This window comes from Streptomyces sp. NPDC058796, from assembly GCF_042745235.1.
GTDB lineage: Bacteria > Actinomycetota > Actinomycetes > Streptomycetales > Streptomycetaceae > Streptomyces.
The window spans coordinates 230208-340712 of record NZ_JBHYOP010000001.1 but is presented as its reverse complement, the minus strand read 5'-3'; the positions used below and the strand labels follow the sequence as shown (position 1 = coordinate 340712).

105 protein-coding genes (2 of these 105 running past the window's edge) are annotated in these 110505 nt (G+C 72.8%); 46 read left to right on the top strand and 59 right to left on the bottom strand.

What is annotated here, in order from left to right:
* The 4 genes from ACFW47_RS01575 to ACFW47_RS01560 all read left to right on the top strand — a co-directional run.
* Positions 1-39, top strand: the 3' end of a protein-coding gene (locus ACFW47_RS01575; RefSeq protein ID WP_386279268.1) for a serine hydrolase domain-containing protein. Its footprint begins 1131 nt before the window's first position; the window shows 39 of its 1170 coding nt (coding positions 1132-1170); its start codon lies off the left edge, out of view; its stop codon occupies positions 37-39.
* A gap of 506 nt (positions 40-545) precedes the next feature.
* Positions 546-1541, top strand: a complete 996-nt coding sequence (locus ACFW47_RS01570) for a small ribosomal subunit Rsm22 family protein (RefSeq protein ID WP_386279270.1) — start codon at positions 546-548, stop codon at positions 1539-1541.
* Between the two features lie 22 nt (positions 1542-1563).
* A complete protein-coding gene (locus ACFW47_RS01565) occupies positions 1564-2817 on the top strand; it encodes a sensor histidine kinase (RefSeq protein WP_386279272.1) in 1254 nt (417 codons plus the stop codon).
* Between the two features lie 7 nt (positions 2818-2824).
* Positions 2825-3496 (top strand): response regulator, encoded by a 672-nt coding sequence (locus ACFW47_RS01560; protein ID WP_386304814.1) that lies wholly within the window; start codon positions 2825-2827, stop codon positions 3494-3496.
* On the opposite strand, the gene ACFW47_RS01555 is transcribed toward ACFW47_RS01560, so the two are convergent.
* Positions 3491-3703: a DUF6243 family protein gene (locus tag ACFW47_RS01555; protein WP_386279274.1), complete on the bottom strand. Its 213-nt coding sequence runs from the start codon at positions 3701-3703 to the stop codon at positions 3491-3493. The two genes, ACFW47_RS01560 and ACFW47_RS01555, sit on opposite strands and share 6 nt — an antisense overlap.
* Before the next feature lie 114 nt (positions 3704-3817).
* On the opposite strand from ACFW47_RS01555, the gene ACFW47_RS01550 reads away from it, so the two are divergent.
* Together ACFW47_RS01550 and ACFW47_RS01545 are read left to right on the top strand one after the other, a co-directional pair.
* Positions 3818-4462 carry a TetR/AcrR family transcriptional regulator gene (locus tag ACFW47_RS01550; protein WP_386279276.1) on the top strand — a complete coding sequence of 215 codons (645 nt, stop codon included), beginning with the start codon at positions 3818-3820 and terminating at the stop codon, positions 4460-4462.
* 119 nt (positions 4463-4581) lie between these two features.
* Positions 4582-5319 carry a bifunctional DNA primase/polymerase gene (locus tag ACFW47_RS01545; protein WP_386304320.1) on the top strand — a complete coding sequence of 246 codons (738 nt, stop codon included), beginning with the start codon at positions 4582-4584 and terminating at the stop codon, positions 5317-5319.
* 13 nt (positions 5320-5332) lie between these two features.
* Here ACFW47_RS01545 and ACFW47_RS01540 read toward each other — a convergent pair whose 3' ends face one another.
* The 4 genes from ACFW47_RS01540 to ACFW47_RS01525 all read right to left on the bottom strand — a co-directional run bounded on the left by ACFW47_RS01540 (position 5333) and on the right by ACFW47_RS01525 (position 9429).
* Positions 5333-6322 carry a hypothetical protein gene (locus ACFW47_RS01540; RefSeq protein ID WP_386279281.1) on the bottom strand — a complete coding sequence of 330 codons (990 nt, stop codon included), beginning with the start codon at positions 6320-6322 and terminating at the stop codon, positions 5333-5335.
* Positions 6323-6422: 100 nt separating this feature from the next.
* Positions 6423-7247, bottom strand: coding sequence for a heme ABC transporter ATP-binding protein (locus tag ACFW47_RS01535; RefSeq protein WP_386304812.1), 825 nt, complete (start codon positions 7245-7247; stop codon positions 6423-6425).
* Between the two features lie 68 nt (positions 7248-7315).
* Positions 7316-8407: a FecCD family ABC transporter permease gene (locus tag ACFW47_RS01530; protein ID WP_386304318.1), complete on the bottom strand. Its 1092-nt coding sequence runs from the start codon at positions 8405-8407 to the stop codon at positions 7316-7318.
* Positions 8404-9429 carry a hemin ABC transporter substrate-binding protein gene (locus tag ACFW47_RS01525; RefSeq protein WP_386304317.1) on the bottom strand — a complete coding sequence of 342 codons (1026 nt, stop codon included), beginning with the start codon at positions 9427-9429 and terminating at the stop codon, positions 8404-8406. The genes ACFW47_RS01530 and ACFW47_RS01525 overlap by 4 nt, the downstream gene beginning before the upstream one ends.
* Before the next feature lie 102 nt (positions 9430-9531).
* Between ACFW47_RS01525 and ACFW47_RS01520 the strand changes: the two genes are divergently transcribed.
* The 5 genes from ACFW47_RS01520 (at position 9532) to ACFW47_RS01500 (ending at position 14396) form a co-directional block, all read left to right on the top strand.
* Complete coding sequence (locus tag ACFW47_RS01520; protein WP_386304315.1) at positions 9532-10959, top strand: HtaA domain-containing protein; 1428 nt, start codon at positions 9532-9534, stop codon at positions 10957-10959.
* Between the two features lie 51 nt (positions 10960-11010).
* Positions 11011-12579 carry an HtaA domain-containing protein gene (locus ACFW47_RS01515; RefSeq protein ID WP_386304314.1) on the top strand — a complete coding sequence of 523 codons (1569 nt, stop codon included), beginning with the start codon at positions 11011-11013 and terminating at the stop codon, positions 12577-12579.
* A gap of 48 nt (positions 12580-12627) precedes the next feature.
* Positions 12628-13437 (top strand): hypothetical protein, encoded by an 810-nt coding sequence (locus ACFW47_RS01510; protein WP_386279291.1) that lies wholly within the window; start codon positions 12628-12630, stop codon positions 13435-13437.
* An 8-nt stretch (positions 13438-13445) separates the two neighbouring features.
* A complete protein-coding gene (locus ACFW47_RS01505; protein ID WP_386304313.1) occupies positions 13446-14090 on the top strand; it encodes a PhzF family phenazine biosynthesis protein in 645 nt (214 codons plus the stop codon).
* Positions 14091-14180: 90 nt separating this feature from the next.
* Positions 14181-14396 carry a hypothetical protein gene (locus ACFW47_RS01500; protein ID WP_386304310.1) on the top strand — a complete coding sequence of 72 codons (216 nt, stop codon included), beginning with the start codon at positions 14181-14183 and terminating at the stop codon, positions 14394-14396.
* 85 nt (positions 14397-14481) lie between these two features.
* Here ACFW47_RS01500 and ACFW47_RS01495 read toward each other — a convergent pair whose 3' ends face one another.
* Both ACFW47_RS01495 and map read right to left on the bottom strand, forming a co-directional pair.
* Entirely contained in the window at positions 14482-15129 is a 648-nt protein-coding gene (locus ACFW47_RS01495; RefSeq protein WP_386304307.1) for a heme oxygenase (biliverdin-producing), read from the bottom strand.
* Positions 15130-15260: 131 nt separating this feature from the next.
* Positions 15261-16121, bottom strand: a complete 861-nt coding sequence (gene map / locus ACFW47_RS01490) for a type I methionyl aminopeptidase (RefSeq protein WP_386279299.1) — start codon at positions 16119-16121, stop codon at positions 15261-15263.
* A gap of 58 nt (positions 16122-16179) precedes the next feature.
* Here map and ACFW47_RS01485 point away from each other — a divergent pair, with 58 nt between their 5' ends.
* The gene (locus ACFW47_RS01485) at positions 16180-16410 is read left to right on the top strand and encodes a hypothetical protein (RefSeq protein WP_272585518.1); all 231 of its coding nucleotides are present in this window, start codon (positions 16180-16182) and stop codon (positions 16408-16410) included.
* Between the two features lie 33 nt (positions 16411-16443).
* On the opposite strand, the gene ACFW47_RS01480 is transcribed toward ACFW47_RS01485, so the two are convergent.
* Positions 16444-17046 carry a hypothetical protein gene (locus ACFW47_RS01480; RefSeq protein WP_386279301.1) on the bottom strand — a complete coding sequence of 201 codons (603 nt, stop codon included), beginning with the start codon at positions 17044-17046 and terminating at the stop codon, positions 16444-16446.
* 221 nt (positions 17047-17267) lie between these two features.
* Between ACFW47_RS01480 and npdG the strand changes: the two genes are divergently transcribed.
* Entirely contained in the window at positions 17268-17975 is a 708-nt protein-coding gene (gene npdG, locus ACFW47_RS01475; RefSeq protein WP_386279303.1) for an NADPH-dependent F420 reductase, read from the top strand.
* Between the two features lie 76 nt (positions 17976-18051).
* On the top strand, positions 18052-18243 hold the full coding sequence (locus tag ACFW47_RS01470) for a hypothetical protein (protein ID WP_052839954.1): 192 nt from the start codon (positions 18052-18054) through the stop codon (positions 18241-18243).
* Here ACFW47_RS01470 and ACFW47_RS01465 read toward each other — a convergent pair.
* A complete protein-coding gene (locus tag ACFW47_RS01465) occupies positions 18233-19030 on the bottom strand; it encodes a site-2 protease family protein (RefSeq protein WP_386279306.1) in 798 nt (265 codons plus the stop codon). The genes ACFW47_RS01470 and ACFW47_RS01465 overlap by 11 nt on opposite strands.
* Before the next feature lie 205 nt (positions 19031-19235).
* Between ACFW47_RS01465 and ACFW47_RS01460 the strand changes: the two genes are divergently transcribed.
* Positions 19236-22787 (top strand): BTAD domain-containing putative transcriptional regulator, encoded by a 3552-nt coding sequence (locus ACFW47_RS01460; RefSeq protein ID WP_386279308.1) that lies wholly within the window; start codon positions 19236-19238, stop codon positions 22785-22787.
* Between the two features lie 26 nt (positions 22788-22813).
* On the opposite strand, the gene ACFW47_RS01455 is transcribed toward ACFW47_RS01460, so the two are convergent.
* The 3 genes from ACFW47_RS01455 to panB all read right to left on the bottom strand — a co-directional run bounded on the left by ACFW47_RS01455 (position 22814) and on the right by panB (position 25694).
* The gene (locus tag ACFW47_RS01455) at positions 22814-23638 is read right to left on the bottom strand and encodes an ABC transporter permease (protein WP_386279310.1); all 825 of its coding nucleotides are present in this window, start codon (positions 23636-23638) and stop codon (positions 22814-22816) included.
* Positions 23635-24666 carry an ATP-binding cassette domain-containing protein gene (locus tag ACFW47_RS01450; RefSeq protein ID WP_386279312.1) on the bottom strand — a complete coding sequence of 344 codons (1032 nt, stop codon included), beginning with the start codon at positions 24664-24666 and terminating at the stop codon, positions 23635-23637. Before ACFW47_RS01450 ends, ACFW47_RS01455 begins: the two co-directional genes overlap by 4 nt.
* A 152-nt stretch (positions 24667-24818) precedes the next feature.
* Positions 24819-25694, bottom strand: a complete 876-nt coding sequence (gene panB, locus ACFW47_RS01445; protein ID WP_073722392.1) for a 3-methyl-2-oxobutanoate hydroxymethyltransferase — start codon at positions 25692-25694, stop codon at positions 24819-24821.
* A gap of 314 nt (positions 25695-26008) precedes the next feature.
* Between panB and ACFW47_RS01440 the strand changes: the two genes are divergently transcribed.
* The 5 genes from ACFW47_RS01440 to ACFW47_RS01420 all read left to right on the top strand — a co-directional run bounded on the left by ACFW47_RS01440 (position 26009) and on the right by ACFW47_RS01420 (position 30652).
* Positions 26009-27061, top strand: coding sequence for an endonuclease/exonuclease/phosphatase family protein (locus tag ACFW47_RS01440; protein WP_386279315.1), 1053 nt, complete (start codon positions 26009-26011; stop codon positions 27059-27061).
* Between the two features lie 111 nt (positions 27062-27172).
* Positions 27173-28399 (top strand): MFS transporter, encoded by a 1227-nt coding sequence (locus tag ACFW47_RS01435; RefSeq protein ID WP_386304305.1) that lies wholly within the window; start codon positions 27173-27175, stop codon positions 28397-28399.
* A gap of 230 nt (positions 28400-28629) precedes the next feature.
* A complete protein-coding gene (locus ACFW47_RS01430; protein ID WP_386304303.1) occupies positions 28630-29538 on the top strand; it encodes an alpha/beta fold hydrolase in 909 nt (302 codons plus the stop codon).
* A gap of 56 nt (positions 29539-29594) precedes the next feature.
* Positions 29595-30446: a helix-turn-helix domain-containing protein gene (locus ACFW47_RS01425; RefSeq protein WP_386279321.1), complete on the top strand. Its 852-nt coding sequence runs from the start codon at positions 29595-29597 to the stop codon at positions 30444-30446.
* On the top strand, positions 30443-30652 hold the full coding sequence (locus ACFW47_RS01420) for a DUF397 domain-containing protein (protein WP_386279323.1): 210 nt from the start codon (positions 30443-30445) through the stop codon (positions 30650-30652). The genes ACFW47_RS01425 and ACFW47_RS01420 overlap by 4 nt, the downstream gene beginning before the upstream one ends.
* 48 nt (positions 30653-30700) lie before the next feature.
* Here ACFW47_RS01420 and ACFW47_RS01415 read toward each other — a convergent pair whose 3' ends face one another.
* Positions 30701-30934, bottom strand: coding sequence for a hypothetical protein (locus tag ACFW47_RS01415; protein WP_386279325.1), 234 nt, complete (start codon positions 30932-30934; stop codon positions 30701-30703).
* 604 nt (positions 30935-31538) lie between these two features.
* On the opposite strand from ACFW47_RS01415, the gene ACFW47_RS01410 reads away from it, so the two are divergent.
* Genes ACFW47_RS01410 through ACFW47_RS01400 form a run of 3 tightly spaced genes read left to right on the top strand, consistent with a single transcriptional unit; the run spans position 31539 to position 33356 of the window.
* Positions 31539-32210, top strand: coding sequence for a hypothetical protein (locus ACFW47_RS01410; protein ID WP_386279327.1), 672 nt, complete (start codon positions 31539-31541; stop codon positions 32208-32210).
* Between the two features lies 1 nt (position 32211).
* The gene (locus ACFW47_RS01405) at positions 32212-32643 is read left to right on the top strand and encodes a phage holin family protein (protein ID WP_386279328.1); all 432 of its coding nucleotides are present in this window, start codon (positions 32212-32214) and stop codon (positions 32641-32643) included.
* Positions 32619-33356: a DUF3618 domain-containing protein gene (locus tag ACFW47_RS01400; RefSeq protein WP_386279330.1), complete on the top strand. Its 738-nt coding sequence runs from the start codon at positions 32619-32621 to the stop codon at positions 33354-33356. The genes ACFW47_RS01405 and ACFW47_RS01400 overlap by 25 nt, the downstream gene beginning before the upstream one ends.
* 127 nt (positions 33357-33483) lie before the next feature.
* Here ACFW47_RS01400 and ACFW47_RS01395 read toward each other — a convergent pair whose 3' ends face one another.
* The 3 genes from ACFW47_RS01395 to glnA (ACFW47_RS01385) all read right to left on the bottom strand — a co-directional run bounded on the left by ACFW47_RS01395 (position 33484) and on the right by glnA (ACFW47_RS01385) (position 35671).
* Positions 33484-33798, bottom strand: coding sequence for a hypothetical protein (locus ACFW47_RS01395; RefSeq protein WP_386304301.1), 315 nt, complete (start codon positions 33796-33798; stop codon positions 33484-33486).
* Between the two features lie 40 nt (positions 33799-33838).
* Positions 33839-34132 carry a WGxxGxxG family protein gene (locus tag ACFW47_RS01390; protein WP_386279334.1) on the bottom strand — a complete coding sequence of 98 codons (294 nt, stop codon included), beginning with the start codon at positions 34130-34132 and terminating at the stop codon, positions 33839-33841.
* Between the two features lie 177 nt (positions 34133-34309).
* The gene (glnA, locus tag ACFW47_RS01385; protein ID WP_386304299.1) at positions 34310-35671 is read right to left on the bottom strand and encodes a type I glutamate--ammonia ligase; all 1362 of its coding nucleotides are present in this window, start codon (positions 35669-35671) and stop codon (positions 34310-34312) included.
* Between the two features lie 287 nt (positions 35672-35958).
* Here glnA (ACFW47_RS01385) and ACFW47_RS01380 point away from each other — a divergent pair, with 287 nt between their 5' ends.
* The 3 genes from ACFW47_RS01380 (at position 35959) to ACFW47_RS01370 (ending at position 39074) form a co-directional block, all read left to right on the top strand.
* Positions 35959-36627: a DUF3105 domain-containing protein gene (locus ACFW47_RS01380; RefSeq protein WP_386279376.1), complete on the top strand. Its 669-nt coding sequence runs from the start codon at positions 35959-35961 to the stop codon at positions 36625-36627.
* Positions 36624-37250, top strand: a complete 627-nt coding sequence (locus ACFW47_RS01375; protein ID WP_386279379.1) for a DUF305 domain-containing protein — start codon at positions 36624-36626, stop codon at positions 37248-37250. The genes ACFW47_RS01380 and ACFW47_RS01375 overlap by 4 nt, the downstream gene beginning before the upstream one ends.
* 69 nt (positions 37251-37319) lie before the next feature.
* Positions 37320-39074, top strand: a complete 1755-nt coding sequence (locus ACFW47_RS01370) for an NAD+ synthase (protein WP_386279381.1) — start codon at positions 37320-37322, stop codon at positions 39072-39074.
* 4 nt (positions 39075-39078) lie between these two features.
* On the opposite strand, the gene ACFW47_RS01365 is transcribed toward ACFW47_RS01370, so the two are convergent.
* Genes ACFW47_RS01365 through ACFW47_RS01355 form a run of 3 tightly spaced genes read right to left on the bottom strand, consistent with a single transcriptional unit; the run spans position 39079 to position 40099 of the window.
* The gene (locus ACFW47_RS01365; RefSeq protein WP_386279383.1) at positions 39079-39525 is read right to left on the bottom strand and encodes a VOC family protein; all 447 of its coding nucleotides are present in this window, start codon (positions 39523-39525) and stop codon (positions 39079-39081) included.
* Between the two features lie 59 nt (positions 39526-39584).
* Entirely contained in the window at positions 39585-39839 is a 255-nt protein-coding gene (locus ACFW47_RS01360; protein ID WP_386279385.1) for a Txe/YoeB family addiction module toxin, read from the bottom strand.
* Positions 39836-40099 carry a type II toxin-antitoxin system Phd/YefM family antitoxin gene (locus ACFW47_RS01355; RefSeq protein WP_043373664.1) on the bottom strand — a complete coding sequence of 88 codons (264 nt, stop codon included), beginning with the start codon at positions 40097-40099 and terminating at the stop codon, positions 39836-39838. Before ACFW47_RS01355 ends, ACFW47_RS01360 begins: the two co-directional genes overlap by 4 nt.
* A 139-nt stretch (positions 40100-40238) precedes the next feature.
* Here ACFW47_RS01355 and ACFW47_RS01350 point away from each other — a divergent pair, with 139 nt between their 5' ends.
* Positions 40239-43241 (top strand): bifunctional [glutamine synthetase] adenylyltransferase/[glutamine synthetase]-adenylyl-L-tyrosine phosphorylase, encoded by a 3003-nt coding sequence (locus ACFW47_RS01350; protein WP_386304296.1) that lies wholly within the window; start codon positions 40239-40241, stop codon positions 43239-43241.
* A 13-nt stretch (positions 43242-43254) separates the two neighbouring features.
* Here ACFW47_RS01350 and ACFW47_RS01345 read toward each other — a convergent pair whose 3' ends face one another.
* On the bottom strand, positions 43255-44118 hold the full coding sequence (locus ACFW47_RS01345; protein ID WP_386279390.1) for a phosphatase PAP2 family protein: 864 nt from the start codon (positions 44116-44118) through the stop codon (positions 43255-43257).
* Between the two features lie 95 nt (positions 44119-44213).
* Positions 44214-45248, bottom strand: coding sequence for a LacI family DNA-binding transcriptional regulator (locus ACFW47_RS01340; RefSeq protein WP_386279392.1), 1035 nt, complete (start codon positions 45246-45248; stop codon positions 44214-44216).
* A 412-nt stretch (positions 45249-45660) separates the two neighbouring features.
* On the opposite strand from ACFW47_RS01340, the gene ACFW47_RS01335 reads away from it, so the two are divergent.
* The 4 genes from ACFW47_RS01335 (at position 45661) to ACFW47_RS01320 (ending at position 50790) form a co-directional block, all read left to right on the top strand.
* A complete protein-coding gene (locus ACFW47_RS01335) occupies positions 45661-46932 on the top strand; it encodes an extracellular solute-binding protein (protein WP_386304293.1) in 1272 nt (423 codons plus the stop codon).
* A 110-nt stretch (positions 46933-47042) separates the two neighbouring features.
* A complete protein-coding gene (locus tag ACFW47_RS01330) occupies positions 47043-48047 on the top strand; it encodes a carbohydrate ABC transporter permease (RefSeq protein WP_386304291.1) in 1005 nt (334 codons plus the stop codon).
* A 13-nt stretch (positions 48048-48060) separates the two neighbouring features.
* Positions 48061-48975 carry a sugar ABC transporter permease gene (locus ACFW47_RS01325; RefSeq protein ID WP_386279398.1) on the top strand — a complete coding sequence of 305 codons (915 nt, stop codon included), beginning with the start codon at positions 48061-48063 and terminating at the stop codon, positions 48973-48975.
* 114 nt (positions 48976-49089) lie between these two features.
* Positions 49090-50790: a glycoside hydrolase family 13 protein gene (locus ACFW47_RS01320; protein ID WP_386279400.1), complete on the top strand. Its 1701-nt coding sequence runs from the start codon at positions 49090-49092 to the stop codon at positions 50788-50790.
* 118 nt (positions 50791-50908) lie between these two features.
* Here the strand turns inward: ACFW47_RS01320 and ACFW47_RS01315 are convergent, their stop codons facing one another.
* Entirely contained in the window at positions 50909-51358 is a 450-nt protein-coding gene (locus ACFW47_RS01315) for a peptidoglycan-binding protein (RefSeq protein ID WP_386279402.1), read from the bottom strand.
* 370 nt (positions 51359-51728) lie between these two features.
* Between ACFW47_RS01315 and ACFW47_RS01310 the strand changes: the two genes are divergently transcribed.
* The 3 genes from ACFW47_RS01310 (at position 51729) to ACFW47_RS01300 (ending at position 59060) form a co-directional block, all read left to right on the top strand.
* Positions 51729-53102 (top strand): alpha-amylase family protein, encoded by a 1374-nt coding sequence (locus tag ACFW47_RS01310; RefSeq protein WP_386304288.1) that lies wholly within the window; start codon positions 51729-51731, stop codon positions 53100-53102.
* Between the two features lie 142 nt (positions 53103-53244).
* Positions 53245-58656, top strand: a complete 5412-nt coding sequence (gene pulA, locus ACFW47_RS01305; RefSeq protein ID WP_386304287.1) for a pullulanase-type alpha-1,6-glucosidase — start codon at positions 53245-53247, stop codon at positions 58654-58656.
* A gap of 50 nt (positions 58657-58706) precedes the next feature.
* On the top strand, positions 58707-59060 hold the full coding sequence (locus tag ACFW47_RS01300; RefSeq protein ID WP_386279408.1) for a 5-carboxymethyl-2-hydroxymuconate Delta-isomerase: 354 nt from the start codon (positions 58707-58709) through the stop codon (positions 59058-59060).
* A gap of 1 nt (position 59061) precedes the next feature.
* On the opposite strand, the gene ACFW47_RS01295 is transcribed toward ACFW47_RS01300, so the two are convergent.
* From ACFW47_RS01295 to ACFW47_RS01285, 3 genes are all read right to left on the bottom strand, one after another.
* Entirely contained in the window at positions 59062-59751 is a 690-nt protein-coding gene (locus ACFW47_RS01295; protein WP_386279410.1) for a TetR/AcrR family transcriptional regulator, read from the bottom strand.
* A gap of 82 nt (positions 59752-59833) precedes the next feature.
* The gene (locus ACFW47_RS01290) at positions 59834-61765 is read right to left on the bottom strand and encodes a hypothetical protein (protein WP_386304286.1); all 1932 of its coding nucleotides are present in this window, start codon (positions 61763-61765) and stop codon (positions 59834-59836) included.
* 73 nt (positions 61766-61838) lie between these two features.
* Complete coding sequence (locus ACFW47_RS01285) at positions 61839-62348, bottom strand: tetratricopeptide repeat protein (protein ID WP_386279414.1); 510 nt, start codon at positions 62346-62348, stop codon at positions 61839-61841.
* A 136-nt stretch (positions 62349-62484) separates the two neighbouring features.
* Here ACFW47_RS01285 and ACFW47_RS01280 point away from each other — a divergent pair, with 136 nt between their 5' ends.
* Positions 62485-62916, top strand: coding sequence for a hypothetical protein (locus ACFW47_RS01280; RefSeq protein WP_386279416.1), 432 nt, complete (start codon positions 62485-62487; stop codon positions 62914-62916).
* Between the two features lie 73 nt (positions 62917-62989).
* On the opposite strand, the gene ACFW47_RS01275 is transcribed toward ACFW47_RS01280, so the two are convergent.
* From ACFW47_RS01275 to ACFW47_RS01230, 10 genes are all read right to left on the bottom strand, one after another.
* Positions 62990-64480: a DUF1996 domain-containing protein gene (locus ACFW47_RS01275; RefSeq protein WP_386304283.1), complete on the bottom strand. Its 1491-nt coding sequence runs from the start codon at positions 64478-64480 to the stop codon at positions 62990-62992.
* A gap of 134 nt (positions 64481-64614) precedes the next feature.
* Positions 64615-65268: a LuxR C-terminal-related transcriptional regulator gene (locus ACFW47_RS01270; RefSeq protein ID WP_386304281.1), complete on the bottom strand. Its 654-nt coding sequence runs from the start codon at positions 65266-65268 to the stop codon at positions 64615-64617.
* Complete coding sequence (locus tag ACFW47_RS01265) at positions 65253-66527, bottom strand: sensor histidine kinase (RefSeq protein ID WP_386304279.1); 1275 nt, start codon at positions 66525-66527, stop codon at positions 65253-65255. The genes ACFW47_RS01270 and ACFW47_RS01265 overlap by 16 nt, the downstream gene beginning before the upstream one ends.
* A gap of 265 nt (positions 66528-66792) precedes the next feature.
* On the bottom strand, positions 66793-67833 hold the full coding sequence (locus ACFW47_RS01260) for an SDR family oxidoreductase (RefSeq protein ID WP_386304276.1): 1041 nt from the start codon (positions 67831-67833) through the stop codon (positions 66793-66795).
* A 60-nt stretch (positions 67834-67893) separates the two neighbouring features.
* On the bottom strand, positions 67894-68415 hold the full coding sequence (locus ACFW47_RS01255) for a winged helix-turn-helix domain-containing protein (RefSeq protein ID WP_386304274.1): 522 nt from the start codon (positions 68413-68415) through the stop codon (positions 67894-67896).
* Positions 68416-68758: 343 nt separating this feature from the next.
* Positions 68759-69688, bottom strand: coding sequence for a DUF6891 domain-containing protein (locus tag ACFW47_RS01250; protein WP_386304272.1), 930 nt, complete (start codon positions 69686-69688; stop codon positions 68759-68761).
* A gap of 112 nt (positions 69689-69800) precedes the next feature.
* Positions 69801-70832: a glutamine synthetase gene (gene glnII / locus ACFW47_RS01245; RefSeq protein WP_386304270.1), complete on the bottom strand. Its 1032-nt coding sequence runs from the start codon at positions 70830-70832 to the stop codon at positions 69801-69803.
* A gap of 221 nt (positions 70833-71053) precedes the next feature.
* Positions 71054-71731 carry a hypothetical protein gene (locus tag ACFW47_RS01240; protein WP_386279432.1) on the bottom strand — a complete coding sequence of 226 codons (678 nt, stop codon included), beginning with the start codon at positions 71729-71731 and terminating at the stop codon, positions 71054-71056.
* A gap of 98 nt (positions 71732-71829) precedes the next feature.
* Complete coding sequence (locus tag ACFW47_RS01235) at positions 71830-72714, bottom strand: hypothetical protein (protein ID WP_386304268.1); 885 nt, start codon at positions 72712-72714, stop codon at positions 71830-71832.
* Positions 72715-72772: 58 nt separating this feature from the next.
* Positions 72773-73132, bottom strand: coding sequence for an arsenate reductase family protein (locus ACFW47_RS01230; protein ID WP_386304266.1), 360 nt, complete (start codon positions 73130-73132; stop codon positions 72773-72775).
* A gap of 175 nt (positions 73133-73307) precedes the next feature.
* Between ACFW47_RS01230 and ACFW47_RS01225 the strand changes: the two genes are divergently transcribed.
* On the top strand, positions 73308-73622 hold the full coding sequence (locus ACFW47_RS01225; protein WP_383290036.1) for a hypothetical protein: 315 nt from the start codon (positions 73308-73310) through the stop codon (positions 73620-73622).
* Between the two features lie 104 nt (positions 73623-73726).
* On the opposite strand, the gene ACFW47_RS01220 is transcribed toward ACFW47_RS01225, so the two are convergent.
* Positions 73727-74914, bottom strand: coding sequence for a winged helix DNA-binding domain-containing protein (locus ACFW47_RS01220; RefSeq protein WP_386304264.1), 1188 nt, complete (start codon positions 74912-74914; stop codon positions 73727-73729).
* Positions 74915-75069: 155 nt separating this feature from the next.
* Positions 75070-75441: a winged helix-turn-helix transcriptional regulator gene (locus ACFW47_RS01215; RefSeq protein WP_386279439.1), complete on the bottom strand. Its 372-nt coding sequence runs from the start codon at positions 75439-75441 to the stop codon at positions 75070-75072.
* Positions 75442-75534: 93 nt separating this feature from the next.
* Between ACFW47_RS01215 and ACFW47_RS01210 the strand changes: the two genes are divergently transcribed.
* A complete protein-coding gene (locus ACFW47_RS01210) occupies positions 75535-76374 on the top strand; it encodes an SDR family oxidoreductase (RefSeq protein ID WP_386304262.1) in 840 nt (279 codons plus the stop codon).
* A gap of 21 nt (positions 76375-76395) precedes the next feature.
* Here the strand turns inward: ACFW47_RS01210 and ACFW47_RS01205 are convergent, their stop codons facing one another.
* Both ACFW47_RS01205 and glnA (ACFW47_RS01200) read right to left on the bottom strand, forming a co-directional pair.
* Entirely contained in the window at positions 76396-76656 is a 261-nt protein-coding gene (locus ACFW47_RS01205; RefSeq protein WP_386279443.1) for a hypothetical protein, read from the bottom strand.
* A 173-nt stretch (positions 76657-76829) separates the two neighbouring features.
* The gene (gene glnA / locus ACFW47_RS01200; RefSeq protein WP_386279445.1) at positions 76830-78239 is read right to left on the bottom strand and encodes a type I glutamate--ammonia ligase; all 1410 of its coding nucleotides are present in this window, start codon (positions 78237-78239) and stop codon (positions 76830-76832) included.
* A 254-nt stretch (positions 78240-78493) separates the two neighbouring features.
* Between glnA (ACFW47_RS01200) and ACFW47_RS01195 the strand changes: the two genes are divergently transcribed.
* The gene (locus ACFW47_RS01195; protein WP_386279447.1) at positions 78494-78961 is read left to right on the top strand and encodes an RDD family protein; all 468 of its coding nucleotides are present in this window, start codon (positions 78494-78496) and stop codon (positions 78959-78961) included.
* An 89-nt stretch (positions 78962-79050) separates the two neighbouring features.
* Here the strand turns inward: ACFW47_RS01195 and ACFW47_RS01190 are convergent, their stop codons facing one another.
* The 4 genes from ACFW47_RS01190 to lipB all read right to left on the bottom strand — a co-directional run bounded on the left by ACFW47_RS01190 (position 79051) and on the right by lipB (position 82229).
* A complete protein-coding gene (locus ACFW47_RS01190) occupies positions 79051-79755 on the bottom strand; it encodes a DUF4191 domain-containing protein (protein ID WP_217252638.1) in 705 nt (234 codons plus the stop codon).
* Positions 79756-79837: 82 nt separating this feature from the next.
* Positions 79838-80053: a hypothetical protein gene (locus ACFW47_RS01185; protein WP_386282920.1), complete on the bottom strand. Its 216-nt coding sequence runs from the start codon at positions 80051-80053 to the stop codon at positions 79838-79840.
* A 269-nt stretch (positions 80054-80322) separates the two neighbouring features.
* Entirely contained in the window at positions 80323-81276 is a 954-nt protein-coding gene (gene lipA, locus ACFW47_RS01180; protein WP_073722269.1) for a lipoyl synthase, read from the bottom strand.
* Between the two features lie 155 nt (positions 81277-81431).
* On the bottom strand, positions 81432-82229 hold the full coding sequence (lipB, locus tag ACFW47_RS01175) for a lipoyl(octanoyl) transferase LipB (RefSeq protein ID WP_386282918.1): 798 nt from the start codon (positions 82227-82229) through the stop codon (positions 81432-81434).
* A 234-nt stretch (positions 82230-82463) separates the two neighbouring features.
* Between lipB and ACFW47_RS01170 the strand changes: the two genes are divergently transcribed.
* Positions 82464-83930 (top strand): regulator, encoded by a 1467-nt coding sequence (locus ACFW47_RS01170; RefSeq protein ID WP_386282915.1) that lies wholly within the window; start codon positions 82464-82466, stop codon positions 83928-83930.
* Between the two features lie 296 nt (positions 83931-84226).
* Here the strand turns inward: ACFW47_RS01170 and ACFW47_RS01165 are convergent, their stop codons facing one another.
* On the bottom strand, positions 84227-85630 hold the full coding sequence (locus tag ACFW47_RS01165; RefSeq protein ID WP_386282912.1) for an NAD(P)/FAD-dependent oxidoreductase: 1404 nt from the start codon (positions 85628-85630) through the stop codon (positions 84227-84229).
* 225 nt (positions 85631-85855) lie between these two features.
* Complete coding sequence (locus tag ACFW47_RS01160; RefSeq protein WP_386282909.1) at positions 85856-86773, bottom strand: TIGR01777 family oxidoreductase; 918 nt, start codon at positions 86771-86773, stop codon at positions 85856-85858.
* 71 nt (positions 86774-86844) lie between these two features.
* Here ACFW47_RS01160 and ACFW47_RS01155 point away from each other — a divergent pair, with 71 nt between their 5' ends.
* On the top strand, positions 86845-87345 hold the full coding sequence (locus ACFW47_RS01155; protein WP_386282907.1) for a GNAT family N-acetyltransferase: 501 nt from the start codon (positions 86845-86847) through the stop codon (positions 87343-87345).
* A gap of 23 nt (positions 87346-87368) precedes the next feature.
* Here the strand turns inward: ACFW47_RS01155 and ACFW47_RS01150 are convergent, their stop codons facing one another.
* On the bottom strand, positions 87369-88553 hold the full coding sequence (locus ACFW47_RS01150; protein ID WP_386282904.1) for a MarP family serine protease: 1185 nt from the start codon (positions 88551-88553) through the stop codon (positions 87369-87371).
* 422 nt (positions 88554-88975) lie between these two features.
* Here ACFW47_RS01150 and ACFW47_RS01145 point away from each other — a divergent pair, with 422 nt between their 5' ends.
* Positions 88976-89731: a peptidoglycan recognition protein gene (locus tag ACFW47_RS01145; protein WP_386304259.1), complete on the top strand. Its 756-nt coding sequence runs from the start codon at positions 88976-88978 to the stop codon at positions 89729-89731.
* Here ACFW47_RS01145 and ACFW47_RS01140 read toward each other — a convergent pair whose 3' ends face one another.
* The 7 genes from ACFW47_RS01140 to ACFW47_RS01110 all read right to left on the bottom strand — a co-directional run bounded on the left by ACFW47_RS01140 (position 89732) and on the right by ACFW47_RS01110 (position 100509).
* Entirely contained in the window at positions 89732-90253 is a 522-nt protein-coding gene (locus tag ACFW47_RS01140; RefSeq protein WP_386282967.1) for a DUF4240 domain-containing protein, read from the bottom strand.
* 168 nt (positions 90254-90421) lie between these two features.
* Complete coding sequence (locus ACFW47_RS01135; protein WP_386282900.1) at positions 90422-91423, bottom strand: helix-turn-helix transcriptional regulator; 1002 nt, start codon at positions 91421-91423, stop codon at positions 90422-90424.
* Positions 91424-91493: 70 nt separating this feature from the next.
* The gene (gene aceE / locus ACFW47_RS01130) at positions 91494-94196 is read right to left on the bottom strand and encodes a pyruvate dehydrogenase (acetyl-transferring), homodimeric type (protein ID WP_386304257.1); all 2703 of its coding nucleotides are present in this window, start codon (positions 94194-94196) and stop codon (positions 91494-91496) included.
* Positions 94197-94597: 401 nt separating this feature from the next.
* Complete coding sequence (locus ACFW47_RS01125; RefSeq protein ID WP_386282894.1) at positions 94598-95221, bottom strand: GntR family transcriptional regulator; 624 nt, start codon at positions 95219-95221, stop codon at positions 94598-94600.
* A gap of 208 nt (positions 95222-95429) precedes the next feature.
* The gene (gene sucB, locus ACFW47_RS01120; RefSeq protein ID WP_386304255.1) at positions 95430-97217 is read right to left on the bottom strand and encodes a 2-oxoglutarate dehydrogenase, E2 component, dihydrolipoamide succinyltransferase; all 1788 of its coding nucleotides are present in this window, start codon (positions 97215-97217) and stop codon (positions 95430-95432) included.
* A gap of 64 nt (positions 97218-97281) precedes the next feature.
* Complete coding sequence (gene lpdA, locus ACFW47_RS01115) at positions 97282-98670, bottom strand: dihydrolipoyl dehydrogenase (protein WP_386282889.1); 1389 nt, start codon at positions 98668-98670, stop codon at positions 97282-97284.
* Between the two features lie 312 nt (positions 98671-98982).
* Entirely contained in the window at positions 98983-100509 is a 1527-nt protein-coding gene (locus ACFW47_RS01110; protein WP_386304253.1) for a leucyl aminopeptidase, read from the bottom strand.
* 241 nt (positions 100510-100750) lie between these two features.
* Here ACFW47_RS01110 and ACFW47_RS01105 point away from each other — a divergent pair, with 241 nt between their 5' ends.
* Entirely contained in the window at positions 100751-101536 is a 786-nt protein-coding gene (locus ACFW47_RS01105) for an endo alpha-1,4 polygalactosaminidase (protein ID WP_386304250.1), read from the top strand.
* A gap of 13 nt (positions 101537-101549) precedes the next feature.
* On the opposite strand, the gene ACFW47_RS01100 is transcribed toward ACFW47_RS01105, so the two are convergent.
* On the bottom strand, positions 101550-102332 hold the full coding sequence (locus ACFW47_RS01100) for an adenosylcobinamide-GDP ribazoletransferase (RefSeq protein ID WP_386304248.1): 783 nt from the start codon (positions 102330-102332) through the stop codon (positions 101550-101552).
* Positions 102333-102392: 60 nt separating this feature from the next.
* On the opposite strand from ACFW47_RS01100, the gene ACFW47_RS01095 reads away from it, so the two are divergent.
* Positions 102393-103130: a hypothetical protein gene (locus tag ACFW47_RS01095; RefSeq protein WP_386304245.1), complete on the top strand. Its 738-nt coding sequence runs from the start codon at positions 102393-102395 to the stop codon at positions 103128-103130.
* Positions 103131-103348: 218 nt separating this feature from the next.
* On the opposite strand, the gene cobT is transcribed toward ACFW47_RS01095, so the two are convergent.
* A complete protein-coding gene (cobT, locus tag ACFW47_RS01090) occupies positions 103349-104407 on the bottom strand; it encodes a nicotinate-nucleotide--dimethylbenzimidazole phosphoribosyltransferase (protein ID WP_386282877.1) in 1059 nt (352 codons plus the stop codon).
* 151 nt (positions 104408-104558) lie between these two features.
* On the opposite strand from cobT, the gene ACFW47_RS01085 reads away from it, so the two are divergent.
* Positions 104559-105296 (top strand): class I SAM-dependent methyltransferase, encoded by a 738-nt coding sequence (locus ACFW47_RS01085; RefSeq protein ID WP_386282875.1) that lies wholly within the window; start codon positions 104559-104561, stop codon positions 105294-105296.
* On the opposite strand, the gene ACFW47_RS01080 is transcribed toward ACFW47_RS01085, so the two are convergent.
* Positions 105285-106484 carry a bifunctional adenosylcobinamide kinase/adenosylcobinamide-phosphate guanylyltransferase gene (locus tag ACFW47_RS01080; RefSeq protein ID WP_386282873.1) on the bottom strand — a complete coding sequence of 400 codons (1200 nt, stop codon included), beginning with the start codon at positions 106482-106484 and terminating at the stop codon, positions 105285-105287. The genes ACFW47_RS01085 and ACFW47_RS01080 overlap by 12 nt on opposite strands.
* 172 nt (positions 106485-106656) lie before the next feature.
* On the opposite strand from ACFW47_RS01080, the gene ACFW47_RS01075 reads away from it, so the two are divergent.
* On the top strand, positions 106657-106887 hold the full coding sequence (locus tag ACFW47_RS01075) for a hypothetical protein (RefSeq protein ID WP_073723860.1): 231 nt from the start codon (positions 106657-106659) through the stop codon (positions 106885-106887).
* Between the two features lie 36 nt (positions 106888-106923).
* Here ACFW47_RS01075 and ACFW47_RS01070 read toward each other — a convergent pair whose 3' ends face one another.
* The 3 genes from ACFW47_RS01070 to ACFW47_RS01060 all read right to left on the bottom strand — a co-directional run bounded on the left by ACFW47_RS01070 (position 106924) and on the right by ACFW47_RS01060 (position 109498).
* On the bottom strand, positions 106924-108003 hold the full coding sequence (locus tag ACFW47_RS01070; RefSeq protein WP_386282870.1) for a S1C family serine protease: 1080 nt from the start codon (positions 108001-108003) through the stop codon (positions 106924-106926).
* 71 nt (positions 108004-108074) lie between these two features.
* Entirely contained in the window at positions 108075-108776 is a 702-nt protein-coding gene (locus ACFW47_RS01065) for a class I SAM-dependent methyltransferase (RefSeq protein ID WP_386282868.1), read from the bottom strand.
* An 83-nt stretch (positions 108777-108859) separates the two neighbouring features.
* Positions 108860-109498, bottom strand: a complete 639-nt coding sequence (locus ACFW47_RS01060; protein WP_386282964.1) for a DUF3043 domain-containing protein — start codon at positions 109496-109498, stop codon at positions 108860-108862.
* 271 nt (positions 109499-109769) lie between these two features.
* Here ACFW47_RS01060 and ACFW47_RS01055 point away from each other — a divergent pair, with 271 nt between their 5' ends.
* A protein-coding gene (locus ACFW47_RS01055; protein ID WP_274535659.1) for a PspA/IM30 family protein crosses the window boundary here: on the top strand, positions 109770-110505 show its 5' portion. 50 nt of this gene lie beyond the right edge of the window; only the first 736 of its 786 coding nucleotides appear in the window; its start codon is at positions 109770-109772; its stop codon lies beyond the right edge, outside the window.

Here is a 110505-nt window from a genome sequence, read left to right as displayed (position 1 = left end):
CGGGTGGCTCGGGCCGTGCGGGTTGCCTCCGGCGGTTGAGCGGGGTGCCTGCGGCGGCCGGTGCGGGTTCGGTGGGGTGCGGATGCCTGCGGCGGCCTGTGGCTGTTCGGTGGGGGTGCGCGTGGCGCGGTGTGTTGTCTGTGGGCCGGGGCCGCGCCGGGGGGTGTCCGTCCTCGGAACGGCGCGGAATCGGTCGGCTACGGGGGTGGACGGCGTTGACGCGCCAACCGCTGCGGGCGGACACCCCCGACACGTCCCCTTCCCGCCGTACGCGGCCAACCGCCCGCGCGAGGCGGGCCGCCGTCCCGCCCCAGCTGCGGGCAGCCGTGCCTCCCCCGGTGCCTGAACGGCCTGGGAGGTACCCCAGGGCGGCACGGGTGGGCGGTGGGGGCACCTCCCGCCCGAGCGAAGCCGAGAGCGGGGGAGGCACCCCGTCAGCGCCGGGCCGCGCGACCCACCCCCACGCCCGCACCCGCGCCGGGTTGCACACCCCTCCCGCAGCCACCCCCACGCCGCAGGCGACCCCGCCCCATACAATTCGCCAGGTGAACGACCCCGCCGAAACCCTGCGTGCCGCCCTCGCCGAGCTGGTCGACGGGCTGCCGCCCCGTCAGGCCGCGCAGGCCGTGGAGCGGCTGATCGCCAATTATCGCGGGGCCACCCCGACCGACGCCCCGATCCTGCGCGACCGCGCGGACGTCGTCGCCTACGCCGCCTACCGCATGCCCGCCACCTTCGCCGCCGTACGCTCCGCGCTCGCGGCGTTCGCGGACACCGTGCCCGAGTGGGTGCCCGGCAGCCACGTCGACGTGGGCGGCGGGACCGGTGCCGCGACCTGGGCCGTCAACGACACCTGGCCCGGCGCCCGCCCGGTGACCGTGCTCGACTGGGCCGAACCGGCGCTCGCCCTCGGCCGGGAGATCGCCGGTGCCCTCCCGGAGCTGGGCGACGTGCGCTGGCAGCGCGCCCGCATCGGAGCGGCGCTCGACGTGGCGGGCACCGACCTCGTCACCGTCTCCTACGTGCTCAACGAGCTGACCGGCCCCGACCGCGCCGCCCTCGTCGACACCGCCGCCTCGGCCGCGCAGGCCGTCGTGATCGTGGAGGCCGGTACACCGGACGGGTACGCCCGGGTCATCGAGGCCCGCGACCGGCTGATCGCCGCCGGGTTCCGGGTCGCCGCGCCCTGTCCGCACAGCGGGGCCTGCCCCATCGTGCCCGGCACGGACTGGTGCCACTTCGCGGCGCGGGTCAGCCGGTCCAGCCTGCACCGGCAGGTCAAGGGCGGCTCCCTGGCCTACGAGGACGAGAAGTTCAGCTATGTCGCGGCCGCCCGGTTCCCCGTCGGGCCCGCGCCGTCCCGGGTGGTCCGGCGTCCGCAGATCCGCAAGGGGCAGGTGCTGCTCGACCTGTGCGAGCCCGACGAGCGGTTGCGCCGGCGGACGGTCACCAAGCGCCACGGTGACCTGTACAAGGCGGCCCGTGACGCGGACTGGGGCGATGCCTGGCCGTCGGGGGAGGCCGACTCGCCCGGGCAGTAGGGTTCCTGGGGGAGGAGGGCGTATGGCAGTGCCGCTCGTCGGGCGCCGGGAGGCCGTCGTCCGTACCGTCTCCGCCGCGCTCGCGGCGATGCGGCAGCTCGCCGGGGGCCTTGGTACGGCGGTGCTCGCCTTCGTCCTGCTGGGCGGGATCGCCCTCACCGCCGTGACCTGTCTGGTGGGTGTGGGACTGTGGGCGGCTCCGGCCGCGCTGCGCGCGCTGCACGCCCTGGCCGGGAGGGAACGGGAACGGCTGGGGCGCTGGGGCGGCGAGGTCATCGCCCCGGACCCGCCGCCGGCCGGGCTGCGTCCCGCCCTGGCCGACCCGGTCACCCGGCGTGAGCTGCGCTGGCTGGCCCGGCACGGCACCCTGGGGCTGCTGTTGGGGCTGCTGGGGGTTCTGCTGCCGCTCTGCGCCGTCCGGGACACCACCTTCCCTCTGTGGTGGTGGCTGCTCCTGCCCGAAGACGCCACGACCACCTCCGTGGGGATCGGCACCGCCCAGTCCTGGCCGGACGCCCTCGCGGCGGCGCTGCTGGGGGTGGGCTGGGTCGCGATCCTGCTCGGGCTGGGCCCGGGGATGGCCAGGGCCCAGGCGGGGCCGGGGCGGCGGCTGCTGGCGGCGGGGCCGGACGTGGACCTGTCGATGCGGGTGGCGGAGCTGACGGCGACGCGGGCGGCGGCGCTGGACGCGCACGCGACGGAACTGCGGCGGATCGAGCGGTCGTTGCACGACGGTGCGCAGAACCGGCTGGTCTCGGTGACGGTGCTGCTGGGCGCGGCGCGTCGGATGGCGGGGCGGGATCCCGCGGGGGCCGACGCATTGCTGGAGCGGGCGCAGTCGGCGGCGGAGCAGGCGTTGGCGGAGCTGCGCGGGGTGGCGCGCGGGATTCTGCCGCCGGTGCTGGCGGACCGGGGACTGGCAGGGGCGCTGTCGGGGCTCGCGGCCGACTGCGCGGTGCCGTGCCGGGTCGATGCGCAGGTGCCGGGGCGGTGTGCGGCGTCGGTGGAGGCGACGGCGTACTTCGTGGTGGCGGAGGCGTTGACGAACATCGCGAAGCACAGCGGGGCCCGGCGGGCGTCCGTGACGGTGCGCGGGGACGGCGGGCGACTGCGGGTCCTGGTCGAGGACGACGGGCGTGGCGGTGCGGACGAGAGCGGTGGTTCGGGGCTGACGGGCATCCGGCGCCGGGTCGCGGCCCATGACGGTTCTCTGCGCCTGGCCAGCCCGCCGGGCGGACCTACGACTCTGGAAGTGGACCTGCCCTGTGGAACATGAAGCGGCCCTGCGGATCGTGATCGCCGAGGACGACCCCCTGCTGCGTGAAGGGCTCGCCCTGCTGCTGCGCGCGGAGGGCCTGGACGTCGTGGCGACCGCGGACACCGCCGAGTCGGTGCTCGACGCCATCGGCGAGCACGAGCCCGACGTGGCCGTCCTGGACGTACGGATGCCGCCCACGCACACCGACGAAGGCGTCCGCGCGGCCGTCGAGGCCCGGCGCCGGTGGCCCGCGATGGCCGTCCTGGTGCTGTCCGCGTACGTCGAGCAGTCCTTCGCCACCGACCTGCTGACCGGCGGGGTGGGCGGCCTCGGCTACCTGCTCAAGGAACGCGTCGGGCGGGTCGAGGAGTTCATGGACGCGCTGCGCCGGGTCGCGGCCGGCGGTACCGCCATCGACCCGGAGGTCGTCGCCCAGCTGTTCACCCGGACCCGGCAGGACACCCGGCTGGAGCGTCTGAGTCCGCGCGAGCGGGAGGTGCTCGCCCTGATGGCCGAGGGCCTGGGCAACGGGGCGATCGCCGCGCGGCTCGTCGTCACCGACGGCGCGGTCCACAAGCACATCCGCAGCATCTTCGCCAAACTCGACCTGTCCCCGGCCGACCGGGTCGACCGGCGGGTGGCGGCCGTCCTGCACTACCTGGAGAACGCGCGCGCCCAGCCCCGCGGCTCGTCATGAGGTCTTCTCGTCGGTGGCCTCCTCCTCCTGCTGTCGTTGTCCGCGCCGGCGCTCCCGGAGCTTTCGCAGCAGTTCCCGCTTCTCGGCCAGCGGGTCCGGGCCGCCGCCGTTCCGGCCGCCGCGGTCGCCGCCGCGCAGTGCGTCGCGGCCGAGCTTGCGGCGGGTGCCGCCGACGCCCAGCATGTTTCCGGCTCCACCTCGGGTCATGGGGTCCCCTCTCCTCGGCCACCGAGTCAACGCGACGATACGTGCCGTCTCGGTTATGTCTCGATCCACTGTCCGGCGAGACGAGCCGTCTTGTCAACCTGATAAGTTCGAGCCATGGCCGCCGAGAAATCCACCCCCACACCGTCCGACAAGCCGCACCCCGACGTCAGCCGCCGCAGTCAGCGGTCCCGCCGGGCCATCTACGACGCCGCCCTCGCGCTGGTCGTCGAGGTCGGCTACCCGAGGACCACCATCGAGGGCATCGCCGCCCGAGCCGGTGTCGGCAAGCAGACGATCTACCGCTGGTGGCCCTCCAAGGCGGACGTCCTGCTGGAGGCGTTCCTCGACCGCGCTGACCAGGCCGCGCAGGCCGCCGGTGACGAGCCCGCCGGCGCCATCCCGGACACCGGTGACCTCGCCGCCGACCTCAAGGGCGTGCTGCGCGCCACCGTCGACGAACTGCGCGACCCCAGGTTCGAGGCCCCCTCCCGTGCCCTCGCCGCGGAGGGCGTCGTCAACGAGAAGCTCGGCCGGGAGTTCGTCACCAAGCTCCTGGAGCCGTCGCTGCAGCTCTACGTCGACCGGCTGCGCTCCGCCCAGGAGGCCGGCGACCTGCGGCCGGAGGTCGACCCGCGGATCGCGCTGGAGCTCTTCGTCTCCCCGCTCGCCCAGCGCTGGCTCCAGTACACGGGGCCGATCTCCTACGAGTACACCGACACGCTCGTCGACTACGCCCTCCACGGGCTCGCCCCGCGCTGACCGAAAAGTTTCGGACAATCCAGCCTGACCAGGGAAGTTCGTCCCTTCCCGGCCCCGAAGCGCGCAATGGTGCGACGATAGGGCATGCTGGAGCGCACGACGGCGAGGCGAGGAGATTGATGAGCGCGGAGTTCGGCGGTCGGAGCGGTCTGCAGGGCAAACTCTCCTCGTGGCTGCGCGGACGCCGCCCCAAGGAGGCCGCCGGTGACGGTGGCCGGGAGGATCTGCTGCTCGCCGCCGCCGGTGCGGGACTGCCGCTGGCGCCCGCCGCGCACCCGGCCGGATACCGCTGCTCCTGCGAGCGCGTCGGCTGCCCCACCCCCGCCCGGCACCCGGTGTCCTTCGCCTGGCAGACGCAGTCCACGACCGACCGCGCGCAGATCGAGCGCTGGGCCCGCCACCAGCCGGAGGCCAACTTCATCACCGCGACCGGCATGGTGCACGACGTCCTCGACGTGCCCTTGGAGGCCGGTCGTGAGGCGTTGCGGAGGCTTCTCGACGCCGGTGTCGAGGTCGGTCCGGTCGCCGAGAGCGACGACGGCCGCATGCTGCTGTTCACCCTCACCCGGGGCACCCCCGAGGAGGAGGACGAGTGGTGGCCGTGCGAGCTGGACTGCCACCCCGAGACGATGGACGAGCACCCGGGGCTGCGCTGGCACTGCCGCGGCTCCTACGTGCTCGTACCGCCGGCCCGGCTGCCCGGCGAGGACCGTACCGTGCACTGGGTACGCGGCCCCGAGCACCCGCTGCCGGACCCGCTGACCCTGCTGGAGATCCTCACCGACGCCTGCGCCCGGTACGCCGGCGCGGACGGGGACGGCGACCACGCGGGTGCCGTCTGGCCCCTGCGCCGCTGACCGCCGCCCGGGGCTACTCGCCCTTCGCCGACGTCAGGCCCTGGACCCGGCCCAGGACCGACACCGGTCCGTCCGCCGGGTCGAGCGCCAGCTGGTTGGAGACGAACTCCATCGTCAGCGACTGCTTGATCTCGCCGTCCGTCAGCGCCAGCACGTCCTTGTTCGGCGTCGGCACGGCCGCGCCCCGCGCCGCCGTCTGCTTCTCGTAGTGGCGCGAGCTGAAGAACACCGCCGCCCCGCCGTCCTTCGTGCGCAGCGCCAGCGGCGCGTAGTCGCCGTTCGCCAACGGCTCGTCGATGTACTGCGTGGCCAGTCCGGGGCGCGTCGACCGCTTCTGACGCAACTCGCGCCAGGAACTGGTGTGGACGCCTTCGGCGAAGGCCTCGCCGCCGTCCTCCAGGTACGTCGTGTAGCCCTTGCTCAGGCCGGCGGGGGGTATCGCCACGTCCGTGGAGTTGGCGGGTACGGCCTCGGCCCAGCCGTCCGCGTCCGTCTTGAACTCCGGCACCTTGTCCGGGGCGACCAGCGTCAGGTAAGCCGCCTGCCAGGTCTCGTCCAGGCCGTGCTTGGTGAACACCAGCAGCCAGCGTGCCTCGCCGCCCTTGTTGCCCTTGGCGTCCGCGACGAACCAGCGCGGCCAGCCTGCCTTCTTCGGGATGGTGAACTCGGCGTCCGTCAGCTCCAGCGGAGCGTGCGACGGGTTGCCGTCCGGGTGGTTGGTCCGGCCCGCCTTCAGCCGCGCCGAGTCGATGGCGGCGAGGGCGCCCGTGGTGTGCTCGGCGTCCAGGGAGGCGTCGTACGCCTTGTCGGCCGCGTTGTACGCGGAGGTGAACTGCTGGAGCGCCTTCGCGGCCTCGGCCCGGGTGGCCGACGGCAGCACCTCGCGCTCGCCGTGCACCACCACGCAGCCGCTCGCCGTCAACGACAAAGCGGTCGCCGAGGCGGCCACCAGCGCGTGCTTGCCCAGCCTGCGGGGCCTACGAGGGCCGCGATCCCTGCTCATCAGGTTCCTTCACCTTCCCCTTCCCGGAGGCGAACCCTACCGGGGCGGGACGGCGCCCGGACGCCGGGACCGGGTACCGCCGCCTCTCCGTGACCTCGGGTCACGGATCGCGGCGCGGCAGGACCAGCACGGCGCCCGTGCGCGGGTGCGGCAGCACCTCCACCGGCTGGTCGTAGACCTCGGAGAGCAGCTCCTCGGAGAAGACCCGCTCCGGCGGCCCGTCGGCCGCGATCCGGCCGGCCCGCAGGACCGCGACCCGGTCCGCGTACGCGGCCGCCAGCGCCAGGTCGTGCAGGACGACGACCACCGCGTCCCCGGCCCACGCCCGCTCGCGGCACAGCCGCAGCACCAGCTCCTGGTGGCGCAGGTCCAGCGCCGCCGTCGGCTCGTCCAGCAGGAGCAGCGGGGCGCGTTGGGCGAGGACGCGGGCCAGCGCCACCCGGGCCCGTTCGCCGCCGCTGAGCGCCGAGAACGGGCGCCCGGCGAAGCCGGTGACCTCGGTGCGCGCCATCGCCTCGGCCACCGCCGCGTCGTCCTCGTCCGCCAGGTCGGTGCCCGCCCAGGGCGCCCGGCCCATCCGGACCACCTCCTCGACCGGGAACGGGAAGGACAGCGAGGCCGACTGGGGCAGCACGGCCCGCCGCAGGGCGAGTTCGGGCGCGTACCAGTCCGTCACCGGACGGCCGTGGACCCGTACGAGCCCCTCGGCGGCGGGGACATCGGCGGCCAGGGCCCCCAACAGGGTCGACTTGCCGGCGCCGTTGGGGCCCACCAGCGCGAGTACCTCGCCCGCCCGGACGGTGACGTCCACGCCGTCCAGGACCGGCCGCCCGCCGAGGTGGACGCGGACGCCCTCCGCCTCGGCGAGCACGTCGCCGGGCGCGGCCGGGGGCGGCGGCGCCGGACGGGACGGGACGAGGCGCAGCAGCCCCCTGGCGTGCGCGGTCCTCGTGCCCCGCGCGCCTGTGCCGCCCCGCGCGCCCGTGGTGCCCCTCATGCCCAACCCCCTTGCCTGCGCCGGGTGCGGCGCAGCAGCCAGAAGAAGAACGGGCTGCCCAGCAGCGCCGTCAGTACCCCGAGCGGCAGCTCGGCGGGCTCGGCGACCGTGCGGGCCGCCAGGTCGGCGGCGAGCAGCACCAGCGCGCCGAGCAGCGCGCTGCCCGGGACCAGGAACCGGTGCCCCGGGCCTGCCGCCATCCGCAGCAGGTGCGGGACGACCAGGCCGACGAAGCCGATGACCCCGGCCACGCTCACCGCCGCCGCGGTCAGCAGCGCGATCACCAGGACCAGGACGATCCGCAGCCGCTCCACGTCCACGCCCAGGTGCCGGGCCGGCCGCTCACCGAGGGCCAGGAGGTCCAGGCGGCGGGCGTACAGCGGGGCGAGCCCGAGTCCGAGCGCCGCGCAGGGCAGTACCGCGAGCACCTTGGGCCAGGTCGCCTGGGCGAGCGAGCCCAGCTGCCAGAAAGTGATCTGGTTGACCGCCGCCGTGTCCGCGAAGAACAGGAACAGTCCGATCAGCGCCCCCGCGAAGGCGTTGACCGCGATGCCGGTCAGGATCAGTGTCACGACCTCCGTACGGCCGCCCGAGCGGGACATGGCGTAGACGACCAGGACGGTGATCAGGCCGGAGACGAAGGCGAAGACGGACACCGTCCAGTTGCCGAGGAAGTTCAGGCCGAACGCGATGGCGGCGACCGCGCCGACCGCCGCGCCGGAGGAGACGCCGATGACACCCGGCTCGGCGAGCGGGTTTCCGAACACGCCCTGCATCAGCGCGCCCGCGCAGCCCAGCGAGGCGCCGGCCAGCAGCGCCAGCACGATCCTCGGGAACCGCACGTTCCACAGCACGGAGTCGGCCACCCGGTCCAGCTCCGTACCGCCGAGGCCGAGGTGGCGCAGGACCGATCCCAGCACATCGCCGACCGGGATCGGGTAGGCGCCGGTGCCGGCCGCGACCGGGACCAGGAGGAGGAGCCCGGCGGTCAGGGCGGCGGTCAGCAGCCAGGCGGTGGTGCGCCGGGTGCGGGGCGGGGACGGTTCGGCGGGCGCTTCGAGGGGTGCGGGCGTGCCGAGTACGGTCACCGGGCGTCCTCGCCGTACAGCTGGGTCACGACCGACTTGAGCACCTGGTCGGTGCGCGGGCCGTAGTTGAGGAGCACGCCGTCCTCGACGGAGACGATCCTGCGGTCCATCCCGGCCGGGGTCTGGGCGACGCCCGGGATCTTCACCAGCCCGTCGACGCCGCCGACCGATTCCAGGCCCTTGCTCATCACGAGGATCGCGTCGGGCGCCGCCTTCACGAGCGCCTCGCTGGTGATCGCGGTGAAGTCCTTCTCCAGGCCCGAGGCCGCCCCGGCGTCCACCGCGCCGGCCGCCTCGATCAGCGAACCGGCGCCGGAGTCCGTGCCGCCGATGAGGTAGACGGAGGCCGAGCCGCGCAGGTACAGGAAGGCGACCCGGGGTTCCTCCCCCTGCGGGACGTCCTCGCGTACGGACTCGATCCGCTGCTCCGAACGCCGGGTCAGCTCCCGCCCGGCCGCCGGTACGCCGAGCGCGTCGGCGACCGCCTGGATCCGCGGGCCCACGTCGTCCAGGCCCTCGGCCGCCTCGACGAACAGCACCGGGACTCCGGCGGCGCGGATCTGGTCCACGGCCTCCTCCGGGCCGGTGGTGGTCTCCGCGATCACCAGGTCCGGCTCCAGGGACAGCACGCTCTCGGCCGAGACGTCGTGGCCCCGGGTGACCACTGGGAGCTTCGCCGCCTGTTCGAAGGTGGCGGTGACGTCCCGGGCGACGACCCGGTCGCCGAGCCCGAGCGTGAACACGATCTCGCTGAGGCTCCCGGAGAGGGGGACGATCCGCTCGGCCCGTTCGACCTTCACCTGCTCGCCGTCGGCGGAGCGGACGGTGACGGGGAGCCCGGGCTCGGGTCTCCTCGCGAGCGGTTCCACCCGGTCGGTGACGGGCCCCGCCGCCGAGGCGGCCCCCGGATCGGACCCGGTGTCCGACGAGGCTTCGGAGGAGCCTTGGCATCCGGTCGCGGTCAGGGTCAGAGCGAGCACGGACAGCAGTGCTCCCGCCAGTCGGCCTCGCAAGCGTCGCACGGTTCCGTCCGTCCTTTCCGTCGACCGCCAGTTTCAGTCGACTAGAGCTTAGGTTAGCCTTACCTTCGTTCGCTACCGGCCCCCCGATCCGGAGGACTTCGCATGCCCGCCCGTCTTCGCGCCCTGGTCACCGTGTTGTGCGCGGCGGTTCTCGCAGCCCTGCTCCCCGCTGCCGCCGCGCACGCCGAGAGCCGGACCGTGCAGGGCGGACGGCTGGACTGGGGCATCAAGTCGTCGTTCCAGAGCTACGTCACCGGGCCCGTCGCGAAAGGCGGTTACTCCCTGACCGGGGGAGCGGCCACCGCCGGCGGCAGCACCTTCCGCTTCCACTCGGCCGCCGGCACCTACGACGGCGACACCGGCGCCTTCCGCGCCGCCTTCTCGGGCGGCGTCCACTTCCTCGGCCACCGCACCGGCACGGGCGCCCACCGGCTCGACCTCACCCTCAGCCGTCCCACCGTGAGCATCTCCGGCTCCACCGGCACGCTCTACCTGGACGTCACCGGCAAGGCGAAGGACACCGGGACGGTCACGACGTCCCGTCAGGTGCCCTTCGCCGCACTCTCCCTCGGCGGCATCGACATGCGGGGCGGCGGCAGCACCGTGGCCCTGGACAACCTGCCCGCCACCCTCACCGCCGAGGGCGCCCGGTCCTTCGCCGGGTACTACACCGCCGGCACCGCGCTGGACCCGGTGAGCCTGTCCGCCGACGTGAAGGCGGCGGCACGGCGGCAGCCGGAGAAGCAGCCGTCGAGCACGCCCGCCAAGTCACCGGAGAGCAGGCGGACTCCGCAAGGCGCCATCGAGGACGGCGCCGTCGACTGGGGCGTGCGCCGCACCTTCCGCGAGTACGTCACCGGCGACATCGCCGACGGCGAGTGGGCCCTGACCGCTGGCGCCCAGGACGGCGGCGCCCTCTTCCGCTTCCCCGGCGGCGAGGGGACGTACGCGGACGGCGCCCTCACCGCGGCCTTCGACGGCGCGGTGCGCTTCACCGGCGCGCACGGCCTGGACCTGAGCCTGAGCGGCGTACGGGCCGAGGTCCAAGGCGGCGAGGGCACGCTCTACGCCGACGTGAAGAGCCCGGACCTGAACGGTGCGAAGGTGCCCCTGGTCACCTTCACCGCCGGGGACCTGAAGCCCGCCGACGGCCTGGTGAAGGTCACCGAGGCCCCCGCGAAGCTCACCGCGCGCGGCGCCGAGGCCTTCGGCGGCATGTACCGGGCGGGCACCGAGATGGACCCGGTGTCCCTGGCCGTCGCCCTCACCGCCGACGCCGAGCTGCCCGTCCTGCCCGACCTGGGCAGCGCGCCCACGGCGAGCGCGAGCCCGCAGCCGGAGAAGACGTCCGGGCCGGAGAACCCCGCCGAACCCGTCGCGAGCACCGCCGACGACGGTGACTTCCCCGCACTTCCCGTCCCCCTCACGGCCGGCGCCCTGCTGCTGGTGGCCGCGGCCCTCGTGGCCGTCGCCGTCCGCAGGCGCCGCGCCCGGCCCGCCGCGTCCGACTCGGACGCGGACCGGGACTGACTCACGACGCCGGCCGCCCACCGGCGGCCCGCCACCCAAGGAGAACCGAGCATGTCCGTCAGACGACGCCGCTCCACCGCCCTCGCCGCCGCCGTGGCCACGGCCGCCGCACTCGGCGCCACCGCGCTGGCCACGGTCGGTCCGACCACCGCCTCGGCCGCGGAGATGCCCCTCAAGGACTACGAACTCACCTGGGGCATCAAGCAGTCGTACCGCACGTACGTGGGGATGTTCGGCGGCTTCACCACGGCGGACGGCGCCTCGCAGGCCGCCGGCAACGGCGCCTTCACCTTCGTCGACGGCGCCGGCACCTACGACACCACCGGCCACACCGTGGACCTCGCCTTCAAGGGCAGCCTGGTGAGCGCGTCCAAGGCGCACGGCTTCGAGGTGACCCTCACCGACGTGCGCTTCGACAGCGAGGCCGGTGAGATCACCGCCGACGTGAAGAAGGTCGACACCTCCCAGGGCGCCCCCGAGACCACGGAGGGCGACGACGTCCCGCTCGCCACCGTCGCCGTGACCCGCGGCATGAAGGACATGGCGACCACCCTCACCGCCGAGGCCGGGGAGTTCCTCGGCAGCGCCGGCTACGCGGGCGCGGCGGGCGACCCGCTGACGGTGGTCGAGAAGACGCCGCCGGCCACCCCGCCCGCCTCCCCGTCCCCCTCCGGGGGGCCGGGGTCGGAGCCGTCCCCGTCGTCCCCGTCGGCCACGGAGACCACGCCCACCACACCGCCGAAGACCGAGCCCCCGGCACCGGAGCCGACGCCGACGAAGACCATCGGCACCGGCCCGTCCCCGTCCGCCTCCGCCACACAGGCCCCCGCCAAGGGCGAGATCGCCGACGGCACCCTCGGCTGGGGCGTGAAGCAGTCCTTCCGCTCCTACGTCACCGGTCCCGTGGCCAAGGGGAAGGTCACCGTCTCCGGCGGCGCCACCCAGGCGGCCGGCAACGGGGCCTTCACCTTCAAGGACGCCACCGGCACCTACGACACCGACGCCGGCCAGCTCACCGCCGCCTTCCGGGGCGCCGTCAACTTCAAGGGCCACGAGACGGACGGCACGTACGGCCTCGACCTGACCCTGAGCAACATCGAGGCCACCCTCGACGGCGGCACCGGCAAGCTGACCGCCGACGTGAACAGCCTCGGCACGCGGACCGAGGGTGTCGTCCTGGCCGACCTCGAGGCGAAGTCCGCCGACCTCACCGCCCGGAACGACGTCCTCACGGTCGACGGCGTCGCCGCCACGCTCACCGAGGCCGGCGCGAAGGCCTTCGGCGACTTCTACACCGCCGGCACCGCCCTCGACGCCGTCGGCCTGTCGGTGGCGCTGAGCGAGGACGCGCGGCTCCCGTCGGGCGGCGGCACGGGCGGCACCGGCGGTTCGGGCACCGCAGGTGGCACCGGCGGCGGCACGGGCTCGACGGCCGGCGGCACCGGGTCCACCGTCGGCGGCACCGGGTCGACCACGGGCGGCTCGGCCATCGGCGGCGGCAGCCTCGCCTCCACCGGCTCGGACATCCCGGGCCCGGTCCTCGCGGGTGCGGCCGGCGTCGCCGTCGCGCTCGGCGCGGGCACGGTGTTCGCGGCGCGCAAGCGGCGCACGCAGGCCTAGGGGCGGAAAGGCGTCGCGGGCCGGGGCGGCCCCCCCGATACTGTCCGCATGCGACGGGCGGCGAGGGAACGGACACCGGGACCCCTGGTCCTGGACGTCCGGGGCCGCCCCGGCCCGCCCCCGCTGCGTTTCGTGCGGCCGGACGACGGTGCCCCGCCCGCCCTCCACCAGGGCGACCGCCCGCTGTTCCTGGCTCGTTCCTCGGGTGACGGCTGCTGCCGCGAGCTGCACCTGCGCCGCCTGCCCGGCCACCGCTCCCCGCTGCCGCCCCTGCGCGCCGCGTCGATGCGCGGGCCCGCCGACTGGCGCCACCGCTGTGCCCGTTGGCTGGAGGACGCGTCCGACGGCCCCCTGCACGACGGGCGTTGGGGGCTCACCACGCGGGCGTCCTTCGCCCCCGGCATCTGGACCGAGGACTTCGTACGGGACTGGCCGGACTGCGTCCTCGAACTGCTCTGCGGAGGCGGCTGGCACGGCGTACTGCCGCTGCGCCCCCTCTCCGAGCCCGGCGCGCCCCGCGTGAAGGCGTACCGCAAGCACGCCCGGGACGGCACCCTCGCCCCCGTACTGCTGTGGTGGGTGTCCTTCCTCGACGGCTGGCTGATCCTCGACGGGCACGACCGGGCGGTGGCGGCGCTGGCCGAGGGGAGCGAGCCGGAGTGCGTGGTGCTGGCCCGGCTGCCGGACCGGGCGCACTGGCGTCGGGAGGCGGACGAGCTCACCACGGCGCACGAGGAACGCGCCGCCCGCCCCGACGTCCCGCGCGCCACCCCGGCCCGCGCGTACGCCGACACCCTCGCCGCCCTGCCGTACGACGAGGCACCCACGCCGGTCTGGCCGCCCGCGCGCGGTGCTTGAATGCTCCGGTGACCGACTACGACGTACTGCGCGTCTTCTGCGCGCCGAACGGCGGATACGGCAACGAGCTCGGCGTGGTCCGGGACGGTTCCGTGCTGCCCGACCCCGCCGGACGGCAGGAGCTCGCCGCGAAACTCGGCTTCAGCGAGACCGTGTTCGTCGACGACCCCGAGCGCGGCGTCGTCGACATCTACACGCCCACCCTGCGGCTGCCGTTCGCCGGACATCCGTGCGTCGGCACGGCCTGGCTGCTCGACGTACCCGCACTCGTCACCCCGGCCGGGGTGGCGGGCGCCCGGCTGGACGGCGAGTTCAGCTGGATCGAGGCCCGCCCCGAGTGGGCCGCGCCGCGCACCCTGCGCCAGTACGCCTCCGCCGCCGAGGTCGACGATCTGGCGGTGCCCCCGCCGGGGGAGTGGGTTTACGCCTGGGCGTGGGAGGACGAGCCGGCCGGGCGGGTGCGGGCCCGGGCCTTCCCGGGCCGCGACGACGGTGTCGACGAGGACGAGGCGACCGGTGCGGCGGCGCTGCTGCTGACCGAGCGGCTGGGCCGGGCCCTGAACATCGCCCAGGGGGCCGGTTCGCAGATCCTGACCGCGCCGCAGCCCGAGGGGTGGGTGGAGATCGGCGGACGGGTGCGGCTGGAGCGGTGACGGGCGCCGCCGTACGGGTGGAACAGCGTGTGCGCGCGGGCACGAGGGGTTAACTCTCGCCTGACCGTTCCCTCACGCGAGAGGAAATCCATGCGCATCCGCTCCGCCCTCGCCACCGTCCTGCTGACCGCCGCCATGACCGCCGGCGGTGCCGTGACGGCCACCGCCTTCGACGGCTCCCTGCACGGTGACGAGGACGCCACCTGCAGCCCGTACTTCGGCAGCGTCTCCACGGAGATCACCGGTAGCGACGTGACCTACGGCGGCATCAACTGCCGCAGCGACGACTACGACATCGACGGCTGAGTCCGAATCTGGCCGTTCGCTCCCGGTCCCCCTCGGCCCAGGCGGCCGAGGGGGACCGGCACGTCCGCAGGGGTGCCGGCGTCGCTCACGCGGAGAGCGGGAACTCCTCGCCCAGTGCCCGGAAGACCCCCGTGTTGAGCGCGAAGGCCCGCTTGCACTCGGCCACGACCCGCTGCTTCTCCAGGTCGTCCGCGCGGATGCCGTCCAGCAGCTCCCGGTACTCGCGCTTGAAGGCGGCCGGGTTGGTGATCTCCTCGAAGACGTAGAACCGGACCCCGTCGCCCTTCCTGGCGAAGCCCCACGTCCGCTCCGCCTTGTCGCGGATGATCTGGCCGCCGGACAGGTCGCCGAGGTAGCGGGTGTAGTGGTGGGCGACGTACCCCGCCGGCCAGCTCTCGGCGCACTCGCGGACCCGGGCCGCGTACTCCTCGGTCGCGGGCAGGGCGGTCAGCTCCGTGCGCCAGTCAGGGCCTCGCAGGTGTGCCAGGTCCCGCTCCAGCGACGCCAGCCGCATCAGCTCCGGCCGGACGAACGGCCCCGCGACCGGGTCCGACGCCAGCCGGTCGGCACCGGCCTCCAGTGCCTCGTAGACGAACCACAGCTGCTCGGTGTAGCGCGCGTAGGCGTCGACGCCGAGCCGCCCGCCCAGCAGGTCGCTCATGAACGTCGAGGTCTCCGCCTCCACGTGCTGCTCGTGGGAGGCGGTGCGGATGAGCGTCGAGAAGGAGTCCATGAGCATGATTTTCTATGGTTAGGCTTACCTAAGTCAATAGGTTGCCGACGGTCTGTCGGTAAAAGCGTACCCACCCGGACGCGAAACGGCCCGCCCTCCGGGGAGAGCGGGCCGTGAAGGGTGTGCCGAGGCTACGGAAGGGTCAGGATCTCGGCCCCGGAGTCGGTCACCACCAGGGTGTGCTCGAACTGCGCCGTCCGCTTGCGGTCCTTGGTCACGACCGTCCACCCGTCGTCCCACATGTCGTACTCGTGCGTCCCGAGCGTCAGCATCGGCTCGATCGTGAAGGTCATCCCGGGCTGGATGACGGTGGTGGCGTGCGGGCTGTCGTAGTGCGGGACGATGAGCCCCGAATGGAACGACGAGTTGATCCCGTGCCCGGTGAAGTCCCGCACCACCCCGTACCCGAACCGCTTCGCGTACGACTCGATGACCCGTCCGATGATGTTGATCTGCCGGCCGGGCTTGACCGCCTTGATCGCACGGGCCAGCGACTCCCGGGTCCGCTCGACCAGCAGCCGGCTCTCCTCGTCCACCTCGCCGACCAGGTACGTCGCGTTGTTGTCGCCGTGCACGCCGCCGATGTACGCCGTCACGTCCAGGTTCACGATGTCGCCGTCGCGCAGCACCGTCGAGTCCGGGATGCCGTGGCAGATGACCTCGTTGACCGAGCTGCACAGGGACTTGGGGAAACCGCGGTAGCCCAGCGTCGACGGGTAGGCGCCGTGGTCGCACATGTACTCGTGCGCCACGCGGTCCAGCTCGTCCGTCGTCACGCCGGGCGCGATGAGCTTGGCGGCCTCCTCCATGGCCCGCGCCGCGATCCGCCCGGCCACGCGCATCGCCTCGATCGTCTCGGGCGTCTGCACCTCCGGGCCGGTGTACGGCGTCGGCGCGGGCTTGCCGACATACTCGGGCCGCCGGATGTTTCCGGGCACGGAACGGGTGGGAGACAGCTCCCCAGGGACGAGCAGCGACTGGCCAGAAGACATGACAGCGAGTCTAACCAGCGGGCATACGAGACCATGTCCCTGGCGGAAGGAGCCGGTCATGGCCCTGTTCAAGAAGCGCACGGTCGGAAAGCCGGGCGAATGGTACTACTGCCTGGAGCACCAGAAGGTCGAGGAGGGCCCGGACTGCCCGGGAAAGGACCGCTTCGGTCCGTACGCCTCCCGGACCGAGGCCGAGCACGCGATGCGGACGGCCCGCGAGCGCAACCTCGAGTGGGAGAACGACCCGAAGTGGCACGACGCCCCGGCCGGGCGGACGGACGAGGACTGACCGGCCACCCCCAGGACACCCCGGCGGCCGCCGTCACCAGCGCGACGGTGGCGGCGCGGTCAGGTGGTCGGCCAGGCGGGACAGGCGGTCGCGGAAGCGGCGGGGGCCGCGCGGGGGCGGTACCGCGTTCTCGCCGGCCGCCGCGCTGACCAGGTGCTGCACCGTGTCCAGGTCCAGCTCGGCGCCGTCCGGCACGGTCAGCGTCTCGTGCGCCATGGCCGTCAGCTCCCGCTCGTCGCTGCCCAGCGCCAGCACCGTGGCGCCGGCCCGGCGGGCGTCGTGCACCCGTTCCAGGAGCGGGGTGCCGGGGTCGTCGGGCGTCACCACCAGCAGCGTCTCCCCGCGCCGGGCCGCCGCCAGCCGGCCGAGGCCGACGGCCAGGTGCGCCGGGTCCGAGGGGCGCGCGTCGTGCCGTACGAGGGTGGGGGCCAGCTCCGGCGTCCCCGACCAGGCGGCCTCGTCCACCAGGTGTGCCGCCAGGTGCCAGGGCTCGTACCCGGCTGTCCCCACCAGCAGCAGCCCGCCCCCGTGCGGCACCACCGACCCCCTGAGCGCCCCCGCGAACCTCCGGGTGGCCCCCAGCCACTCGGTCCCGGCGAGCACTTCCCGCAACAGCGCGACCCGTACGGCGTCCATGCGCCCGCATCCTGCCGCAATCCGACCCGCACGACCCGGCGTTCGCACCGGATTCGCCCGACCCGGGGACGGCCGGGGACGTCCGGGGGACGGTCGGGTCCGGGGCGACCGGAGGCGGTCCGGGAGACGCGTGTGCAGCGGCCCCGGGACGGTCCGGTGGTGGCCGGCGCCGTGTGGGACCTCGGGCCGTGCGGTGGCCGGGACCGACGTAGGGTCGGCCCATGACCTCTACCGACAGTGCTGCACAGAAGGCCCCCGCCAAGGACCCCTGGGACCTGCCCGACGTATCCGGGCTGGTCGTCGGCGTGCTCGGTGGCACCGGCCCGCAGGGCAAGGGCCTCGCCTACCGCCTCGCCAAGGCCGGCCAGAAGGTGATCGTCGGCTCGCGCGCCGCCGAGCGTGCCGAGGCCGCCGCCGAGGAGATCGGGCACGGCGTCGAGGGCGCCGACAACGCCGAGACCGCCCGTCGCAGCGACGTCGTGATCGTCGCCGTGCCGTGGGACGGCCACGGGAAGACACTCGAGTCCCTGCGCGCGGAACTGGCCGGCAAGATCGTCGTCGACTGCGTCAACCCGCTCGGCTTCGACAAGAAGGGCGCCTACGCGCTCAAGCCCGAGGAGGGCAGCGCCGCCGAGCAGGCCGCCGCGCTGCTGCCGGACAGCCGGGTCACCGCCGCCTTCCACCACCTGTCGGCGGTCCTCCTCCAGGACCCCGCCATCGACGAGATCGACACCGACGTGATGGTGCTGGGGGAGGTCCGCGCCGACGTGGAGATCGTCCAGGCACTCGCCGGGCGCATCGCCGGGATGCGCGGCGTCTTCGCCGGGCGGCTGCGCAACGCCCACCAGGTCGAGTCGCTGGTCGCCAACCTGATCTCCGTCAACCGCCGCTACAAGGCACACGCCGGGCTCCGCGTCACCGACGTGTGAGGCGATGGGGGACACTGGTGGGTGCCGGCCGCGCCGGCGCAGTACCCGCACGTGTCCCCCGACAGGAGCCCGCCCCATGCCCCGCCTCGCCCTCTACGCCCTGGTCGTCTGCGTTCTCGCGGTGGCCGCCGCCGTCGTCTCCTTCGTGCAGGGCAGCGTCGTGATCGGCGTCGTGTGGGTGCTGCTGTCCGGTGTGTCGTCCAACATGTGCTGGTACTACGTGAAGCGGGGCCGGGACGCCCGGCGCGCCACGTCCGTCACGGGCTGACCGTGCACAGCTCGTCCGTCTGCCAGAAGCGGTACAGCTCGAAGCCGCAGTAGGTGTCGATCTCGCCGATCCCGAGGGACCGCAGGATCGCGTCGATCGCGTCGAAGAACACGCCGTTGACCGCCGGGATCCACAGCAGCGCGAAGACGATCAGCAGCCCGAACGGCGCCAGCGGCTCCACCTGCCGGCGCACGTTGTACGACAGCCACGGCTCGAGCACCCCGTAGCCGTCCAGGCCCGGCACCGGCAGGAAGTTCAGGATCGCGGCCGTCACCTGGAGCAGCGCGAGGAAGGCCAGGGCCATGCGGAATCCGCGCGGCACGCCGTCCAGCGCGTCGAGCCAGAACGGGGCCGTGCACACGACGGCGAACAGGACGTTCGTCAGCGGGCCCGCGGCCGAGATCAGGCTGTGCCGCCAGCGTCCCCGGATCCGCCCGCGCTCGATGAAGACGGCACCGCCCGGCAGACCGATCCCGCCCATGATCACGAACAGCACCGGGAGCACGATGCTCAGCAGGGCGTGCGTGTACTTCACCGGGTTCAGCGTGAGGTAGCCCTTCGCGCCGACCGAGATGTCCCCGCTGTGCAGGGCGGTGCGGGCGTGCGCGTACTCGTGCAGGCACAGCGACACGACCCAGGCGCCCGTCACGAACAGGAACACGGCCACACCCGGCTGCTCCGCGAACCCGGTCCAGGTGGCCCAGCCCGTGACCGCGGTGACGGCGACGATCCCGAGGAAGACGGGACTGATCCGCCGGTCGCTCCGGCGGAGGTGGGCGGTGGTCATGGGGCTCCCTGGGCTGTTCGGCGGACGCGGGACTCTTGAGGACTGCCCGACCGTACCGGGCGCACCGGGAAAACGTCTCGCGGTCGGCGGGAGGTTCCGGGCGGACACCGTCGGGCACCGCGCCGTGCCGGTGTGCGGACGGTGGCAGGCCCGGACGCGCCGCACCGGCAAAACCCCGTGACCGGCTCCGACGGCAGCAGGGACAATGGAGCCCGTGCGCTATCGCATCCTCGGCACCACACAGGTACTCCGCCCCGACGGCACGGCCGTCCCCGTCGGCGGGGCGCGGTTGCGCGCGCTGCTGACCGTGCTCGCCCTGCGGGCCGGCCGCACCGTGCCCGCGGGGCTGCTCGTGGAGGAGGTGTGGGCGGGCGACCCGCCCGCCGACGCGCCGGGCGCGCTGCAGGCGCTGGTCGGGCGGCTGCGCCGGGCGCTCGGCGCGGACGCGGTGGCCTCCGCCGACGGCGGCTACCGGCTCACCGCCGGCCCCGACGACGTCGACCTGCACCGCTTCGACCGGCTGGCCGGCGAGGGCGCCCGCGCCCTCGCCGACGGCGACCCCGCCAAGGCGGCCGTCGTGCTCGACGACGCCCTCGCCCTGTGGCGTTCCCCGGCCCTCGCCGACCTGCCCGACCGCACCGCGGAGGCGGCCCGCTGGGAGGCGCGGCACCTGGACGCGCTGCGCGTCCGCCACACGGCCGCCCTGGACCTGGGGCAGGCCGAGCACTCCCTGCCGGAGCTGACCGCGCTGTGCGACGGCCACCCCCTGGACGAATCCCTCCAGGCGCTGCGGCTGCGCGCCCTGCGCGACACCGGCCGCACCGCCGAGGCACTGGCCGCCTACGAGGACGTACGCCGCCTGCTCGCGGACCGGCTCGGCGCCGATCCGGGGCCCGAACTGCGGGCGCTGCACGCGCGGTTGCTCGATCCCGGGGCGTTCGACACGTCGTCCGCCCGGCGGCCGGGTGCGCCGGGCGCCGGCCTCTCGACGTCCGCCGCGCGCCCGGGTGCGCCGACCGCGCCCGCTCCGCCCGCCCGTACCGGGGCGCACCCTCACGTACCCACCGAACCGCGTCCCGCACCGGCGGCACCGGACGGCCCCGGCGCCGCCGCTTCCGCAGCGACCCACCCAGCGGCGCCCTCCGACCCCACCGCGCCCCCCGACCCCACCGCGTACGCCACCCCGGCGGCTCCCGTCGGCACCGACGGGTCCGGCACCGCGTCCGCCCCCCGCCCCCGCGGCAACCTCCGAGCCCGGCTCACCTCCTTCGTCGGCCGGGACTCCGACCTGGACGTCCTGCGCGCCGACCTGGCGACCACACGGCTGGTCACCCTCCTCGGACCCGGCGGCGCCGGCAAGACCAGGCTGTCGCAGGAGGCCGCCGAGGGGGCGGGGGAGCCCGCGCGGGACGGCGCCTGGCTGGCCGAGCTGGCCCCCGTCGACGACCCCGGCGCCGTACCGGAGGCGGTGCTGACCGCGCTGGGCGCCCGCGAGACCGTGCTGTACGGCGCCGGCGCCGAGGAGATGCGGGCCGTCGCCGCCTCCGACCGGCGGGCCACCGCCGTCGAGCGCCTCGTCGAGCACTGCGGCCGGCGCCGCATGCTGATCGTCCTGGACAACTGCGAGCACGTCGTCGACGCCGCCGCCCGCCTCGCCGAGGAACTGCTCGCCCGCTGCCCGAACCTGACCGTCCTCGCCACCAGCCGCGAACCCCTCGGCGTACCCGGGGAGCTGCTGCGCCCGGTGGAGCCGCTGCCCGAGCCGGCCGCGCTGCGCCTGCTCGCCGACCGGGGAGCCGCCGCCCGCCCCGGCTTCCGCCCCGACGCCGACGAGGAGACCGCGCGCGCCTGCGCCGAGATCTGCCGCCGCCTCGACGGCCTGCCGCTGGCCATCGAACTGGCCGCCGCCCGGCTGCGGATGCTGACCCCCCGCCAGATCGCCGACCGCCTCGACGACCGCTTCCGCCTGCTCACCCTGGGCAGCCGCACCGTCCTGCCCCGCCAGCAGACCCTGCGCGCCGTCGTCGACTGGTCCTGGGAGCTGCTGGACGAGGAGGAGCGGGACGTGCTGCGCCGCCTGTCCGTCTTCGCCGGCGGCTGCGACCTGGCCGCCGCCGAGGCCGTCTGCGGGCCCGCCGCCCTGGACGCGCTGGGCTCCCTCGTCGACAAGTCCCTGGTCGTGGCCGCGCCGTCCGGGAGCGACGGCATGCGCTACCGGCTCCTGGAGACCGTCGCCGAGTACGCCGCCGAACGCCTCGACGAGACCGGCGGCCGAGCCGCGGCCGAGCGCGCGCACCTGACGTACTACCGCGAACTCGCCCGCACCACCGACCCGTTGCTGCGCGGCCCCGAGCAGCTCACCGCCATCGGGCGGCTGGAGCGCGAGTACGAGAACCTGCGCACCGCCCTGCGCCACGCCATCGCCGAGCGCGACGAGCAGGAGGCGCTGAGCCTGGCCCTGTCGCTGGTCTGGTACTGGCAGATGCGCGACCTGCGGGTCGAGGCCCGGAACTGGTTCAGCGAGGTCATGGCCCTCGGCCCGGACCCGTTCGCCGAGCCGGTCCGCCGCGCCGAGCCGGTGTGGGAGCGGTGCACGGCCGCCCCGCCCCCGATGACCGGCGAAGTGCTCGCCGAGGCCCGGCGCGGCGTCCACCTCGCCCACCTCGCCTGCATGGACACCGAGCTGGACGCCTGGCAGAACCCGGCTGCCAGGCGGAAACTGCGCGTCATCTCCGAGACGTACGAACCCGGCATGCCCCAGACCTGCACCCCGCCCGGTCTGCTCTGGTTCTTCGCCGTGATGCTCTCCGGCGACATGGAGCGCCTGCGCGTGATCATGGACGCCGCCGTGCGCACCTGCCGCGAGACACCGGGATACGACTGGGCACTGGCCGGCAGCCTCCAGATGCGCGCCAACTTTCTGGCCAACCGCACGGAGTGGGCCGGCGACGCGGCCGGCGACGCCGACGAGGCGCTGGAGATCTACCGCCGCCTCGGCGACGCCTGGGGCACCGCCGAGGCGCTCTCCGCCCGCGCCGAGGCCCGGGAGCGCAAGGGCGAGTTCCGGCTCGCCGCCGCCGACTACCGGGCGGCCGCGCGGCACGCCGAACGGCTCGGCGCGAACGCCCAGGTGGACGTCCTGGAGGCCCGCCTCGGCAGCGTGCTGCTGGAGGCCGGCGAGGACGAGGAGGGCGAGCGCATCCTGTACGCCGTGATCGACCGCACCGACGGGGCCGGGCACAGCGGCGCCATGCCGGCCGCCCGGCTCTTCCTCGCCGGCTGGCTCGGCATGACCGGCCGGACCGCCGAGGCACGGGTGCAGCTGCGGCTGCTGCGCGAGGACTTCGCCATCTCCCACTTCATCGTCTTCGACGCCTTCATCCTCGCCGCCGAGGCGTGGATCGCCACGCTGGAGGACCGGCACGAGGAGTGCCTGGACAAGGTCCGCAAGTCGCTGGAGAAGGCAGAGGACCCGCTGTCCGCGGCCGTCGCCCCGCACATGCGCTCCGGGTACCTGACCATCGCCGCGATGGCGCTGGCCCGCGTGGACGGCGGGCGCCGGGCCGCCGACGCCGCGCGCTGCATCGGCGCCGCCGACGCGATGCTGCCGCCGGAGCACGTCTCGATGGGCCTGGAGCGGGACGCGCGCGTCCGGGCCACCGGCCGGGTCCGCGAGGTGCTCGACGCCGAGGCGTACGAGGCCGCGTACGCCGAGGGCGCCGGCCTCTCCCCGCGGGAGGCCGTCGCCCTCGTCTGACCCGGACCCACGTCCGTGCGGACGGGTCAGGTCTTCGTGCGGAACTTGTGGATGGCGACCGGCGCCATGACCGCCGTGATCGCCACCGACCAGCCCAGCGTGATCCACAGGTCGTGCGCGACCGGACCGCCCACCATCAGACCGCGCGCCGCGTCGGCGAGCGTGGACAGCGGGTTGTAGTCGGTGAAGGCCTGCAGCCAGCCCGGCATCGACTGCGTCGGCGCGAAGATCGACGAGCCGAACTGCAGCGGGAACAGCACCAGGAAGCCCATGGCCTGCACGGACTGGGCGTTCTTCAGGACCACGCCCAGGGTGATGAACACCCACATGATCGACGAGGCGAACACCGCCGACAGGCCCACGGCCGCGAGCAGGCCGGCCCAGTTCCCGATGTCGAAGCCGACCAGGACCGCGACGATCATCAGCACCGCCGTCGCGAACAGCATCCGCAGCATCTCCACCGCGATCTTCGCGAAGAGCACCGAGCCGCGGCCGATCGGCAGCGACCGGAAGCGGTCCATCACGCCCGAGTTGAAGTCCTGGCTGAAGCCGGTGCCGACGCCCTGGGAGAGCGTCATGCTCATCATCGCGATCATGCCGGGGATCACGTACTGCACGTAGCCGTCCTGGCCGCCGCCCAGGGCCTGGCCGATCGACCCGCCGAAGACGTACACGAACAGCAGGGTGAAGACGACCGGCATCAGCACGGCGTCGAACATCGACTCCGGGTCCTGCCGGATCCACAGCAGGTTGCGGCGGACCAGGGCGGCGGTGTGCCGCACGTGCCCGCGCAGCGAGATCCGGGCGTCGGGAGCGGAGACGGGGGTGGGGGTGACGGTGGTGGCGCTCATACGGCGACCTCCTCGCGGGCGTCGTCGGTGCTGGGCGCGGGGTCCTGCGGGGCACTGGCGCGGTGGCCGGTGAGGGACAGGAAGACCTCGTCCAGGCTGGGCAGTTCGGTGGTGACGGAGGAGACGGTGATGCCGCGCGCGGTGACCGCGCCGACCACCGCGGTCAGCTGCTCGTCGCTGAGGATCGGCACCAGGACGGCACCGCGCTCCGTGTCCACGGTGGAGCTGGCGAGCCCCGTGATGCCCAGCTCGTCCAGGTGGGAGGCGAGCGGGCGCAGCTGGAGCGGGTCGGCCGGGCGGACGCGCAGGGTGCGGCCGCCGACCTTGGCCTTCAGGTCCTCGATGCCGCCGTTCGCGATGACCTTGCCCCGGTCCACGACGGTCAGCTCGGAGGCGAGCTGCTCGGCCTCCTCCATGTACTGGGTGGTGAGCAGCACGGTGACGCCGTCGCCGACCATGCGCTTGACCTCGTCCCACACCTCGTTGCGGGTGCGCGGGTCCAGTCCGGTGGTCGGCTCGTCCAAATACAGCACCGCCGGGTGCCCGATCATGGAGGCGGCCAGGTCGAGGCGGCGCCGCATGCCGCCCGAGTAGGTGGACGCGGGCCGCTTGGCGGCCTCGGTGAGCGAGAACCGCTCCAGCAGCTCGTCGGCCCGCCTGCGGGCGTCCCCGCGGGACAGGTCGAGCAGGCGCCCGATCATGTAGAGGTTCTCCCAGCCGGGCAGCTTCTCGTCCACGGACGCGTACTGTCCGGTGAGCCCTATCGCCCGCCGCAGCTGCCGGGGCTGCCGTACGACGTCGTAGCCGGCGACGTGCGCCTGGCCGGAGTCGGGCGTGATGAGGGTGGACAGGATGCGGACGAGGGTCGTCTTGCCGGCCCCGTTCGGCCCGAGCACGCCCATCACGGTGCCCTCGCGCACGTCGAGGTCGACGCCGTCCAGTGCCTTGGTCTCGCCGTAGTGCTTGACCAGCCCCCGCACGGTGACCGCGCTGCCCGCGGTCCGGGGGGTGTCGTCGATTCGCTTCATGCCGACGACGTTGTCAGCCCCTGCCGACAAACCACCGACATCCCGCCGACAGGACGGCGGCGGCGCCGACATCCCACCGACAGGGCCGGGACGGCGACCGGCCCCGCCGACGGGGGAAGATCGGCGGGGCCGGTGTGTGGTGCCGCGATGGCTCAGTGGACGGAGTGCTCCTCCTGCGGGAACGTTCCGCCGACGACGTCCTCGGCGAAGGACTTCGCCGCGTCGCCGATGACCTGGCGCAGGTCGGCGTACTTCTTCACGAACTTCGGCACCCGGCCGCCGGTCAGCCCCAGCATGTCGGTCCACACCAGCACCTGGGCGTCCGTGCCGGGCCCGGCCCCGATGCCGACCGTCGGGATGTGCAGCGACCGCGTCACCTCGGCGGCGAGCTCGGCCGGCACCAGCTCCAGGACGACCGCGAAGGCGCCCGCGTCCTGCACGGCCTTGGCGTCGCGCAGCAGCTGCTGGGCCGCCTCCTCGCCCCGGCCCTGCACCCGGTAGCCCATGGCGTTGACGGACTGCGGGGTGAGGCCGATGTGCGCCATCACCGGGATGCCGGACTCGACGAGCAGCCGGATCTGTTCGTGCGACCGCTCACCGCCCTCCAGCTTCACGGCGCCGACGCCCGCCTCCTTCACCAGCCGGGTCGCCGAGCGCAGCGCCTGCACCGGGCCCTCCTGGTACGAGCCGAACGGCAGGTCGCCGACGATCAGGGCGCGGGAGGTGCCGCGGACGACGGCCGCGGACAGCATGGTCATCTCGTCGAGAGTGACCGGCACGGTGGTGTCGTAGCCGAGGTGGCAGTTGCCCGCGGAGTCGCCGACGAGCATGACCGGGATGCCGGCCTCGTCGAAGACGGACGCGGTCATCGCGTCGTAGGCGGTGAGCATGGGCCACTTCTCGCCGCGCTCCTTGGCGGCGGCGATGTCCCGGACGGTGATGCGACGGTTGCTCTTGCCCCCGTACAGCGCCTTGTTCCCGTCGGCGGGCCGGCTCTGTGGCGTCTGGGCAGCCGAAAGCTGCGTCATGGCAACGGCTCCTTCATGTCATCTCGAGGCACCCTCACGGCGTCCCCGGATCCCTTCCATGGTGGCACTTCCCGCTGCCCGGCGGCTAGTGGACCCCCGCCACGGGCCCTGAGTGCCCCCTGCGCCGGGCGGGGCGAATGTGCTCGTTCTGTCACAGAGGCGCCCAGGACGGCGGCGTTCGGAACTCCGGACGGAGCCTCGTACGTCCTCGTGCCCGTACGGCCGTCCAGGGACGGCAGGAACGGAACCGATCATCCCCTAGGGTGCTGAGTCACGGGGGCGACGGTGTGCACGGCAGGCAGTGAGGCGACGGTATGGCGCAGCAGGCGTACATCACGGAGACGGACGACGGCGGCTCGGGGCCCGAGCCGCGGGTGACCCGGATTCGGCGCCTGTACGACCGGGCGGTCACCGGGTGGCGCGGCGACCGGCGGATCTGGCGCCGGGGGCTGATCACCGCGGCGGTGGCGGTCGTCCTGGCGGGCGTGATGGCGGCCCACTCCCACATCCCGAACGCCGTCGGCAACCTCGGCAGCCTCACCGAGACCTTCCTGCCGTGGTTCGGCCTGCTGGTCCCCGTCCTGCTGGTGATCGCGCTCGCCCGCAAGTCGGCGACGGCGCTGATCGCGCTGGTGCTGCCGGTCAGCGTGTGGCTCAACCTCTTCGGCGGCCTCCTCTTCGACAAGACCGGCGCCGGCGGCGACCTCACCGTCGCCACGCACAACGTCAACGCCGACAACGCCGACCCGGCCGGCACCGCCCGCGCCGTGGCCGCCGCCGGCGCGGACGTGATGGCCCTGGAGGAGCTGAAGGCGACCGCGGTGCCGACGTACGAGAAGGCGCTGGAGTCGAAGTACCCGCACCACGCGGTCGTCGGCACGGTCGGGCTGTGGAGCAAGTACCCGCTGAGCGACGTGAAGCCCGTCGACATCGAGCTCGGCTGGAAGCGCGCGATGCGCGCCACCGTCGCCACGCCCTCCGGGCCGGTCGCCGTGTACGTCGCCCACCTGCCCTCCGTACGGGTGAAGCTGGAGGCCGGCTTCACCGCCCGGCAGCGGGACAAGAGCGCCAACGCCCTCGGCGAGGCCATCGCCGACGAGAAGCTGGACCGCAAGATCCTGCTCGGCGACCTCAACGGCACCATGAACGACCGCGCCCTCACCGCCATCACCTCCCAGATGCGCTCCCCGCAGGGCGCGGTGGGCGACGGCTTCGGCTTCAGCTGGCCGGCGGCGTTCCCGATGGCCCGCATCGACCAGATCCTGGTCAGCGGGGTCGAACCGACGACCAGCTGGACCCTCCCGGCCACCGGCAGCGACCACCTCCCGATCGCCGCGCGTGTGAAGGTCGACACAACCGCCTCCTGAGATTCGTCGGCGGAATACTCGCCCTGAGAGCCTTTGTTCCGTACGGGAACATAACGACCTCCCCGCCCCGTACGCACTCCGCTCGAAAGCTCTCGAAAGGCGAGACCCTTCATGCCCCTGGCTCTGCTCGCCCTTGCCGTGGGCGCCTTCGGCATCGGTACCACCGAGTTCGTGATGATGGGCCTGCTGCCCGACGTCGCGGACGACCTGGACATCTCGATCCCCAGCGCCGGCCACCTGGTCTCGGCGTACGCGCTCGGCGTCGTCATCGGCGCCCCGCTGCTCGCGGCGGCGACGGCGCGGATGTCCCGCCGCACGGTCCTGATCGCCCTGATGGCGCTGTTCGTGGTCGGCAACGCCCTGTCCGCCGTCGCCCCCGGCGAGGTCTCCCTCCTCGCCGCCCGCTTCGTCAGCGGCCTGCCGCACGGCGCCTTCTTCGGCGTCGGCGCCGTGGTCGCCACCGGCATGGTCGCGCCGGAACGCAAGGCCCGCTCCGTCTCCCTGATGTTCCTGGGCCTGACCGTCGCCAACATCGTCGGCGTCCCCGCCGCCACCGCCGTGGGCCAGCAGCTCGGCTGGCGGGCGACCTTCCTCGGCGTCAGCGCGATCGGCGTCGCGGCGATAGCGGCGCTGGTCGCCCTGATACCCCGCGACCACGCCCCCGCCCCCACCACCGGCCTGCGCGGCGAACTGGCCGCCCTGCGCTCGGTGCCCGTCTGGCTGGCCCTCGGCACGACGGTCGCGGGCTTCGGCGCGCTCTTCGCCGCGTACAGCTACATCACGCCGATGCTCACGGACGCCGCCGGCTTCGCCGAGGCCAGCGTGACGCTGCTGCTGGCGCTGTTCGGCGTCGGCGCCACCGCGGGCAACCTGCTGGGCGGCCGCCTGGCCGACCACTCCCTGCGGGGCACCCTCTTCGGCGGCCTGGCCTCGCTGGTCGTCGTCCTCGTCCTCTTCCCGCTCCTGATGCGCACCCCGGTGACGGCCGCCGTCGCGGTGGCCCTGCTCGGCATGGCCGCCTTCGTCACCGGCTCCCCCCTCCAGCTGATGGTCATGGAGAAGGCGTCGGCGGCCCCCTCCCTCGCCTCCTCGGCCAACCAGGCCGCCTTCAACCTCGCCAACGCCGGCGGCGCCTGGATCGGCGGCCTCGCCCTGGCCGCGGGCTTCGGCGTCACCTCCCCGGCGACGGCGGGCGCGGGGCTCGCGGTGCTCGGCCTGGCGGTCGCGGGCGCGGCGTGGGCGGTGGACCGGCGCCGGGGCGCCGCCGCCGTGGCCGCCGGGCGCGAGCGGGTGGTCGCGGGGCACGTGCCGGAGGCGGTGGAAGCCGTACGGCGGTGATGGCGGGACGCCGTGCGAGCGGCCGGTCCGGCTGTCGGCGGCACCTCGGCGTCGGCCCCGCCCGTCCGGCGGCCCGGTAGCCCCGTGGTGAGTACGCGACGGGGCCGCCCGGCCGACGGCGGGCCGGTGTCCGTCCGGGCCGCAGGCGGACCGTCGGCGGCCCTGCCGACTGCCCGGCGGCAACGAAAACCGCGTGCGCGGTCGCTCCCCGCGGCGCGAGGATGCGGCACATGACCGCCGTCCTCGTCACCGCCCCCGCCCGCCTCGGTGAAACCCCTCTTCCCGACGGACGCCTGCTCGGCTGGGCCGAGTGGGGTCCGCCGGACGGCGTACCGGTCCTGCTCTGCCCCGGCGCGGCCACGAGCCGCCGGCTCGGCTTCGGCGCGGGCGTCGTGGAGGCGCTCGGCGTCCGCCTGGTCTCCGTGGACCGCCCCGGCCTGGGCGCCTCCACGCCCGCCCCCGCCCGCACCTTCACCGACTTCGCCGTCGACATGCGCGCTCTGTGCGACCTGCGGGGCCTGGGCCGCCCTGCCGTGGTCGGCAACTCGCAGGGCGCCCCGTTCGCCCTCGCCTGCGCCGAGGCGGGCTTCGCCTCCGCGCTGGCCCTCGTCTCGGCCGCCGACGAGGTGGCGGCCCCCGAGTTCGCCGCCGCGCTCCCCGCCGAACTGCGCGCCCTGACCGAACGGGCCGTACGGGACGCGTCCGGCGCCGAGGAGTTCTTCGCCGCCTTCGACGCGGACGCGATGTGGGACATGGTCATGGGTGGCAGCCCGGCCTGCGACCTCGCCGTGTACCGGGAGGACGGCTTCGCGGCCGCCTACCGCCACGCCCTGTCGGAAGGCTTCGCCCAGGGCGCGGCGGCCGGCTACGCCCGCGACACCGTCCTCGCCATGGGCCGCTGGCCCTTCGCGCTGGACGCCGTCACCGTCCCGGTCGACATCTGGTACGGCGAACACGACACCAGCCACTCCCCAGACAACGGCGCCCTCCTGTCGGCGCGGATACCCGGGGCCCGTCGCCACGTCGTACCGGGGATCGGGGGTGCCCTGCTGTGGACCCACGCGGAGCCGGTCCTCACCGCGCTGCTCGACCGTCATCCGTTGGCGTGCGCGGAGCCCGGTTCCCGCCCGCAGGCGTAGTACGGCGCCCTACCGTGTCGCCCGTCGCGGTACGGCGCGTACGAGGAGGGGTGCGGATGCCGGTGAACGGCGAGGCGGACGAGCCGGGTTGGGAGGTCGACCCGGACGACGAGTGGGGTGTGGCCGTCCTCACCACCGTGGGGAGGCAGTTGAAGCTGCGCCGCGAGGCGGTGGGGATGCGGGCGGGCGACTTCGGAGTGGCGGTCGGATACGGGGAGGACCTCGTCTACAAGGTGGAGGGCGGGAAGCGGATTCCTCGGCGGGAGTATCTGGAGAGGGCCGACGAGGTGCTGCGGGCCGGCGGTCTCATCGCCGCCGCCTGGGAGGACGTGAAGAAGGTCCGGTACCCCAAGCAGGTGCGGGACCTGGCGAAGATGGAGTCCCGGGCGGTCGAATCGCTCTCGTACGGCAGCTACAGCCTGCACGGGCTGCTCCAGACCGAGGAGTACGCGCGCGCACTCCTCGGCATGCGACGGCCGGCCCTCACCGAGGACGAGGTGGAGAACGCCGTCGCCGCGCGCATGGGCCGCAAGGCGATGTTCGAACGGGCTCCGGCCCCGGAACTCAGCTTCGTCCAGGAGGAGGCGACCCTCAGGCGCCCCGTGGGAGGCATGATGGTTCTGCGCCGGCAGCTCGAACACCTGCTGGAAGTCGGGCGATCGAGGCATGTGGAGATCCAGGTGATGCCGACGTCTCGTGCCGACCATCCGGGAGGCGGGCGGATGCAAGTGCTCAAGTTCGAGGACGGCACGGCGGTCGGTCGGGCCGACGACATGTTCGGCGGTCGGCCCGTCACGGATCCCCGGCAGCTGCGCATCCTCGAACTGCGCTATGGCAGTATCCGGGCCGAGGCCCTGTCCGCCCGGGAGTCAGTGGCCTTCATCGGACAACTGCTGGGGGAGACATGAGCCGCAAGGGCACATCCGGACACCTCGCCGACCTGGCCTGGTTCAAGAGCAGCCACAGCGACACCAGCGAGCCCAGCGACTGCGTCGAGGTCGCGATAGCCCCCGCCACCATCCACGTCCGCGACTCCAAGCGCCCCGGCGGCCCCCGCCTCGCCCTGTCCCGGGCGGCGTGGTCGGCCTTCGTGGCCGACACCGGACAGGCGTGAGCCCCGGACACAGCGGTCCGGGGCTCACACTCACGTCGGGCGCGCGGCTCAGAGCATGGTCGTCTGCGCCTGACCCTGCGCCGAGGCTCCGCCGAAGGCCGCCGAGGCGCCCAGACCGGCGGTGACGGAGAGCGGGCCCGCCTCCGCGTGGAAGCCGGTGCCGAGCGCGCCACCGGCGGTGATGACGGCCGCGCCGGCGTCGATGCCGATGGTGCCGCCGGACACCTGGTCCAGGTCCGCGTCGGAGATCTCAGCCGTTTCGACCTGGGGGACGAGGTTCATGACAGGTCTTTCCTCTCGTACTGACGAAAAAGGGGGAGCGGTGAGGCACGCACGCCCGCGTTCCGGGGTGGGGGCCCGGAACCGGCCACCGGCGTGCCGCGCACCGATCAAAGCACGGTGGTGAACGGCCCACCATCGGCGCACCGTTGACGCTCCTGCCCCAGGCGCCCCCGGGTTCACCAGTGTGTGCGTGCGGTCAGGGAAAGAGCCGGTGTCTTCACGTTTCCCGCCGGTTTCGGGACTCCGAGGGGCCGGGTGCCGCGCGGGGACGGCCCGACGCGCATCCGTCCCGCTCGTTCCGTGCGACCGCGCGATGAACGGTGTGCGGGTCCGGAGGATGTTCGGCACCCTCGCTCTCCTCCCGTCAACGAAGCGGTGCGGACCGATCGTTGCCGATACGCACCGTGTCGCGATCGACACACGGAGTTCCCAAGTGGCCTTCCCGGCCATCTTCTCTCGAATAAAAGTGGGCAAAGCGTGTCATAAGCCACCAAGTGGCCACCCGGCACAGGACGGACGGTCACGTGGGACACCGGTACTCCGGCACCCGCCGGAGACCCGGGCGCGGGGCCGAACGCAGGACATCCGACGAGGAGAACTGTCGATGAGTGAGTCCGTACAGACCGGAACCGGGGCCACCAAACAGAAGGTGAGGACAGAGACGTCCGCCACGGCCGACCAGGCCAGGCAGGCCGCGGGCCAGGTGGCGGGCACCGCCGCCGATCAGGCTCGTTCCGTGGTGGGCGAAGCGCGGCAGCAGGCGGGTACGGTCCTGGAGGAGCTGCGGGGCCGAGCGATGGGAGAGGCCGAGGAGCAGACCAGGCGTGCGGCCGGCCAGCTGCGCCAGTGGGCCGGCGACCTGTCGACTCTGGCCGCGCACGCGCCGGACGACTCGCCGGCCCGCGGCCTGGTGACCCACGCGGCGGACCGGGGCAGCCAGGCCGCCGACTACCTGGACGAACGGGGTGTCGAGGGACTCGTCGGCGACCTGCAGCAGTTCGCCCGGCGGCGGCCCGGGGCCTTCCTGGGCGGTGCGCTGCTGGCAGGCCTGGCGGTCGGCCGCCTGGCCAAGGCGGCGGGAGGCGCTTCCGAGGCCGACGGGCGGGGAGCGGACGGAACGGCCGACCGTGCCGCGATGGGGCCGCCGGCCGGCCAGACGGTGCCGACCGGGCCGCCGGCGATCTCCGCGGAGAGGTCCCCCCTGCCGCCGTCCGTGCCGCCGACCGTCGGGCACTTGACGGGCGGCGCCCCGGACCGCGGGCGTCCGGAGGTGTGAGATGGCCACCATCTCCCCACTCCGGGGCACGGGAGCGCACCAGGAGTCCCGGGAGCACGACCGGTCGATGAGCCACCTGCTGTCCGCGGTGACCGCGGACCTGCAGACGCTCTTCCGGCAGGAGGTCGAACTGGCCAAGGCGGAAGTCAGGGACGAGGCAGCCAGGGCGGGCAAGGCCGCCGGGATGTTCGGCGGCGCCGGGTTCGCCGGCTACATGGTCCTGCTGTTCCTGTCGCTGGCGGCGATGCTCGGCCTCGCCAACGTCATCGACGGCGGCTGGGCGGCTCTCGTCGTCGCCGTGCTCTGGGGCGTCGCGGCCGCGCTGCTCTACCTGAAGGGCCGGGCCCGGATGAAGACCGTGTCGCCGAAGCCGGAGCGAACCGTCGAGACAATGAAGGAGAACGCGGAATGGGCACGTCACCCGACCAAATGAGGGCCGAGATCGAGGCCACCCGAGGCCGGCTGGCCACGGACGTGGACCGGCTCGCCGACCGCACCAGTCCCCGGCGCGTGGCGCGGCGTCGCACCAGGCGTATGCGCGGCGCGGTGTCCGGCATGAGGGAGCGTGTCATGGGCACGGCGACCTATACGGCGCACGGCGTGCGTGACACCGCGCAGTCGGCGGCCGGTTCGCTCCAAGAGGGCACCGGACGTGCCGTCGGTTCGGCGCGCGACGCGGCGGGACAGGCGGCCGGCACCGCCCGGGAAGCCGCGGGTCAGGCGGCTGGTACCGCGCGCGACGTGGCCGAGCAGACCGGGCACGCCGTGCAGCAGACGCCGGAGATGGCCCGCACCCAGACCCAGGGCAACCCCCTGGCGGCCGGCCTGGTCGCCTTCGGGGTCGGGGTGCTGGCCTCGTCGCTGCTGCCCGCCTCCCGCACCGAGCGGCAGAAGGCCTCCGAACTGATGCGGAGCGAGGCCCTGGAGCCGGTGAAGCAGGCCGCGACCGAGTCCGCGCAGCACCTCAAGGAAGGTGCGAAGGAGGTGACCCAGGAGGCGGCCGAGGACGTGAAGGGCACCGCCGCACAGGCCGCGCGCACCACCCAGGACGAGGCACGCGGTCAGGGTGGCAAGGTCACCGAGCAGGCCAGGGACTCCGGCCGGCAGCTCGCGGACGAGGCCCGGCACCGTTCCGGACCCGGATGAGACACCGCGCACAGCACACCCCCGCACGCCGGCCCGGCACCGGGTGGGCGGGCGGGGGTCCGCACGTCAGGGCGGGTGGAGAGCAGAGGACGGGGCCGCCGGCCCCGCCCTTTTCGCCGGAGACGCGTCAGCGCTTGAGGAGGAGAACCAGGACGACGGTCGCCACGGCACTGATGACCAGGGAACCGATGCATCCGACCCGGTTGCTGAAGAAGAACATGGCCCTCGGGTACCCCGCTCCCCCCGGCTCACCGGCCGGGGACGGGCCGACCCGGGCCGCCCGGGGCCGTGAACCGGCTCGGGGGCGGACCAGCGCACCGCGGCCGGAGACCGACGCGCGGACAAGCCGCCGCCGGGAGACCGGCGGCGGCGGTGTGCCGGCCGTGAGTGGCCCGGCGCCCTCCTCGCCGGGACCGGCCTCGTCGGCGTCGGCGTCGGTCACCGATGCCGGGCAGGAGGCCGGTCGTGGCACGGCGTACGGCTCAGAGGCGGTCGTTGGGGTGCGCGCCGCCGGCACCCGTCCCGCGACGGGGGTTCGTGTCGTGCGTCTTCTGCCGGCGGGGGATCAGGCCGAGCAGACCGAGGAGACCGGCAAGCCCCCACAGGCCCCATCCCCCGTTGTCATCGTCCTTGTTCTCGTCTTCCTGAGCCTGGGTCTGGGCGGCCTGCACGACGGCTGTCCGGTCCGTCACCGGCGTCTGGGCCTCCGCCGTGACCGCGGCGGGTCCCGCGAGGAGAGCGGCGGTCAGGAGAGCACCGATAGTCACGCGACGCATAGTTCCTCCAAAGAACGACCCCTGAACGGGGCCTTGCATGTTCCATGTCGCGTCGCGTCGGGGAGCCGTGCAACCCCGGCAGGCACGGCATCCCCTCCAGAAGCTCGGCTGAGCCCCATTTCTGCGGCCCCGCCGTCTCCCCGGGACTGTCGGCCGGACGGGTGACACGAGCGGGAACTACAGCACCGGCAGGCTCTTCCGCAGCTCGAAGGCGGTGACCTGGGAGCGGTACTCCTCCCACTCCTGCCGCTTGTTGCGGAGGAAGAAGTCGAAGACGTGCTCGCCCAGGGTCTCGGCGACCAGGTCGCTGCGTTCCATCAGGGCGAGGGCCTCGCCCAGGTTCTGGGGGAGGGGCTCGATGCCCAGGGCGCGGCGCTCCGAGTCGGAGAGGGCCCAGACGTCGTCCTCGGCGCCCGGCGGGAGTTCGTAGCCCTCCTCGATGCCCTTGAGGCCGGCGGCCAGGAGGGCGGCGTAGGTCAGGTACGGGTTGGCGCCGGAGTCGATGGAGCGGACCTCGACGCGGGCCGAGCCGGTCTTGCCGGGCTTGTACATGGGGACGCGGACCAGGGCCGAGCGGTTGTTGTGGCCCCAGCAGATGTAGGAGGGGGCCTCGCCGCCCGCGCCCGCCGTGCGCTCGGTGCCGCCCCAGATGCGCTTGTAGGAGTTCACCCACTGGTTGGTGACCGCCGAGATCTCCGCCGCGTGCCGCAGCAGGCCCGCGATGAAGGAGCGGCCGACCTTGGAGAGCTGGTACTCGGCGCCCGACTCGTAGAACGCGTTGCGGTCGCCCTCGAAGAGGGACAGGTGGGAGTGCATGCCCGAGCCGGGGAACTCCGAGAACGGCTTCGGCATGAAGGTGGCCTGGAGGCCCTGTTCGAGGGCCACCTGCTTCATGACCAGACGGAACGTCATGATGTTGTCGGCCGTGGAGAGGGCGTCCGCGTAGCGCAGGTCGATCTCCTGCTGGCCCGGCGCGCCCTCGTGGTGGGAGAACTCCACCGAGATGCCCATCGACTCCAGCATGGTGATCGCCTGGCGGCGGAAGTCCATGCCGATGTTCTGCGGGGTGTGGTCGAAGTAGCCGGAGTTGTCGGCGGGGGTGGGGACCGTGCCGTCGACCGGCTTGTCCTTGAGGAGGAAGAACTCGATCTCGGGGTGGGTGTAGAAGGTGAAGCCCAGGTCGGAGGTGCGGGCCAGGGCGCGCTTGAGGACGTAGCGCGGGTCCGCGAAGGACGGGGAGCCGTCCGGCATCAGGATGTCGCAGAACATGCGGGCCGTGCCGGGGGCCTCCGCGCGCCAGGGCAGGACCTGGAAGGTGGAGGGGTCCGGCTTGGCGATCATGTCGGACTCGTAGACGCGGGCGAAGCCCTCGATCGCCGAGCCGTCGAAGCCGATGCCCTCGTCGAAGGCCTGCTCCAGCTCGGCCGGGGCCACGGCCACGGACTTCAGGAAGCCCAGCACGTCCGTGAACCACAGACGTACGAACCGGATGTCGCGCTCCTCCAGCGTCCGGATCACGAACTCCTGCTGCTTGTCCATCTTCCGCTTCCCCATCCTCGCTGGTCAGGCCGCCTGTCTCCGGTACGGCGGGAGGCGGTCGGGCACCTGAGCATCACACCACAGCACGGTTTCGTACGCGTTGCGGACCTCGGTCGGCCCACCTGCCCTCCCCGCAGAGTAGAGGCCACCTGTTCGATCGGGCCATTCCGGGGATCCGGCCGGGACAGATCCTGTGATCTCCCTTCGAACGACGGGCGCGCCGGCACTACGATCAGCGAACCTCACAGCTCCCTTTCCGATGACGTTTCCCCAGAAGGGCACACCTCATGGGTTCCGCCAAGAAGAGCAGCAACCAGGCGCGACAGGCCCGCATAGCCGAGATGCGACGCGCCGAGGAGGCCCGCGAGCGCCGGAACCGGATCCTGACCGTCGGGGTCAGCGCCGTGGTCGTCGCCGGTCTCGTGGTCGGCGGCGTCTTCCTCATCCGGTCGCAGTCCGACGACTCGTCGTCCGACACCGCCTCCGACGGCAAGACCGCCGGCAAGTTCGTCACCGGCGAGGACGGAGTGCGGACCTGGGAGGGGAACCTGGGCCGCAACCACGTCACCAAGAAGGTGTCCTACCCCGCCGAACCCCCCGTCGGCGGCGACCACAACCAGGTCTGGATGAACTGCGACGGCGACGTCTACACCGAGCCCCTGAACAACGAGAACGCCGTGCACTCCCTGGAGCACGGCGCCGTGTGGGTGACGTACACCGGCAAGGCCCCGGAGGCCGACGTCGAGAAGCTGGCGGAGAAGGTGAAGAAGACGCCGTACTCGCTGATGAGCCCCAACGACAAGCAGAAGGACCCGATCATGCTGACCGCCTGGGGCCACCAGCGCACCGTGACGGGCGCCGACGACCCGAACGTCGACAAGTTCTTCGAGAAGTTCGTCCAGGGTGAGCAGACCCCCGAGCCGGGGGCCGCGTGCACCAACGGGCTGCCGCAGTGACCCCGAGGCGGGCCGGCTGGATCGCGGGGGCCGCCGCCGCGGCCCTCGTCGCGGCCGGTGGCATCACCTACGCGGTGGCCGGGGACGACGGCGCGGGCCGGGTCCCGACGGCCGACTCCGCCGACGCCGGGTTCGCGCGCGACATGGCCGTGCACCACCAGCAGGCCGTGGAGATGTCGTACATCGTGCGCGACCGCACCGACGACGAGGAGGTGCGGCGGCTCGCGTACGACATCGCGCAGACCCAGGCCAACCAGCGCGGCATGATGATCGGCTGGCTGGACCTGTGGGGGCTGCCCAAGGTGTCCTCCGACCCGCCCATGACCTGGATGGGGATGGGTGACATGCCGTCCGCCGGAGAGGGCTCGCTGATGCCGGGGATGGCCACCGACGCCGAGATGGAGAAGCTCGGCACCCTCAGCGGCAGGCAGGCCGAGGTCTACTACCTTCAGCTCATGACCGAGCACCACAAGGGCGGCGTCCACATGGCCGAGGGGTGCGCGCAGAGGTGCACGGTGGGGGTGGAGAAGCGGCTGGCCCAGGGGATGGTGGAGTCCCAGGAGTCGGAGATGCGGCTGATGGCGGACCTGCTGGCCGCGCGGGGTGCGAAGCCACGCGCGTGAGGCTTCGGACATGAGGCGGAAACCGGTACGTCACCCCATTGTGTCGTTCTGACGATTACACTGGCCGCCGTGCCCCGCCTACGACTCGCCCTGAACCAGATCGACTCCACCGTCGGAGACATCGACGGCAACGCCGAGTCGGTCGTCCGCTGGACCCGGCACGCGGCCGGACAGGGAGCGCACCTGGCGGCGTTCCCGGAGATGGTGCTGACCGGGTACCCGGTCGAGGACCTGGCCCTGCGGCCGTCCTTCGTCGAGGCCTCCCGCGCCGCCCTGCGCTCCCTCGCCGTGCGCCTCGCGGACGAGGGGCTGGGCGCGCTGCCGGTGGTCGTCGGGTACCTCGACCGCTCGGCGACCGCACAGCCGAGGTACGGCCAGCCGGCCGGCGCCCCGCAGAACGCGGCGGCCGTGCTGTACGGCGGTGCGGTGGCCCTGAGCTTCGCCAAGCACCACCTGCCGAACTACGGCGTCTTCGACGAGTTCCGCCACTTCGTGCCCGGTGACACCATGCCGGTGGTGCGGGTGCGTGGGGTGGATGTGGCGCTGGCCGTCTGCGAGGACCTGTGGCAGGACGGCGGCCGGGTCCCGGCGGCCCGCTCGGCACGGGCCGGGCTGCTGCTGTCCGTCAACGCCTCGCCGTACGAGCGGGACAAGGACGACACCCGGCTGGAGCTGGTGCGGGGGCGTGCCCGGGAGGCCGGCTGTGCGACCGCGTACCTCGCCATGACCGGCGGGCAGGACGAGCTGGTCTTCGACGGCGACTCGATCGTGGTCGACCGGGACGGGCAGGTGCTGGCGCGGGCGCCGCAGTTCACCGAGGGGTGCGTGGTGCTGGACCTCGAGCTGCCCGCCGCCGACGCCGAGGCTCCCACGGGCGTGGTGGACGACGGGCTGCGCATCGACCGGGTCGTGCTGTCGCAGGAGCCGGTGCCCGCCGCCGGCGAGTGGCTGTCCGGTGGGGTCGCGGGGCGGCTGGACGACGACGAGGAGGTCTACTCGGCCCTCGTCGTCGGGCTGCGCGCGTACGTCGCGAAGAACGGCTTCCGCTCGGTGCTCGTCGGCCTGTCCGGCGGCATCGACTCCGCCCTCGTCGCCGCCATCGCCTGCGACGCGGTCGGCGCGGAGAACGTCCACGGCGTCTCCATGCCCTCCAAGTACTCGTCCGAGCACTCCAGGGACGACGCGGCGGAGCTGGCCCGGCGCACCGGTCTCCACTACCGCACCGTGCCGATCGAGCCGATGTTCGACGCGTACACGGGGGCGCTGAAGCTGACGGGTCTGGCCGAGGAGAACCTCCAGTCGCGGCTGCGCGGCACCCTCCTGATGGCGATCTCCAACCAGGAGGGCCACCTGGTCCTGGCGCCCGGCAACAAGTCGGAGCTGGCGGTCGGGTACTCGACGCTGTACGGCGACTCGGTGGGCGCGTACGGGCCCATCAAGGACGTGTACAAGACGTCCGTCTTCCGCCTCGCCGAGTGGCGCAACCGTGCCGCGGGGGACCGTGGACGGACCCCGCCGATCCCCGAGAACTCGATCACCAAGCCGCCCAGCGCCGAGCTGCGCCCGGGCCAGGTCGACACGGACTCGCTGCCCGACTACCCGGTCCTGGACGCGATCCTCGAGCTGTACGTCGACCGGGACCGGGGCGCGGACGAGATCGTGGCCGCCGGGTACGACCGGGAGCTGGTGACCAGGACGCTGCGCATGGTCGACACCGCCGAGTACAAGCGGCGCCAGTACCCGCCGGGCACCAAGATCTCCCCGAAGGGCTTCGGCAAGGACCGCCGGCTCCCGGTCACCAACCGGTGGCGGGAGCGCGGCTGACCGGCTAGCCCTGCCGCTTCAGGTCCGCGAGCACCTTGTGCAGCGGCTCCGTCTCCCGGCGGCGGTACTCCTGGATCGCCCAGCCGTTGCCGTCGGGGTCCTTGAAGTACATGAACGTGGCGCCGTCGTCCGGGGCGTACTGGACGGGCTCGGAGACGTCCAGGCCGCGCCCCACCAGCTCCGCGTGGGCCGCCTTGATGTCGGCGACGCAGAGCTGGAGCCCCTGGTAGGAACCCGGTTCCGGTTTGGTCTGGCCCTGCGCCATGTCCCAGATCGCGTCGCCGAGGGCGATGGAGCAGCCCGAGCCCGGGGGCGTGAGCTGGACGATGCGCATCCCGGGCATGACCTCCTGGTCGATGTCCACGTGGAAGCCGACCTTGTCCCGGTAGAAGTCCCGGGAACGGTCGATGTCGGTGACGGGCAGTGGGATCACTTCGAGCGTGAAGTCCATGACGTGACTCCTTCGACGTCCTTGTCGAGCACGGTGCCGGTCGTCGGTAGTGGTGAGTGTCAGTAGTGGTACCGGGCCTGGACGACGATCAGTTCGTCGTCGCCCGGCTTGTACACCAGACGGTGCGTGTCGTCGATGCGCCGTGACCAGTAGCCCGACAGGTCGCCCTTCAGCGGTTCCGGCTTGCCGATGCCCTTGAAGGGGTCGCGTGCGATGTCGGTGAGCAGTTTGTTGATCCGTCTGGTCATCTTCCGGTCGCTCTCGGCCCAGTGGACGTAGTCCTCCCAGCCGTGCGACGTGAAAGCGATCCTCACGCCCGCTCCGCGTCCGGGTCGATCAGCTCGCGGTGCCGCGCCTCGCCGGCCTCGGCCTCCGCGATCGAGTCGAGCAGACGGCGGGCGTTCCTCGGCGACCGCAGCAGGTGCACGGTCTCCGTCCACGCCGTGAAGTCCTCCTCGGACATCAGCACGGCGTTCCCCTTGCGGGAGGTGATGTGCACCGGGGCATGGTCCTCGTTGACCTGCTCTATCAGCGGGAACAGGTTCTGACGGGCTTCGCTGGCGGTGATGGACATACCGGTGCCTCCCTTCGCGGCTTGTACAAGATATCGTACGAGTCCGGAGCGGGCCACCGGAAGCCCGGTTACGCTCGGCTCTGTACCACCACCCCCTCACCACCCCTCTTGATCCCACAGGTCCGACAAGGAGGCCGAGATGACGGCGCCGGGGCGCAGGAGCAGTACCTTCACGCGGCTGCTGCGGCACGGCTTCACCGATCCCTCGGCCGCCGAGCGGCTGCTGGACGGCGCGGAACTCGCGCCGGTCCGCAACGACCCCGTGTTGCTGGAGGCCCTCGGCGCCACCGCCGACCCCGACCTCGCCCTGCACGGCCTGGTCCGCCTCCTGGAGGCGCAGCCCGACCCCACCGCCCGCCGGGAGCTGCTGGACACCCTGATAGCGGCCAAGCCGCTGCGCGACCGTCTCCTCGGCGTGCTCGGCGCCTCCGAGGCGCTCGCCGACCACCTCGCCCGGCACGCCGCCGACTGGCAGGCCCTGGTCACCTACGAACCCCGCGACCTGCACCGCGGCGTGGACGACTTCGAGCGGGGCCTCGCCGAGGCCGACGACCCCGTCTCGCTGCGGGTCGCCTACCGGCGCTGCCTGCTGTCCATCGCCGCCCGCGACGTGTGCGGCACCATCGACGTCGCCGAGACCGCCGCCGAACTGGCCGACCTCGCCACCGCCACGCTGCGCGCCGCCCTCGCCCTCGCCGAGGCCGCCGCGCCCGAGGACGCCGCGCGGTGCCGGCTGGCGGTGATCGCGATGGGCAAGTGCGGCGGACACGAGCTGAACTACGTCTCCGACGTCGACGTGATCTTCGTGGCCGAGGCGGCGGACGGCGGGCCCGACGCCGACGAGGCCAAGGCGCTGCGGGCCGCGACCTCGCTCGCCTCGCACCTGATGCGGATCTGCTCCGAGACCACCGTCGAGGGCTCCATCTGGCCCGTCGACGCCAACCTGCGACCCGAGGGCCGCAACGGCCCGCTGGTGCGCACCCTCAGCAGCCACGTCGCCTACTACCAGCGCTGGGCCAAGACCTGGGAGTTCCAGGCGCTGCTCAAGGCCCGCCCGGTGGCCGGCGACCCCGGCCTCGGCGCCGAGTACGTCGCCGCGCTCCAGCCCCTGGTGTGGCAGGCCGCCGACCGCGAGAACTTCGTACCGGACGTGCAGAAGATGCGCCGCCGGGTGGTGGAGACCATCCCCGCCGCCGAGGTCGACCGCCAGCTCAAGCTCGGCCCGGGAGGCCTCAGGGACGTCGAGTTCGCCGTGCAGCTGCTCCAGCTGGTGCACGGCCGGGCCGACACCTCCCTGCACAGCGGTACGACGCTGGACGCGCTGGAGGCCCTGGCCGCGGGCGGGTACGTGGGCCGGGCGGACGCCGCCCAGCTCGACGAGGCGTACCGCTTCCTGCGCTCCATGGAGCACCGCATCCAGCTGCACCGGCTGCGGCGCACCCACCTCGTGCCCGAGGACGAGGCCGACCTGCGCCGCCTCGGCCGCTCCCTCGGCCTGCGCACCGACCCGGTGCCCGGGCTGCTGCGCGCCTGGAAGCGGCACGCGTCCGTCGTACGGCGGCTGCACGAGAAGCTGTTCTACCGGCCGCTGCTCGACGCCGTCGCCCAGCTGGCGCCGGGGGAGGTCCGGCTCAGCGCGGAGGCGGCCCGCGAACGCATGGTCGCCCTCGGCTACGCCGACCCGGCCGCCGCGCTGCGGCACCTGGAAGCGCTGGCGTCGGGCGTCACCCGCAAGGCGGCCATCCAGCGGACCCTGCTGCCGGTGCTGCTGGGCTGGTTCGCGGACTCCGCCGACCCGGACACCGGTCTGCTCAACTTCCGCAAGGTCTCCGACGCGCTCGGCAACACGCCCTGGTACCTCCGGCTGCTGCGGGACGAGGGCGCCGCGGCCGAGAACCTCGCCCGCGTGCTCTCCGCCGGACGGCTCGCCCCCGACCTGCTGATGCGGGCGCCGGAGGCCGTCGCGCTGCTCGGCGACGGCAACGCGGGCGGGCTGGCGCCGCGCGGCCGGGCCCAGCTGGAGCAGGAGACCCTCGCCGCGGTCCGCCGCGCCGACGGCGCCGTCCAGGCGGTCACCGCGGTGCGCGGGGTACGCCGCCGGGAGCTGTTTCGCACGGCCGCCGCGGACATCGTCGGCTCCTACGGCACCGAGGCCCAGCCCGTCGAGGCCGACCAGGGCGCCCTGGTGGACCGGGTCGGCGGCGCCGTGTCCGACCTGACGGCGGCGACCCTGGCGGGCACGCTCCGGGCGGTCGTGCGGGAGGGCTGGGGCGACACCCTGCCGACCCGGTTCGCGATCATCGGGATGGGCCGCTTCGGCGGGCACGAGCTGGGCTACGGCTCGGACGCGGACGTGCTCTTCGTCCACGAACCGCGGGACGGGGTCGACGAGCGGGAGGCGGCGGACGCGGCGAACAAGGTCGTCGCCGAGATGCGCCGCCTGCTCCAGGTCCCCAGCGCCGACCCGCCGCTGCTGATCGACGCCGACCTGCGGCCCGAGGGCAAGTCGGGGCCGCTGGTGCGCACGCTCAAGTCGTACGAGGCTTACTACCGGCGCTGGTCGCTGGTGTGGGAGCGGCACGCGCTGCTGCGGGCCGAGTTCGTGGCCGGGGACGAGGACCTGGGGCGCCGGTTCACCGAGCTGGTCGACCCGCTGCGGTACCCGGCGGACGGGCTCGGCGAGGACGCGGTGCGGGAGATCCGGCGGCTGAAGGCCCGGATGGAGTCCGAGCGGCTGCCGCGCGGCGCGGACCCCAAGCTGCACGCGAAGCTGGGGCCGGGCGGGCTGTCCGACGTCGAGTGGACGGTGCAGTTGATGCAGTTGCGGCACGGGCACGCGGAGGCCGGGCTGCGGACCACCCGGACGCGGGCGGCGCTGGCGGCGGCGTGCGAGGCCGGCCTCGTCTCCGAGGAGCACGCCGCGACGCTCGACGAGGCGTGGGTGCTGGCGACGCGGGTGCGCAACGCGGTCATGCTGGTGCGGGGAAGGGCGGGGGACACCTTCCCGACCGATCCGCGGGAGCTGGCGGCGGTGGGGCGGTACCTGGGGCACGGGCCGGGGCACGCGGGGGACATGCTGGACGAGTACCGGCGTACGGCGCGCAGGGCGCGGGTGGTGGTGGAGGAGCTGTTCTACGCGTAGCCGTCCGCCCGTGCTACGCGCGTGTGGGCAACCACGCCCCGCGCCGCTCACCCACCCGCGGCACGTCCCTCGGCAGCGCATGCGGCAACGCCCCGTACCAGGCGAAAGCCACCGCGTACCCGAATCCCAGACACAGCACGCCTCCCACCGCGTCCAGCCAGAAGTGGTTGGCGGTCGCCACGATCACCACCAGCGTCAGCGCCGGGTACACCAGTCCCAGCACCCGCACCCACGGCACCGAGGCCAGGGCGAAGATCGTCAGCCCGCACCACACCGACCACCCGATGTGCATCGACGGCATCGCCGCGTACTGGTTGGACATGTTCTTCAGGTCGCCGGACGCCATCGAGCCCCACGTGTCGTGGACCAGCACGGTGTCGACGAAGTTCCCGCCGTTCATCAGCCGGGGCGGGGCGAGCGGGTACAGGTAGTAGCCGACCAGGGCGACGCCCGTCGTCGCGAACAGGACCAGCCGGGTCGCCGCGTAGCGCCCGGGATGACTGCGGTAGAGCCACACCAGGACACCCAGCGTCACCACGAAGTGCAGTGTCGCGTAGTAGTAGTTCATGCCGACGACCAGCCACGTCACCGAGTTCACGGCGTGGTTGACCGACTGCTCGACGGCGATGCCCAGTTGCTGCTCGACGCGCCAGATCCAGTCGGCGTTGCGCAGCGCCTGGGTCCGCTGTTCGGGCACGGCGTTGCGGATCAGGGAGTACGTCCAGTAGCTGATCGCGATCAGCAGGATCTCGAACCACAGCCGGGGCCGGCGCGGTGCGCGGAGACGGCGCAGGAGTCCCTGCCCCGTCCCTTCCGTGACGGGGTGCGGAACGCCTGGTTCCCGGCGTTCCGGAGTCCTCACGGTCACGTCACCCATAGGCATGAAGTCTGCCAGAAAAGCCCTGTCCCACCGATCATCCCCCGGGAGGATCCGGGCCGCATCCGGCCACTACGGGACGGGCGTGACCGGCGTCAGGAACGGCTTCGCTCGCCCGGCGCCGACGCAGTCGAACCGCGCACCACCAGCTCCGGCATGAACACGAACTCGCTGTGCGGCGCGGGCGTCCCGCCGATCTCCTCCAGCAGCGTGCGCACCGCGGCCTGTCCCATCGCCGGCACCGGCTTGCGGACGGTCGTCAGCGGCGGGTCGGTGAAGGCGATCAGCGGCGAGTCGTCGAAGCCGACGACCGAGATGTCCTTGGGCACGTCCAGCCCGCGCTGCCGGGCCGCCCGTATCGCGCCCAGGGCCATCATGTCGCTGGCGCAGACCACGGCCGTGCAGTCGCGCTCGATGAGGGCGGTTGCCGCCGCCTGGCCGCCCTCCAGCGTGTACAGGGAGTGCTGGACGAGTTCCTTGCGCACCGTCTCGGCGTCCAGGTCCAGCTGCTCCTGGACCGTGCGGACGAAGCCCTCGATCTTGCGCTGCACCGGCACGAACCGCTGCGGTCCGAGGGCCAGTCCGATCCGGGTGTGGCCGAGCGAGACCAGGTGCGTGACCGCCAGGCTCATCGCGGCCCGGTCGTCGGGGGAGATGAACGGCGCCTGCACCTTCGACGAGAACCCGTCGACGAGGACGAAGGGCACGCCCTGCGCGCGCAGCCGCTCGTAGCGCTGCATGTCGGCGGTGGTGTCGGCGTGCAGACCGGAGACGTAGATGATGCCGGCGACGCCCCGGTCGACCAGCATCTCGGTCAGCTCGTCCTCGGTGGAGCCGCCCGGGGTCTGGGTGGCGAGCACCGGGGTGTATCCCTGCCGGGTCAGCGCCTGGCCGATGACCTGGGCCAGCGCCGGGAATATGGGGTTCTCCAGCTCCGGGGTGATCAGACCGACCAGGCCCTCGCTGCGCTGCCGCAGCCTGACGGGCCGCTCGTAGCCGAGCACGTCGAGGGCGGCCAGTACGGACTGGCGGGTGGTGGCGGCGACGCCCGGCTTCCCGTTGAGGACGCGGCTGACCGTCGCTTCGCTCACCCCCGCCTGGGCGGCGATGTCGGCAAGCCGTGTGGTCACAGGGGTGGACTGTACCTGTCGGCCGCCCCCTTGCACACCGATCGGGCGCCGTGGGCGGCCTGTTGGACGGCCCGTCGGACGGCCCGGCGCGGGCTGCTGCGTCATCGCGCTCCCTCGAGAAAGTGATGGCAAGAGCTTGCAGAGTCTTGCACAACCCGCCCGGATGCCGCTCGACCCCCGTAACGAACCGCTCTTCCCCCGTAAGCAAGCGTCTCATGACGGTCGCCGGGAGGTCACGCCCGAATAACTTCGGAGATGTCTTGCACTTTTTTGCTGCAAGACCTTTCGCGCCGCTTTCAACGCTGTTACGTTCACGTCGCCCGACGGCGGCAAGGACGCGGTCGGTGTCGGCAGGAGCGGCGGACGGGCCCGCACCCTGCACCACACGGGCTTTCACCCTCAAGGAGAACTCATGCGGCGTGGCATAGCGGCCACCGCTCTGGTGGCGTCCCTCGCCCTCGCGGCGACGGCGTGCGGCGGGGACGGCGACAGCGACAGCGAGTCCGGCGGACCGGTCACCATCACCTACTGGGACACCTCCAACGCGACCAACGAGGCGCCGACCTACAAGGCCCTGGTCAAGGAGTTCGAGGCCGCCAACAAGGGCATCAAGGTCAACTTCGTCAACGTGCCGTTCGACCAGGCGCAGAACAAGTTCGACACCGCCGCCGGTGCCTCGGGCGCCCCGGACGTGCTGCGCACGGACGTCGGCTGGACCGCCGCCTTCGCCAAGAAGGGCTTCTTCCTGCCGCTGGACGGCACCGAGGCCCTCGCCGAGCAGGACGAGTTCCAGCCCAAGCTGATCGAGCAGGCCAAGTACGAGGGCAAGACCTACGGCGTCCCGCTGGTCACCGACACCCTCGCCTTCGTCTACAACAAGGAACTGTTCGAGAAGGCCGGCGTCGAGGTCCCCAAGAACTGGGACGAGCTGAAGAAGGCCGCCGCCACCGTCAAGGACAAGACCGGCGTCGACGGCTACTGGGCCTCCACCGCCGGCTACTACGCGCAGCCGTTCCTGTACGGCGAGGGCACCGACACGGTCGACGTCGAGGCCGAGAAGATCACCGTCAACTCGCCCGAGGCGAAGAAGGCCTACGGCACCTGGCTGAGCCTGTTCGACGGCAAGGGCCTGCACAAGGCCGACACCACCGCCGACGCCTACGCCCACATCCAGGAGGCGTTCGTCAGCGGCAAGGTCGCCTCGATCATCCAGGGCCCGTGGGAGATCACCAACTTCTACAAGGGCTCGGCGTTCAAGGACAAGAACAACCTCGGCATCGCCACCGTCCCGGCCGGCTCCACCGGCAAGGCGGGCGCCCCGACCGGCGGCCACAACCTCTCGGTCTACGCCGGCTCGGACAAGGCGCACCAGGAGGCGGCGCTGAAGTTCGTGAAGTTCATGACCTCGGCGAAGTCCCAGGAGACCGTCGCCCTGAAGAACTCCACGCTGCCGACCCGCGACGACGCCTACACCGCCGAGGTCAAGGCCGACCCGGGCATCGCCGGCTTCCAGACGGTCCTGCCCGCCGCCCAGCCGCGCCCGTCGCTGCCGGAGTACAGCTCCCTGCTGACCCCGCTGGACGACGAGCTGCCGCAGATCGCCGGCGGCAAGAAGTCCCTGGACGAGGGGCTGAGCGACGTCGAGACGGCGATCGCGAAGCTGGTGCCGGACTTCAGCAAGTGAGTCCGGGTGGCCGCCGGGTCCCCACCGGAGGGGAGGGACCCGGCGGCCACCGGCCGTGCGCCGCACCCCCGACCCGCTGACCTTCCCGAAGCTCCCGAAGGTGTCGAACCATGACAGTCGCCATCGACCGCGCGACCGGCAAGCGCCGCGGTGACCGCACCCCGCGGCCCGGCCTCGGCCGGCGTCTGAAAGACGGCTACCAGAAGCACTGGTACGCCTACGCCATGATCGCGCCGGTGGCCGTCGTGATCGGCGTCCTCGTGCTGTACCCGCTGGGCTACGGCCTCTACCTCACCCTCACCGACGCCAACAGCCTCAACACCGCGCGCACGATCGGCGTCAACGAGATCGAGGCCACCTACCAGTTCGTCGGCCTGGACAACTACGCCGACATCCTGTGGGGCCCGACGGCGTACGACCGGTTCTGGTCCCACTTCATCTGGACCATCGTGTGGACGGCGGTCTGCGTCGGCCTGCACTTCTGCATCGGGCTCGGCCTCGCCCTGCTGCTCAACCAGAAGCTGCGCGGGCGCACCTTCTACCGGCTGATCCTGGTCCTGCCGTGGGCCGTGCCCACCTTCGTCACCGTCTTCGGCTGGCGCTTCATGCTCGCCGACCAGGGCATCATCAACTCCGGCCTGGACTGGCTGCACCTGCCCACGCCCGCGTGGCTGGAGGACACCTTCTGGCAGCGGTTCTCCGCGATCATGGTGAACACCTGGTGCGGCGTGCCGTTCATGATGGTCTCGCTCCTCGGCGGCCTGCAGTCCATCGACAACAGCCTCTACGAGGCCGCCGAGATGGACGGCGCGAACGCCTGGCAGCGGTTCCGCTACGTCACCCTGCCCGGCCTCAGGTCGGTCAGCTCCACGGTCGTCCTGCTCGGCGTCATCTGGACCTTCAACCAGTTCGCCGTGATCTTCCTGCTGTTCGGCAACACCGCCCCGGAGGCGCAGATCCTCGTCACCTGGGCGTACCAGCTCGGCTTCGGACAGCAGCCGCGCGACTTCGCGCAGTCCGCGGCCTACGGCATCCTGCTGCTGGCCATCCTGATCGTCTTCACCTCCTTCTACCGCCGCTGGCTGAACCGCAATGAGCAGCAGCTCGCGATCTGAGGCAGGAGCCACCATGAGCACTACGACCGTTCCGGCGTCCGCTCCGGCCGAGCAGGCCGGCACCGCGCCCGCCGATCCGCCGCGCAAGGTGCGCTCCCGCGGCGAGCGCAGCCGCGTCGCCTCCCTGGCCTCGCACGGCATCCTGACCGTGGCGAGCCTCGTCGCCCTCTTCCCGGTCGCCTGGCTGGTCTACCTGTCCCTCGGCCCGGACAAGAACGACTACCTGCACCCCGAGCGCATCTGGTCGAAGATGACCTTCGACAACTACGTCTTCGTGCTCCAGGAGACCAACTTCTTCGACTGGCTGAAGAGCTCGCTGATCGTCTCGCTGGGCACCACGGTCATCGGGGTCATGGTCGCCGCCACCACCGGCTACGCGGTCTCGCGGATGCGCTTCCCGGGCTACCGCAAGCTCATGTGGGTCCTCCTGGTCACCCAGATGTTCCCCATCGCCGTGCTGATCGTGCCGATGTACCAGATCCTGTCGCAGCTCCGGCTCGTCGACAGCTACTTCGGCCTGATCCTCGTCTACTGCTCGACCGCGGTGCCGTACTGCGCGTGGCTGCTCAAGGGCTACTTCGACACCATCCCGTTCGAGATCGACGAGGCCGGACGCGTCGACGGACTGACCCCCTTCGGCACCTTCTTCCGGCTGATCCTGCCGCTGGCCCGGCCGGGCCTGGCGGTGGCCGGCTTCTACAGCTTCATCACGGCCTTCGGCGAGGTCGCCTTCGCCTCGACGTTCATGCTGAGCGACACGAAGTACACCTTCGCCGTCGGACTGCAGAGCTTCATCAGCGAGCACGACGCGCAGCGTCACCTGATGGCGGCCACCGCCGTGCTCGTCGCGATACCCGTCTCCGCGTTCTTCTACCTCGTGCAGAAGAACCTGGTGACCGGCCTCACCGCCGGCGGCACCAAGGGCTGACGCCCGGCCGGGAAAACGTCCGGCCGCGGTGCCATCCGACCCCGCTGCACCGCGGCCGGCCGCCCCCCCATCCATGCCTCGATGACCAGAACTCCGTCTCATCCCAAGGACGACATGAGCCAGCAGCCTTCCGCCGCACCGGCCTCCACCTCCACCCCCACCTCCGCTTCCGCCACCGCGACCGTCGCGCGGCGCCGCGACTGGTGGCGGGACGCGGTGATCTACCAGGTGTACCCGCGCAGCTTCGCCGACAGCAACGGCGACGGCATGGGCGACCTGGAGGGTGTCCGCACCCGCCTGCCGTACCTGCGCGACCTGGGCGTGGACGCCGTGTGGCTCAGCCCCTTCTACGCCTCCCCGCAGGCCGACGCCGGCTACGACGTCGCCGACTACCGGGCCGTCGACCCCATGTTCGGCAACCTGCTGGACGCCGACGCGCTGATCCGCGACGCGCACGCGCTGGGCCTGCGCATCATCGTCGACCTGGTCCCCAACCACTCCTCCGACCAGTACGAGTGGTTCAGGCGCGCCCTGGCCGAGGGCCCCGGCTCCCCGGCCCGCGACCGCTACCACTTCCGCCCCGGCAAGGGCGAGAACGGCGAACTCCCGCCCAACGACTGGGAGTCCATCTTCGGCGGTCCCGCCTGGACCCGGGTCACCGAGCCGGACGGAACGCCGGGGGAGTGGTACCTGCACCTGTTCGCCCCCGAGCAGCCCGACTTCAACTGGGAGCACCCGGCCGTCGGCGACGAGTTCCGCTCCATCCTGCGCTTCTGGCTGGACATGGGCGTGGACGGCTTCCGCATCGACGTCGCGCACGGCATGGTGAAGGCGGAGGGACTGCCCGACCTGGGGGACCACGAGCAGCTGAAGCTGCTGGGCAACGATGTCATGCCGTTCTTCGACCAGGACGGCGTCCACGACATCTACCGCCAGTGGCGGCGCATCCTCGACGAGTACTCGGGTGAGCGCATCTTCGTGGCGGAGGCGTGGACCCCGACCGTCGAGCGTACCGCCAACTACGTCCGCCCCGACGAGCTGCACCAGGCTTTCAACTTCCAGTACCTGGGCACCCACTGGGACGCCGAGGAGCTGCGCACGGTCATCGACCGCACCCTGGACGCCATGCGCCCGGTCGGTGCCCCGGCGACCTGGGTCCTGTCCAACCACGACGTCACCCGCCACGCCACCCGCTTCGCCAACCCGCCCGGCCTGGGCACCCAGATCCGCCTGGCCGGCGACCGCGAACTGGGCCTGCGCAGGGCACGGGCGGCCACCCTCCTCATGCTGGCGCTCCCCGGCTCGGCCTACGTCTACCAGGGCGAGGAGCTGGGCCTCCCGGACGTCGTCGACCTCCCCGACGAGGTGCGCCAGGACCCGGCGTACTTCCGGGGCGCCGGCCAGGACGGCTTCCGCGACGGCTGCCGGGTGCCGATCCCGTGGACCCGCGAGGGCTCCTCGTACGGCTTCGGCGACGGCGGCAGCTGGCTCCCGCAGCCCGCGGGCTGGGGCGAGCTGAGCGTCGAGGCGCAGACCGGCGTCCCCGGCTCGACCCTGGAGCTGTACCGCGCCGCACTGGCGGCCCGCCGCGAGCAGGCCGACCTGGGCGCGGGCGACGCCGTGGAGTGGCTGCGCGCACCCGAGGGCGTCCTCGCCTTCCGGCGCGGGGAGTTCGTGTGCGTCGCCAACACCGGCGGCGAGTCGGTGGCGATGCCGGCGTACGGGCGCCTGCTGCTGGCCAGTGGTGAGGTGACGGAGGTCGACGGCGAGGCGAAGGTGCCGGGCGACACGACGGTGTGGTGGTCGCGGGCCTGACCGCGTGCCTCCGCCGAGGGCCCGCCGTTCCCTTCCGTGGGCGACGGGCCCTCTGTGGACGGAGTGCGTTGTCGCGTCCGCTGCTCGCTCCGCCGGTTCGCTTCAGGCACCTTCTCAGTCACCAGTCCTCGGAGTTGGCGTACTCCCGGAACGCCGCTTGGGTCTTCGGACCGGCGATGCCGTCGATGGCGCCGGTGTAGTAGCCGTATGACTTCAGGGCGCGTTGCAGGGCCGATATCGTGCCGCGTCCGACGATGCCGTCGATGGAGCCGGTATAGCCCCAGTGCTCCTTGAACGCGCGCTGCATCGCCTTCCAGCTTTCCGGGCCGAGCATTCCGTCGATCGCGCCGGTGTACTCCCAGTAGTCCCTCAGCCCGCGCTGCACGTTCTTGGCCTCCGCCGTGTTGAGGCCGAGGTTGACCACCGAGAGCGGGGCCGTGACACTGCGGGCTGATGCGGATTCGGTGGCTGGAGCGGAGGAAGCAAAGCTGGTGCTCGCGGTCGCCACGCTTCCGGCAGTGAGCATGACCACGGTCGTGACACTGAGGAGTGTTCTCGTCAGGCGCATGCGGGTCGTCCTTCCGGCGGGTGGGCCGACCGGACCGGCCGGCTCCACAACGGGACTCCACTCTCAAGGCGAACCGGTGCGCGGGGAACCTCGAACTTTCCAGGGTCGAGCCGGTGGTGGCAACGCGGTCTCTCAGGTCCGTGACGGAGCGTGTTCGGTATTGGCTGCGGCGTGCCCGATCGTGCCAGGACAGCTACGAGTCATCCGAAACTTCTTGCCGCGACTTCGCACCGACCGCTGCCCTTTCGGTCGGTGAACCCTTAACATCTGCGTCACCGCAAGGTTTCTGAAGGTTTCAGCAAGAGTCTTCAAGCGGACCTTCTGGATCCTGCGGCTCCCCACAACGCCTTCGACGAAGAAGGAAACCCGCATGGCACGCAGAGCCCTCACGGGGGCCGTCGCTCTGGTGGCGACCGCCCTTGTCATGACCCCGACGGCCGCGCAGGCCTCCCCGCCCGGCGCCAAGGACGTCACCGCCGTCCTCTTCGAGTGGAACTTCGCCTCCGTGGCCAGGGAGTGCGCGAACACCCTCGGCCCCGCCGGCTACGGCTACGTCCAGGTCTCCCCGCCCGCCGAGCACATACAGGGCGGGCAGTGGTGGACCTCGTACCAGCCGGTCAGCTACAAGATCGCCGGCCGGCTCGGCGACCGGACCGCCTTCAAGAACATGGTGGACACCTGCCACGCGGCCGGTGTGAAGGTCGTCGCCGACGCCGTGGTCAACCACATGTCGGCGGGCAGCGGCACGGGCACCGGCGGCTCCCCGTACGGCAAGTACGACTACCCCGGCGTCTACTCCTCGTACGACTTCGACGACTGCCGCTTTGAGATCAGCGACTACCGGGACCGGTACAACGTCCAGCACTGCGAACTGGTCGGCCTCGCCGACCTCGACACCGGCGAGGACTACGTCCGCGGCAGGATCGCCGGGTACCTGAACGACCTGCTCTCCCTCGGCGTGGACGGTTTCCGCGTCGACGCGGCCAAGCACATCCCGGCGGCCGACCTCGCGAACATCAAGTCCCGGCTGAGCAATCCGGGCGTGTACTGGAAGCACGAGGTCATCCACGGCGCCGGGGAGGCCGTCCAGCCGACCGAGTACACCGGCAGCGGCGACGTGCAGGAGTTCCGGTACGCCTACGACCTCAAGCGCGTCTTCCACAACGAGAACCTCGCCTATCTGAAGAACTACGGCGAGGGCTGGGGTTACCTGAGCAGCGGCGTGGCCGGCGTCTTCGTCGACAACCACGACACCGAGCGCAACGGCTCCACGCTCAGCTACAAGGACAACGCCACCTACACCCTGGCCAACGTCTTCATGCTGGCCTGGCCCTACGGCGCCCCCGACGTCAACTCCGGCTACGAGTGGTCGGACCACGACGCCGGGCCGCCCAACGGCGGTCAGGTGAACGCCTGCTGGCAGGACGGCTGGAAGTGCCAGCACGCCTGGCCGGAGATCAAGTCGATGGTCGCCTTCCGCAACGCCACCCGCGGGCAGGCCGTCACGAACTGGTGGGACAACGGCAACGACGCCATCGCCTTCGGGCGCGGCGACAAGGGCTACGTCGCCATCAACCACGAGCCGGGCGCACTGACCCGCACCTACCAGACCTCGCTGCCGGCGGGCACGTACTGCGACGTCCAGAGCGGCAAACCGGTGACCGTGAACGGCTCCGGCCAGTTCACGGCGACGCTCGGCGCCAACACGGCGCTCGCGCTGTACGCCGGGAAGTCCGCCTGCTGAACGGGCCGACCGCGCGGGGGTCGTGAGAGTTCGTGAAAGTTCTTTCCGTTGCTTTCACGACCCTTGCCGCAAGTCTTGCGTCAGCGCTACCGTCTCGCCGGGGTCGGACCCGATCGAGCCGTCATCGCAAGGAGCTCACGCCGTGATACCGAGAAGGCCGGTGCCTGTCGCGCGCCGCACCGCACGAGCGAGACGGGTCGCGGCCGTCACCGTGACCGCGCTCGCCGCAGCCCTCCTCCCGCCCCTCGCCGCGCGGGCCGACGCCCCGCCCCGGCCGCCTTCGGACGCGAAGCTCGCCAAGGCCGCCGCCCGCCACGACCTCACCCGGGAGCAGTTCTACTTCGTCCTGCCGGACCGCTTCGCCAACGGCGACACCCGCAACGACAGGGGCGGCCTGACCGGCACCCGTCTCACCACCGGCTACGACCCCACCGACAAGGGCTTCTACCAGGGCGGCGACCTCAAGGGCCTCACCCAGAAGCTCGACTACATCAAGGGCCTGGGCACCACCGCCATCTGGATGGCGCCCATCTTCAAGAACCAGCCCGTCCAGGGCACCGGGGACAACGCCTCCGCCGGCTACCACGGGTACTGGATCACCGACTTCACCCAGGTCGACCCGCACTTCGGCACCAACCAGGACCTGAAGAACCTCATCTCCAAGGCGCACGCCAAGGGCATGAAGGTCTTCTTCGACGTCATCACCAACCACACCGCCGACGTCGTCGACTACGAGGAGAAGTCCTACGACTACCTCTCCAAGGGTGCCTTCCCCTATCTGACCAAGGACGGCGAGCCCTTCGACGACGCCGACTACGCGGACGGCGAGCACGGGTTCCCCCGTACGGACTCCGGTTCCTTCCCGCGCACGCCGACCGTCCCGGCCGACAAGCGCCGGCTCAAGGTCCCGTCCTGGCTCAACGACCCCGCGATGTACCACAACCGCGGTGACTCGACCTGGGCCGGCGAGTCGACCACGTACGGCGACTTCTCCGGTCTCGACGACCTGTGGACCGAGCGTCCCGAGGTCGTCCGCGGCATGGAGAAGATCTACCAGCGGTGGGTCGAGGACTTCGACATCGACGGCTTCCGGATCGACACCGTGAAGCACGTCAACATGGAGTTCTGGACCCAGTGGGCCACCGCGCTGGACGCCTATGCGGCGAAGAAGGGCCGGGACGACTTCTTCATGTTCGGCGAGGTCTACTCCGCCGACACCGCCGTCACCTCCCCGTACGTCACCCAGGGCCGCCTGGACTCCACGCTGGACTTCCCCTTCCAGGACGCGGCCCGCGCTTACGCCTCCCAGGGCGGCAGCGCCCAGAAGCTCGCCGCCGTCTTCGGCGACGACTGGAAGTACACGACCGACAAGGCCAACGCCTACGAGCAGGTCACCTTCCTCGGCAACCACGACATGGGCCGCATCGGCACCTTCCTCAAGCAGGACGACCCCGAGGCCACCGACGCGGAGCTGCTGAGGAAGGCCCGGCTCGCCAACGAGCTGATGTTCCTCGGCCGCGGCAACCCGGTGATCTACTACGGCGACGAGCAGGGCTTCACCGGCGCGGGCGGCGACAAGGACGCCCGCCAGCCCATGTTCGCCTCCCGCACCGCCGACTACCTCGACGACGACCAGCTCGGCACCGGCCGCACCCACTCCGAGGACGCCTACGACCCGGACGCACCTCTGTACCGGCAGATCAGCGCCCTCGCGAAGCTCCGCAAGGCCCACCCCGCCCTCGCCGACGGGGTCCAGACCGAGCGCTACGCGGCCGACGGCGCCGGCGTCTACGCCTTCTCCCGCACGGACGCCGAGCGGGGCACCGAGTACCTCGTCGCCTTCAACAACGCCGAGGAGGCGAAGACGGCGACCTTCGCCACCGGCTCCGCGCACATGGCCTTCCAGGGCATCCACGGCACCGACGAGGACGTGAAGTCCGGCGCCGACAGGAAGGTCACGGTCACCGTCCCGGCCGGATCGGCCGTCGTCCTGAAGGCCGCGGGCCGCCTCGCCGAGCCCGCCACCGAGCCCGGCGTCACCCTCAAGGCCCCCGAGCCCGGCGCCACCGGCACCGTCGAGCTGACGGCCGACGTCACCGGCGGACAGCTCAACCGGGTCGTCTTCGCCGCCCAGACCGGCGACGGCAAGTGGCGCACCCTCGGCTCCGCCGACCACGCCCCCTACAAGGTCACCCACACCATCCCCGAGGGCACCCCGGCCGGCACCGCCCTGCGCTACAAGGCCGTCGTGATCGACTCGGCGGGCCGTACGGCGAGCGACACGGCCGCCTCGACGACCGGTATCCCGCCCGTCGAAGCGCCGCCGACCGCCGCCTCCCGCGACTACGCGATCGTTCACTACAAGCGGGAGGACGGGAACTACGACGACTGGGGCCTGTACGCCTGGGGCGACCTCGCCGAGGGCGAGGCCACCGAATGGCCGAAGAGCCACCCCTTCACCGGCCGGGACGCCTACGGTGCCTTCGCCTACGTCAAGCTCAAGCCCGGCGCCTCCGACGTCGGCTTCCTCGTCATCGACGAGGAAGGCAACAAGGACGTCGCCGCCGACCGCGCCATCGACGTCACGCGGACCGGTGAGGTGTGGATCGAGCAGGGCGAGGAGCAGGTCGTCACCGAGCGGCCCGACTACCCCGCCCAGGACACCACCAAGGCCGTCCTGCACTACCACCGCGCCGACGGCGACTACGACGGCTGGGGCCTGCACGTCTGGGGCGGCGCCGCGAACCCCACCGACTGGTCGAAGCCGCTGACGCCGGTCAAGACTGATTCCTATGGCGCGGTCTTCGAAGTACCCCTCACCGAGGGTGCCACCAGCCTCAGCTACATCGTCCACAAGGGCGACGAGAAGGACCTGCCCACCGACCAGGCCCTGGACCTCAGGGCCAAGGGGCACGAGGTGTGGCTGGTGAGCGGCGAGGAGGAGTACCTGCTGCCGCAGCCGGCCGGCTCCGCGGCCGCCGTCGACCTCAGCACCGCCAAGGCGGTCTGGATCGACCGGAACACCGTCGCCTGGAACGGCTCCGCAGGTGCCGCCTCCACGCAGCTGCTGGCCTCCCGCACCGGCGGCATCAAGGCCGAGGACGGCACCCTGACCGCCGACGACGGGACGTGCTGGCTGCGCCTCACCAAGACGGCCCTCACGGACGCGCAGAAGGCCGAGTACCCGCACCTGAAGGAGTACACCGCCTGGTCGGTCGACCCCCGCGACCGCGACCGGGTCCGCGCGGCCCTGCGCGGCCAGGTCGTCGCCTCCCAGCGCGCCGCCAACGGCGCCGTCCTCGCCGCCACCGGCGTGCAGACCGCCGGCGTCCTGGACGACCTCTACGCGGCCGAGGCGACCAAGGCCGGCCTCGGCCCCGTCTTCCGCCACGGCCGCCCCACCCTCTCCGTGTGGGCACCGACCGCACAGGACGTGAAGCTGGAGATGGGTGACCGCACGGTCCGGATGCGGCGCGACGACGACACCGGCGTCTGGTCCGTGCGCGGCCCGCGCTCCTGGAAGGGCAAGTCCTACCGCTACGCCGTGAAGGTGTGGGCGCCCGAGGCCGGGAAGGTCGTCACCAACAAGGTCACCGACCCGTACTCCCTCGCCCTGACCACCGACTCCGAGCGCAGTCTCGTCGTCGACCTGGACGACCGGAAACTCGCCCCGCGCGGCTGGCACGGCTACGACAAGCCCGAGGCCGTGCCGCTCAGGGACGCCCAGATCCAGGAGCTCCACATCCGCGACTTCTCCGTCGCGGACCGCACGGCGGACCCGGACCACCGGGGCACCTACCTCGCCTTCACCGACAAGAAGAGCGACGGCTCGAAGCACCTGCGTGAGCTGGCGGAGGCCGGCACGTCGTACGTGCACCTGCTGCCCGCCTTCGACATCGCCACGATTCCGGAGCGCAAGTCCGACCAGGCCACCGTCGACTGCGACCTCGCCGCGCTCCCCGCGGACTCCGACAAGCAGCAGGAGTGCGTGGCGAAGGCGGCGGCCAAGGACGCCTACAACTGGGGTTACGACCCGTACCACTACACGGTCCCCGAGGGCTCCTACGCCACCGACCCGGACGGCACCGCCCGCACGGTCGAGTTCCGCGAGATGGTCAAGGCGCTCAACGAGGACGGCCTGCGGGTCGTCATGGACGTCGTCTACAACCACACGGCGGCCAGCGGCCAGGCGAAGACCAGCGTCCTGGACCGGATCGTCCCCGGCTACTACCAGCGCCTCCTCGCCGACGGGTCGGTGGCCGACAGCACCTGCTGCGCCAACACCGCCACCGAGAACGCCATGATGGGCAAGCTGGTCGTGGACTCGGTCGTCACCTGGGCCAAGGAGTACAAGGTCGACGGCTTCCGCTTCGACCTCATGGGCCACCACCCGAAGGAGAACATCCTCGCCGTCCGCGAGGCGCTCGACGCGCTGACCCTCGAGAAGGACGGGGTCGACGGCAAGAAGATCATCCTGTACGGCGAGGGCTGGAACTTCGGCGAGGTCGCCGACGACGCCCGCTTCACGCAGGCCACGCAGAAGAACATGGCCGGCACCGGCATCGCCACCTTCTCCGACCGCGCCCGCGACGCCGTGCGCGGCGGCGGCCCCTTCGACGAGGACCCCGGAGTGCAGGGCTTCGCCTCCGGCCTGTTCACCGAGCCCAACGGCTCGAAGGCCAACGGCACCGAGGCCGAGCAGAGGGCCCGTCTCCTGCACTACCAGGACCTCATCAAGGTCGGCCTGACCGGCAACCTCGCCGACTACACCTTCACGGACACCGACGGCGAGGAGGTCAAGGGCTCCGAGGTCGACTACAACGGCGCCCCCGCCGGATACGCCGAGGCCCCGGGCGACGCCCTCGCCTACGCCGACGCCCACGACAACGAGTCCCTGTTCGACGCGCTCGCCTTCAAGCTGCCGACTTCGGTGAGCGCGGACGACCGGGCCCGCATGCAGGTCCTCGCCATGGCCACCGCCGCCCTCTCCCAGGGACCGGCGCTCTCCCAGGCCGGCACCGACCTGCTGCGCTCCAAGTCGCTGGACCGCAACTCCTACGACAGCGGCGACTGGTTCAACGCCGTCCACTGGAACTGCGCCGACGGCAACGGCTTCGGCCGCGGCCTGCCCCCGGCCGCCGACAACCAGGACAAGTGGCCCTACGCCAAGCCCCTGCTCGGCTCGGTGCGGGTCGGCTGCCCGCAGATCACCGGCGCCTCGGCGGCCTACCGCGACCTGTTGAAGATCCGTACCGGCGAGCGGGACTTCTCCCTCGCCACGGCCGAGCAGGTGCAGTCCCGGCTCTCCTTCCCGCTCTCCGGGACGGACGAGACGCCCGGGGTGATCACCATGCGCCTCGGTGACCTGGTGGTCGTCTTCAACGCCACCCCCGAGTCGCAGACACAGCGGATCGAGGCGGCGGCCGGGACCGGCTACCGGCTGCACCGGGTGCAGGCGGCCGGGGCCGATCCGGTCGTCAAGCGGGCGGCCTACGCCGACGGCACGTTCACCGTCCCGGCCCGCACGGTCGCCGTCTTCACCCGGGTGGGCTAGCCGGACCATGCGGTTAGGGTGCTCCTGTCCACCTGAGAACTGGAGCACCCATGCCGCAGATCACCGTCGAGCGTTCCTCCCGCCTGGACGACGTCGACTGGGAGGAGTTCGCCGTCGCCCTGCACCCCTTGGTCGTCGAGACGGTGGCCGCACGGCCGCAGGCGTGCAAGACGCGGGTGCTGCGCACCGAGGAGGACGTCGTCGGCGCCGAGAAGGAGGGGCACGCCGTCGTGAACGTCTCGATCGCGCTGCTGGCCGGACGCTCCGACGAGACCAAGGCGCGGCTCACCGAGGCCGTGGTGGAGCTGCTGCGCAAGCACGTGGAGCCCAGGGACGGGTTCACCCTGCACCTGTCGGCGGAGGTGCGCGACCTCGACCCGTCCTACCGCAAGGCCGAGGTGTGAGCTAGGCGGCCAGCGCGGAGAGCCGGCCGACCAGGTCCCCGAAGGGGCCGTCGGCCGGCTCGTCCGCGACGACGCGGCGCAGCAGGGCGCCCATCTCCTCGTCGTGGGCGGCGCTCACCGCCGTCAGCGCGGCGAAGTCGTGCACGAGCTGGACCTCCAGCTCCGCACGCGGGATGCGGCGCCCGTCCAGCCAGATCAGGGCCGTCGACTCGGCCAGCGAGATCCAGGAGCGCACGACCAGTTCCAGGCGGGCGGGCGGATCGGTGACGCCCAGATGCGAAAGGATCTGGTCGTACGCGGCCTGCCGTACGGAGTCCACGAGCGCGTTCGTCCGCGAGGAACCGACCGCCGGACCGCCGCGCATCAGCGCCGAGAAACCGGGGCCGTGCTCGTCCACGAAGTCGAAGTAGCGGCCCATGACGCGCAGCAGCCGCGCGCCCAGCGGGCCCTCGGACGGCTCCACGAACCGGGCGGCCAGATCGTCCGCGGCCCGCTGCAACGCGGCCTCGTACAGGCTGAGTTTGCCGGGGAAGTAGTGGTAGACCAGCGGGCGCGAGATGCCCGCGGCCGACGCTATCTCGTCGATGGAGACCTCGTCGGGCGAGCGGCGGCTGAACAGATCGAGGGCCACGCCGATCAGCTGCTGCCGCCGTTCCTCGACGCCCATTCTGCGGCGTACCCCGGTAGTCATACGAACACCTTACCGATCGAATTCAGCCTTCGAACGGCCCGGATCGGACACGGGTGTTCCGTGGTGGTCCGTACCGGTGGGGTTACCGCAGGCCGCTGATCGTCCGGCCGCTGTCCAGAGTGCCCTTCAGCTCGGCCTGCGCGCCCTGCTCGCCCTTCGCCGTCAGCAGGTTCCCGTCGGCGGAGTCGCTGATGCCGCCCGTCGCCTCGACCGACCGCGTGTCGCGGTCGCCGGCGGCGAGCAGGTACCAGTGCCCGCCCTCCGACTTCCACAGCACCCCGGCCAGCACGTGCGGGTCGCGCTCGCCGCACGCCGGCACGTCCTGCGCCTTCGCGGCCACCGCGCCCTGGGCCCCGCCCGGTGTGCGGAACTGGGCCAGGACCCTGGCCCCCTCGCCCCGCCAGGTCTCCGCGCGGGTGCACACCCAGTCCCCCGAGCCGCTGGCGTCGGGCAGCGGCTGCGCGGCGAACTGCCAGGCGTTCACCGACCGCACGCCCTGTCCGCGCACCGCGCCGAGCGAGCACGCGTACGGCGCCCAGTCGGCCCGTGCCCCGGCCCCCGAGACGTCCTTCGCGGCACCGGGGCGGCCGGTGGTGAGGCGGGCCGGGACCAGCTCGCCGAGGTCGGTCGCCAGCCGGGTGCCGGAGCCGTCGGTCAGCTCCAGCACGTTCCAGGACGTACACGCACCGGACTGCTGCCGCACCGGGCTGGCCAGCGGCGAGGTCACCCCGTCGGTCAGCGTCAGGGCGCGGGCGCCGGCGTCCGGGTCGGTGAGGTCGCGCACGGCGGCCTTCGTCACCCAGGGCGCCGTCAGGTAGCGGACGTTGCCGTCGGCCCGGCCCAGGACCACCGCGGTGGCCTCGGCGCGGCCGGCGCCGTCGGTGCGCGCGAAGTCCAGGGCGGCGCCCGCCGTGCCGTCCTTCGGCTCGGCGTACCGGGCGAGGCGCAGGCCGTCGTGCAGGATCACCACGCGCGCGTTGTCGACGGTCCCGGCGTACAGCAGCTGGGGCGGGCCGGCGGGGCCGCCGGTCGGGGTGCCGGGCGTCGCCGAGACGCCCACGCTCTCGCCGGGCCGCGCCCACACGGCGAGGGCCCGGCGCAGCAGTCCCTCGTCGCCGGTGAGGTCGCCGCGCGCCGGCCACACCGAGAAGTCGGTGCGCGCGGAGGTCTCCCAGGCTGCCGGGGCGGCCTTCGTCAGCTCGCCGGGGTCCAGGGCCGCCTCGGCCGCCGGGTTCTGCGCGTACGACGGGGCGGCGGCGCCTTCCGGCCCCCAGCCGTCGCCGGGCATGCCCAGCAGCGTCCCGCACACCACCAGGGCCGCCCCGGCGACCAGGGCGGCCCGCGTGTGCTGGCGGCGGCGCATCAGGTCGGTCGGCCGGGCCTGCAGCGAGCAGGGGTCGAACTCGGGGGAGGTGAGCAGCGCGTACTGCGCGGGCACCTCGTCGGCCTCCCGCAGCGCGGCGTCCGCGTCGGCGACCCCGGCGGCTTCGAGCAGCTGCCGCACGTCCGGGTCGGGGAGCTGCTCCAGGCCCCGCAGCACGTAGGCCGCACGTCCGGGCGCGGAGAGGGCGGACAGCCGCTGGTCCAGGGCGAGTTCGTCGGCCCCGCCGGAGCGCGGGAAGAGCTTGAGGCCCCGCACCTGGGGCAGCAGGGGCGGCAGCTGGGCCCGCTTGGGCCACGCACGCCGCTTGAGCGGCTGGCCGGCCTCCAGGGCCGTACGGACCACGCGGAGGCGGACCAGCGCGTACCCGGGGTCCACCTCGCGGCCGGTCGACTGGGCCGGGATCGCGGGCGTCGTCGTGCGGTTCCGGGGCAGGGCGCGCTGGGTGAGGGAGTGCGCGGACAGGACGCGGCGGCCCCGGCCCAGGCCCGGCGGCAGCACCAGGTAGGCGATCCGGGCCAGGCGCGGATAGTGCTCGACGAGCGCGGCCTCGGCCTGCTCGACGTCGACGACCGGGTCGGCCGGGGAGGCGGAGGACGGTGCGGGGCGCGGGGCGACATCCTGTGACTGCACGTTCAGCAGAACGAGCGAATCGGTGGATGGTCACCATGCCCAGGTCAGTCCTGGCCGGGTCAGTCCCGCCCGGTCAGTCCTCGGGTTCCACCAGCGCCCGCGCGTAGGCGGCCATCGAGCGCTGGTAGCGCGGCAGGTGGGGCGCGAGCGCGCCCAGGGCCAGCGACAGCCCTTCCCGGTCGCGGCCCATGCTCGACAGGCACAGGGCGAGCGTGGCGCGCACGGCGTCGTCCAACTCGTCCGACGGGGCGAGCAGTTCCGGTGACAGCAGCTTGACGCCCTCCTCCGGCTCGCCGACGTTCCGCAGCGAGCTGGAGAGCTGGATCTTCGCCCGGCGGCCCTTGTAGGCGCTGACCTCGCCCAGACCGCGCGCCAGCGCCTCGCGGTACAGCGGCACGGCCCGGTCCGAGTGGCCGGTGGAGTCCCAGGCGCAGGCCCGCTCGAACAGGCCGAGGGGACTGTCCGCCGGCAACTCGTCGGCGAGGGCGTCGATCACCGCGCGGAAGTCGGCGGCACCGTCCTCGGCGTAGTCGTCGATCGTCGCCCACGCGGCGGTCACACGGTCTTCCCAGTCCTGGTCCACGGCGCCACTCTCGCACGGGCGCACTCGGAAGGACACCGGGGATGCTGAATGGTTCGCGCCCGGCGGCCGTATCGATGGCGAGAGCCCCTCGCCGGGGCTGCGTGCGGCATGTCGCCGGAACGGACCGGAGGAACAGATGAGGCTGACCCGACCGATGCTCGCGCTGGCCGGAGCGGCGGCGGCACTGGCGCTGACCGGCTGCGGCTCTGACGGGGACGGCGAGGCGGCCGTGCCCGAGACCGCGACCGGCAGCCTGGAGCACCTGGCCGCCGAGGCGAAGTGCGAGCCCGACATGCAGACGGACGCCGACACCATCCGCCAGGCCCTCTGCGGGAAGGGCGACGAGAAGTACGTCCTCGCCACCTTCGCCACCGACCGCGGCCAGCGCGAGTGGATCAACACGGCCAAGGACTACGGCGGCTACTACCTCGTCGGCCGCAAGTGGGTCGCCGTCGGCCACGAGGACGTCGTGGCGGACCTGCGCGGCCGGCTCGGCGGCGTCCTGGAGCAGGGCACCCGGCACGGCGGCGGCAGTCACCCGGCGGGGCACGGCGGACACGGCGGCTGACCTCGGACCGGGACGCGCGAGGGGCCGGTGACGGGTCGTCCGTCACCGGCCCCTCGCGCGCTGTGCCCGGGAACTACCGGCAGTCCTCCCCGCTGTTGATGCAGTCGACCACCTCGTTCATCAGGTCCTCGTCCATGACGTTGATGAAGTCGTTGTGATCGGTGATCGGCTTGTGCAGCTGCTCCGGGAAACTGTCCACGGCGTACGGGTTCCGCACCGAGCCGTTCTCGACGGCCGGGGTGGGGATGTCGTACACCAGGCGGACCTGCAGCTGGGGAATGGCCTGGAAGCCGTTCGGGCAGCCGCCGTCCTCCTGCACGAAGGCCATGTGGTCCCGGTGGTTGGCGCTGTCGATGTTCTCGCCGTCCCAGCAGCTCTGGAAGTTCGACGTGCGCACCACCTGGCTGCCCTCGGGGCAGAGCGGGTACTTGTCGGTGACCTGGCGGTCCTCGAAGCCGGTGCAGCTCCACGAACTGTTGGCGTTCGCGTCGCCGTTGGTGAAGGACTTGGCGTCACCGGTGATGATCCGCAGGAACTTCGGCATGGCGACCACGTCGCTCTGCTTGTTGCCGACGAACTTCAGCTCGGCCTGGGCCGGCTTCAGGATCCGGCCGACATTGCCCTCGGCGCCGCCGCCCAGGTCGTTCGCGTCGAACTCCTCGGTACCGTCCTGGAGCCGCAGCACCGGCCAGTAGTACGTGGACTTGTCGCCCTGGTTCTGGCACGAGGTGTCCGCGTTGGCCAGGTCCTCGTCGCTGGAGAAGGCGTCGTTGTCCTGGTTGCCGACGTAGTCGTGCACGTGGTGCGCGCCGTTGTCGACGCCGGGGGCGGCGATCAGGTTGTCGCTGTTGAACAGGTTGTTCTCGTTGACACCGCAGTCCGTGGTGAAGGTGCCCGTGGAACCGCCGTCGCCGTCGGCGGCCAGACCGTTCTGGCTGTTGCGGGAGTTCGGCTCGACGTCGTTGATGTCGATGAAGTCGTCCGCGACCGGGCCCGCGGCGCCGTTGCCGTTGTCGTCCTGGTTCTGACCGCCGTCCTGGCCCTGGCCGTCGTTCTGGCCGCCGTCGTTCTGGCCGCCGTCGTTCTGCGGCTGTTCCGCGGGCCGGCCCTGGCAGCCGGCCAGGCGGTCCAGGTCGTCGTCGGCCCGGCCGCCGGCCCGGTTGATCTCCAGCTGGATCCGGTCGATGATCGCCTTCCGCCGGTCCTTGAGCGGGCCGAGAATGGTGTTCTCGACGAACCGCGGGTCACCCGCCTGCGCGCGCCGCGTGGTGGCGAGGCGCTTGTAGGCCTCGGTGATCTGGCTGTCCATCGTGGCCAGCTCGCCGTCGACCTCGCCCCGCGCGCGGTCCGGCACGTCGGACAGCTCCTGGCCGACGTCGGGACAGTCGATCGTCGCGACCTGCGCCGCGGCCGACCTCGTCCGGTTGTGGTCCGGATTCTCCTCGTGCGCAGAGGCGTGGAAGTTGGCCCAGACCAGCCCGCCCCCGCCGACCGCCAGGGCCGCCGCCCCGGCTACGACCTTGGCGGCCAGCGGCGTACGGCGTTTTCTCGTGTTGCGTCCCATGGAACTCCTCTTTGACTTCCTTGCGGGGCATCGAGGGCGCCCGACAGGAGTGAAGCGGCTCCCTTCCATACGGAGGCCGTCCCAGGGGTGTTCAGCCGTCTGCGGAATCGGTGGGTCCTGTGCGGCGGGTGAGGTCAGTGGCCACGGTCCAGATACGCCAGAACCGCCAGCACACGGCGGTTGTCGTCGTCCGAGACCTCGAGGCTCAGCTTGGCGAAGATGTTCGCCGTGTGCTTCGCGATCGCCCGCTCCGTGACGGCCAGCTTCCCGGCGATCGCCGCGTTGGTCCGGCCCTGCGCCATCAGCTCCAGCACCTCAAGCTCCCGGGGCGTGAGCCGCTCCAGCGGCCGGTCCGCCGCAGCCCGCCGGCTGAGCAGCTGCTGGATGACCTGCGGATCCATCGCGGTACCGCCGGCCGCCACCCGCCGTACGGCGTCCACGAACTGCTCCGCGTCGAACACCCGGTCCTTGAGCAGGTACCCGACCCCGCCGCTGCCGTCGGCGAGCAGTTCGCGGGCGTACAGCTGCTCCACGTGCTGGGACAGGACCAGCACCGGCAGCCCCGGCCGCCGGCGCCGGGCCTCAAGCGCGCACTGCAGACCCTCGTCGGTGAGCGTGGGCGGCAGGCGTACGTCGACCACGGCGACGTCCGGCTCCAGCTCGGCCAGCGCGCGGGACAGCCCGGGGCCGGTCTCGACGGCAGCGGCGATCTCGAAACCGTGGGCCTCAAGGAGCCGGACCAGGCCGTCGCGCAGCAGGAACAGGTCTTCGGCTAGGACAACGCGCAAGGGATCTCCACGGTGACCATGGTGGGGCCGCCCGCGGGGGAGCTGACGGCCAGGACGCCGTCGAATGTACCGAGTCGCCGCTCGACCCCGGCCAGCCCCGACCCCGCGCCGATCACCGCCCCGCCCTTGCCGTTGTCGGTGACGCTGACGCGCAGCCGGCCCTCGGCGTGGTGCATGTCGATCCAGATCCGGTCGGCACTGGAGTGCTTGATGGCGTTGGTGAGGATCTCGCTGACGGCGAAGTACGCGGCGGACTCCACGGGTGCCTCCGCGCGGCCGGGCAGCCCCACGTCGGTCTCCACGGTGACGGGCAGCCGCAGCGCCAGCGCCCGTACGGCGTCCGGCAGGCCGCGTTCGGCCAGGACCGGGGGGTGGATGCCGCGCACGAGTTCGCGCAGCTCGGTCAGGGCGTCGGCGGAGGACTGCCGGGCCTGGGCGAGCAGTTCCCGGGCCTTCGCCGGGTCCTTCTCCAGCAGTGCCTCGATGGTGCCGAGGTCCATGCCCATGGCGACCAGCCGGGCCTGCGCCCCGTCGTGCAGGTCGCGTTCGATGCGGCGCAGTTCGGCGGCGGAGGTGTCGACGGCGTCCCGCCGGGTCTCGGTCAGCACGCGCACCCGCTCGGCGAGCTCTGCCTGGCCCGAGCCGAGGACCGCCCCGGTCAGCTGGAAGTGGGCCTTCAGCAGGAGCGGGGCGAGCCAGGCGGCGGCGACGAGGAGGACGGCGCCCAGGGCGGCGGCGTACAGTCCGGACGTCTGGTCGGTGACGTGCACGAAGCCGTACCAGTACCCGTCGGACCAGACCCGCCACAACCCGGCCGCGATCGCGAACCCCTCCAGCGGGTAGAGCGGCAGCGCGAAGGCCAGCAGCGCGGTGACGAAGCCCGCCGTCATGTCGACCGGGAGCCAGATGAAGTCCCGCCAGGTCGCCGGGTCGCCGAGCATCCCGAAGGTGCGCGCCCACGGGTTGGCGCCCTCGGGCAGCGGCCGGTACGCCCGCTGGATGCGTACCCCGCCCCACTCGGCGGCGAGCACCCGCCGCCAGTCCGCGAACATCCGCACGCCGGTCAGCACCCACGGCGTGGTGACGATGCCGATCCCGATCGGGATGAGAACGATGGACACCAGGGTCAGGCAGAAGCAGAGCACCGCGCCGGGCAGGGTGATGAACGTCAGCGCCAGTCCCCGCACGGCCGACAGAGCCATGGTCCGTGTCCGGTTCGGACGGGTCCTGCGGCCGTCGCTCTTCGTCTCGATGTCCATGGCGTCAGTCTCGCCGAGCCGCGGGTCCGGGTCACGGGGCCGAGCCCCCTGGTCCGGGGTGTCGCCAGGTACACCTCTCGGACCGGTCGGCGCCTTCCGTCGGTGTCGTCCGCCCGTGTCTTCCGGTCGGGTCCGTGAGCCGTCGGTCCGGGGCTGCCGGCCGGGTGGCGCGGGGAGCACGCCGGTCGTGTCCGTCGGGGACGGCCCCGGGGCGGTTTCGGGGCGGGCCTGCCCGTGCAGGGGGCCGCCCCGAGACGGTGCGGTCTCAGTCGCGGTCCGGGCCGGGCGCGTCCCGGCCGGGACGGTCCCCGTCCGCCGTCAGCAGCTTCGCCTCCGTCTCCGGATCCAGGCCGACCGGCGGCCGGTCCGGGCGCCGCGGTGCCGTGCCGCCGATGCTCCGCAGCCAGGTCCAGGTGTCGGTGACCGTGTCGTCGGCCGGGCGGCAGCTCAGGCCCGTGGCCAGGGCCCGGGAGACGTCGGCGGTGTGCAGCGCCTCGTGCAGGTCGCTGCCGGGCGGTGTCCACACGGGCAGCTGCGTCCACGGTTCGATCCCGGCGGCCAGGACGGCGTCCGGGGCGGTCCAGCGCAGCTCGGCCGCGCGGCCCGCAGCCCTCACGCAGGCTTCGAGCAGGGCGCCCATGGTGGTGTGCCCCGGCGGGGAGACCAGGTTGTACGGCCCGCTCAGCTCCCGCTCCACCGCCGCGAGGACCCAGTCGGCGAGGTCGCGCACGTCGATGTACTGGAGGGGGAGGCCGCGCGGGCCCGGCGCGAGCACCGGGCCGCCGCGCGCGACGCGGTTCAGCCACCACGGCAGCCGTCCGACGTTCTCGTACGGGCCGAGGATCAGCCCGGACCGGACGAGCACCGAACGGTCCGCGCCGAAGGCGTCCAGGACGGCCAGTTCGGCGCCCCGCTTGTCCCGCGCGTAGTCGCTCCGCCCGGCGTCCGCCGAGGCACCCTCGACCAGCGGGGCGTCCTCGGTGTACCCGGCGGGCGGGGCCCACGCGTACACCGAGCAGCTCGACACGTACACGTACCGTCCGGCGCGGTCCCGCAGCAGCCGCGCCGAGTCCCGCACCGCGCGGGGCGCCGCCGACCAGGTGTCGACGACGGCGTCCCACGTACCGTCGCCGGCCAGGGCGGCGAGCCCGTCCGGTGCGGCGCGGTCGCCGTGGAGCGCGCGCACCCCGGGCGGCGGGGCGTGCCGTCCGCGGTGCAGGACGGTCACCTCCCAGCCGCGCCCGAGCGCACCCTCCACCACGGCCCGCCCCACGAACTCCGTACCGCCCAGCACCAGTAGCCTCATGCCGGCCACTGTGCACCGCCGGAGGCCGTCCGGGGAACGCCTCTCTGCCGACGGCAGAGCTCAGCTTCCGGTGGGCGGCGCGTACTTGTAGCCGACGCGCCGTACGGTCTGGATCCTCCGCCGGTGTTCGGCACCGAGCTTGCGGCGCAGCCGGGCCACGTGCACGTCGACGGTGCGCCCGTCGCCCACGTGGCCGTACCCCCACACGGTGCTGACCAGCTGGTCGCGGGTGTGCACCCGGTGCGGATGCGCGACGAGGTGGGCGAGCAGCTCGAACTCCAGGTAGGCCAGGTCCAGTTCGCGCCCGGCCACGGCGGCGGTGCGGCGGGCGGTGTCGATCCGGACGAGCGGGTCGCCGCTTGCGCGCGGCGGTGGGAACGGCGGCTGCCGGTCGGCCGGGACGAGCACCAGGTAGCCGACCATCGGCGGCCGTCCCGGCAGTGACGGAAGGGTGTGCGGTGGAGCGGGCAGCCAGGTGGCGCCCGGCGGCAGGAGGCCGGCGACGTCCACCACCTCGTCGCGGTCGACGGCGGGGACGGGGGAGTCGAGGGTGACGGTGGTCAGGGAACGGGGGGTCGCCATGAGACGTCAGCTCTTTCGCGCGAGAGGTTCGTCGGAAGGGGCGACGGGCGCGAATCGTGGTCGGGCGCGTCGCGGGACGTACGTCGGACGCGCCGGCCGAAGGCCTGGGGTGTACGGCTTCTAGCGGGCCGGCGCGGTCGTCGCGCGGCAACACACCCGGTCGAAGTCGTCGTGCTGACGGGAAGGCCAGAAGGGCTCCAGGTCATGACGACCCGTCGCTGCGTGCTTCCGGAAGCCGACCATGGGCCCATTGAAGCAGACACCGGCCCGCGGCAGGAGCCCGCTTCTCACTGCGTGGACGCCGCTGCCCGCCGCTCCTGACGCGATGCCGACGCCCTACCGGTCATCCCACCAGCCGTTTGCGCCAGTCCAGCGGTGTGACGGTGATGGCCCTGCGCGGATCGCCGTCCCACTCCGTGGACAGTCCTGCCGCCGCGAAGGCCGCCACGATCTCGTGCCCGACCGCGGTGGTCGTCTCCTCGGAGCCGTCGAAACCGCCGTAGTGGAGGGTCACCCCGTGCCCCTCGGCCGCGGCCTCAGTGCTCTGCCGGTGGAAGAAGACGAAGCCGCGCGCCCCCTCGCGCTCCGCGCCTATCTCCGACATGCCGCAGCCGCGGCAACAGGTGAAGTTCTCCCGGGCGGTGACGCCGGCCGCGTCCAGCGTCCCGAAGACGCGGGTGAGCCGGTCGGGGTCGGTGGTCCCGTCGCCCCAGGCCTCCTGCTGCGCCAGCCGCTCCAGCCACAGCCGGTCCACCAACTGCCTGGCCTGGGCCCTGGACACCGTCCGCTCGTCGTCGGCGTCCGCGACCCGGTACTCCTCGGCGACCTCGACCAGGGCCTGCCGGCTGTCGTACCCGCAGCGCAGCCGCTCCCGCAGCAGCCGCTCGACGCCCTCGCGCACCTCGTCCGGCAGTTCGGGAACCTCCTCCTTCGGCCCGAGGCCGATCGGCGCCCAGTCGACGCCGGTGTCCCAGCCGGGCTCCTGTCGCGCCCAGCCGGTCAGGAGGTCCGCCACCCGGCCGGGGTCGTCGAGGTCCGTCCCGAAGAACAGGTCCTCGGCGGCCCGGTGCTCCAGCCGGTAGTCCCCGCCCTCCTCGTGCCACACCTGGGCGAACACGTTCGGGATGTCCGGTATCCGCTGGACGACCAGGAACCGGTCGCCGGTGCCCCCGATCCGCGCCACCAGCTCACGCAGCCGGGACGCCGGGATCCGGGCGTGCGTCTGCCAGTTCTCCGTCTCGGCCTTGACGGCGAGGTCCCCGTCGATCTCCATGCCCCCACAGTGCCACGCGCCACTGACAACGCGATCACCGAGCGGTCGCGGGGCAGCGCGAGGGGGCGCCCACCGTCGTGGTGGACGCCCCTTCAGGCGATCGGCGGCCGGATCAGACCTGGCCGGCCTTCTCCAGCGCCGTGCAGCAGGTGTCCACGAGCAGGCGGGTCACCACGTACGGGTCGACGTTGGCGTTGGGACGGCGGTCCTCGATGTAGCCCTTGCCGTCCTTCTCGACCTGCCACGGGATGCGGACCGAGGCGCCGCGGTCCGAGACGCCGTAGGAGTACTCGTTCCACGGGGCCGTCTCGTGCAGTCCGGTGAGGCGGTCGTCGATGCCGGCGCCGTAGTTCTTGACGTGGTCCATCGGCTTGGAGCCCTCACCGAGCGACTCGCAGGCGGTGATGATCGCCTCGTAGCCCTCGCGCATCGCCTTGGTGGAGAAGTTGGTGTGCGCGCCCGCGCCGTTCCAGTCGCCCTTGACCGGCTTGGGGTCCAGGGTGGCGGAGACCTCGAAGTCCTCGGCGGTGCGGTACAGCAGCCAGCGGGCCACCCACAGCTGGTCGGAGACCTCCAGCGGGGACAGCGGGCCGACCTGGAACTCCCACTGACCGGGCATGACCTCGGCGTTGATGCCGGAGATGCCGAGGCCGGCCTTGAGGCAGTTGTCCAGGTGGGCCTCGACGACGTCGCGGCCGAAGATCTCGTCCGAGCCGACACCGCAGTAGTAACCGCCCTGCGCGGCCGGGAAGCCGCCCTCGGGGAAGCCGAGCGGGCGGGCGCCCTTGAAGAAGGTGTACTCCTGCTCGATGCCGAAGATCGGCTCCTGCGCGGCGAACCGCCCGGCGACCTCGGCCAGTGCGGCGCGGGTGTTGCTCGGGTGCGGCGTCATGTCCGTGTCCAGGACCTCGCACAGCACCAGGATGTCGTCGCCGCCGCGGATCGGGTCGGGGCAGGAGAAGACCGGCTTGAGCACGCAGTCCGAGGAGCTGCCCTCGGCCTGGTTGGTGGAGGAGCCGTCGAAGCCCCAGACCGGCAGGGCGTCCAGGCCCGCGGGGGCATCCGTGATGATCTTCGTCTTGGAACGGAGCTTGGCCGTCGGCTCGGTGCCGTCGATCCAGATGTACTCGGCCTTGAAGGTCACGGGGACACATCCTTCGGGTGGGTCTGGGCGCACTGCGGGTGCTTCGGCGCTGCGGCACCGGTGCGCCGCTCCTACTGCCGTGCAGCGTGCCAACCGGCGATTTCCCGTCCGTTGCCCGTTTGTGAACCCCGTGTTACCTGGGTGCGGTGTGGTGCGTCTCGCACCGCTGCCGGCCGGCGACCGCAACCCCGCACGGTCGCCGGCCCGTTCGTGACCGGGTCTCACCCGACCTTCTCGATCAGCGCCCGCCGGATCAGGAACCTGCCCTCCTCCCGGACCTGCTCGAACGCCGCGTTGTTGAGCAGCACGCAACTGCCCGACACCGAGGAGACCTCCACCGTCGTGGACTTGGCGTTGTCGAGGTTGGTCACCTTGAGCCTGGTGCCCACGGGGAACTGGCTGCTGGACGCGGCGGGCGCGCCGCCCTCGCCGGAGAGGGTGACGGTGGAGCCGTCGCACACCTGCTCACCGGCGCCCTGCCCGGCGGCCTCCTGGCCCGCCTCCTCTTCGGCGCCCTGGCCCGCCTGGCCGGCGTCCTGGCCGTCCCGCGGCGGCTGCGCGGTCCGGGATCCCTGAGCCGACTCCCCGACCGCGCACCCGGACGCCTCCTGCTTGCGCTCGATCTCCGCGACGACGGCCTCGCGGTTGGCGATCCTGGCCTCCGACTGCGCGTCGGGATTCGCCCGCTGGCCCTCGATGAAGCGCTGGTTGTTGCCGAGCGCGGTGGCCAGACCCTGGCAGACGGACGAGTCCTGGGCCGCCCTGGTCCGCGCGTTCTGGTCGGTCTGCGCGGCGTTCGAGGCGTTCGCCATCACGAAGGCCCCGCCGCCCGCCACCGTCGCGGCACTGACCAGGAGTGCGATCTTCTTCTTCGTGCCGAGAGTTCTCCTGCGCGACATGCGCGCCTCCTGAAGAGGTAGGGGAGCGTACGCCGCTCTGTACGGGATACCGAACGGAGTTGCTCAGCGGCGACGCCCCCGCGCACGAGTAACCTGCGTCACACGCCACCCTGTTCGTACGCCACCACGTTGTCGTTGACGTACTGGAGCAGGCCCTCCGTCTGCCGGGTGAGCTCGGCCTCCCCGGTCTCGGACCCGTCGCCCCACTGGCCGTTGGCGAACACCACGGACCGGACGGTCGCCAGACGCCGGAAGACGCCGGCCGAACCCGGTGGCACCGTCGGCAGCCCCGCCTCGGGCGGCGGATCGAGCGACACCGTCTGGTACGTCACCGGGTCCATGGAGGCCATCGCGAACACCATCCCGGCGTCCTCCGCGCGCACGAAGCTCGCCACCGTCACGGACACCTGCGAGCGCCGCTCGGAGTCCGTGAACAGGGCCGCGGTGAGGCGCAGGCAGCCCTCGCCCTGGTCGACCACGGCGGAGAGCTCCTGCGACATGCCCTGCGCGCACTCGGTGGTCGTGGCCAGGTCGACGCGCTCGTACCGGGATCCGTCGGACAGGCGCACGCCGGTCTCCGGGAACGCCTGCTCGGGCCGGACGACCGGGCGGGCCAGCAGCGACGGCAGGGCGGAGGGGGCGTCGGAGGGCAGGGCGGCCGTGACGGAGGGGACGGCGGCGGGCTCCGCGGTGGCCGTGGGGCTCGACGTGGCGGACGCGGCCCGTTCGTCGCCGTCACCGGTGTGCATCAGGGCGCCGGCGACGACGGCCGCGACGAGGACGCCGCCCGTCGTCCCGGCCACCGCGAGCCGGGCGCGTCTGCGTCTGCGTATGCGGTGCTGCTCGGCGGGGTCAGGAGCGTGGGGGACGGGCTGCTGTCCGTACGGGAGGGGATGTCCGTGCGGGGTGGGCCCGCCGTACGGCCCGTACGGCTCGTGGGGTCCGTGCTGCCCGTACCGCGTTCCTTGATCATCGTGGGTCATGGCGGCGCAGGGTAACAGCGCGGACCACTCCGAGTCGCCACGGCCGACAAAGCGCGCCCTACCGGGACAGAGCGTCCCGAACCGTTTCATCCGTGCGGCCCACGACGGCCGTTCCGTCGTCCGCCGTGATGATCGGACGCTGGATCAGCTTCGGGTGCTCGGCGAGGGCCGTGACCCACCGGTCGCGTGACGCCTCGTCACGGGGCCAGTCCTTCAGGCCCAGTTCCTTCGCGGCGGCCTCCTGGGTGCGGGTGATGTCCCAGGGCTCGAGTCCGAGCCGGGTGAGCACCTCTCGGATCTCGTCCTCGCTCGGCACGTCCTCCAGGTAGCGGCGGACGGTGTAGTCGGCGCCCTCCGCGTCGAGCAGGCTGATCGCGCTGCGGCACTTCGAACAGGCCGGGTTGATCCAGATCTCCATGCCGCACACGGTAGCCCGAGGGGTGCGGAAACTCGTTCACCCCGTACGTCACAGCACCCCCGAAAGCCCTTGTGGCCAGGGGCTTTTGTCAGTGGTGGGCGGTAAAATAGAAGCAGTGTTCGAGGGTGTCGCCGGGAGGTCCGGACGGCGCCCTGACCGCGACAGGAGGATGCCCGTGCCCGCTGCCGCACTGAAGTCGAAGCCGTTGCCCACCCAGTCCACCGCCAAGCGGCCCGTCCTGCTCGACCTGCCCTACGAGCCCGTGGAGAAGCGTCCGCTGCCGGCGGGCCGTCCCCGCGAGTGGTACATCACGCACAACCGCCGGCTCAAGGCGATGCGGCTCGCCATCGCCCTGCTCGACTCCGGCGTCTACCTGGCCGACCAGGCGCGCAACGAGAGGATACGGAGCGCCGCGCTGACCATCGGCGTCCACCCGCCGTCGGACACCACGTGCCACATGGTGCGGGCGTTGATGCGGTACTCGCGGTGAAGCGGTGGCGCCGGGTGCCGTTGCCTGCAGGCGCCCGGCGCCGCTGACGGCCTGAGTTTCCCCTGCCCGGCGTTGAGGAGCAGCCCGGCGCCGTACAAGCGTGCTCACGCCGACAGCTCCCGCTCCAAGGGCGTCCGGAACCGCGGAGTCACCCGCGTCGTCCCCACCCAGGACGCCAGCCGCTCCGCCTCCGCGCCGATCGCGGCCTTGGCCTCACGGCCGACGCCCTCGCCGTCCAGGACCCGCCAGACGACCTCGCCGTCGGCCCGCTGGGCCCAGCCGCCGACGACGCGGCCGTTCCACCACACCGTCGGCCCGGCATTTCCGCTGCGGTCGAAGAGCAGCGGCCGCAGCCCGGGCGCGAGGTACCAGTCCCGATGCCGCCAGCCCATCGCCGTCGGGTCGAGGGCGGGCAGCAAAGCCGCCCACGGCTCGGTCGCCCCGGCCGCCGGACCGGCGTCCCCTGCGACGACGTACCCGGTCCCCTCGTCCAGCGACACCGCCTCCGCGCCGATCGCGGCCAGCGCCCGGCGCACCTCGGTCACCCGCCACCCAGTCCACCACTTCAGGTCGTCCTCGGCGGCCGGCCCGCACGCGGTCAGCCACCTCCGCAGCAGCTCCGCCTGCGCCTCGCCAGCGTCCAGCTCGGGATGGTCGGGCGCGGGTGCCCAGCGGAACCGGCTGGACGTCCACGAGCCCAGGGGCCGGCCCCGCACCACCTTGCCCTCCGTGCCCAGCACCTTCAGCAGCCGGGTGGAGACGGTGTGCACGCCCTCGTAGCTCTTCCCGGCCGCGTGGACGAACTGCTCCTTCAGGCGCGGCTCGTCCCGGGCCAGCTCGGCGGCCGTCGCCTGGCCGCGCCGGGCCAGCGCGGCCAGCGCCGACTCCTCGACCTCCGCGAGCCAGGACGCGTCCGGGCCTCCGGCGTCCGCCATGTGCCTGAGCAGCGCGGCCCGCTCCCGCGCGGCGACGGAGAGCCCGGTCGATGCGTGCACCACGGCGGTCAGCTCCGCCGGGAACACGAAGACGGTGTGCCGCATGCCGTGCATCCGGACCAGGGAACCGTCCTCGTACAGCGCCCGCTCGGTCGCGCCCACGGTCTTCGACGCGTCGGCCAGCCGCGCGCCCACGGCCAGGTACACCGTCGCCGGGTCGGTGCCGTGCAGGGCGACCAGCGACCCGGCGACCTCCTCCGGGCCTTCCGCTCGCGCGGCCCCGGCCAGCCGCTGTCGCAGGGCCAGCCGGTCGCGCCGCTCCGCCGTCCCGATGTGCCGTCGTCCGCCGTCACCCATACAGGCCCTCCGCCCGTTCGCAGCGTCCCCGGTACGTGTCTCGGTGAGGACATGGTGCCCGACACCACTGACAGCGGGCCGCCCGCCGCTCAGGGGCTCCGGCGCGTCGTCCCGCTGTCCGCTGTCCGGTGTGCGCCCGGCGCCCCGGAGGCCGGCTAGGCGGTGTCGAGCGCCGACAGTCGCCGGGTGATCCGGTCGAACAGCTCCGTCAGCGGCTCGCCGACCTCCCGGCCGAAGTCGGTCAGCCCGTACGTGACCTGCGGTGGCGCCGTCGGCTCGACCTTCCGCCAGACCAGGCCGTCCCCGACCAGCGCGCGCAGGGTCTGGGCCAGCATCTTCTCGCTGATGCCCTGGATGCTCTCGCGCAGCTCGTAGAACCGGAGGTCGTTGCGCCGCAGGGAGATCAGCACCCAGACGCCCCACCTGCTGGTCACGTGGTCGACCATGTCCCGCGCCAGGCAGTCGGTGTGAAACACGTCATACCGCTCGCCGGTCCCGGCCCGTCTGCGCTGCACGCCTTCTGTCATGTCATGAGCTTACCCACAGGTATGCCCTTACCAGAAGTTAGCTCCCGCTCCTAGCGTGAGCGCCCTCAGAGCTCATCCGACAAGGAGCTGATCATGATCGTGGTGACCGGGGCGACCGGGAACATCGGCCGGCCGCTGACGCGGGCGCTGGCGGAGGCGGGCGAGCAGGTGACGGCGGTGTCCCGGCACCCGGCGGCGGTGCCGGACGGTGTCCGCCACCGGGTGGCCGACCTCGCCGGACCCGCCGGCCTGCGGCCCGCGCTGGCCGGGGCGAAGTCGCTGTTCCTGCTGCTCTCCGGCGATCTGCACGCCGTCGGTGCCCGCCCCGCCGGCATCATCGCCGAGGCCGCGGACAGCGGGGTCCGCCGCATCGTCCTGCTCTCCACGCTCGGCGTGGTGACCAGGCCCTTCGGGGCGACGCGGATCGCGATGCGCGCGCTGGAGGACACGGTGCGGGAGTCCGGCCTGGAGTGGGCCGTGCTGCGACCGGGCGGCTTCGCCTCCAACGCCCTGTGGTGGGCCGGGTCCGTCCGCGCGCGACGGGTCGTCGCGGCGCCGTTCGGCGACGTCGGGGTGCCGGTGGTCGATCCGGCCGACATCGCGGCGGTGGCGGCGGCCTGCCTGCTGGAGGACCGGTACACCGGCGGCGAATACGAGCTGACCGGCCCCGAGGTGATCACTCCGCGCGGGCAGACGGAGGCCCTCGCGGCAGCGCTGGGCTCGCCCGTGGCCTTCCAAGAGCTGACCCGCGACGAGGCCAGGACCGCCATGGCCCGGAGCATGCCGGCGGAACTCGCCGACGACACCCTGGACATCCTCGGCAACCCGAGCCCGGCCGAGCTGCGCGTCAGTCCGGACGTCGAGCGCGTCCTCGGCCGCGCCCCGCGCCCCTTCGCGGACTGGGCAGCCCGCAACGTCACCGCGTTCCGCTGAGACCGGCGGAGCCGGGCGGTACTAGTAGGGCGCCCGGAAGTTGACGTACCCGAGCAGGACGATCACCGCGGCGACGCAGCCGAGCACCACGGCGGTGGAGACCCACGACGACCGGCGTCCGGACCCCACGTGCTCGGGGTCGGCGCGGAAGGGGACCGGTCCGGGAGGGTTCTCCTTCCAGCGCGCGGCGAGCATCCGGGCACGCGCGGAGGGCTCCTTGTGCTCGGCGCCGTCCGCCCACTTGATGTCGAACTCGCGTTCCTCGTCGTCCCGCTCGGACATGTCCGGTGCCTCTCCCCGTCCCCTGACTCGAACAGCAGTCTCAGTGTCTATGATCCCGGGCCGGGTTTCCCCTGTGAAGCTTTTCGGCCAACGACCGGGCCGACGACGGCGCCCCCCGCCCCCGAGGACGGGGACGAGGGGCGCCGGACGGACCGCATGGCGATCGGGGACGATCACACGTCGAAGTACATCTCGAACTCGTGCGGGTGCGGACGCAGCTGCAGCGGCGCGATCTCGTTCGCGCGCTTGAAGTCGATCCACGTCTCGATCAGGTCCGGCGTGAACACGTCGCCCTGGAGGAGGAACTCGTGGTCGCTCTCCAGGCGGTCGAGGACGGCGCCCAGGGAGGTGGGGACCTGGGCCACGTTGGCGTGCTCCTCGGGAGCGAGCTCGTAGAGGTCCTTGTCGATCGGCTCGGCCGGCTCGATCTTGTTCTTGATGCCGTCCAGGCCCGCCAGCAGCAGGGCCGAGAAGGCCAGGTACGGGTTGCCGGAGGCGTCCGGCGCGCGGAACTCGACGCGCTTGGCCTTCGGGTTCGAGCCGGTGATCGGGATGCGCATCGCGGCGGAACGGTTGCGCTGCGAGTACACCAGGTTGATCGGCGCCTCGAAGCCCGGGACCAGGCGGTGGTAGGAGTTCACCGTCGGGTTGGTGAAGGCCAGCAGCGACGGGGCGTGCTTGAGGATGCCGCCGATGTAGTAGCGCGCGGTGTCGGACAGGCCGGCGTAGCCCTGCTCGTCGTAGAAGAGCGGCTCGCCGTTCGACCACAGCGACTGGTGGACGTGCATGCCCGAGCCGTTGTCGCCGAAGATCGGCTTCGGCATGAAGGTCGCCGTCTTGCCGTTCTTCCAGGCCACGTTCTTCACGATGTACTTGAAGAGCTGGAGGTCGTCGGCCGCGGCGAGCAGCGTGTTGAACTTGTAGTTGATCTCGGCCTGGCCGGCGGTGCCCACCTCGTGGTGCTGGCGCTCGACCTTGAGGCCGGACCGCTCCAGCTCCAGGGAGATCTCGGCGCGCAGGTCGGCGAAGTGGTCGACCGGCGGGACCGGGAAGTAGCCGCCCTTGTAGCGGACCTTGTAACCGCGGTTGTCCTCCAGCGCACCGGTGTTCCAGGCGCCGGCCTCGGAGTCGATGTGGTAGAAGGACTCGTTCGCGCCGGTGGCGAAGCGGACGGAGTCGAAGACGTAGAACTCGGCCTCGGGACCGAAGAACGCCGTGTCGGCGATGCCGGTGGAGGCGAGGTACGCCTCGGCCTTCTTCGCCACGTTCCGCGGGTCACGGGAGTACTGCTCGCCCGTGATCGGGTCGTGGATGAAGAAGTTGATGTTGAGCGTCTTGTCCCGGCGGAACGGGTCGACACGCGCGGTGGACAGGTCGGGGCGCAGGGACATGTCCGACTCGTGGATGGCCTGGAAGCCGCGGATCGAGGATCCGTCGAAGGCCTGCTCGTCGTCGGGGTCGAACGCCTCGGCGGGCAACGTGAAGTGCTGCATGACGCCCGGCAGGTCGCAGAACCGGACGTCGACGAACTTGACGTCCTCGTCGGCGATGTACTTCTTGGCGTCGTCGGCGTTCTGGAACATCCAGCTCCTCCTACTCCCGACCGTCCCGCCGGGGTGGTAGATCGTTCGTGCGGCCAGTGCGGGTGGCACACGCTTCCTCGACCCTAGGGACGGGTGATTTCTCGGGCGTGACCCAATTGTTTCGCAGAAGTTAACCGGCTCCGTTCCAGCCTAGGCCTCATCCGGGGCCGTCACACCCCGCCGTGCGCCCCTCCCGGCCGCCCTTCGCGCACCCTCCGTCCGTGGGGCATTCAGGGGCGCAGTACCGTGGACGGGTGGACAACAGGCAAGCAATCGGATCGTGGCTTTCCGGGCCGCGTGCCGCCATCGAGGGGTCCGGTGCGGACCTCGGGTACCGGGGCGAACAGCTCGGTCTGCCCGAGGAGGGCCCGGGCTCGATCGCCCGCCCGGGCCGGCGGCTCGGCGCCCTGGCCGTCGACTGGGCCCTGTGCCTCCTGATCGCATACGGCCTGATCACGGACGGCTACGGCCAGGCGACCAGCAACTGGGCCCTGCTGATCTTCTTCGTGCTGAGCGTGCTGACCGTCGGCACGATCGGCTTCACCCCGGGCAAGCGCCTGTTCGGCCTGCGCGTGGTCGAGCTGAGCACGGGCCGTCCGAGCCCGCCGCGCGCCCTGCTGCGCTCGGTCCTGCTGTGCGTCGCCCTGCCGGCCCTGATCTGGGACCGTGACGGCCGCGGCCTGCACGACCGGCTGGCGCGCACCGTGGAAGTACGCGTCTGAGGCACGACGACGCCGGTACGGCGATGGGGGCACCCGGATCGATCCGGGTGCCCCCATCGCCGTACCGGCGTGTTGCCGCGGGTGCGAGGTCAGCGCTGTCTGGGGTTGCCGCCCTTGGGCATGCGCATGCCCTTCGGCATCGGGCCCTTGGGGAGCGGCATGTTGCTCATCAGGTCGCCCAGGGCACGCAGCCGGTCGTTGGTCACGGTGACCTGCGGGCCGGACAGCACGCGGGGGAGCTTGAGCATGGTGGTCCGCAGCTTCTTCAGCTCGACCTGGCCCTCGCCGGTGCCCACGATCAGGTCGTGCACCGGCACGTCGGAGACGATGCGGTTCATCTTCTTCTTCTCGGCGGCGAGCAGGGACTTCACCCGGTTCGGGTTGCCCTCCGCGACCAGCACGATGCCGGCCTTGCCGACCGCGCGGTGCACCACGTCCTGGTTGCGGTTCATCGCCACCGCGGGCGTCGTCGTCCAGCCCCGGCCGACGTTGTCCAGTACGGCCGCGGCCGCGCCCGGCTGGCCCTCCATCTGGCCGAAGGCCGCCCGCTCGGCCCGGCGCCCGAAGACGATCGCCGTCGCGAGGAAGGCGAGCAGCACGCCCAGGATGCCGAGATAGATGGGGTGACCGACCAGGAAGCCGATCGCGAGGAAGACACCGAAGACGACGATGCCGACACCCGCGAGTACAAGACCGATCTTCTTGTCGGCCTTGCGGGTCATCTTGTAGGTCAGAGCGATCTGCTTCAGTCGCCCGGGGTTCGCAGCGTCCGCTGCAGGTTCCTTCCTCGCCATGGCACGAAGTCTACGTGCCCCCGAAAGCGCCGACGACGGCAGTGCCCGGCGTGCGGGGAGGCGGGAGGGCCGGGGGCCGGGATCAGGGGCGGCCGACGACGGACTGCCGCAGTACGCGCTCCGTCTCGATCCGGTCCTTGGCACGGCGGCGGTCCTCCAGCACGGAGGTCCACGCGTTGCGCCGGGCGGTGCGCTGACCGCCGCTCATCAGCAGCGACTCGACGGCCCGCAGGGCGGTGGTGAACGACGGGATGGCGGTGGCGCGGACGGCGGTGGCGCGAACGGGCGCGGCCTGCATCGTGGAGGTCCCCCCTCGGTACGGCTCCGGGTACGGAGACGGGTGTACGTGGCGTGATACCAGGGTCACTGATTGGTGTTACCAGGGCGTGACCCGCCGGTCAAACGGACATGAAGCCGTGATGCCGGGGGTCGCAACGACGCCGCGGCCCCGACCGGTGCCCTCATCTGCGAGGACGGTCGGGGCCGCGGGGTCTCGGCCATTACTGGCCGGTAGCAGCTTGTGCGTGAGTTCACACGGTCGCCGGACGGGGGGCCCGGCGGGGCGGATCAGACGGTGGCGGTCCGGCGCTGCTCCATGGCCATCTGGTAGAGCCGCCCGGCGCGGTACGAGGACCGCACCAGCGGGCCCGACATCACGCCGGAGAAGCCGATCTGCTCGGCCTCCTCCTTCAGCTCCACGAACTCCTGCGGCTTGACCCAGCGCTCCACGGGGTGGTGGCGCACCGACGGGCGCAGGTACTGCGTGATGGTGATCAGCTCGCAGCCGGCCTCGTGCAGTTCCTTCAGCGCCTCGCTGATCTCCTCGCGGGTCTCGCCCATGCCGAGGATCAGGTTGGACTTGGTGACCAGGCCGTAGTCGCGGGCGTCCGTGATGACCTTCAGCGAGCGCTCGTAGCGGAAGCCGGGGCGGATGCGCTTGAAGATGCGGGGGACCGTCTCGACGTTGTGCGCGAAGACCTCGGGGCGGGAGTCGAAGACCTCCCGCAGCAGCTCCGGCACCGCGTTGAAGTCGGGGGCGAGCAGCTCCACCTTGGTGCGGCCGGCCTCGCGGTCCGCCGTCTGCTGGTGGATCTGGCGCACCGTCTCCGCGTACAGCCAGGCGCCGCCGTCCGGGAGGTCGTCGCGGGCGACGCCGGTGATGGTGGCGTAGTTCAGGTCCATGGTGACCACGGACTCACCGACGCGGCGGGGCTCGTCGCGGTCGAGCGCCTCGGGCTTGCCGGTGTCGATCTGGCAGAAGTCACAGCGCCGGGTGCACTGGTCGCCGCCGATGAGGAAGGTGGCCTCGCGGTCCTCCCAGCACTCGTAGATGTTGGGACAGCCCGCTTCCTGGCAGACCGTGTGCAGGCCCTCGCTCTTCACGAGGTTCTGCATCTTGGTGTACTCGGGGCCCATTTTCGCCCGGGTCTTGATCCACTCGGGCTTGCGCTCGATGGGGGTCTGGCTGTTGCGGACCTCCAGGCGCAGCATCTTGCGTCCGTCGGGTGCGACTGCGGACACGACCGGCTCCCTAGCGATTGATTCTTCGGCGTGCCCCAGGGTACGCCCGTTGATTTGTTGGTCGGCGTTGGTGCTGGCCCTGCTGGGGGCCGCCGCCCCCGGGCCCCCGCTTTCGGCCTGGACGGCCTCGTCCCGAAACGCCGGACGGGCTGCTTTCATGCCGGTGTCTTCTCGATGACCCGGGGCTTCAGTTCCGCGTTCTCCAGTACGTCCCGCAGGTGGCGCTCCGCGACCGGCAGGACCTCCTCGATGGTCACGTCGCGGCCGAGCTCGCCCGCCAGCGAGGCGACGCCCGCGTCGCGGATGCCGCACGGGATGATCCGGTCAAACCACTTGTTGTCCGGGTTCACGTTCAGGGCGAAGCCGTGCATGGTGACGCCCTTCGCCACCCGGATGCCGATCGCGGCGATCTTGCGGTCCTCCCGGCGCTGGCCGGCGTTGGAGGGGGCGTAGTCGGGACCGTTCAGGCGGGGGTCGAACTCCTCGTCCGTCAGGCGCGGGTCGAAGTCCAGGGAGAGTCCGCCGAGCGCGGGGCGCTGCTCGACCGGGTCACCGAGGACCCACACCCCGCTGCGGCCCTCCACCCGGCTGGTCTCCACGCCGAACTCCGCGCAGGTGCGGATCAGTGCCTCCTCCAGCCGCCGCACGTGCGCCACCACGTCCACCGGGCGCGGGAGCTTCTGGATCGGGTAGCCCACCAGCTGGCCCGGCCCGTGCCAGGTGATCTTGCCGCCGCGGTCCACGTCGATCACCGGCGTGCCGTCCAGGGGGCGCTCGCTGTCCTCGGTGCGCCGGCCGGCGGTGTAGACCGGCGGGTGTTCGAGGAGCAGTACCGTGTCGGGGACCTCGTCGGCGAACCGCGCGGCGTGCACCCGGCGCTGCTCGTCCCACGCCTCCTGGTACTCGACGCGATCGGCACCGAACCCCATTCGGACGAACCGCAGCTCACTCACGGCAATGCCTCCCCGGAAGGTCGTAAGGCACGAAGCGTGCCCAAGCCACTGTACGACCGCCCCCGCGTCGTCAGCCGGGCGGGCAATCCTCACACGATCGGATGAATGCCGGTCGAAGTGTGCGATCGGGTGCTTACTCTCCGCTACATTCGCGCCGTTCACGAGGCCATAAGGGCTGCTCACAGGCGCTCCGGGCACTTCGAACGCCCGGAAGGCAGGAGACCGCACCGCACCATGACGGAACGACCCGCGCAGCGCACCCCCAACCGCCAGCTCGCCGCGCTCATCGCCGAAGCGGGGTTCTCGAACGCGGGTCTCGCGCGTCGCGTCGACCAGCTCGGACTCGAACACGGCCTGGACCTGAGATACGACAAGACGTCCGTCACCCGGTGGCTGCGCGGCCAGCAGCCCCGCGGCACCACCCCGGCGCTGATCGCCGAGGTCTTCACCCGGCGTCTCGGCCGCCGCCTCAGCGCGCAGGACCTCGGCCTGGACGCCTGTGCGCCCGTCTACGCGGGGCTGGAGTTCGCCGCCACCCCGGAGGAGGCGGTCGACATCGTCGGCGGGCTGTGGCGCAAGGACTCCGGCAGCCACGCCGAACTGCGCAAGATCGCCTTCACGCCGGCCGGGCTGGTCGTGCCCAGCCGGGACTGGCTGATCGGGCGGGCCGACGAGAAGGTGGCCCGTGCCGAGGTGCCCGTCCGCATCCCCGCGCAGGGCCGCCCCGCGATGCCCCGGGGGCCCGTGCCGCTCGACCCGGTCCGCCGGCGCGCGCCGGCCGCCGACCGCGGCCCCGGCCAGAAGGTCACCGGCGGCGACCTCGCCGCGCTGCGCTCGGTCGGCGAGCTGTTCCGCAGCCTGGACGACCGGTACGGCGGCGGGCACGCTCGCCAGGCCCTCGTGCGCTACCTGGAGCACGAACTGGAGCCGATGCTGCGCGGCACCTACGGCGAGCAGACCGGCCGCCGGCTGTTCGCGGCCGCCGCCGACCTGACCCGGCTCGCGGGCTGGACGTCGTACGACATCGCCGCGCACGGCCTCGCCCAGCGCTACTTCGTCCAGGCGCTGCGGCTCGCGCAGGCGGCCGGGGACCGGGCGTACGGCTCGTACGTGCTGGTGACCATGAGCCGGCAGGCCGTCTACCTGGGGCACGGGCGTGAGGCCGTGCAGCTCGCGCGGGTGGCGCAGCAGGGGGTCGGGACCTCCGCGCCGCCGGTCGTGCAGACGCTGCTGCACGCCGCCGAGGCACGGGCGCACGGCGTCCTCGGCGAGGTGCGGGCCTGCACCGCCTCGCTGGTCCGGGCCGAGCGTGCCCTGGAGGCCGCCCGGCCCGGCGACGAGGTGCCGCACTGGGCGCGCTTCTTCGACGAGGCGCAGCTCGCCGACGAGTTCGGGCACTGCCACCGCGACCTGCAGCAGTTCCGGGCCGCCGCCCAGTACGCGGAACGGTCGCTGCTGCTGCGCGCCCCCGTGTACGCGCGCAGCAGGCTCTTCTGCCGGGTGGTCCTCGCCACCGCCCGACTCGGCCTGGGCGAACTCGACCAGGCCTGCCAGCTGGCCGCGGAGGCGGCCGGACAGGCGGCCGAGATGAGGTCGGCGCGGGCGACGGAGTACGTCCGCGACTTCGAACGGCGGCTGGAGCCGTACAAGGACGCGGCACCGGTACGGGGGTACCGCGACAAGGTCGCGGCGCTCGGATAGCCGGGCGTGCCGGCTGCGGCGGGCCGGCGTGTCCGGGCGGCCGCCGACCCACGCGGTGGCCCGCGGCTCTCGGCGCCCGGCTCCCGGAGTCCGGCTGTCGCGGTGTCGGTGGCGGGTGTGCGTCGGGTGGGTGGTGCGGCTCGGGCGGGTCGGGGGCGCGCGCGTCAGGGGCGGAGGCGCCGCAGCCGACGCGGCGCGGCCCGCCGTCGGCTGCCCGGCCCCACCGCCTGAAGGCGGCGGGGCCGGGCGCGTCGGGCAAAGCGCCCCCGGTCAACGGCCCGGACGGCCGGCCCCGCCTAGGCGGCGCGAGCCGTCGGTGCCGGGTCGGCCGAGTGCATCGGGCGGGATGCCCCGAGGTCCGCCAGGATCGCCGCCGAGGCCCGGTGGCCCGAGTGCAGGGCTCCCTGGACGCCGCTGGTGTCGCGGTGGTCGCCGCACACGTACAGGCCGGCCAGCAGCCGTACCGGCCTGCGCGGGTCGTGCGGTGGGCGCATCGCGGGCACTGCCTCGGGCGTGTGGTGCACGGCGAGGGTTTCCCAGCGGGTGGTCGGGGTGCCGTAGAGGCGGGAGAGGTGGATGCGTACGGCGGTGTCGACGTCGGGCGGGCGAGGGCCGAGGACCGTCGACGAGACCAGGGCCCGTCCGGCCGGTGCGCGGGACGGGTCCACGTGGCTGACCACGGCCGTGTGGGCGACCGGGCCCCCGCGGTCCGCGTCGAGCAGCAGGGAGGCGCCGGTCGTCGGGGGTTCGTCCGTGGTGTGGTGCACCACCGTCACCGGGTGGAAGTCCGGCACCCTCAGGCCCGGCAGCAACTCGGCCGCCGCCCGGGCGTCGGTCGCCACCAGGACGGCCCGGCAGCGGATGACACCGTGCTCGGCGGTGGTGACGGCGTTGGTGGCCACCGAGGTGACCCGGACCCCGGTGCGCACGGTGCCCGGCGGCAGCCGCCGCGCCAGCAGCTCCGGCAGCGCCTCCGCACCGCCCTCGGGCAGCCCCAGCCGCCCGCCGGCGAACCGCCGCAGCACGAGGTCGGCGCACCGGCTGGAGGTGGTCAGGTCCGGATCGGACAGCAGGGCGGCGAGCAGCGGGCGCAGGAAACCGTCGATCGTGCGGGGCGGCAGTCCGCGGACCGCCAGGGCCTGGGCCGCGGACAGCTCCGGACGGGCCAGCAGCCGTTCGACGGGGGTGGCGGCCAGGCGGGTCAGCGCCGCACCGAGGCGCGCCTGGTCCACGGCCGTCCCGAGCGGGGCGCCCGCCCGGGCGCGGGAAACCGGGCCGGGCCTCCCGGGAGTACGGACCGCGGATACCGGGCGCCGGGGCGCGGGAACCGAGCGGGGGGCGCTCGCAAGGGCGCGCACGGCGTGGAGTGCGCCCCTTGCGCCCCGGGCACCCGCCGGGACGCCCGCCCGTTGGTGGCGGCCCTCGCTGTGCAGCAGCACCCCGGGGGCGAAGGGCAGCAGCGCGAGGCCGTCCAGCCCGGGGGCGAGCCGCGGTTCGGGGCCCGCCGTCGACAGCAACTGCCCGATTCTGTCGAGCCGGAAGCCGTCGACCTTCTCCGTCGCCATCCTGCCGCCCACCGCATGGGCGGCCTCCAGGACCGTGGTCGTCACTCCTGCGCTGGTCAGCCGATGCGCCGCGGCGAGTCCGGCGATCCCGGCCCCCACGACGACGACGTCCGCCTGGTACGCGGGCTCAAGCACGTGCCCCTCCTCGAGGTTGCGCGGCCGCTGGAGACGTCATGCCCCCAACCGGCTTGAGGGATACCCGAGTTCGTCTCGAGGTTAGGGCCGGAAGCGGTCAACGGGAATCGCACGGGGGCAGGGCACGGTCGCACGCTGGTCGCATGTGGAGGCCATGTGGTGCTCGAACGAGCTCACACGGTCGTGAGTGGTCTCATACGCTCTCGTGCGCGCGGCGGCCGGCGCTCACTCCGCCGCCCGGATCGCCCCGTCGATCTCCGGGAACGCGAAGCGGAAGCCCGACTCCAGAAGACGGTTCGGCAGGATTCGCGCGCTGCCCAGGACGTCGCCCGCCATCTCACCCAGCACCGCGCGCAGGACCGGCGCCGGCACCGCGAACGGCGCCGGGCGGCGCAGCACCCGTCCCATCGCCACGGTGACCTCACGGTTCGTCACCGGACGGGGAGCCGTCAGATTGAAGGGGCCGGACAGGTCGTCCCGGTCCAGCAGGTGCCGCAGCGCCGCCACCTCGTCGTGCAGGGACACGAAGGACCAGTACTGGGAGCCGTCGCCCAGCCGCCCGCCGAGCCCCGCCCCGAAGAGCGGGAAGAGCCGGCCCCACGCCCCGCCCCGGCGGGAGACGACCAGACCGGTCCGGGCGAACACCGTCCGTACGCCCGCGTGCCGGGCGGGCGCCGCGGCGGCCTCCCACTCCACGCACAGGGACGGCAGGAAACCCTCTCCCGCGGGTGCGCCCTCGTCCACCGGCCGGTCGCCGGTCTCCCCGTAGAAGCCGATCGCGCTGCCGTTCAGGAAGACCCGCGGCGGCTGCTCCATCGAGGCGACGGCCTCCGCCAGCGCCGTCGTGCCGTGCACCCGGCTGCTGCGGATACGCGTCTTGTACGCGTCGGTCCAGCGGCGGTCGCCCACCCCGGCCCCGGCCAGGTTGACCACGGCGTCGCACCCGGCGAGCCCGGCCGTGTCCACGCGTCCGCCCTCCGGGTCCCAGCGCACCTCGCCCGTGCCCCTGGGCGGGCGCCGTACCAGGCGCACCACCTCGTGGCCGTCCGCGGTCAGGGACCGCACCAGCGCGCCGCCGATCAGGCCGGACGCGCCGGCCACCGCGACACGGGAACGCCCCGCGTCCTTGCGTCCATCGTCCATGCGCCCATCCTGCCGGGCGGCCCCGGAATTCGCTGGACCGGGCCGGGCGCCCGCGTCGTACAGTGACCGTCATGCCAGCCCCGCACATACGCCGCGCCAGGTCCGAGGACGAGCAGCCACTGCGCCGGATCGACCTCGAGACCTGGTCCTACCTGCACGCCGTCTCGCCCCCGCCGGGAGAGGACGACCCCTTCTTCCGCGACACCTGCGGACCCGAGGCGCACCTGGTCGCGGAAGTCGACGGCGCCGTCGTCGGCTACGTCCGCCTCGGCCTCCCGACGGAGCTGGCGTCCAACACTCACGTCCGCCAGATCCGCGGCCTCGCCGTCGCGGGCGCCGCCCGCGGCCACGGCGTGGGCCGGGCCCTGGTCCGGGCCGCCGTCGAGGAAGCCCGCGAGAAGGGCTTCCGCCGCATCACCCTGCGGGTCCTCGGCCCCAACACGGCCGCCCGCAAGCTCTACGAGTCGGAGGGCTTCGTCGTCGAAGGCGTGCAGCCCGAGGAATTCCATCTCGACGGTCAGTACGTCGACGACGTGCTGATGGGGCAGATGCTGACCGGCACCGGCGCCTGAGGGGGCACACGCGCCCGCGGCGGTCAGGACGCGACCGGCTCGCCCGTGTCCACCGCCTCCGTCGCGTCCGCCGCGCGCCGGGCCTCGTCGGCCACCTCGTCCGCCGTCAGCACGTATCCGGTCCGGGGGTCGGAGGTCGATCGGGCGAAGACCACGCCGTACACCCGGCCGTCGGTGGTGAGCAGCGGGCCGCCCGAGTTGCCGGGGCGGACCGTGGAGCGGATCGAGTAGATCTCCCGGGTGACGTTCGCGTCGCTGTAGATGTTCTGGCCCGTCGCCCGGATCCGGTTCGCCACCGTCGCCGCGCGCAGGTCCAGGTCGCCGTCCTGCGGGTACCCGGCGACCACCGCCGCGTCGCCGCGCTCCGCGTCGTCGTCGAACCGCAGCGCGGGCGCGGACAGATCCGGCACGTACAGCACGGCCACGTCCTCGGCCGGGTCGAAGAGCACCACCCGCGCCTCGTACGCCGGTCCCACGCCGCCGACGCGGACGGTCGGGTCGTCGATGCCGGCCACCACGTGGGCGTTGGTCATCACGTGCCGGGGCGCGTAGACGAAGCCGCTGCCCTCCCGGCCCTGGTTTCCGGCGACGCCCTCCACCTTCACCGTGCTGAGCTTGGCCGCGTTGGTGGCCGCGGCGGTGACACTGTCGCCGGAGGGCTCGGCGACCTGGGCGGTCGACTCGTTCTCGAAGGGGTTGAAGACCTGCGGGAACCCCGCCTCGGTCAGCGCGGACGTCGCCCCGGAGAACCACGCCGGAGTGGTGTCCGGCATCGCCCGCTGGACCGCGCCCAGCAGCGTCGAGTCCCGGATCGCCGAGGTCAGCAGCGACGACGAGGACGCCGCCAGGACGCTCGCCGCCACCCACGCCACGATCAGCGCGGCCGCCGCGTTGGCCAGCGCGCCGCCGACCCCGTCGGCCACCCGGAGCGGACCGGCGTCCAACTCCCGGCGCAGCCGCAGCGCCAGCCGCCCCGCCAGCTCGTGGCCCGCCACCGCCGGCAGCAGCACCGTGACCACGGCGGTCACCGTCGCCGCCGTCGAGCCCGGCGACACCAGGTCCATCACCCACGGCAGGACCCACACGCCGATCACCGCGCCGCCCACGAAACCGGCCAGCGAGACACAGCCGGCCACCAGTCCGCGCCGGTAGCCGGAGGCCGCGTAGGCCAGCACCACCAGCATCAGCACGATGTCGAGCAGGTCCACGCGAGCCGCCTTTCTGCCGGACCCCCGGCGGGTCCCCGGAACCGTCAGTACGTGCCGGACGGGCCCCGTGATCAGCTGGGGTCAACCGGAAAACGTCGGGGACCGGGACGATGGTTCCACCAGGTGGCACAGCACACGTCGCGGGCGGGACCGATGGGCCGGACAGTGGGATCATGCGGGTCTTCCGAGGACGGCGCGGGCCCCGGCGGCGGAGTGCGGCTTCCCTCCCCGGCGTACCCGGCGCGGCTCGCGCGCGTGAGTGGGCGAAGCGCGTGCGCCTGCCCGGTGGTGCATCGCGTGAAGACGGTGCCGCGGCACGCGTGACCGACGGTGCCTCCCATGACAGTGGTGGCGCGCCCCGCGAGAGGAGTGGTGCGCCCAGTGGAGGTGGTGCCCCGCGCGCGGGTGGTGGTGCGGGGCGCGTGCCCGGTGGACCGGGCGTGGTGCCGGTGGTGCTCGGCTGCCTTCCCGGCCTCGCCGCCGTCGTCGCGCTGGCGCTGTGCGCGAGCGGGGTGGAGAGGGCCGCCGCCACGGGCCCCCGGCAGGCGGCCGCCGACCCGTACACCGCGCCCCGGCCGCCCGTCGTGCCGCGGTCGGTCTGGCTGGGCGAAGCCGCCCGCGCCCAGCCGCCGCCGCGCTACGACGACAAGGTCCTCGCCGTCTTCGTCCACCACACGGACACGCCGAACGGCTACGACTGCGCCGACGTGCCGGCCATCCTCCGCGGCGTGTACTCGGGCCAGACGGGCGGGCGGGACTGGGACGACATCGGCTACAACTTCGTCGTCGACCGTTGCGGCACCATCTACGAGGGCCGCGCGGGGGGCATCGACCGCGCCGTCACCGGCGCCCACACCCAGGGCTTCAACCACCGCACCACCGGCATCGCCGCCCTCGGGACCTTCACCGCCGGCGTGCCCGTGCCCGACGCGCTGACCGACGCGATCGCCGCGCTGGCCGCCTGGAAACTCGGCGGGACCGGCAGCGACCCCCGCGGCAAGGTGCGCCTGGTCTCCAGCAACGGCCTCAGCCGGTACGCCGCCGGCGCCACCGCCACGCTGCCCGCCGTCGCCGGCCACGACGAGGGCTACGAGACCAGCTGCCCGGGCGCGGCGCTGACGGCGCGCCTCCCCGACATCAGGGAGGCCGCGGCCCGGCTCCAGGGCCGGCCCGGCTGATCAGTCCTGACCGAACCGCTCCCACAGGCGCGGGAACCGGGCGGCCACGGCGCGGTCGTCCTCCAGGTCGATCGGGGTGCCCCGCGGCTCCGCCGGGGCGGGTGCGATGCCCAGGTCGGGGGCGACCGTGCCGGTGAGCTGCTCGTACGCCTCGTCGGCCGCGTAGCCCAGTTCCTCGCCGTCGCCGTCCAGTTCCTCGTCGAAGTCGTCCAACAGCTCGGCGAGCGAGTCGGGCTCGTGCACCGCGCCCTCGTACACCTCGCGGCCCTGGCCGATCAGCCAGCAGCGGAAGTAGTCGAAGGCGTCGTCGCTCGCGCCGCCGAGCAGCACCCACGCGGCGCCCCACACGTCCCAGGTGCAGGCGCGGTTGTAGCGGGCCTCGAAATGGCGGGCGAAGTCCAGCACCAGGTCCGGGTCCAGCCCGAGGAGCCGCTCCACGAGCAGGTCGGCCTGGTCCTCGGGATCACCGCCGGCGCCCTGCCGGGTGGCGTCGATCAGCTCCCAGAACTCCGTCTCGTCCATCACGGGTCCAGCATCGGCCCTGGGCGGGGGCGGCGCACGTGGAGTGCGGCGGATCGTTATGCGCGGGTGCCTCCGGCGGGAGGACCGGGGGGGGCCTGCGGCGGCCCGCTGTTCGGTGGGGGTGCGGGCAGCGCGGTGCGTGGTGGGTGGGTCGGGGCCGCTAGGCGGCTAGCCGTCCGCGCGGGGTGTCCGGGCGTACAGGGCGGCCAACCGTTGTGCGTCCTGGGCGAACCGTTCCCGCAGTGCACTCGGCGCCAGTACCTCCGCCTCCGGGCCGAGCCCCCTGAGCTGCGTGAGCGCGACCTCCTCCGACTCCACCGGCAGCGTCACCGTCACCCACCCGTCCGCGTCGGGTGCTCCCGCGGCCTCCAGCGCCTCCCGGGCGGACAGCGCGTCCACGGCGTACGGCAGGCCCCGTACGCCCCGGGCCGACAGCCGCACCACGACCTCGGCCCGCAGGATCGACCGCGCGAACTGCTCGGCCCGCTCCGCCCAGAACGCCGGCAGGTCGAAGCCCTCGTCCCGCTCGAAGCGCTCCTCGCTCGCCTCCGCGGCCGTGAAGCGGTCGATGCGGTAGACGCGGAACGGCCCGTCGCCCGCCGTCCTCGCGACCCGCGCGCACAGGTACCAGACCCCGGCCTTCAGCACGAGGCCGTACGGCTCCAGCTCCCGGACGACCTCGTCCTCCCCGCGCCGGTAGCACGCGGTGATCCGCCGGTCGTCCCAGACCGCGTCCGCGACCGTCGGCAGCAGCTCGGGCGTCTCGGGCTCCCGGAACCAGTTCGGCGCGTCCAGGTGGAACCGCTGAGCCGCCGTGCGGGAGGCGTCCCTCAGGGAGGGGAGCAGGGCCGCCGACACCTTCAGGCGGGCCGCCGACGCCGCGTCCTCCAGACCCATCTCGCGCAGTGCCCCCGGCACTCCGGACAGGAAGAGGGCCTCCGCCTCGCCCCGGGCGAGGCCGGTCAGCCGGGTGCGGTAGCCGCCGATCAGGCGGTAGCCGCCGGCCCGGCCCCGCTCGGCGTACACCGGCACGCCCGCCTCCGACAGCGCCTGTGCGTCCCGCGTCACGGTGCGCTCCGACACCTCCAGCTCACGGGCCAGCTCGGCCGCGGTCATGGTGGGGCGGGACTGGAGGAGCAGCACCATCTTGATGAGGCGGGCAGCGCGCATCCCCACATGATGCAGGAGAAGGAGGAAGGCCCCCGCCGCGGCGGGGGCCTTCCTCCTCAGTGCCCGGGGCTCACAGGCCGTAGCGCTCGCGCGCCTCCTTCACGGCCGTCGCCTTGACCTCGCCGCGCCTGGCGAGCTGGGCCAGGGCCGCGACCACGATGGACTCGGCGTCGACGCCGAAGTGGCGGCGGGCGGCCTCACGGGTGTCCGACAGGCCGAAGCCGTCGGCGCCGAGCGACGAGTAGTCCTGCTCGACCCACTGCGCGATCTGGTCCGGGACCTGGCGCATGTAGTCGGAGACCGCGAGGACCGGGCCCTCGGCGCCCTGGAGCGCCTGGCGGACGTACGGCACCCGCTCCTCGCCGCGCAGCAGCGCCGCGTCGGCGTCCATGGCGTCCCGGCGCAGCTCCGTCCACGAGGTCGCCGACCACACGTCGGCTGCCACGCCCCACTCCTCGGTGAGCAGCTTCTGCGCCTTCAGCGCCCAGTGGATCGCCGTGCCGGAGCCGAGCAGCTGGATGCGCGGGGCGTTCGCGGCCGGGGTCAGGCCCGCGGACTCCGCCGTGTTGAAGCGGTACAGGCCCTTGACGATGCCCTCGTCGATGCCGGGGGCGGACGGCTTGGCCGGCTGCGGCATCGGCTCGTTGTAGACGGTCAGGTAGTAGAAGACGTTCGGGTCCTCGCCCGGGGCGGCCTCGCCGTACATCCGGCGCAGACCGTCCTTGACGATCGCCGCGACCTCGTAGGCGAAGGCCGGGTCGTACGTCAGCGCGGCCGGGTTGGTCGCCGCGATGGCGGGGGAGTGGCCGTCCGCGTGCTGGAGGCCCTCACCGGTCAGCGTGGTGCGGCCGGCCGTGGCACCGACCAGGAAGCCGCGGCCGAGCTGGTCGCCGAGCTGCCACATCTGGTCGGCCGTGCGCTGCCAGCCGAACATCGAGTAGAAGATGTAGAACGGGATCATCGCCTCGCCGTGCGTCGCGTACGACGTCGAAGCGGCGATGAAGTCGGCCATGGAGCCGGCCTCGGTGATGCCCTCGTTGAGGATCTGGCCGTTCTTGGCTTCCTTGTAGTACATCAGCTGGTCGCGGTCGACCGGCTCGTACGTCTGTCCCTTGGGCGAGTAGATGCCCAGGGACGGGAAGAGGCTCTCCATGCCGAAGGTGCGCGCCTCGTCGGGGACGATCGGCACCCAGCGCTTGCCGGTCTCCTTGTCACGGACCAGGTCCTTGACCAGCCGGACGAAGGCCATGGTGGTGGCCACGCTCTGCGAGCCGGAGCCCTTGTCGAAGGAGGCGAACGCCTTGTCGGCGGGAGCGGGCAGCGGTGCGAGGGGGTGGACGCGGCGGGCCGGGGCGGGACCGCCGAGGGCGGCGCGGCGCTCCTGGAGGTAGCGGACCTCGGGGGAGTCGGCGCCCGGGTGGCCGTAGGGGACCACGCCGTCGGTGAAGTCGCTGTCCTTGATCGGCAGGCCGAGCAGGTCGCGCATGTCCTTGAACTCGTCCACCGAGAGCTTCTTCATCTGGTGGTTGGCGTTCTTGGACGCGAAGCCGCGGCCGAGGGTGTGGCCCTTGACCGTCTGGGCCAGGATCACGGTCGGCGCGCCCTTGTGGGCGAGCGCGGCCTTGTAGGCGGCGTAGACCTTGCGGGCCTCGTGGCCGCCGCGCGAGTAGTGGAAGCACTCGAGGATCTTGTCGTCGGACAGCAGCTTCGCCATCTCGGCGAGCTGCGGGTCCTTGCCGAAGAAGTCCTCGCGGATGTAGGCGGCGTCGCGGGTCTGGTACGTCTGCACCTGCGCGTCGGGTACCTCGCGCAGGCGGCGTACGAGGGCGCCGGTGGTGTCGAGCTGGAACAGCTCGTCCCAGGCGGTGCCCCACAGGCTCTTGACGACGTTCCAGCCGGCGCCGCGGAACTGGGCCTCCAGCTCCTGCACGATCTTGAAGTTGGCGCGGACCGGACCGTCGAGGCGCTGCAGGTTGCAGTTGATGACGAAGGTCAGGTTGTCCAGGCCCTCACGGGAGGCGAGGGTGAGCGCGGTGGTGGACTCCGGCTCGTCCATCTCGCCGTCGCCGAGGAACGCCCACACGTGGGAGTTGCTCAGGTCCTTGATGCCGCGGCTGGTCAGGTAGCGGTTGAAGCGCGCCTGGTAGATCGCGGAGATCGGGCCGAGGCCCATGGAGACGGTGGGGAACTCCCACAGCCAGGGCAGACGGCGCGGGTGCGGGTAGGACGGCAGGCCGTTGCCGCCGGACTCGCGGCGGAAGTTGTCGAGCTGCTCCTCGTTCAGGCGGCCGTCGAGGAAGGCGCGGGCGTAGATGCCGGGGGAGGCGTGGCCCTGGACGTAGAGCTGGTCGCCGGAGCCGTCGCCCTCCTTGCCCTTGAAGAAGTGGTTGAAGCCGGTCTCGTACAGCCAGGCCGCGGAGGCGAAGGTGGCGATGTGGCCGCCGACGCCGTACTTGCTGCCGCGGGTGACCATCGCCGCCGCGTTCCAGCGGTTCCAGGCGGTGATCCGCTGCTCCATGTCCTCGTCGCCGTCCACGGTGGGCTCGGCGGAGGTGGGGATGGTGTTGACGTAGTCCGTCTCGAGGAGCTTCGGCAGGGCGAGGCCGGCGCCCTCGGCGCGCTCCAGCGTGCGGCGCATCAGGTACGCGGCACGGTGCGGCCCGGCCGCCTTGGTGACGGCGTCCAGGGAGGCCTGCCATTCGGCGGTCTCCTCCGGGTCGCGGTCCGGGAGCTGGTCGAGCTCGCTCGGCTGGATGGCTTTGGGGTCGGTCATGTCGCCGCCTTCCTCAGTCGAAGGGGGTTCCCTCATCGGTAAGGGGATCGGGGGTGCCCTTGGTCTTTGGCAGGACAGGGCTGGGCTTGGGTGCAAGCCCGTCCGTGACTGTAACTCCCTGATCGATGATCGATCAAAGGGTTGAGGGGCAAAACCTCTTGATCACGAGAAAGTCGGCACGCGGTGCCTTCGGCGATGGCACGGAGTGACCTTGAAGCTGGGGGTTTGTGCAGGTGAGCGCGGTGGAGCTCGGGTGGTCGCGGTGTGCCTGGCGGGTGCGGGTGCGGGTGCGGGTGCGGGTGCGCTGTGGTTGTTCGCGCCCACGCGGCGGAGCCACACATCGATACAGCCCCGCACCCCTGAACGGCTGCGCCGTTCTTGGGGGCGGCGGCGAAAGAAGCTCAGGCCCGGGGCGCGCAGCCCAGGACGTGGGCCTTCACGATCTCCGGGATGCGAGGGTCCCGGCGGCGGAACGCCGCGACCAGCTCCTCGTGCTCCTCCGCGTACGACTGCTGCACCGTCCCCAGCCACCGTATCGACAGCGCCGTGAACACCTCGATGCCCAGCCCTTCCCAGGTGTGCAGCAGCACCGAGTTGCCCGCCGCCCGGACCAGCTCCCGGTGGAAGCCCACCGTGTGCCGCACCTGTGCTGTCCCGTCGGAGGCCCGGTCGGCCTCGTACAACGCGGCGACGTGCGGTTCGAGGGCCGAGCAGTCCACCGCCAGCCGCTCCGCCGCCAGCTCCGCCGCGATCGCCTCCAGGCCGGCCCGGACGGGGTAGCTCTCCTCCAGGTCGGCGGCGGTCAGGTTGCGCACCCGCACGCCCTTGTTCGGCGCCGACTCGATCAGCCGCAGGGACTCCAGCTCACGCAGGGCCTCCCGCACCGGGGTCTGGCTGACCTCGAGCTCGGTGGCGATCCGCCGCTCCACGATCCGCTCGCCCGGCTGCCAGCGTCCGCTGATGATCCCTTCCAGGATGTGCTCGCGGATCTGCTCGCGCAGCGAGTGGACGACGGGCGCGGTCATGAGAGCTCCTTCGGGAGGGTCCCCTTCGGACCCCGGGGGCGTTTGACGCTTAGACAATACGGCCGACGCGGCGGGCGGGAAGGGCGCACGGGGGCGCTTTTACGCAGGTGAGACGAGACTTACACAGAGTGCCGCCGCCGGAACGCGACGGTGCCCCCGTCCGGAGAGCTCCGGGCGGGGGCACCGTACAGGCCCACTGGCAGGGGAATTACAGGCCGAGCTCGACCTCGAACTCGCCCGCCTCCAGGATCGCCTTGACCGCCGTCAGGTAGCGGGCGGCGTCGGCGCCGTCCACCAGGCGGTGGTCGTAGGACAGGGTCAGGTACGTCATGTCACGGACGCCGATGACCGGGCCCTCCTCCGTCTCGATGACGGCCGGACGCTTGACCGTGGCACCGATGCCGAGGATGGCGACCTGGCCCGGCGGCACGATGATCGTGTCGAAGAGCGCGCCGCGCGAACCGGTGTTGGAGATGGTGAAGGTCGCGCCGGCCAGCTCGTCCGGGCTGATCTTGCTGGCCCGCACCTTGCCCGCCAGGTCGGCGGTCGCCTTGGCGATGCCGGCCAGGTTGAGGTCGCCGGCGTTCTTGATGACCGGGGTCATCAGGCCCTTCTCGGAGTCCACCGCGATACCGATGTTCTCGGTGTCGAAGTAGGTGATGGTCCCCTCGGCCTCGTTGATCTTGGCGTTGATCGGCGCGTGCGCCTTCAGCGCCTGGGCCGCGGCCTTGACGAAGAACGGCATCGGCGAGAGCTTGACGCCCTCACGCGCCGCGAACGCGTCCTTGGCACGGGCGCGCAGCTTCATCAGACGGGTGACGTCGACCTCGACGACCGACGACAGCTGGGCCTGCTCGTGCAGGGCCTTCACCATGTTGTCGCCGATGACCTTGCGGATGCGCGGCATCTTCACGGTCTGGCCGCGCAGCGGGGAGGCCTCCAGGGCGGGGGCCTTCTTCGCGGCGGCGGCCGGGGCGGCAGCGGCGGCCGGAGCCGGCGCGGCGGCCTTCGCGGCCTCGGCGGCGGCGATGACGTCCTGCTTGCGGATGCGGCCGCCGACGCCGGTGCCCTTGACGGTGGACAGGTCGACGCCGTTCTCGGCGGCGAGCTTGCGCACCAGCGGGGTGACGTAGGCGCCGTCGTCCACCGGCTGGGCGGCGGCCGGGGCCGGCGCGGGCGCCGGGGCGGACGGAACCGGGTCGGGCGCCGGGGTGGTCTGCTGCTGCGGGGCCGGGGCCGAGGGGGCCTGCGGCGCCGGAGCGGCGGGGGCCTGCTGGGCCGGAGCGGCCTGCTGCGGAGCCGGGGCCTGGGCGGGCTCGGGCTGCGCGGGGGCGGCCGGGGCCTCCTGCGCGGGAGCGGCGGCGGGAGCGGCACCCGCCTCGCCGATGACGGCCAGCTTGGCGCCGACCTCGGCGGTCTCGTCCTCGCCGACCACGATCTCCAGCAGGGTGCCGGAGGCGGGGGCGGGGATCTCGGTGTCGACCTTGTCGGTGGACACCTCGAGCAGCGGCTCGTCGGCCTCGACGCTGTCGCCGACCGACTTCAGCCAGCGGGTGACGGTGCCCTCGGTGACGGACTCGCCGAGCGCGGGCAGGACCACGTCCGTGCCCTCGGCGGAGCCGCCGCCGGCAGCGGCCTCGGTGGTGGGAGCGGGCGCCGGGGCGGCCTGCTCGGTGGACGGGGCCGCCGGGGCGGGCTCGGGGGCCGGCTCGGCGACCTGCTCGGCCTGCGGGGCCTGCTCGGCGGCCGGGGCGCCGGTGCCGTCGTCGATCAGCGCCAGCTCGGCGCCGACCTCGACGGTCTCGTCCTCGGCGACCTTGATGGAGGACAGCACGCCGGAGGCGGGCGCCGGGATCTCGGTGTCGACCTTGTCGGTCGAGACCTCGAGCAGCGGCTCGTCGGCCTCGACACGCTCACCCTCGGCCTTCAGCCAACGGGTGACGGTGCCCTCGGTGACGCTCTCGCCGAGCGCCGGAAGGGTTACGGAAACCGCCATGGTTTCGGTTGCTCCTTACGAAATTGCGGAAGTCTGTGTCGTCGCGCCCAGTGACCGAGGGAGGTCAGTCGTGGGAGTGCAGGGGCTTGCCGGCCAGGGCCAGGTGGGCCTCGCCGAGCGCCTCGTTCTGCGTCGGGTGGGCGTGGACGAGCTGGGCCACCTCGGCCGGCAGCGCCTCCCAGTTGTAGATCAGCTGGGCCTCGCCGACCTGCTCGCCCATGCGGTCACCGACCATGTGGACGCCGACCACGGCACCGTCCTTGACCTGGACGAGCTTGATCTCGCCGTTGGTCTTCAGGATCTTGCTCTTGCCGTTGCCCGCCAGGTTGTACTTCAGGGAGACGACCTTGTCCGCACCGTAGATCTCCTTGGCCTTGGCCTCGGTGATACCGACGGAGGCGACCTCCGGGTGGCAGTACGTCACCCGCGGCACGCCGTCGTAGTCGACCGGGACGGTCTTCAGACCGGCCAGCCGCTCCGCCACCAGCATGCCCTCGGCGAAGCCGACGTGCGCGAGCTGGAGGGTCGGGACGAGGTCACCGACGGCGGAGACGGTCGGGACGTTGGTCCGCATGTACTCGTCGACCAGGACGTAGCCGCGGTCCATGGCGACCCCGGCCTCCTCGTAACCCAGGCCCTGCGAGACCGGGCCGCGGCCGATGGCGACGAGCAGGACCTCGGCCTCGAACTCCTTGCCGTCGGCGAGGGTGACCTTGACGCCGTCCTGGGTGTACTCGGCCTTCTCGAAGAAGGTGCCCAGGTTGAACTTGATGCCCCGCTTGCGGAAGGCGCGCTCCAGCAGCTTGGAGCTGTTCTCGTCCTCGACCGGCACGAGGTGCTTGAGGCCCTCGATGATCGTGACGTCGGTGCCGAAGGACTTCCACGCGGAGGCGAACTCGACGCCGATGACGCCGCCGCCCAGGATGATCGCGGACTTCGGCACGCGGTCCAGGACGAGGGCGTGGTCGGAGGAGATGATCCGGTTGCCGTCGATGTCCAGGCCCGGCAGCGACTTCGGCACGGAGCCGGTCGCCAGCAGGACGTGGCGGCCCTGGACGCGCTGACCGTTCACATCCACGGAGGTCGGGGAGGACAGGCGGCCCTCACCCTCGATGTAGGTCACCTTGCGCGAGGCGATCAGACCCTGCAGGCCCTTGTACAGGCCCGAGATCACGTCGTCCTTGTACTTGTGCACGGCCGCCACGTCGATGCCCTCGAACGTGGCCTTCACACCGAACTGCTCGCTCTCGCGGGCCTGGTCGGCGATCTCGCCCGCGTGCAGCAGGGCCTTGGTGGGGATGCACCCCTTGTGCAGGCAGGTACCGCCGACCTTGTCCTTCTCGATCAGGGCGACGTCCAGGCCCAGCTGCGCCCCGCGCAGGGCCGCGGCGTAACCACCGCTGCCACCGCCGAGGATCACTAGGTCGAAAACGGTGCTGGCGTCGTTCGCCACGTCACGTCCTCCATGCATGTGCGCCACGCCGGTCTCCAGTGACCGGTCGGCGGCTGGTGTCCGGCCGCTCTTTGTTCTCGGCCCTTAGGTGGGGGCCCTGTCCTGCCGAGCCCCATCTTCGCACTTGTAGGGGACCGACGAGACGTGGGGCCGGTGTGTGAGACGCCCCACGTTCACTCGTAGCGAAGGGGGCGGAGACGCCGTCCGGGGCGCGGGCTGTATCTGATCTGCGGCTCCGCCGGGCGGGCGCGACCACCCGCAACGGATCGCGGCCGCCGAAATCACCCGCACCCCCGAGCTCTCGGGCGAACGTCAGCCGAGATCGCCGAGCGCAACGCGCTCGGCAACCCGCACCAGCGTCCGCACAGCCGTCCCCGTACCACCCTTCGGCGTGTACCCGAACGGCCCGCCCTCGTTGAACGCCGGACCCGCGATGTCCAGGTGCGCCCACGCGATGCCCTCGCCCACGAACTCGCGCAGGAACAGGCCGGCCACCAGACCGCCGCCCATCCGCTCGCCCATGTTCGCGATGTCCGCGGTCGGCGAGTCCATGCCCTTGCGCAGGTGCTCCGGCAGCGGCATCGGCCACGCCGGCTCGCCGACCTCCTCCGACGCCTCGTGCACCGCGGTGCGGAACGCGTCGTCGTTCGCCATGATCCCGTACGTCCGGCTGCCGAGCGCCAGCATCATCGCGCCGGTCAGCGTCGCCACGTCGATGATCGCGTCCGGCTTCTCCTGGGAGGCCGCCCACAGCGCGTCGGCGAGCACGAGCCGGCCCTCGGCGTCGGTGTTGAGCACCTCCACCGTCTTGCCGCTGTACATGCGCAGCACGTCACCCGGGCGGGTGGCGGAGCCCGACGGCATGTTCTCGGCCAGCGCCAGCCAGCCGGTCACGTTGACCTCCAGGCCCAGCCGCGCGGCGGCGACGACCGCGGCGAACACGGCGGCGGCACCGCTCATGTCGCACTTCATCGTCTCGTTGTGACCGGCCGGCTTGAGCGAGATGCCGCCCGAGTCGTAGGTGATGCCCTTGCCGACGAAGGCGAGGGACTTCGTCGCCTTGGACGAGGTGTACGACAGCTTCACCAGCCGCGGGCCGGCCGCCGAACCGGCGCCGACGCCCAGGATGCCGCCGTAGCCGCCCTTGGTGAGCGCCTTCTCGTCGAGCACCTGCACCTTGATGCCGTGCTCCTTCGCGGCGGCCTGCGCCACCGCGGCGAACGCCTCGGGGGTGAGGTCGTTCGGCGGGGTGTTGATCAGGTCGCGGGCGCGGTTCAGCTCCTCGGAGACGGCCACGGCGCGCTCGATCGCCGCCTTGTACGCCTTGTCGCGGGGCTTGCCGCCCAGCAGCGCGGCCTCCGCCAGCGGGGCCTTGCCGTTCTTGGCCTTCGCGTCCTTGCCGATCTCCTTGTAGGCGTCGAAGGAGTACGCGCCGAGCAGCACGCCCTCACCGACGGCGCCGGCGTCGGCGGCCTCGGTGAGCGGCAGGGCGAAGGCGGCCTTCTTGGAGCCGGCGAGCGCGCGGGCGGCCACACCGGCGGCCCGGCGCAGCGCCTCGGCGTCGAAACCGGCGTCCTTCTCGGGCTCGGCGCCCAGGCCCACCGCCACCACGACGGGTGCCTTGAAGCCGGACGGCGCGGGCAGCTTCGTCACCTCGCCCTCGGCGCCCGAGGCACCGAGGGTCTCCAGGACGCCGGCGAGCCGGCCGTCGTACGCCTTGTCCACGGCCTCGGCGCCCGGTGCGACGACCGGCCCCTTGGCGCCCTTGGCGACACCGATCACGATCGCGTCGGCCCGCAGGCCGGGCGCCGCGGCGGTGGAGAGAGTGAGAGCAGTCACGGTGGTGAATTCTCGCTTCCGTATGAAGTCTTGTGCGGCCGAATGCGGGTGGGTCGACCGGGCCCGACAACCGACCCTAGATCCCTCCTGCGATGCGGTCCTTACCTGGGCAGGCAAACACCCGGCACGAGCCTACGCTCGCGCCCGCGTCCGCTCCCTCCCGCGCCCCGCGTTTCCCGTGCCGCCGGGGCGTACGCGATCATTACCGGCTACGCCGCCCCCACATCCTGGAGCACGCCCCATGAGACGCCCGGTCCTGCTGTCGGCCCTTCTCCTGCTGCTCGCGGGCTGCTCCTCGGCGTCCCCCGACGGCGGACGGGACGGTGCCGGTCACTGGCAGCCGCGCCCCGGCACCGCCTGGCAGTGGCAGCTCAGCGGCGAACTGGACACCTCCGTCGAGGTACCGGTCTACGACATCGACGGCTTCGACCACACCGGGGCCACGGTCGCCGGGCTGCACGACGACGGCCGCAAGGTCATCTGCTACCTCTCCACCGGCGCCTGGGAGGACTTCCGGCCCGACGCCGCGGAGTTCCCGGAGTCGGTGCTGGGCGAGGGCAACGGCTGGGAGGGCGAGCGGTGGCTGGACATCCGTCAGACCGACCTCCTCGAACCGCTGATGGCCGAGCGGATCGACATGTGCCGGGACAAGGGCTTCGACGCGGTCGAGCCGGACAACATGGACGGCTACAAGAACGACACCGGCTTCCCGCTCACCGCCGACGACCAGCTCCGCTACAACCGGCTGATCGCGCGGCTCGCCCACGACCGGGGCATGGCCGTCGGGCTGAAGAACGACCTGGACCAGATCCCAGAGCTGGTCGACGACTTCGACTTCGCGGTCAACGAGCAGTGCGCCCAGTACGGCGAGTGCGCCGACAACAAGCCGTTCGTCGACGCGGACAAGGCGGTCTTCCACGTCGAGTACGAGCTGCCGACCGACCGGTTCTGTGCCGAGTCGCGCGAGCTGGGGCTGAGTTCGATGCTGAAGAAGTACGAGCTGGGGGTGTGGCGGGAGGCCTGCTGAGGCCTGCCGAGGGTCAGCCGAGGATCAGTACGACGAGGGCGGTGGTGGCCGCCGTCTCCGCGACCCCGCCGAAGACGTCGCCGGTGACCCCGCCGAAGCGGCGGACGCAGTGGCGCAGGAGGAGTTCGGCGACGGCGACGGCGCACAGTACGGCGAGCGCCGCACGGACCGCGTCGTACGGGCCCAGGAGCGCGCCGGCCGCCGCCGCTGCGGCCGCCGTGCCGGCGGCGGCCGCGAGCGCGCCACCCGCCGGCACCGCTCCCGCGACCGCCGCACCCAGGCCCTCCGGGCGGGCTGCGGGCACACCGGTGCGGGCCGCGAGGGTCAGCGCCAGCCGGGCGGCGGTCGCCGAGACCACGGCGGCGAGCGCGCCGTGCGCCCAGGACGCGTCATAGGCCTGCGTCAGCGCGGCCACCTGGGCCAGCAGCACGAAGAGCAGCGTGAGCACGCCGAACGGGCCGATGTCCGACTGCTTCATGATCCGCAGCGCGTCCTCGGCGGGCTTGCCGCTGCCCAGTCCGTCCGCGGTGTCGGCCAATCCGTCCAGGTGCAGGCCGCGGGTGAGCACGGCGGGTACGGCGGCGGTGGCGACGGCGGCGAGCGGGGTGCCCGCGCCGAGGACCAGCAGCAGGAGCCCGGCCGCGGCTGCCGTGGCGCCGACGGCCAGGCCGGCCAGCGGGGCGCACAGCATGCCGGCGCGGGCCGCCTCGCGGTCCCAGCGGGTCACCTTGACCGGGAACACGGTGAGGGTGCCGAAGGCGAAGCGGAGGCCGTCGGGGGAGGGGGTCCTGAGCACCGGCGCAGACTACCCGGCGGTCAGGAGGGCGTCGGCGCCGACCGGGGATAAAGTGCGCATATGGGAGATTGGTGGCAGCGCAACATCATGGAACCCGGAAAGCTGCCGCTGCTCCTCGCCCTGGGTGCCTTCGTGCTGACGTTCGTGATCACGCGGGTGATCACCCGGCTGATCCGGGCGGGCAAGGGCCCCTTCGGCAACGTCGAGGCGGGCGGGGTGCACGTGCACCACGTCGTTCCGGGGGTCGTCCTCACCGTGGTCGGCGGTTTCGCCGCCGTCGCCGGGGGCCGGCACGGCTTCGGCTCCGCGCTGGCGGCGATCGTCTTCGGGGTGGGGGCGGGGCTGGTGCTGGACGAGTTCGCGCTGATCCTGCATCTCGACGACGTGTACTGGAGCGAGGCGGGGCGCAAGAGCGTGGAGGTCGTGGTGCTCACGGCGGCGCTGGTCGGGCTGGTCCTCGCGGGCTTCACGCCGTTCGGGGTGGACGGTCTGACGGAGGACGAGTTGCAGGACCGGGCGAACGTCGTCGCCACCGTCGCGGGGAACTTCTTCTTCTCCCTCCTCGCCCTCGCCAAGGGCAAGGCACGGCTCGCGGTCTTCGGGGTGATCGTGCCGCTCGTCGCCCTGATCGGCGCGGTCCGCCTGGCGCGGCCGGGCTCGCTGTGGGCCCGCCGCTTCTACGCCCGCCGACCGCACGCCCGCGCCAAGTCCCACCTGCGGGCCTACCGCCACGACCGCCGCTGGTCGGGGCCGCGCCGGGTGGTGCAGGACTGGATCGGGGGGCGGCCGGATGTGTAGGCCTCCGGCGGTGGGGGTGCGGGTGCCTGCGGCGCCTGTGCGGGTTCGGTGGGGGTGCGGGTAGCGCGTCCGGTTCGGTGGGTGGGTCGGGGCCGCGCCGGGGGGTGTCCGTCCTCGGAACGGCGCGGAATCGGTCCGCCACAGAAGTGAACGGCGCGGAGGCACCCCGCTGCGCCGGGCCGCGCACCCACCCCCGCGCCGGGTGCCCCCGGACCCCGCTACGCCTCCCCGTCGGAGACGACCGGCAGCTCCGCCGCCAGTGCCGCCGCGGCCTGCACCAGCGGAAGCGCCAGCAGGCCCCCCGCCCCCTCGCCCACCGTCACGCCCTGGGAGAGCAGCGGCTCCATGGCCATCCGGTCCAGCGCCTTGGCCTGGCCCGGCTCCCCGCTGTCGTGCGCCGCCAGCCACCAGTCCGGTGCCCGGAAGGCGACCCGCTGCCCGACCAGCGCGCACGCGGCCGTCACGACCCCGTCCAGGATCACCGGCGTCTTCCGTACCGCGCTCTGCAGCAGGAAGCCCGTCATCGCGGCCAGGTCGGCCCCGCCCACCGTCGCGAGGAGCTGCAACTGGTCCCCGAGGACCGGCCGCGCGCGGCGCAGCGCGTCGCGGATCGCCGCGCACTTGCGCATCCAGGCCAGGTCGTCGATCGCCAGCCCGCCCCGCCCGGTGACGACCGACGCGTCGGTGCCGCACAGCGCGGCGACCAGTACGCCCGCCGCCGTGGTGCCGCCCACGCTCACGTCACCCAGCACCACCAGGTCCGTACCGGAGTCGGCCTCCTCGTCGGCCACCGCCATCCCGGCCCGGAAGGCGGCCTCCGCCTCCTCCCGGGTCAGCGCGTCCTCGATGTCGATGCGACCGCCGGCGCGCCGCACCCGGTGCGCCGAGACGTCGGCGGGCAGCGTCTGGGGGTCGCAGTCCAAGGACATGTCGACCACCCGCACCGGTACGCCGAGGCGACGGGCCAGTACGGACACGGGGCGGCCGCCCTCCAGCACCTCGCGCACCAGCTCGCCCGCACCGCCCGCGGGCCGTGCCGACACGCCCAGTTCGGCGACCTTGTGGTCACCGGCGAAGAGCACCACCCGGGGGTGTTCGACCGGCCGCACCGGCACGGTGGACCGCGCCGCGGCCAGCCACTCGCCCAGTTCGTCCAGGCGGCCCAGCGATCCGGGCGGTACGACCTGGCGCTCGCGGCGCGCCTCGGCGTCGCGGCGCACCCCACCGTCGGGGCGCTCGATCAGATCGGTGAAGTCGTCGAGATTCAGCGAGCTCATTCGCCGAACAGTACCGGCCTGGGTCGAACACGACGGCGGGCCCGTCCCCACCGCGCCCGGGGGGCGTCGTTCCCCGTCCGACAGCGATCACTTACGTAACGTTTTGCCTGGATTGTCGTTCGTTCTCCTCCTCGCGCGTCGGGAGCCGCCCATGTCCGCACCCTCCGTCCCCTCGGCGCCGCCTCCGTTGCCCCCGGTTCCCCCCGCGCCCGGTTACGGACCGCACCGTGCGGACTGCCCCTGGTGCGGTTCCCGGCGGCTGCGTTCCGGGCTGTTCGGACCGGGGCCGCGGCGGGCCGCACCCGGTCGCTGCGTCCTCGAGCGCTGTCTGGCGTGCGGGCACGGGTTCCGCAATCCGCCGCTCGAGCCGGGGTCCGGGCACCCGGTCGTCCGGGCCGGTGTCCGCCTCCGGCACGGGGCGGCCGCCCGGGCGGTGTTCCGCCGCTGCCCGGAGCCCGAGAGCTGGCTGGACGTGGGCACCGGCGACGCCGACTTCCCCCACGCCGCGCGGTCCTGCTTCCCGTACACGTCCTTCGACGGCCTGGACCTTACGCACCGGGTGCTGCGGGCCCGTGCCGTCGAGCGGGTCGAGGAGGCGTTCGTCGGCAGGCTGACGGACCCGCACATCCAGGCCCGGCTGCGGGGCCGTTACGACGTGGTGAGCCTCCTTCAGCAGCTGGAGCGGGTGCCCGACCCGCGTGCCGAACTGCGGGCCGCGCTGCACGTGCTGCGGCCCGGCGGTCACCTGCTCGTCGACGTGGCGGACCCGCGGCGGCTGCCCGTCCCCCCGGCGGCCCTGTGCCGGGAACTGGCCGAGCTGGGCTGCACGGTGCTCACCGGGACGCGGAGCCGGCGCGTCATCGCGCGCAAGGCCGTCTCAGCCGCGTAGTACGAGGGCCTGGCCCGCCACCACCAGCAGGACCTGCTCGCACTCGTGCGCGAAGGCGGCGTTCAGGCGGCCGAGTTCGTCCCGGTAGCGGCGGCCGGACGCGGTGGCCGGGACGATGCCCGAGCCGACCTCGTTCGACACGGCGACGACCGTGCGCCGCGTGGCGCGCACCGCCTCCGTCAGGTCCCGTACCCGGTCGCGCAGGGCCCGTTCGCCGCCGTCGGCCCACTCCGCGTCGTCCCAGGCCCCCACGGCGTCCATCGCGTCCGTCAGCCACAGGGACAGGCAGTCGACGAGGAGGGGCGCTCCGTCGTCCTTGAGGAGCGGGACCAGGTCGCAGGTCTCCACCGTGCGCCAGGAGCCCGGGCGCCGTTCGCGGTGTGCGCAGACCCGGGCCGCCCACTCCGTGTCCCCGTTGCGGGAGCCGCCGGTCGCGACGTACAGCACCTCAGGGAAGGACTCCAGCCGGCGCTCTGCCTCCACCGACTTGCCCGAGCGGGCGCCGCCCAGCACGAGGGTGCGGCGCGGTACGTCGGGTACGTCCTCGTAGGCGCCCACCACCAGCGTCGTGCCGTCCCGTACGGCCCGTGCCCCGGCGGCCGCGAGACGGCGGGCGAGTTCCCGGCCCGGCGGCACGTCGTGACCCAGGTGGACGGCCACGACGTCCGTCGTCGCGCCGACCGCGCCCACCGCGCGCAGCCTCGCCAGGGCGTCCGGGCGGCCCGCGACGTCCACGAGGACCATGTCGTACGGCTCGGCAGGCTCCTCCAGGCCCGCCGGAGCGCCGCCCGGCGGCAGGTAGAGGAGCCGCTGTCCGTCCGGGCCCGTCACGGCGTACCCGGTGCCCGGCGCGTCCATCGCCACCGCCCGCACCCGGTGCCCGGTCAGCAGCGCCAGCTCCCGGCCGTCCGGCACCCGGCCCGGCTGCGGCAGCCCGGCGGGCACCTCCAGCGCCGGACCGTCGTGCGGGTGCGACAGCAGCACCTGGCGTACGCCGGTCAGGGAGTGCCCGGCGCGTGCGGCGGCGAACGCGGCGCCCGGGGTGAGGTCCAGCAGCAGGGCCCCGTCCACCAGCAGCGCGGTCGCCGCCCGCGCGTTCTCGCCCTGGGCGGCGGCGCAGGCCGCGCAGGGGCAGTCGGGGCGGGGCAGGCCCGCGGGGGCACCGGTGCCGAGCAGAGTCACGTCCACGCCCCGATTTTCCCCGGTGGGGCGGCGGGGTGCGCGCCCGAGGCCCCATAAGGGGGCGGGATCTGTCTTCCGGGCCTGCTACGACGCGGTCGGCTCAGCGCATAGGCTGCGGGCGGAGGCCGGACCAAGATCCGGCTTCCGCTCTGCATGTGCTCACATCTTGGAGGCGTACATGGCGGCATGGACGTGGCGGTTCGAGACGGCCGGCGGGACTGAGGTCCAGCCCGCGGTGCAGCCCGAGGAGTTCACCACGCAAGGGGACGCCGAGTCCTGGATCGGGGAGCACTGGAAGGAACTCCAGGAGGGCGGCACCGACCAGGTGCGGCTGTTCGAGGACTCCACGGAGATCTACGGGCCGATGAGCCTGCACGCCGAGGACGCCCAGGAGTCGGCGGAGGGCTGAGCGGCGGGCGGGGCCCGGCCCGGCCGGCCCCGCCCCTCACTGCTCGCCCAGGGTCACCTCGGCGGTGCGCTCGTCGCCGTCGCGGGTGTACGTCACCTTCGTCCGGTCGCCCGGCTCCATCGACGCCAGCGCCTCGGCCAGCGAGGTGATCGTGGTGATGTCCGTGTCGCCCAGCCGGACGACGACGTCGCCGGGCCGCAGCCCCGCGTCGTCGGCGGCCCCGCCGTCGCTCACCTCGACGACGGCCACGCCCGCGGGCCGGTAGCCGTCGTCGACGACCGTACGGGCGGTGATGCCGAGCGCCGCCCGGCCCGAGTCGGTCACCCGGCCGTCCTGGATGATCTGGTCGGCGACCGTCTTGACCATCGACGACGGGATGGCGAACCCGATCCCGGGCGCCGCGCTGTCGCTCATGCCCGGGTCGGTCGCGGCCAGTGTCGGGATGCCGATCACCTGGCCGTCGAGGTTCACCAGGGCGCCGCCGCTGTTACCGGGGTTGATGGCCGCCGACGTCTGCACCATGTTGCCGATCGTCGCGCCCGTGCCGCCGCCCCGGCGGCCCTCGGTGACGGTCCGTCCGACCGCCGACACGATGCCCTGCGTCACGCTGGAGGACAGTCCCAGCGGCGAGCCCATCGCCAGCACGATCTGCCCGACCGCCGCCTTCGAGGAGTCGCCGAAGCGGGCCGCCTTCATGCCTTCGGGCAGCCGGTCCAGCTTGATGACGGCGAGGTCCTGCTCGGGGTAGGAGGAGACCAGCTCGGCGGCGAGGGCCTCCTCGGTGCGGGCGGTCGTCACCCGGAAGGTCCTGTCGTCCCCGACGACGTGCGCGTTGGTGACGACGTGGCCCTTGTCGTCGTACACGACGCCGGAGCCCAGGGAGTCGCCGGCCTGGATCTGCACGACCGACGGCAGGACCTCCTCGATCACCCGCTGGTAGCCGGCCTGCAGGTCGTTCGCCGCGGCCGGCGCGGCGGCCCGCGCCGGCTCACCCTCCTGCCCGCCGCGGGAGGCGGGGGCGGAGCCGGAGCAGCCGGTGAGCAGCAGCAGCGCGCAGGCCAGTACGGCGACCGGGGCGAGCGGCCTTGAGGGCGGGCGGGCGGGGGGAGCGTCCATGCCCCGAGTCTCACCGCGCGTCGGGACTCCGGCTTCCGTTGGGCACCCGAACGGGCGCCCCGGGGACACCCCTAGCCCCGCACCCCGCACAGGTGCAGCAGCGCCGCGACTGCGCGGTACGGATCGGTGCGACCGGCCCGCTCCTCAGCCGCCAGCAGGGTCTCCAGGCCGTCCGGGGGTGCGACGCCGTCGGGGGCCGTGTCCGTGAAGACCCGGACGCCGTACCAGGTGTGCAGCGGGGCGCCGATGCCCGCGAGCTTCGCGGTCAGCGTCGCGAGCCGGTCCGCGCGGACGTGCAGGCCGAGGCGGTTGGTGTACTCGGTGGTGTCGAAGGCGGCCAGGGCGCCCGCCCAGTCGCCGTACAGGCCGGGGCGCAGCGCGAGCGCGTCGCCGTTGCGCACCAGGAGGGACAGCAGTCCGCCCGGGGCGAGCATCCGGGCCAGCCCCGCGAGCAGCGGGTCGGGCTCCTCGACGTACATGAGTACGCCGTGGCACAGCACCACGTCGAAGCTGCCCGGCAGGAAGTGCACGCCGGTGTCCCGGCCGTCGCCCTCGACGATCCGCATCCGCTCCCGGATGCCCTCGGGCTGCCCGGCGAGCGCGTCCCGTGCCGCGGCGATCATCGTCGCGTCCCGCTCCACACCGGTCACCTGGTGCCCGGCCCGTGCCAGCCGCAGCGCCTGGGTCCCCTGGCCCATGCCGACGTCGAGGACCCGCAGCCGCTTGCCCACCGGGAAGCGGCCGACTATCTGCTCGTCGAGCTGCCGGGCCACCAGCTCCTGCCGTACGACGTCCCGCAGACCCCCCAGCTTGTCCAGCCAGGCATCCGCCGCGCCCCCGGCGAACGGCGTCGTGCTCAGGGCCGCTCCCCGCGCTTGACCTGGGGCTTGGGCAGCCGGAGCCGGCGCATCTGGAGCGAGCGCATCAGCGCGTAGGCGACCGCGCCGCGCCTGCGGTCGTCGGGGAAGCGCTCGGCGAGGCGCTTCTTCAGCCGGAAGCCGGTGACGAGCGAGTCGAGCACGATCAGCACGATCACGACCAGCCACAGCAGCAGCGCGACGTTCTGCAGCGAGGCCACCCGGATCATGCTCAGGACGAGGATGATCACGGCCATCGGCAGGAAGTACTCCGCGATGTTGAACCGCGAGTCGACGAAGTCGCGCGCGTACTTGCGGACCGGGCCCTTGTCGCGGGCCGGCAGGTACCGCTCGTCGCCGCTGGCCAGCGCCTCGCGCTGCTTGGCCAGCGCGGTCCGGCGCTCCTCGCGCTGGCGCTTGGCGGCCTCCTTGCGCGTCATCGGCGTATTGGCGACGCTGCGGCGCTGGGACTGGGCCACGCTGCGCTTGGGCGTCGGCCTTCCCTTGGGGGCCTGCGGGTCACGGGGCTGCTTGGAGTCGGTCACCGGCGCACTGACGGCGCTCTGGGCCTTCTCATCCTTGGCACGGCTACGGAACACAAAACCCAAGGGTACGGGGTACGGGGGTGTGGACCCCAGTCCGGTGGGGAACGATCCGGCAACGCCGGTCGTCTGTAAAGGGACAGAGGGGACGTTGCGTACCGCCCCGGACACCGGGGCATTACGGACAACCCCGGGGAGCACCTACTCCCTACGCCGGACCGGAAGCGTACGCAGTCGTCCTTGGGGATGAGCGCATCCGTCCCCGAACAGTGCGGTAATGGATGCAGGGCCCGTACTGTGGGTTCTGTCGCAGGTGCTGGAGCTGGAGTCGGTCAGAAGGGGGCGCGCGAAGCCCATGAGCGGTGTCATGAAGCGTATGGGGATGATCTTCCGCGCGAAGGCCAACAAGGCCCTGGACCGGGCCGAGGACCCGCGCGAGACCCTCGATTACTCGTACCAGAAACAGCTGGAGCTGCTGCAGAAGGTGCGCCGCGGCGTCGCCGACGTGGCGACCAGCCGCAAGCGACTGGAGCTCCAGCTCAACCAGCTCCAGTCCCAGTCGTCGAAGCTGGAGGACCAGGGCCGCAAGGCGCTCGCGCTGGGCCGGGAGGACCTGGCCCGCGAGGCGCTCTCCCGCCGCGCGGCGCTCCAGCAGCAGGTGACCGACCTGGAGACCCAGCACGCCACCCTCCAGGGCGAGGAGGAGAAGCTCACCCTTGCGGCCCAGCGGCTCCAGGCCAAGGTGGACGCCTTCCGCACCAAGAAGGAGACCATCAAGGCCACCTACACCGCCGCCCAGGCGCAGACCCGCATCGGCGAGGCGTTCTCCGGCATCTCCGAGGAGATGGGCGACGTGGGCCTGGCCATCCAGCGCGCCGAGGACAAGACCGCCCAGCTCCAGGCCCGGGCCGGCGCCATCGACGAACTGCTCGCCTCCGGCGCGCTGGACGACCAGTCCGGCATGCACAAGGACGACATCCAGGCCGAGCTGGACCGGCTCTCCGGTGGTACGGATGTAGAGCTGGAGCTGCAGCGGATGAAGGCCGAGCTGGCCGGCGGCAGCACGTCCGACCGCCAGGCGCTCGAGGGAGGCCAGGGTCAGC

What these genes read in the sequence shown, in the direction of transcription:
- ACFW47_RS01565 (WP_386279272.1), top strand. Translation starts at nt 1,564, where the DNA reads ATGGCAGTGCCGCTCGTCGGGCGCCGGGAGGCCGTCGTCCGTACCGTC.
- ACFW47_RS01555 (WP_386279274.1), bottom strand. Translation starts at nt 3,703, where the DNA reads ATGACCCGAGGTGGAGCCGGAAACATGCTGGGCGTCGGCGGCACCCGC.
- ACFW47_RS01550 (WP_386279276.1), top strand. Translation starts at nt 3,818, where the DNA reads ATGGCCGCCGAGAAATCCACCCCCACACCGTCCGACAAGCCGCACCCC.
- ACFW47_RS01545 (WP_386304320.1), top strand. Translation starts at nt 4,582, where the DNA reads ATGAGCGCGGAGTTCGGCGGTCGGAGCGGTCTGCAGGGCAAACTCTCC.
- ACFW47_RS01540 (WP_386279281.1), bottom strand. Translation starts at nt 6,322, where the DNA reads ATGAGCAGGGATCGCGGCCCTCGTAGGCCCCGCAGGCTGGGCAAGCAC.
- ACFW47_RS01520 (WP_386304315.1), top strand. Translation starts at nt 9,532, where the DNA reads ATGCCCGCCCGTCTTCGCGCCCTGGTCACCGTGTTGTGCGCGGCGGTT.
- ACFW47_RS01515 (WP_386304314.1), top strand. Translation starts at nt 11,011, where the DNA reads ATGTCCGTCAGACGACGCCGCTCCACCGCCCTCGCCGCCGCCGTGGCC.
- ACFW47_RS01510 (WP_386279291.1), top strand. Translation starts at nt 12,628, where the DNA reads ATGCGACGGGCGGCGAGGGAACGGACACCGGGACCCCTGGTCCTGGAC.
- ACFW47_RS01500 (WP_386304310.1), top strand. Translation starts at nt 14,181, where the DNA reads ATGCGCATCCGCTCCGCCCTCGCCACCGTCCTGCTGACCGCCGCCATG.
- ACFW47_RS01495 (WP_386304307.1), bottom strand. Translation starts at nt 15,129, where the DNA reads ATGGACTCCTTCTCGACGCTCATCCGCACCGCCTCCCACGAGCAGCAC.
- map (WP_386279299.1), bottom strand. Translation starts at nt 16,121, where the DNA reads ATGTCTTCTGGCCAGTCGCTGCTCGTCCCTGGGGAGCTGTCTCCCACC.
- ACFW47_RS01485 (WP_272585518.1), top strand. Translation starts at nt 16,180, where the DNA reads ATGGCCCTGTTCAAGAAGCGCACGGTCGGAAAGCCGGGCGAATGGTAC.
- ACFW47_RS01480 (WP_386279301.1), bottom strand. Translation starts at nt 17,046, where the DNA reads ATGGACGCCGTACGGGTCGCGCTGTTGCGGGAAGTGCTCGCCGGGACC.
- npdG (WP_386279303.1), top strand. Translation starts at nt 17,268, where the DNA reads ATGACCTCTACCGACAGTGCTGCACAGAAGGCCCCCGCCAAGGACCCC.
- ACFW47_RS01470 (WP_052839954.1), top strand. Translation starts at nt 18,052, where the DNA reads ATGCCCCGCCTCGCCCTCTACGCCCTGGTCGTCTGCGTTCTCGCGGTG.
- ACFW47_RS01465 (WP_386279306.1), bottom strand. Translation starts at nt 19,030, where the DNA reads ATGACCACCGCCCACCTCCGCCGGAGCGACCGGCGGATCAGTCCCGTC.
- ACFW47_RS01460 (WP_386279308.1), top strand. Translation starts at nt 19,236, where the DNA reads ATGGAGCCCGTGCGCTATCGCATCCTCGGCACCACACAGGTACTCCGC.
- ACFW47_RS01455 (WP_386279310.1), bottom strand. Translation starts at nt 23,638, where the DNA reads ATGAGCGCCACCACCGTCACCCCCACCCCCGTCTCCGCTCCCGACGCC.
- ACFW47_RS01450 (WP_386279312.1), bottom strand. Translation starts at nt 24,666, where the DNA reads ATGAAGCGAATCGACGACACCCCCCGGACCGCGGGCAGCGCGGTCACC.
- panB (WP_073722392.1), bottom strand. Translation starts at nt 25,694, where the DNA reads ATGACGCAGCTTTCGGCTGCCCAGACGCCACAGAGCCGGCCCGCCGAC.
- ACFW47_RS01440 (WP_386279315.1), top strand. Translation starts at nt 26,009, where the DNA reads ATGGCGCAGCAGGCGTACATCACGGAGACGGACGACGGCGGCTCGGGG.
- ACFW47_RS01435 (WP_386304305.1), top strand. Translation starts at nt 27,173, where the DNA reads ATGCCCCTGGCTCTGCTCGCCCTTGCCGTGGGCGCCTTCGGCATCGGT.
- ACFW47_RS01430 (WP_386304303.1), top strand. Translation starts at nt 28,630, where the DNA reads ATGACCGCCGTCCTCGTCACCGCCCCCGCCCGCCTCGGTGAAACCCCT.
- ACFW47_RS01425 (WP_386279321.1), top strand. Translation starts at nt 29,595, where the DNA reads ATGCCGGTGAACGGCGAGGCGGACGAGCCGGGTTGGGAGGTCGACCCG.
- ACFW47_RS01420 (WP_386279323.1), top strand. Translation starts at nt 30,443, where the DNA reads ATGAGCCGCAAGGGCACATCCGGACACCTCGCCGACCTGGCCTGGTTC.
- ACFW47_RS01415 (WP_386279325.1), bottom strand. Translation starts at nt 30,934, where the DNA reads ATGAACCTCGTCCCCCAGGTCGAAACGGCTGAGATCTCCGACGCGGAC.
- ACFW47_RS01410 (WP_386279327.1), top strand. Translation starts at nt 31,539, where the DNA reads ATGAGTGAGTCCGTACAGACCGGAACCGGGGCCACCAAACAGAAGGTG.
- ACFW47_RS01405 (WP_386279328.1), top strand. Translation starts at nt 32,212, where the DNA reads ATGGCCACCATCTCCCCACTCCGGGGCACGGGAGCGCACCAGGAGTCC.
- ACFW47_RS01400 (WP_386279330.1), top strand. Translation starts at nt 32,619, where the DNA reads ATGGGCACGTCACCCGACCAAATGAGGGCCGAGATCGAGGCCACCCGA.
- ACFW47_RS01390 (WP_386279334.1), bottom strand. Translation starts at nt 34,132, where the DNA reads ATGCGTCGCGTGACTATCGGTGCTCTCCTGACCGCCGCTCTCCTCGCG.
- glnA (WP_386304299.1), bottom strand. Translation starts at nt 35,671, where the DNA reads ATGGACAAGCAGCAGGAGTTCGTGATCCGGACGCTGGAGGAGCGCGAC.
- ACFW47_RS01380 (WP_386279376.1), top strand. Translation starts at nt 35,959, where the DNA reads ATGGGTTCCGCCAAGAAGAGCAGCAACCAGGCGCGACAGGCCCGCATA.
- ACFW47_RS01365 (WP_386279383.1), bottom strand. Translation starts at nt 39,525, where the DNA reads ATGGACTTCACGCTCGAAGTGATCCCACTGCCCGTCACCGACATCGAC.
- ACFW47_RS01355 (WP_043373664.1), bottom strand. Translation starts at nt 40,099, where the DNA reads ATGTCCATCACCGCCAGCGAAGCCCGTCAGAACCTGTTCCCGCTGATA.
- ACFW47_RS01350 (WP_386304296.1), top strand. Translation starts at nt 40,239, where the DNA reads ATGACGGCGCCGGGGCGCAGGAGCAGTACCTTCACGCGGCTGCTGCGG.
- ACFW47_RS01345 (WP_386279390.1), bottom strand. Translation starts at nt 44,118, where the DNA reads ATGGGTGACGTGACCGTGAGGACTCCGGAACGCCGGGAACCAGGCGTT.
- ACFW47_RS01335 (WP_386304293.1), top strand. Translation starts at nt 45,661, where the DNA reads ATGCGGCGTGGCATAGCGGCCACCGCTCTGGTGGCGTCCCTCGCCCTC.
- ACFW47_RS01330 (WP_386304291.1), top strand. Translation starts at nt 47,043, where the DNA reads ATGACAGTCGCCATCGACCGCGCGACCGGCAAGCGCCGCGGTGACCGC.
- ACFW47_RS01325 (WP_386279398.1), top strand. Translation starts at nt 48,061, where the DNA reads ATGAGCACTACGACCGTTCCGGCGTCCGCTCCGGCCGAGCAGGCCGGC.
- ACFW47_RS01320 (WP_386279400.1), top strand. Translation starts at nt 49,090, where the DNA reads ATGAGCCAGCAGCCTTCCGCCGCACCGGCCTCCACCTCCACCCCCACC.
- ACFW47_RS01315 (WP_386279402.1), bottom strand. Translation starts at nt 51,358, where the DNA reads ATGCGCCTGACGAGAACACTCCTCAGTGTCACGACCGTGGTCATGCTC.
- ACFW47_RS01310 (WP_386304288.1), top strand. Translation starts at nt 51,729, where the DNA reads ATGGCACGCAGAGCCCTCACGGGGGCCGTCGCTCTGGTGGCGACCGCC.
- ACFW47_RS01300 (WP_386279408.1), top strand. Translation starts at nt 58,707, where the DNA reads ATGCCGCAGATCACCGTCGAGCGTTCCTCCCGCCTGGACGACGTCGAC.
- ACFW47_RS01295 (WP_386279410.1), bottom strand. Translation starts at nt 59,751, where the DNA reads ATGACTACCGGGGTACGCCGCAGAATGGGCGTCGAGGAACGGCGGCAG.
- ACFW47_RS01280 (WP_386279416.1), top strand. Translation starts at nt 62,485, where the DNA reads ATGAGGCTGACCCGACCGATGCTCGCGCTGGCCGGAGCGGCGGCGGCA.
- ACFW47_RS01275 (WP_386304283.1), bottom strand. Translation starts at nt 64,480, where the DNA reads ATGGGACGCAACACGAGAAAACGCCGTACGCCGCTGGCCGCCAAGGTC.
- ACFW47_RS01265 (WP_386304279.1), bottom strand. Translation starts at nt 66,527, where the DNA reads ATGGACATCGAGACGAAGAGCGACGGCCGCAGGACCCGTCCGAACCGG.
- ACFW47_RS01260 (WP_386304276.1), bottom strand. Translation starts at nt 67,833, where the DNA reads ATGAGGCTACTGGTGCTGGGCGGTACGGAGTTCGTGGGGCGGGCCGTG.
- ACFW47_RS01255 (WP_386304274.1), bottom strand. Translation starts at nt 68,415, where the DNA reads ATGGCGACCCCCCGTTCCCTGACCACCGTCACCCTCGACTCCCCCGTC.
- ACFW47_RS01250 (WP_386304272.1), bottom strand. Translation starts at nt 69,688, where the DNA reads ATGGAGATCGACGGGGACCTCGCCGTCAAGGCCGAGACGGAGAACTGG.
- ACFW47_RS01240 (WP_386279432.1), bottom strand. Translation starts at nt 71,731, where the DNA reads ATGTCGCGCAGGAGAACTCTCGGCACGAAGAAGAAGATCGCACTCCTG.
- ACFW47_RS01235 (WP_386304268.1), bottom strand. Translation starts at nt 72,714, where the DNA reads ATGACCCACGATGATCAAGGAACGCGGTACGGGCAGCACGGACCCCAC.
- ACFW47_RS01230 (WP_386304266.1), bottom strand. Translation starts at nt 73,132, where the DNA reads ATGGAGATCTGGATCAACCCGGCCTGTTCGAAGTGCCGCAGCGCGATC.
- ACFW47_RS01220 (WP_386304264.1), bottom strand. Translation starts at nt 74,914, where the DNA reads ATGGGTGACGGCGGACGACGGCACATCGGGACGGCGGAGCGGCGCGAC.
- ACFW47_RS01215 (WP_386279439.1), bottom strand. Translation starts at nt 75,441, where the DNA reads ATGACAGAAGGCGTGCAGCGCAGACGGGCCGGGACCGGCGAGCGGTAT.
- ACFW47_RS01210 (WP_386304262.1), top strand. Translation starts at nt 75,535, where the DNA reads ATGATCGTGGTGACCGGGGCGACCGGGAACATCGGCCGGCCGCTGACG.
- ACFW47_RS01205 (WP_386279443.1), bottom strand. Translation starts at nt 76,656, where the DNA reads ATGTCCGAGCGGGACGACGAGGAACGCGAGTTCGACATCAAGTGGGCG.
- glnA (WP_386279445.1), bottom strand. Translation starts at nt 78,239, where the DNA reads ATGTTCCAGAACGCCGACGACGCCAAGAAGTACATCGCCGACGAGGAC.
- ACFW47_RS01190 (WP_217252638.1), bottom strand. Translation starts at nt 79,755, where the DNA reads ATGGCGAGGAAGGAACCTGCAGCGGACGCTGCGAACCCCGGGCGACTG.
- ACFW47_RS01185 (WP_386282920.1), bottom strand. Translation starts at nt 80,053, where the DNA reads ATGCAGGCCGCGCCCGTTCGCGCCACCGCCGTCCGCGCCACCGCCATC.
- ACFW47_RS01170 (WP_386282915.1), top strand. Translation starts at nt 82,464, where the DNA reads ATGACGGAACGACCCGCGCAGCGCACCCCCAACCGCCAGCTCGCCGCG.
- ACFW47_RS01160 (WP_386282909.1), bottom strand. Translation starts at nt 86,773, where the DNA reads ATGGACGATGGACGCAAGGACGCGGGGCGTTCCCGTGTCGCGGTGGCC.
- ACFW47_RS01155 (WP_386282907.1), top strand. Translation starts at nt 86,845, where the DNA reads ATGCCAGCCCCGCACATACGCCGCGCCAGGTCCGAGGACGAGCAGCCA.
- ACFW47_RS01140 (WP_386282967.1), bottom strand. Translation starts at nt 90,253, where the DNA reads ATGGACGAGACGGAGTTCTGGGAGCTGATCGACGCCACCCGGCAGGGC.
- ACFW47_RS01135 (WP_386282900.1), bottom strand. Translation starts at nt 91,423, where the DNA reads ATGCGCGCTGCCCGCCTCATCAAGATGGTGCTGCTCCTCCAGTCCCGC.
- aceE (WP_386304257.1), bottom strand. Translation starts at nt 94,196, where the DNA reads ATGACCGACCCCAAAGCCATCCAGCCGAGCGAGCTCGACCAGCTCCCG.
- ACFW47_RS01125 (WP_386282894.1), bottom strand. Translation starts at nt 95,221, where the DNA reads ATGACCGCGCCCGTCGTCCACTCGCTGCGCGAGCAGATCCGCGAGCAC.
- sucB (WP_386304255.1), bottom strand. Translation starts at nt 97,217, where the DNA reads ATGGCGGTTTCCGTAACCCTTCCGGCGCTCGGCGAGAGCGTCACCGAG.
- ACFW47_RS01105 (WP_386304250.1), top strand. Translation starts at nt 100,751, where the DNA reads ATGAGACGCCCGGTCCTGCTGTCGGCCCTTCTCCTGCTGCTCGCGGGC.
- ACFW47_RS01095 (WP_386304245.1), top strand. Translation starts at nt 102,393, where the DNA reads ATGGGAGATTGGTGGCAGCGCAACATCATGGAACCCGGAAAGCTGCCG.
- cobT (WP_386282877.1), bottom strand. Translation starts at nt 104,407, where the DNA reads ATGAGCTCGCTGAATCTCGACGACTTCACCGATCTGATCGAGCGCCCC.
- ACFW47_RS01085 (WP_386282875.1), top strand. Translation starts at nt 104,559, where the DNA reads ATGTCCGCACCCTCCGTCCCCTCGGCGCCGCCTCCGTTGCCCCCGGTT.
- ACFW47_RS01075 (WP_073723860.1), top strand. Translation starts at nt 106,657, where the DNA reads ATGGCGGCATGGACGTGGCGGTTCGAGACGGCCGGCGGGACTGAGGTC.
- ACFW47_RS01070 (WP_386282870.1), bottom strand. Translation starts at nt 108,003, where the DNA reads ATGGACGCTCCCCCCGCCCGCCCGCCCTCAAGGCCGCTCGCCCCGGTC.